This window comes from Candidatus Palauibacter sp., from assembly GCF_965208055.1.
Lineage (GTDB): Bacteria > Gemmatimonadota > Gemmatimonadetes > Palauibacterales > Palauibacteraceae > Palauibacter.
The window spans coordinates 342,913-458,255 of record NZ_CBDBNY010000004.1; the positions used below are offsets into that span (position 1 = coordinate 342,913).

The window sequence follows — 115,343 nt, forward strand, 5'->3', positions numbered from 1 at the left end:
GGATGTGGCCGTAGAGACCTGGTCGGCGGAGTGGGACCAGGCCGACGTGGAGGACGTCCAGGTTGCGGGCGACAACATGAAGAAATACACCAATCTGGTCTTTGCCGGCGTGACGTTCACGTCGGCGCCGGTCGATGCCTCGGGAATGACGCACTTCCACGTGGATGCGTGGACGCCCGACCCGACGGCGGAGCCGGCCGCGCTGCGGCTGAAGCTGGTCGACTTCGGTCCGAACGGGGTCCACGACGGCGGGGGAGACGACAGCGAGCACGAGGTCTCGCTCACGGCGGCCTCGACCCCGGCGCTCGCGACCGGGATGTGGCTGAGCTACGACCTTGCGTTCGAGGAACTGTCAGGGCTCGCGGGCAGGACGAGCTTGGCGCAGTTCATCATCTCCGGCGACCCGAACACGTTGTTCGTCGACAACGTCTACTTCTACGGGGAGAGCGCACCGGCGCCGACCGAGCCGCCAATAGCCGCGCCGACACCGGCTGCGGCCGCGGCCGACGTGATTTCGCTGTTCAGCGACGCGTACGAAGACGTGACGGTGGATACCTGGTCTGCGGACTGGGACCAGGGAGACGTCGCGGATGTCGAGATCGACGGGAACGCGGCGAAAATGTACTCCAACGTCGTTTTCGTCGGCGTGGAGTTCACCTCGGCGACGGTCGACGCCTCGGAAATGACCCACTTTCACATCGACCTCTGGACCGCGGACGAGACCGCCGATCCGGCGGCGTTCAGGGTGAAGCTCGTTGACTTCGGCGCAAACGGCGTGCACGACGGCGGGGGCGATGACAGCGAGCACGAATTGTCGCTGACGGCGGCCTCGGATCCGTCCCTCGCTTCCGGAGTCTGGCTCAGCTACGACGTCTCCCTGTCGGACTTCTCCGGTCTCGCGGAGACGGGCCATCTGGCGCAGCTCATCTTTTCGGGCGATCTCGGCACGTTCTGGATCGATAACGTCTACTTACGACGCGACCAGTGAACGGCGGGCACGCGCCGCCGCGGTTCCGACTGATCGTGAAGGTCTGTTCTCTAATGGGCCCCCTGGCGGCTCTCGTCATCATCGCGGCGGCGTGCGGCGGCGAGGGTGAACCCACGGCCCCGAGTCGGGCGCAGCTGATCTGGGAGGACGAATTCGATGGGCCGGCCGGCCAGCTGCCGGATCCGTCGCGCTGGACGTTCGACATCGGCACCGACTGGGGGAACCGGCAACTGGAGTTCGACACGGACCGTCCCGAGAACGTCTCGCTCGACGGAAACGGGAACCTGGCCATCACGGCGCGCCGCGAGGCGTTCAGCGGCAGCCAGTTCACCTCCGGCCGGATCAAGACCCAGGGGCTGTTCGAGCAGGCATACGGACGCTTCGAGGCCCGAATCGACCTCCCCTCCGGGCGGGGCATCTGGCCCGCCTTCTGGCTGTTGGGCGCCGACATCGACGCGGTCGGCTGGCCGGAGTGCGGCGAGATCGACGTCATGGAATTCCGCGGTCAGGAACCGTCCATCGTGCACGGCAGCCTGCACGGGCCGGGCTACTCGGCCGGCAACGCCGTGACGGCGCGGTACACGCTGAACAACGACCGCTTCGACACGGGTTTTCACACCTTCGCCGTCGAGTGGACTGAAGACCGGATCGAGTGGTTCGTGGACGGAGAGCGCTACCAGTCGATCGGGCGTGACGAAGTGCCCGGGCGGTGGGCGTACGATCATCCTTTTTTCGTCATCCTCAACGTCGCGGTGGGTGGCGGTTTCGTCGGCCCGCCGGGTGAGAGCACGGCCTTCCCGCAGACGATGCTTGTCGATTGGGTGCGAGTGTACGGTATCGACGACTCGTGACCCACCGCACGGCCCCTGAAGACCGGATCTCCTTCCCGCACAAGATCGCCTACGGGGTCGGCGGCTTCGTAAACAACCTGCTCGCACAGGGCATCGGCGGCATGACCGTCGTACTCACGCTGGCCCTCGGCATGGATTTCCGGCTCGTGGGCCTGCTCGGCATGCTGCCGAGGTTCTTCGATGCGATCACCGACCCACTCGTCGGTTTCATCTCCGACCGGTCGCGTTCCCGCTGGGGCCGGCGCCGACCGTTCCTTTTCGTCGGGGCCATCGCCTCGGGGGTCATCTTCGCGCTCCTGTGGCAGATGCCTGCGCCCACGCAGTTCCGGCTGAAGTTGGTGGACTACGGCGCGGACGGGGTGTACAGCGGCGGCGTCACCGGCGAGCCGGTCAGCATATTCGAGGCCATCGGGGAGTCGCTGCGCGACATCGTGACCGTTGAAGTCATGGACGATGTCGAGGACGAGGTCACGATCCTTCCCCCGACGCTCGTCACCGGTGCCTGGGTCGGCATCGACGTGCCGCTCTCCGACTTCGACGAACTCACCACGCGCGAGCACCTGTCCCAGATCCTGATTTCGGGCGACCTCACCGAAGTGTACGTCGACAACGTGTATCTCTACCGGACGGACGACACGACGAGGATCGCGACGTCGGGGGAGGACCGGGAGGGCTTGGCGGCGCCCGACGCGCCAGCGCGGCTGCCCGCGGTCCCGGCAGAGGATGTGATTTCGTTCTTCAGCGACGCGTATGACGACGTTGGGGTGGATTTCTGGTCCGCCGACTGGGACGAGGCCGATGTGGCGGACGCCCGGGCCGCCGGCGACGACGTCAAGCACTACACGAACCTCAGGTTCGCCGGCATCGACTTCGGCGAGCAGCCCGTGGACGCGAGCGCGATGACGCACGTACACATGGACATCTGGACCCCGGAGACCACGGGCGAGGGCCGGAGCCAGGCGTACTATTTCTGGTACTTCCTGGTCGGCTCGCTGATCTTCTTCCTCGCCTACACCATCTTCGCCACGCCCTGGGTCGCGCTGGGGTACGAACTTACGCCCGACTTCCACGAGCGCACACGGCTGATGGGCGTGCAGAACTTCGTCGGCAACGTCGCCTTCGTCATGGCGCCCTGGTTCCTCGTCGTGATGACGAATCCGGCGTGGTTCCGGAACCAGATGGCCGGAGCGAGGTTCCTGGCGCTCGCCATCTGCGTCACGGTAATCCTGCTCGGAGTGCTGCCGGCGATTTTCCTCCGCGAACGAGTGCCCGGGGCGGCTGGAGACCAGGAGCAGAGTAGCGGCCGGGAGGCCGTGGGCGAGTTCTTCGGAGGCCTCTGGCAGACGGTCAGGACCGGCCCCTTCCTTCTGCTTTGCATCGCGACTTTCCTGATCTTCAACAGCTTCATCATGATTTCGGCGTTCCAGTTCTGGGTGTTCGTGTATTACGTGTCCGGCGGCAACGTCGCGGATGGGGCGTCGCTCGCCGGACTCGTCGGCACGCTCGGCATCGCAGGCGGATTCGCGGTGATCGCGATCGTGACCTGGCTGGGCACGAAGATCGGTAAGCGGAACGCCTTCTTCGTCTCCACCGGGATCTCGATGTTCGGCTATGCGCTGAAGTGGTTCTGCTACCACCCCGAGTATCCGATGCTCGCCCTGCTTCCGGCTCCCTTCCTGGCCTTCGGGCTGGGCGGCTTGTTCACGCTGATGGGATCCATGATCGCGGACGTGGTGGACCTCGATGAACTAAGCACGGGCGAGCGGCGCGAGGGGATGTTCGGATCGGTGTACTGGTGGGTCGTAAAGGTGGGGCAGAGCATCGCGCTGGGCGCGGGAGGCTTCCTGCTCGCCTCGACGGGACTCGACATCGACCTCGGCGCCAACCAGGCCGCGCGGACCATCACCTTGCTACGCGTCTACGACGCTGTCGTCCCTCTCGTCGCATCCGCGATCGCGATCCTCGCGATCTACAAGTACCCGATCACTGAGACGACGGCTCTGAAGGTGCGGGCCGAACTGGAGCAGCGGAGAGGTGGCGGCGCGGAAGCCACCGCCTAGCCCGTTTCTTTTCCCAGCCGTGCACTGAACTCGAAGTCCGTCCTTAGTCCGTAGCCCACGGGGAACAGCGGCTCGGCGGGCTCTCCCCGGGCGACATCGTTCGCGGGCCAGGCATGTGCGAGCCGGCCCCGAAAGTCGTGGTCGCCGAACAACACCTGGGCGACGCCGGCCCCCTCGGAGCCCGGCAGCCATGCGGCCACGAACGCGTCCGCCGCCTCCAGTTCCTCCGTGACGACCAGCGGCCGCCCGGAGACCAGCACGGCCACGACCGGGAGATCTCGCGCTCTCAGCGAACGAATGGTGGCGAGATCCTCGGGGTGCAGCCGCGACAGCCGCAGGGTGTCGCCGTAGGGGCGGAGAAGGCCGGGCCCCGGTGCGGGGGCCTGGGCCTCGTCCACGCTCGGAGTCTCCGGAGGGCTTCCAGTCCAGTCTCGGATGTCGCCCATGCCCTCGGCGTAAGGCTTCTCCCCAATCACGACGATGGCCGCTTCAAGATGTCCGTCGTCCTCCGCCCCATCGCTCTCGCCGAACAGGTGCGCGCGCGGTGCGATCTGCCTGATGCCCTCCCACACGGATGCGCCCCCCTCGATCCGGTCGTTCCCCCGTACGCCCTGCCATTCGACTGTGAAGCCCCCACACAGCGCCCCCCGGTCATGCGCGATGCGCCCCGCGACGAGTATCCGCGCGTCACGGTCGAGCGGAAGGACATTCCCTTCATTCTTCAGCAACACCAGCGACTTTCGTACGGCCTCCCTCGCCACGTTGCGGTGGTCCGCTGACCCGAAGCTGGCGTGGTTCGACCACTTGCGGGCGGCTGGACGCGGCTGGTCGAAGAGCCCGCAGGCCTCCTTCACGGCGAGGATCCGCCCCACCGCATCATCGATGCGCGCTTCCTCGACGTTTCCGGCCTTCACCTGTCTCACGACTTCCGAGATGAAGCGCTGCCATTGCGCCGGAACCATGAAGAGGTCGATCCCCGCGTTGACCGACCTCGCGACGGCCTCGCCAAAATCGTCCGAGATGGCGAAGATGCCGTTCCAGTCCGACACGACGAGCCCGGAGAAGCCCAGCTCGCCCTTGAGCACCTCCGTGATGAGATACCGGTGCTCATGACAGAGAGTCCCGTTCCAGCTGCTGAGCGAGACCATGACCGCGAGTGCGCCGACCTCCAGCGCCGGACCATATGGAGACACGTGCGTTCTCCGCAGCTCCGCCTCCTCCGCCAGGGTCTCCCCCTGATCCACGCCGTCCATCGTGCCGCCGTCGCCGACCCAGTGCTTCGGACAAGCGAGGACTCCGCCGGCGCCGAGACCTGCCTGCAGACCCCGTACGATCCGGGGAGCGTATTCGGCGACCAGATCCGGTACTTCGGCGAAGCTCTCGTAGGTTCGGCCCCAGCGGCAGTCACCGGCGACGGCCAGCGTGGGCGCCAGGTTCCAGTCCAGCCCGGTCGCCAGTACCTCGCGGGCGGTCACGCGGGCGACGCGTTCCACGAGTGCCGGGTCGTGGGCCGCGCCGAGCCCGATATTGTGTGGGAAGACGGTGGCGCCGAGCACATTGTTGTGCCCGTGGATGGCGTCTACCGCGTACAGGAGGGGGATCCCGGGCTGCCCGTCCGAGCCTTCCGCGGAGGCCGCCCAGTAGGCGTCGTTCATCGCCACCCAGTCGGCCGGGCGGTTCCGGCCGGGGAACGAGCCGCCTCCGCTGAGCACCGAACCCACGCCGAAGTCCCGCACCTGTTCCGGCGTGATGTGCAGCCTCTCGGCCTGCACCATCTGCGCCGCCTTGCGGTGGAGGCTCAGCCGGGAGAGCAGGCCCGCCATCCTGGGTGATGGCTTCATGTACGTCGCAGAAACCTCGCCGCCGTCACATCGCGATGTGGACGTACGTCCGGAGCTCCCACTCGCTCCCGCTGTCGCCGGAGCGCCCCGGCTCGCACATCGCGAAACCGTTGGCGTCGATGGTCGGGGCGGGGCAGTACCGCGGCGAGTTCATGTCCAGCGAACGCCATGTGGCGCGAACCCCGAACCGCGTGCCCGGCATATCGAACCACCCCGGCCGACCCAGCGAGTACGACAGATCGCCCATCAACTGGAACGGGAAGGTGTGGTTGAAGTCGCGGTGGTAGTCGTACGGTCCCCAGTCGTTCACCCGGGCGAAGGTCTCCAGCTTGAGAGGTCCGCGGATCACGCGCAGATCCACGCCGTGCCGGCGGATCAGGCGCGGGCTGTCGCCATTGGGTTCGCCGGTGCCCGTATAGACGTTCGCGATGAACCCGGAGCCGCCCGAACTCTTCGAGACGAGGCGGGCCTTCAACTCCCACACGTCGCGCGCCGGCGGAGCGCCGGGGAAGGCGAAGATGGACCGTCCGTCGGCCAGGATCCCGATCCCGGCGTCCTGCGTGGTCCCGAAACTCTTGTAGGTGAACCCGATGGTTGTCGCGAACGAAGCGTCCTCGCGAATGTCGCTGTCCCACGAATGCATCCAGGTCGCGGGCGTGGGGTCGTACGTGAGGAGGAACTCCATCGCCTTCGTTTCCCGGCTCCAGCCGCGGACGGCGAACGGGTCGTCGACGACGTTGCGCGGACGCGCGGGCGCGGGCGCGCCGGCCGGAATCGGGCCCACGACCGGCTTCTGCCAGAGGAAATTGGGTGCGATCTGCCAGTTGCCCGCATTCAGCGCCACGCCGGTGAGAACGTTGTACTGGTTCCCCATCCCGCTGTCGCGGAGCCACCAGCCGGTGAAGGTCTGCGTTGCGGTGGGGCCACCTTCGGCAACCAGGCCCATGGCCGCACCCTGCACGTACCAGTTCCACCGGCCCTTGGTGAGGGTGAGCTTCGCCTTGGCGCCGAACGCGTCCTTCGCCTCGATCCGGTCCCCGAGCACCTCGTAGCTGCCGGGCTCGCCGCGCACGATCTGGAACTCTTCACCCTCCTTGGTGGAGCCGGACCAGATACCGCCCACCTCGAACACCGCGTCGCCGCGCGTGGCGGCCAGGTGCACGGTGGCTTTGCGCGTCGGCGGCAGCGGGACCGCGAACGAACTTGCCACGGCCCCCTGTTCCGCGAGGTCTTCCTGGTAGACGAACGTAGTCTGGAACGGCCCCACGCTCTTCGTCAGCTTGCCGAGTACGGTGGGATTCGCGCCCCACCACAGCTCCGGCCCGAAGGCCACGGAGAGGCCGTTGAACAGCCGCTTGCCGTCGATCTCCACCCCAAGCGGCGCCATGCCATTATAGATGTCGATATTCGGGCCATAGTTGGCTTCGCGGTACAGTCCGAAGAAATCGCCCTCGTACCCCCAGTGATAATGTCCGGTACGATAGAAGCCGTTCAGACGGAACCATGAATCGTCCCACGAGATGTTGGCCTGGTAGATCTTCAAACGCTCGAGGTCGCCGAGGACGAACTGCTCGCCGTCGGCCTCCACTCGGCGCGGACGGCCACGGTTCTCGTAGAAGATCTCGTCGACCGGATTGTTGGGGACCGCGCCGAGGACGTTGACGATGACTTCGCCCTCGATGCCCCCCGCCGGCCTCGCCTTGATACCGCCGTAAAATGATTGCATCTGATCGAAGCCGCGGAACGACGGCCGCCCGCGCGAGACGGTCGGCGCGTCCTCCGGCGTACTGATGACCGTCCCGCCCGTGCTGAATGTCTCGAACTCGGCCCGCAGGGTGCTCACCTGGAAGCGATCGAGGATCGAGGAGGTGAACGCCGCGCGGTCACCTCGCGCCTGCAGTTCGGCCGTTTCGGGCATGATCGCGGAGAAATGCCGTGCGATCGTCTCCATCGTCGTCCCCGGACCGTAGGGGTCGAGTTCGTACGCGTCGCGGAGGGCATAGAACGCGGCGCGGGGGAACAGTTCGTAGAGGCCCTGGTTGTCGGTCGGCCCCTTGGCGACGATGCCCCACCATTCCTCGTTCATGTTGTTCCGGCCGGGCACGTAGTCGTCCGGATACGCGCTGTTGGCCCAGGAGGCGTTGATGTCCTGAACGTCGAGGTTGTCCTCCTGCCCGAACTTCCACCAGCCGTCCGTCCACTGGAAGGTCATCCCGCCGATGGAATTGCCCACGCCTCCCTTGCCCGCGGATTCCGCGTAGATCTCCTGCCACTGGTCGAGGAGATAACGGGTCTGCATGAGCTGGTCCTCGCGCATCGTGCGCGCGTTCCAGACGTCGGCCCCGAACTCGGTGAACAGCACGGCCATCCCGAGCTTCTCGTCCACCTCCTCGAAGAAGTCGTTGAAGGACCGGCCGCGGTACACGTTGGAGCCGAGCACGTCGAGGTTACCCGCCTCTTCGGCGATGAGGTCGATGTACTGCAGGTCCCCGTTCGCGTAGGCGACTGGGCGCGTGGGGTCCATCTCCTTGATGAGTTCCGTCGCGTCCCCGACCAGCGAATACAGGTAGCGGGCGCGGCCGGTGTCGCGCTCGCCCTCGGGCATGTCCTCGGTCTCCGCCGAACTCCAGAAGAGACCGTAGTTGTTCTCGTTGCCGAGCAGCCACATGAGCACACCCGGCGTGTCCTTGAATTCTCGCACCATGTCCTCGACCTCGGCGAGGACGACCGCGCGCGACTCGGGGTCCGCGTAGTTGGTGTTCGCGTCGAACACCCCGTTCACGGTGACACCGTAGCGGCCGAGGGCGTGGTTGAGAACCGTGTAGATCCCGTAGTTCTTCCAGATGTACTCGACCCACTGCGGCGTGATCCCGACGTAGGCCCGGATCGCATTCACGCCCATGGCCCGGGCGAGGCCCATCTCCCGGTCGAGCGCCGCCTTGATCAGGTCGTCGGACTCGGTCCAGAAGTTGTAGTTGTAGGTCGTTCCGCGCGGAAAGTAGTCCCAGTTAATGCCGAGGACCATGAAGTCGTCGCCGTCCACCTGCAGCCTGATCCCGCTATCGTCCGCGATCAGTTCGATCTCGGGAAGGGGCGGATCGCCGGATTGCTGCGCGGCGAGGCCGGGGGTGCCCCCAAGGCAAATGAGAACCGCGACCGAGACAACGCTGAGGCGGAACCGGCGCGGCCGGAGTTGCGTGGAAATGACGCTTGGCATGACCGCCTCTGCTTCCCGAGACTCGTGATGGTCCAATTCGACTTTCCAACGTAGGACGTGCAGCCGAGAAACCGCCAGAATCAGCGGGGCGGGCCGATCCCCGCGGAGAGCGTCACCGCGCTGGCCGAATAGCCGTAGTCGAGCAGGACATCGGGAATCTCCCGCGTCCACTCGGTCACCGAGCGCGAGTAGCCGAGGCGCACATCGACCAGCCAACCCCTGTCGAGCAGCAACCCGAGCCCGATCGTCGCCGGCAGGCGGGCGCGCTGCTCTCGCCGCTCTCCCCGTTCTCCGTTCTCCGGGTTGACGCCGCTCGTCGCGAATTCGCTCCACATCCGACGGATCCCGCCGAACACATAGCCCTGCGTCGAGTTGCCCCCGGCACCGAGTCCGAGGAGTACGTTGACCCCGACTCCGAACCGGTCGTGGAGGTCCCACTCGCCGGGCCACACATCGTGCGGTTCGCCGTTCGGCGTGGGTTCGATCGTCCCCTCGATCTTTCCCCGGCCGGCAAGCACTCCCTCGAATTCCAGGCCCGCGAGCAGTCCCCCGAGGACCCGCGTGCGGAGCCCGATGGAGGGGTTGATCGCGAAGGTCGGACCCGAGGCCGCCGTGGCGCTCTCGCTCGACCCGCCGCCCGCCGTCACGCGCTTGGAGTGTTCCGCGGAGAGCCAGCCGGCCTCGGGCGCCAGCCGAAGGAACATCTCGGACTGGGCGCGGACCGACGGCGCGGTCAGCATGGAGACGCAGACAGCGAGCGTGGCGGGTCCGGCGAGCCGGATTACTGAGGCGAAGATTGCCCGGTCACGGCGACGACGCCGCAGTTGGTGAGGAGGCGCTGCGCGTCCGCTCTTCCGGAGTCCGAGGGTCCGAGCTGATTCTCGCCCTGCTCCTCCTCGTCGTCGAGCCCGCTGACGAAGCCGATGTCATGGTCCGCGACCCGCGAGGCGACGACGCGAATGTGGGTGTTCCCCGTGGCGGGATTGTCGAACACGCTCGCCGTGAGGACATCGTGCTCGGCGGCTCCGGTGAAGAGTTCCTGCACGGCGCCGGACGTCTGCCTGCGGCCCCGGACGAAGCCGGCCTCGAGGTTGCCGTCCTCGATCGTGTAATCCATGAGGTTCAGTTGGGCGACCGCGCAACGATAAGCGGTCTCCAGTCCGGGCGGGGCGACGCCCTGGAAGGAGACGGGCGCGGTGGAACAGCCCGCGAGCAGCAGCACAAGGAACGGGACGACACGACGGGTGGCTCGTTTCATGGTGCTCCAATCTTCATGATGGCCGTCCGGCGCGCCAGCGGAATGCACGTTCGCGGGTTGCAGAAGGTCCGGAGCCGGGGCGACCATGGGAGCATGGCGCCTCGAACCCACCCCCCGACGCTCCGCGCCGCCGCCACGATTGCGGTGACGCTCGCGGGCCTGCTCGCCGCGGGCGCCTGCGGGCCGCGGGCCGAAACGGTCCCGGCCGGGAGATCTCCAAAGGTTCTGCTCATCGGTATCGACGGCGTCCGCCCGGATGTGCTCGCGGAGGTGCCGACCCCGGCGATGGACTCCCTCGCCGCGAGCGGATGGTACACCCCGGACGCGCGCACGACGACCCCATCGGTGAGCGGCCCGGCCTGGTCTTCGATCCTCACCGGCGTGTGGCCGGAGAAACACGGTGTGCTGGATAACGGTTTCGAGGGGCGGCGATACCGGGAGTATCCGGGTTTTCTCGCGCGCATCGAGCAGGATCGTCCGACCCTCGGCACGTTCGCGGCCCTCGACTGGATGCCGCTCGCATCACTCGAAGGCGGTGGCCCGGTACTCTCCGGCGCGGTCGACACGCTGTTCGCCGTGGACGGGTACGACCTCGGGTGGGCGGAGGCGGACAGCGTCGTCGCGGCGCGCGCGGCGGAACATCTTGCGGCGGCAGATCCCGATGCAGCCTTCGTATACCTGGGCAATCCGGATGAGACGAGTCACCGGCACGGATCGATCGGCGCCGAGTACCGCGAGGCGATTGCCCTCTCGGATCGCCACGTCGGCTGGCTGATGGAGGCGCTCCGAGCCCGGCCCACGTACGGGGAGGAAGACTGGCTCGTGCTCATCAGCACGGACCACGGCCGGCGCGAAGACGGCGGCCACGGCGGGGACTCGCCGGAAGAGATGACGATCTTCATCCTAGCCAGCGGCGTGGCGACGCAAAGCTGGCCTGCGGCGGGATCCGGCCCCACCTACATCGTCGATGTACCGGTCACGGCGCTCGATCACCTCGGCATGGAGTTCGACCCCGACGCCGGACTCGACGGGAAACCGCTCTCCCGGGGCCCCAGCGGCCCGTAGCCGCGAGCTGCCGGGCCTACGCGTCGTCCTCCGGCTCAGCGGAAAGCAGTTCGTAGAGGACCACGCTCTCGACGCCCAGTTCGTCCCTGAACACGCCGAGTGCGCGGCCTCCCGCAACGTCGAGAATCCGTACCCGCTCCGGCACCTGGACTTCGCCGAGCCAGCGCCCGTCGTCCGCGAGAATCGAATAGTGGGTTACGCCGTTGAGTGCGGCATCGGCGGTCCAGCGCCCGAGCCAGACGCGGCCTTCCCGGTCGCCGAAGAGCTGGCTGACCAGGGGAAGAGGCTCGTCCGGTACCAGTTCGTAGTCGGCGAAGACGCGCGCCACCATCTCTTCGAACTCCGTCTCGGACTGGATCTGCGGGTTCACCCTGCGGAGTTGGGTCCTCAGCGAGGTGGTGAACGCCCGCCAGTCCTCTTCGGCGGGGTAGGCTGGTGCCCGGCGCCACCGCACGATCTGGTGGATCGTCCCGTTGGAGTTGCGCCACACGATCTCGGGCGTGTCGTCCCGCAGGTACACGAACCTTCCCCGCGAGACAGTCACCACCCCGCCCGGCATGAAGGGATTCCTCGGTCCATCTTCCGGCGATGACGGAACCCAGTCGTATGCCGCGACCGTGTCGAGCACACCGGCGTCCATGTCGAAGCGGACCATGTGCCCCTGAAGCCACGGCTCCCGGAAGCCGCGCCGGTAACTCCCGCTCGTCATCAGCGCCTGCCCTTCGGCGTTCAGGCCCTCCACCCTCAGACTCCGGTTCAGGAAGCGCGTATCCACTTCGCGGACCGCTGCGCCGCCGGCGAACAGCGTAAGGCGGGCATGTCCGAGATCCTCGATGAGCAGGGTGTCGCCCCCGGCGGGCAGGAGTCCGACGATCATGTCGATTTCGCCGGGTCCGTCTCCGGGACCCGCGAGAAGTCCCCGGAAGGTCCCGTCCGATTCGAGCAGGACGATTTCCCGGTTGAACGCGTCGGCCACGGCGGCGCTGCCGTCCGAGAGCAGCACACCCCTCCAGATGCTCTGAAAGGCGTAGTCTTCGAGTCCGGCGCCGTACCTGTAGAGCGGCGGCGACGAGAAGGCGAAGGGGCTGGCGGGCTCCGGCGCCGTCTCGTATTCGACGATTCGGATCCCGGCACTGTCGTGGACGGACGGTCCCGATGCGGGCGGTGAATCCGCCTCGCACGCGGTCGCGGCGCCGGCCAGAATGCAGGACAGCAGCCCCGCTGTGGCGCGGCGGTTCATGCGGCCTCCTCAAGCCAATCGAACGGTCGTCTGAGGGGTCGACACGCTGAAGTCCCCGAACGGTTGCGCGCACGCCGGCGCGGCCTTCGCCCGAACGCTGGCGGGAGATGCCGATGTCGCGCCAGTTTGGGGCAGGGAAGATTTTACACCAGGAACGGGGGATGAGATGTCCGAGATGAATCGTCGTGGTTTCATCGGTCGGGGTCTGAGCCTTGGCGCCGCGGCGGCGGTCGCGGGGGCCGTTCCCGCGCGCGCTTCGGTCCGCGAGGGGCGGCCGGCGCTGGCGTCGAGCGGACGCGCGCAGACGCCGGTGATGATTACCAGCCACACGAACGACACGGGCCGACGCGCGGCCACGGCGTCGTGGCAGGTCCTGTCGGCCGGCGGCGCGGCGATGGACGCCGTCGAGCGCGGCGCGAACATCGTGGAACTCGACCCCGACGGGACCGGGGTCGGCTGGGGCGGCCTCCCGAACGCGGACGGGGTCGTGCAGCTCGACGCGTCCGTCATGGACGGGGCCACGTACAACGCCGGTTCCGTGGCCGGCATCGAGGGGATCCGCACTCCCGCCTCGGTGGCCCGGCTCGTCATGGAGCGCACGGATCACGTCATGCTGATCGGCGAGTACGCGCAGCGCTTCGCGGTCGGTTTCGGCTTCAAGGTTCAGGACCTGATGACGCCGAAATCCCGCGAGGTCTGGCTCCGCTGGCGCGAGCGGATGTCCGACACAGACGACTGGGGTCCCCCGGACCACCTGAGGCGCCCGGGCGGGGGATCCGGCGGTGGCGGGCTCGCCCGCGCCGGGTTCGGCGAGGATGCCGCGAGGCGCGAAGCGGAAGAATGGGCGGAACTGCTCAACCTGCCCGGCCGCGACGGCCCGGACCGGGACTACGTGCTGGCCGAGGCCCTCATCCACCGCTACGGGACGACGAACGTGCTCGCCGTCGACGCGCAGGGGAACGTCTCCGGCATCACGACGACGAGCGGCCTGGCGTGGAAAGTTCCGGGCCGCGTGGGCGACTCGCCGATCATCGGCGCCGGCCTTTACGTCGACAACGACATCGGCGCCGCCGCCGTCACCGGGCGGGGCGAAGACGTGATCAAGTCGTGCGCCGGATACTACATCGTCTCGCGGATGGGTGCGGGCCGCACGCCGCAGCAGGCGTGTGAGGACGCCGTGGCGATGATCCGCCACAAGTACCGGAACGTGGCGCCGGACTTCATCCCGTCCGAGAAGTTCGTCGCGATCAACAAGGACGGGGACCATGGCTGCGCGTGGATGCCCTTCCGCGACACGCCGCCCCGCATGACGGTGGCGAACGCGGACGGGATCCAGACGTACGAGGGGGTGAGCGTCGCCGACTGACGAGGCGCCCGACCCGGACCCCGAGTCCGACGCGTCCGAGGTGACCGTGGTCGTCAGGGAAGCGGGACTCGAGGATGTGGACCGCCTCGCGCCGCTGTTCGACGGGTACCGCCAGTTCTACCGCCAGCCGGCGGACCTGGAGGGTGCCCGCCGGTTCCTGGCGGAGCGTCTGGCGGCGGGTGAGTCGCGCGTGTTCGTGGCCGAGACGGCGGACGGCTGGCCGCTGGGGTTCGTGCAACTCTTCCCGTCCTTCTCGTCCGTGTCGATGAAGCGGCTCTGGATCCTCAACGACCTCTTCGTCGCGCCGGACGCGCGCCGGTCCGGGGTCGCGCGCGCCCTCATGGACCGGGCGCGGGCCCTCGCCGTCGAGACCGGGGCCAAGGGCCTCATCCTCGAGACGGAGTCCCACAACGCCCCCGCGAAGAGGCTGTACGAAGAGCTGGGCTGGGCGCTCGACGGCACCGACCACTACGAGTTGCCGGTGTGAGCCCCCGGGTGAACACGTCGGTGCGCGCGGCGGCCTCGGCAGTGCTGCTGCCACTGCTGGCCTCCTTCGCATGCGCTGCCGGATCGGCGGCGGGACCCGCGGATGGGGATGGAGAGTCCGGACATGAGTTGCGACTGTCGCTCTCGACCGGCGACGAGTCGCCGAGGGCCGCCACGCCCATCGTCCTCGAACTGGCCGGTGTCAACGAAGGCCAGGCCGCACTCATCCTCGATTTCCCGGACGGCCAGCGCTACGACTTCGAGGTGATCTCGGAGGATGGGGCCGTCGTCTGGCGCTGGGCGGAGGGCAGGTTCTTCGCCCAGGTACTGGGGCGCGAAACGCTCGAACCCGGCGCCTCGCTGAACTGGACCGCGACAATCGAGGCCGGGCTGCCGGCCGGTGTCTACCGCGTCCTCGCCACACTCACCACGGTGGAGCCTCACACCATCGAGGCCACCCTCACCGTCCTTCCCCGGAGATAGCGACCATTGAACGACAACACGACGTCGGCAGGGCTCGCCACGGGCCCCGACGCCCTCGAGACCGACCTCCTGCGGGCCGTTTCCTTCGACGCGGGGTGGTCCCTGCTCGAGCGCTTCTCGACCCTGGTACGAGAGTCGGGGAGCGAGGAGGAGCACATCGCCGCGGAGTACATCGCCGCCGAACTGAGTCGGCTGGGCGTGCCCTTCGAGATGCACGAGCCCGATCTCTACCTCTCGCTTCCCCGCGAATCCTCGGTGGAGTGGAGCGGCGGGTCGATACGGGCCAAGCCGCCGTCCTTCGCGGTACCGACGCAGGGTGGCGGGCTCGAAGGGGAACTCGTCTTCGTCCCGGCCGCGGCCGCGACGGGGCAGCGAGACCTGTTCGCGAAACGGCTCGGCGACGACCTGCCCGACGTGGCCGGCAAGATCGTGCTCAGCGAGGGATTCGCGATGCCGGGCATGGTCTCCGCTTTCGAGGCGGCGGGAGCGGTGGGACAGGTCTTCATCAACCCCGGGCAGAAGATCCACTGGGGGATCTGCACGTCGATATGGGGCACGCCGACGACCCGGAACCTCGCCACGAAGCCCGGGACGCCCGTGGTCGCGGTCAACAACCCCGATGGAGAGCGGCTGAAGGAGGCCGTGGGCGAAACCGTCCGGCTGGAGGTCCGTCTGGAGGAGGGCTGGTATCCGTGCAAGCTGCCCGTGGCGCACATCGCCGGCGCGTCGGACGAGTTCATGCTCGTGCACGGGCACTACGACTCGTGGGACATCGGGATCGGCGACAACGCGGTGGGGGACGCGACGCTGCTCGAACTGGCGCGCATCTTTCACGCCGAGGCGGGGCGGTTGAAGCGCTCGCTGCGTATCGCGTGGTGGCCGGCGCACTCGACCGGGCGCTACGGCGGCTCGACCTGGTATGCCGACACGCACGCGCTGGAACTGCGTAAGCGCTGCGTGGGCGCGATCAACATCGACTCGCCGGGCTGCTGGCACGCGACGGAGTACGACGACGTGATGTGGATGGCCGAGGCGGGGCCGCTGTGTGCCCGCGCGATCGCCGACGTCACGGGGAAGACGGCGAAGCGGCTGCGGCCGCTGCGGGCCGGTGACTATTCCTTCAATCAGATCGGTCTCACCTCGTTCTACATGCTGCTCTCGAACATCCCGGCGGAGGAGCGCGCGGCGCTCGGCTTCTATCCCACCGGCGGGTGCGGGGGCAATATCGCGTGGCACACCGAAGACGATGTCATGGCCGTCGCCGAGCGGGAGAACCTCGAGCGCGACCTGGGCGTTTACGTCGCCTCGATCGCGCGCGTGCTCAACGCGCGGATCCTCCCGTACGACTTCCGCGAGACCGTCTCGGAGCTGACGGGGTTCGTCGAGGACTACGTGGAGGCGGCCGGGGATCTGCTGGACCTCGGCGCGGTCCGGGCAGAACTCGCAGCGCTGGGCGCCGCGCTGGACGACCTGTACGCCGCCATCGGCGAGGGACGACCGGGTGGGGCGGCGGCCGGGGCCGTGAACGAGTTGTTCCTCGAGTTGTCCCGCATCCTGGTGCCGATCGGCTACGCGGAGGGAGGGCCGTTCGACCACGATCCGGCCCTGCCGCGGATACCGATCCCGCGGCTGGCGAGGGTGGCCGAATTGTCGAGCCTCGCGGCATCCGGCTCCGACGCGCTGCCCTTCCTCGTGAACGAAGTGCGTCGGGAGGCGAACCACGTGGCGAACGGCTTCCACGAGGCGGCCCGGGCGGTGCGGCGCGTGCTCGCCCGGTTGACGGCTTCGGCGCCGGCGGGCTGACGCGGGTGCGAGGCACGAGGGGAGGATCGGCGCGCGCGGCTGCGGCGGCGGCACTGGCGCTGGTGGCGGCACCGGCGCTGGCGGGCCTGTCCGTGGCGGCGTCGGCGGCGGCGCAGACGACGGACACGGTATTCGTCCGGCTGGATGCCGATGGCGCCGCCCACGTTCGGCAGGGCCTCCCGCCGGATAGCGGCGCGGTGCGGGCATTCGCGATTCGGATCGAGCACCAGACCCTGTCGCTGACGGAGGCGGCGCCGGACGGCGGGCCTCCGCCCGACGTCGATGCCGCGCTGACCCCGGTCGACGGCGCGTACCGCATCGACGTGGTCTCCGACGCGCCGGTCGTCGTGTCCTACACCGTGCGGAATCCGGTGCGCGGACGGCTGGACCGGATCCCCCTCTTCGTCGCCGGCCGCGAGGCCGAGGAGACCGTCGTACAGGAGGTCACGGCGCCGTGGCTGATTCGGCTGGAGGGAGATCCGGACGTACTCGATGCGCTGGACCTGTCGACCAGCCTGCCGCGCTTCGTCCGCACCGGCGATGACGTCGTGACGGCCACCCTGTCGAGCGTGCCGGGGCTGTTGCGGCTGTCCCGCGGGGGCGCGCTCTCGTTCGCGCGCATCGCCGACTTCGCGGTCCTCGCCCTGCTGCTGACCGGCGCGATCTGGACGTGGCGCAACGCGCGAGTCCGCCGCCACGGCGCTGGAGCCGCCCGGTGACGATCATCCTGATCGCGGCGGGCTTCTTCGCCCTCGGCCTCACCGTGATCCTTCTCTTCCGGAGGACCATCCGCGCCGACGACGAGTTGGACCGCCGCTGGGCGGAGGTCGTCGCACAGCGCTCCCGACGCGGCGACTCGCCCTCCGCGCCCTCCGCGCTCGGCGAGACCGCGGAACCCGAGGGGCCCGAACCACCCGGCGCGCCGACATGAGCGACGTCTTTTTCGTCGTCCTCGGCGTCTACGTGGCCATCATCATGGGCATCGCGATCTGGAGCTACTTCCAGACCGAGACCGAAGTCGACTTCCTCGCCGCCGGCCGCTCGATCGGCCCCATCGTCGGCGGCGCCGTCCTCGCCGCCACGCAGATCTCCGCCGGCACCTTCGTGGGCACCGCCGGCCGCCACTACCTGGCCGGCGTCTCCTGGGTCTTCCCCTGGCTCGGCCTCTGGACGGGGTGGCTCGTGTGCGCCTTCTTCGTCGCCCCGAAACTGCGGCGGCTCGGCGCGCTCACCGTCCCCGACTACATCTCCGCCCGCTACGGCAGCCCGAAGGCCGGAGCGCTCGCCGGCGTCCTCATCGTCGTGGCCTACACGATCTACCTCGTGGCGCAGTTCCAGGCGGGCGGCGAGATCGCGGAAGTGGTGTTCGGCATCCGCCCGCTCACCGCGATGCTCATCATCGTGGCATCGACCGCGCTCTACACGCTCCTCGGCGGGGTCCGGTCCAGTTCCTACATCGATTTCCTGCAGACGCTGATCATGGTCTCGGCGCTCATCGTGGCCGTCCCCGTCCTCCTCAACCAGGTCGGCGGCGGCAGCCCCGTCGCGGCGGTCGAGCGGTCGCTCGACTTCCTGGACACGCTCGATGACCGTCTCGTGGGCTGGTACTACTCACCGCGGGAACTCCTCGCGTTCGCGATCGCGTTCGGACTCTCGATCGCGGCGGCGCCATACGAACTCACCCGCTTCTACTCGATGCGGGATGAGCGCACGGTGCGGAAGGCCATCTTCGTGGCGATCGGCTTCCAGGTCGTGATCGCGACCAGCATCATGTCGATCGGCATGCTCATGCGGGTACTGTTCCCGAACCTCCCCTCCCAGGACCAGGCGACGGCGACGATGGCGCTCCACGTGCTGCCTCCCGTCGTCGGCGCGCTGCTGCTGGTCGCCATGCTGTCGGCGATCATGTCGACCGTGAACTCGATCCTCCTCGTGACCGGCGCGGGTGTCGCGCACGATCTGTACGGGAAGTTCATCCGGCCCGACGCGAGCCAGAAGCACCTCGTGAACGCGAACCGGGTGGCGATCGTCGTCCTCGCGATCATCCCCCTCTTCTTCGCGCTGCAGAAGCTGGGGGATGTCCAGGGCATCGTTCTGGAACAGGCGAAGTTCATCGCCTCCTTCTTCTTCGTCCCCATCGTCATCGGTCTCAACTGGCGGCGGGGGACGGCGAAGGGCGCGGTCGCCTCGATGATCGGGGGCTTCCTGGCCTGCCTGGTGTGGACGCTCTGGTTCCAGGAACACTACTTCGATCTGTACGGGATCGACTCCGTCGAACTGGGTGTCGGTGCGAGCCTGATCCTGTTCATCATGGTTTCGCTGATGACGAAACCGAATCCCGGCCAGACGCTGGAGCCGTTTTTCGGAAACAAGTGACGTTAGGGGGGCTTCGAATGTCGGACGTACTGATGCGCCTGGTGGAGGAACTGAACGCGGGCACGGTCCGGGTGGTGGATCTCACGATCCCTCTCGGTCCCGATACCGTCGTCATCGATCTGCCTCCGATGTTCGCGCCATCGAAGGGCGTGACGATCGAGCGGATCTCGATGTATGACGACGACGGGCCGGCCTGGTACTGGAACAACCTCACGCTCGGCGAACACACGGGGACGCACTTCGACGCCCCGATCCACTGGGTGACGGGGAAGGATGTGCCCGATGGGACGACGGACACGATCCCGCCGCGGAAGTTCGTCGGCCCGGCGTGCGTCATCGACGTGGAGGCGGCGGTCGACGCGGACCCCGACTTCCTCCTCGCTCCGGCGGGGCTCGAGGCGTGGGAGGCGGAGCATGGACGCGTGCCCGAGGGCGCCTGGGTTTTTCTGCGCACCGGGTGGAGCCGGAGGGAAGGGAAGGAGGCGTTTCTCAACGTGTCGGAAGATGGCCCGCACTCGCCGGGCTTTCACCAGGAGACCTCGGCCCTGCTGGCCCATGACCGCGGGGTGCTCGGCGTCGGAGTGGAGACGGTCGGCACCGACGCGGGCCAGGCGGGAGGGTTCGATCCGCCGTTCCCGAACCACGGGATCATGCACGGGGCGGGGAAGTTCGGCCTCGCGAGCCTGTGCAACCTCGACCGGTTGCCCCCGACGGGCGCCGTGGCGGTCGCCGCCCCGCTCAAGATCGTGGACGGGAGCGGGAGCCCGCTGCGCGTGATCGCGCTGGTCCCGGCGTAGAGGGCGGGGAAGGGGGCGCGGGATGGAGCGCAGGGAGCGGCGGGGATCCGCCTACCGGAAGGTCTTGAGGGCGCTGGACGAGGCCATCTTCTGCCTGGAGCGGGAGCCCTTGGGGGATCCGGATGACCATGGCGCGGAGCAGCAGGGAATCTTCCGCCTCGGAGAAGCGGGCGGAATCGCCTTCGCCAGCCGGTTCGCGGGAACCGGCCCCGGGGCCCTCTTCGACGAGATCTCCGATGCGGCCGAGACGGAGGATCTGGATCGGATCCGCCAGATACGGAGCCTGGTGGAATCGAGGCTGCGGTCGGGCGACGGCGCGACCGCCGGAGCCTCGGGAGGGGATGCGCTCGACTGGGATGCCGGCTACCTGCAGCTCCTCGCGGTCCTGAACGAGTCGCGGCGAGCCCGGGACGACGGAGACGCGCATCGATACTGGATCATGGCGGGTTTCCTCGCCGGCTTCCTTCGGCGGGACGCGAGACCGGGGGAATACGAGCCCGAATCCCTGCGCGACGAGGTCATCGCCGCCTGCAACGAGGGATGGGGCGAGACCCTGTGGACGGAATGGGAGGCGATTCGGGACGAGTGGCTGGCCGGCGATTCGCCGGGAGCCCCGGAGGACCCGGACCTTCTCCTCAGGTGGCTCGGTCTGCGACTGGCCGCCGCGGAATCCGTGAGCGGTTCGCTCGTTCCGAGCCAGGTCGGCGGAACGGACGACCATCGAAGCGGGGGGCAGTCGGACGATGGGGCGCGCTTCCTGTGCTGCGAACGCTCGACTCGCCGCGCGCAGAACTTCGGCGCCAGAATCGCGCGCCGCGACGAATATGGGGGATAATCGCTCCGAGTGGGAGCAGTCCATTCGCCGGAAAGTGCTGAAGGCGCTGGATGACGCCCTCTTCCAGTTCGAGCGGGTTCCCACGGGGGGTCGCGATGAAGACGATGCCGGACGGTCGGCAACGTTCCATCTCGGGATGGCCGGTGGGTTTGCTTTCCTGGGCCGTCTGCCGGGGATTGAGTCGGATGCCCTGTTCGACGACATCTCCGATGCCGCCGAGGAGGGGGATTTCGGTCGTGTCGGCCGGATCCGGCGGCGTGTCCAGGCCAACTTGAGCTCCGATCGGCCCTGCGATAAGAGTGACCCGGGCGAGGGATCTCTCGACTTGGCAACCGGTTTCCTTCAGATGATCCCCGCCCTGGGCGAGGCGCGCCGGGCGTGGAGGGAGGGGGACAGATCCCGCCACTCGCTGATGCTGGGCTTTCTCGTCGGCCTCCTCCACTCGCATCCGATGCCGTACAGGCTCGGCACGCTGTCCGACGCGGTGATCGCCATCCATGCCCGCGACGCCACGTGCGCTCGCAAGTGGGTGGAGGCCGAGTCGATTGAGGCGCGTGAGTACCGGGGACGCCCGGCGAACACCGACCCGCGGGCCCTTCTCATGAGGTGGCTGGGCGACCGCTTGGCCGCCGGCCATCGGTTCAGCGAACCGTTGTGGTGTCACTCCGTCGATGAGACGGAGGACGAGCGTCGGGAGCGGGAAGCCGGGGAGAGGGCGTACTTCAAGAGACAGGAGACCTCCAGCCGGCGCGCGCAGAACTTCGGAAAGAGGCTTGCCGCCAGGGACACGGAGGGCATCTGGATCCCGGTCAGCTACTCGATAAACCGGGCTCTGGTGCTCGGACCTCACGAGGAGGAGCGCCGGGCTGACGGCGAGCACGAGACCTGACGGCCAGACAGGCAGTGGCCGGGCGGGGGTGGCCTCGAGCCGGAGTCGGACCAAGGTTCAGAGGCGGAGTCCGGGTGGGGGTCGATCATGTACTCCAGGCAAGAGGAGCGTCCAGTGAGGGATGACGGAAACGCAGGCAAGACCGTGAAGGTGGCGTCGATTCTGCTCGCGCTGCTCTTCCTCCTCAACGGAGGGATGAAGGTCTTCGGGATGATGGTCGACGAGTTTGCGCTGTGGGGCTATCCGGCGTGGTTCCAGTACCTGATCGGCGTCGTGGAGGTGCTGGCGGGGGTCGGTTTCCTGAGGCGTCCGACGCGGTTTCTCGCGTCGGCCGTGGTCATCGTGATCATGGCGGGCGCCATCTTCACCCTCGTGAGGGCGGGTGCGGCGGCGCAGGCCGCGGTTCCGGCCGTGGCGCTGATCCTGGCCCTGTTCGTGGGCAAGAACTCGCGCTAAAGGCCGGGCTCCGGCGCCGGGCCCGGGCGTTCCCGCGGGAACGCCGGCCGGTCAGCCGCCTTCGGCGGTCTCCAGCATCTGGTCGCCGACGAGCCGCACCACGCGGACGCGCTGAATGTCGAGTTCGTCCCGATCGATGTAGGCCAGCAGGCCGTCCGGCCCGAACGCGGCCGGGATCCGGAGTCCGTCGGCGGCGATGGTGCCGAAGTACTGCCCGTCCGGCGTGAGAATGTCCGTGGGCCCGGGCTCTCCCATCAGAGCCGAGCGCTGAACCCAGATGCGGTCGCTCCAGTCCACGGCCAGTATCGAGATGACCGGCACTTCCTCGGGGAAGGTCATGCTTTCGACCCGGTCTTCCCGCATGCGGCGCATCGCCTCCGGGTCGGGACCGCTGGGGCGTCCGCCGCCCGCTCCCGCCGACACCGTGGCCGAGATGATCATGGCGGTTGCGCCTCCGCCCCCTCCGCCTCCGCTCCCGCCCTCGGCCAGGGCGGCGAGCCGGCGTTCGCGCTCCCCATCCCGGATCTCGTCGGTCACGGCGACCGGCGCGATGGGCCGCTCGAGCGTGCCCGTCACCTGACCCGAGGCATCGAGGATCTTGATCCGATAGCCGACCGAATCGGCCAGAACTACGCGGCCGTCTCCGAGGACACCGAAACTCAGGGGAAGGGGGAAGGCCTCCATCCCGGACATAATGATCCGCATGTCTCCGGTCTGAGTGTCGGTGTCCTCGACGGGTGGCCCCGCCCAGGCCGAATGGAATTCGTCCTGCGTCCCGTCGAGCCGGAACTGCCCGATGGGTCGGCCTTCCGGCTCCTCCTCTTCCTCCCCTCCTCCCATGAACGCGCCGAATGATCGGCTGATCATCCCTGCGGAGAGGAGGCTGTGGTCCGGCATGGGGTACATCCGCGGGCCGGGCATCCCGGTTTGGAAAGTGAAGCTGGCCTCCTGGAGGGATTCACCCTCGCGGCTGAAGACCTTTATCCCCCGATTCATGTCGTTGACGGCGATGCGGCCATCGCCGAGCACCGCCAAGCCTACCGCCTGGTTGAGTTCCCCGGGTCCCTCTCCCTTGTTGGAGATGGTACGCACGAACTGGCCGGCCCGATCGACGACGACGACGTGGCCGGCGTCATTATCGAGGATGAAGAGCGAGCCATCGTCACCGAAGGCAACGCCCCTCACGCTGCCGAACATCTCCCACGCGGCCCCGTCGAGCACGCCAACGGTGTAGACCTCCTCCACGCCGGGCTGGAGGGGGATGTCGGGGCTGTCGAGCCCCGCGGTGGCGGGATTTCCGTCCCCGCCGCAACCAGCGGCCGCAAGCGGGGAGGCAATAAGGACGACGTGACGCGTGTGGATGCGGATGCTGCGCATGCGGCTTCCTTCCATGTGACAGGGGCGGCGCCGGTGACGGCGACGCATCCGGGCGTAGGCCGGATACCGGGTGCGACAGTGGAGGCCACGGCAACCGTTGCCCGCGGCCGGAATCATGGGGCATCCTCCAGCAGTTCATCCGCTGCGAGCCGCACCACGCGGATGCGCTGAATGTCGAGTTCGTCCCGATCGATGTAGGCCAGCAGGCCGTCCGGCCCGAACGCGGCCGGGATCCGCGGGCCCTCGGGCGCGATCGTCCCGAGGTAGCGTCCATCCGCGGTGAGAATGTCGGTGGGGCCTGGTTCGCCGGGAAGCGCCGTGCGCTGGACCCAGATCCGGTCGCTCCGGTCCACCGCGATGCTCGCGATGACCGGAATCACGTCGAGAAAGTTCATTTGGCGGATGCGATCTTCCGCCCGGCGAATGGCCTCTCGCATCGCGTTCCGCCTGACCTCCGGGCTGACGTCGCCGGGGTGCCCGCCGGCCTGTTGCACGGACACCGTCCCGCCACCGGTTCGAAGCGCCTCGATGCGGCGCTGGCGCTCCGTCTCCCGTATCGCACCGGTCACCGGGGCCGGAGTCAGGCGCCGTTCAAGGATGTCCGATACGCGACCCGACGAATCCAGGACCTTCAGGCGATAACCAATCGAATCGGCCAGGACCGTGCGGCCGTCGCGAAGCACGCCAAGGCTCAACGGAAGACCGAAGGCTTGCACGGGACTCGTCACGATCCTGGTATCCTGTGACCCGGCGCCGCTCTCAAGCGCCATCGGAGAAGGGTAATCCCAGGCGGCATGGAAGACCTCACGAGTCCCGTCGAGCCGAAACCGCGTGATCGGCCGACCCTCGTCCGCTCCAATCATGGTGGAAACCGAGCCCCCGATAAGTTCGGGCGAGAGGAGGCTGTGGTCCGGCAGGGCGTAGATCGGCGATCCGGGCATGCCCTCGGCGACGCTGAACGGGACGGCATCCAGGAACTCACCGTCACGGCTGAAGAGCTGCAGCCCCGGCTTCGCGAGATCGTTGACGCCGATCCTGCCGTCGCCGAAGACGACAAGCGCAATCGGCTGGCCAAGCTCGCCGGGCCCGTCGCCGCGGCGCGAGATCGTGCGGACGAACTCGCCGGCGGAATCGATGACTACGATGTGACCGGCGAGGTCATCGAGGATGAACAGCGTGCCGTCGGCGTCGAATGCGACATCCGACACGTAGCCGAACATCTCCCACGCAGCGCCTTCGACCACGCCGACCGTGAAGACTGCTTCGACAGCGGAGGAGATGGGCCTGTCATCATCGGCGACCTGGGCAGCGACGGGGCTACCGCTCCGGGCCGCGACGGCGAGCGACGGGGCTACCGCTCCGGGCCGCGACGGCGAGCGACAGGGCGACCAGAGCCTCCCGACTGATGTGGTCGTGAGCACGCATGGTACCACCTCACCATGAAGGGTCCGCCCCGACGTCCGAAAGGATCTCCCGGCACCGGTCGGACGCTGCTGGGACAGGTGCGCGTACCCGGAGGGTTGTCCGCGACCCGCTATGTCGGGGGTCGCCGCGTGCTTGCGAGGCGGAGTCCCGGGATGAGCGCCGGGGTACTTCGCCGCGGAAATCCGCTCGGCGAGGCGCATCGACCCGAGGCCGGTCCAGTGCGGCCACTGCCCGGAGGCCGCGACCCCCAACAGGTAGAAGACCGCCCACATGGACATCTCGCACAGATAGTTGGGATGGCGGGAATAGCGGAACAGGCCGGAGGTCGTGAACAGGCGTTCGACCTCCTCGCCGGCTCAGGTCGCGGTCAGCCGCCGCACCAGCGCCTGCAGCCATTCGCTCACCTCCCGGACCTCCTCCCGGAGTTCCTCGTGCCGCTCGTAGGCGTCGGCGCCCGGCGCCTGGTCGGCCCGCCCGGTCATGCCGGCGAGATAGTTGAGCTGGCTCAGGAGCATGGGGCGCGGATAGCTGCCCTCCGCGTCGTTTACGCGCGCGTCGAGTTCGGCGAGTTCCTCGGCCACATCGTCGAGCGTCTCGTTGCGGCCGCCGCCGGCGTCCGCGCGCGCCTCCGCGATTTGCTCGCGCAGATCGTCGATGCCGTCCGCGACCTCACGGGCCTCCGCCTGCGTCTCCCGCACGGCGAGGTTGAACCGGTACTGTTCCTCGAGGTCGGCGACGGTGACTCCCTCCGCCGCCACCCGCGGGTCGATCCGCAGTTCGAGCCCCGCCTCGGCCGTCACGCCGCCCGCCGAGAGGCGAACCGTGTAGTCGCCCGGCGGCACGATCGGCCCGCCGCGCCCCTGGCCCTGCGAGCGCAGATCCCAGCGCAGCCGGTGCATGCCCGGCGCTGACGAGACCCCACGCGAGGGCCCGCCGCGCGGCGCCATGCGCTGCATCGCCGGTCCTCCCGCCCGGGCCGCCCCGCCGCCTCCGCCGCCGGCGTAGGAGCGGATCACCTCGCCGTCCGCGTCGAGAATCTCGATCTCCACCGTTTCGTCGGGTCCCAGGTCCGGCGAGATCCAGTAGTTGATGTCCGCGCCCGCTCCGCGATAGTTCGGCCGCGCCGTATTCGAGGCCCATTCGAAGCCCGAGTTCCGTCCGGGGCGCGTGCGGTACTGCGGCCGTCCCTCGAACAGGTGCGCCCCGCCTCCCGCCGCGACCGATCCGTCGGCGCCGATCTCGTGCAACGGCGTGAGATCGTCCAGCACCCAGAATCCCCGGCCCATGGTCGAGAGCGCCAGGTCCTGCCGGTACACCTCGATGTCCGTCACGGGCGTCAACGGGAGGTCGAGCTGGAACGGCTGCCATGTCGCCCCGTCGTCGAAGGAGATGAAGAGCCCGAACTCCGTCCCCGCGTACAGCAGGCCCGCGCGGTCCGGATCCTCGCGCACGACCCGCACGGGCACATCCGCGGGAATCCCGTTCGTCCCATCGGTGAGCGGCGTCCACGTCTCCCCCGCGTCGTCCGTCCGGTAGACGTAGGGGCTGAAGTCGCCGAGCAGGAAGCGGTACCCGGCCACGTACACCTTGTCCGGATCGTGCCGGGAGATGTCGATCGAGTTGATGCGGCCCTCGGGCGGCATGTCCGCCGGCGTCACGTTTTCCCACGACTCCCCGCCATCCGGCGTCACGTACACCGGGCCGTCGTTCGCCCCCGTCCAGATGACGTCGGGGTCGTGCGGCGAGGCCTCGATCACGTAGAGCGTGGAATAGTGCTCCTCTCCGGTCGCGTCGCGCGTGATCGGCCCGCCCGACACCATCTGCCGCTCCGGGCGAAACGCGGTCAGGTCCGGCGAGATCCGCTCCCACGTGCGCCCCCCATCGCGGGTGCGGTGCACGTACTGCGAGCCGTGATAGACGAGGTTCGGGTCGTGCGGCGACACCTCGATGGGCACGACCCGCTGGAAGCGGTAGGGGAGGTTGGCGGGGTTCGTGCCGTACATGTTCACCGCGCCGACGTAGTACTGCTGCTCCTGGCCGGTGCGCTGGTTGTAGACCCCGAAACGCCCCTTGCAGTTCGCGTACACGATGTCCGGGTCGCCCGGCTTCGGCACCGCGGGACCCGTCTCGCACCCGCCCGGCGAGCGCCAGTACGCGTCGGGACCGCCCGGCGCCGAGAGCGAAGGCTGCCGACTCGGCACCGCGACCGTATACGCGTCATCCTGCTGCCCCGCGTAGAGCCAGTAGGGGAAGCGGTCGTCCACATCGACCTGGTACAGTTCCGCGGTGGGCTGGTTGTTGACCGGCGACCACGTCTGCCCCCCATCCAGCGTCACGACCCCGCCGCCGTCGCTGCCGTGGACCATGATCCGCGGGTCGTCCGGGTTGATCCACAGGTCGTGGTCGTCCCCGTGCACGTTCGGGATCGTCCGGAAGGTCTCTCCCCCGTCCGTCGACTTCCATGTGGACAGGTTGAGGACATAGACGACGTTCCCGTCCGTCGGATCCGCGGTGATGTTCGTGAAGTAGAAAGGCCGGTGCATGAGCTGGTTCCGCGGGTCGTCGTTGATCAACTCCCACGTCTCCCCGGCGTCGTCCGAGCGGTACAGGCCTTCGATCGGTTCGGGCGCCTCCACGAGCGCGTAGACGCGGTCGGGCATGTCCGCCGAGACGGAGAAGTCGACCTTGCCGATGAGGCCGTCCGGGAGCCCCGCCGTGATTCGTCGCCAGGTCTCGCCCCCGTCCGTCGTCTTCCAGATGCCGTCCTCGTCGCTCGCCCCGGAGATGATCGACCACGGATGACGCTGCGCCCGCCACATCCCGGCATAGATGACGTCCGGGTCCGCCGGATGAAACTCGAGATCGACCGCGCCGACGGAGTCCGAGGTGAAGAGGATGCGCTCCCAGTCGAGACCGCCGTTCGACGAGCGATAGACGCCCCGCGTCTCATTGTTGATGAACGGGTTTCCCATCGCGGCCGCATAGACGAGATCCGGGTTGTCCGGGTGGGCCTTCACGGATGCGATCTGGCCCGCATCCTCCAGTCCGACGTGTTCCCAGGTCTCGCCGGCGTCCGTCGACTTATGGATGCCCTTGCCGATGATGATATTCGAGCGGATGCCGTCCGAGCCCGTCCCGACATAGAGGATATTCGGGTCCGAGTCGGCCACTTCGATATGGCCGATGGAGGGAGACCGAAAATACCCGTCGGAGATATTCTCCCACGTCATCCCGTAGTTCGTCGTTTTCCACACGCCGCCGCCGGTCGCCCCCTGGTAGAAGGTGTGGGGATGGGAGCGGTGGCCCTCGACCGCCGTGACGCGGCCGCCGCGCGAGGGGCCGACGAAGCGGAAGGAGAGGCCGCCGAAGAGACTCGGGTCGACCGTCTCCGCGGCCGGGGGCGGGTTTCGGAGGCCGGCCGGACGTTGACCCACGATCGCGCCGTCCTGTGCGGCGAGGGGCCACGCGAGGGCGCCGACGGCGACCAGAGGCATGAGGACCGTTCGTGTTCCGGAAATCGGGGCGGGGAATCGCATGTCTACTCCTGGGTTATCGCGTCTTGACGAGCGCTTGGCCGGCGAGCGCGTCCGTGAAGCGGCCCTCGTCGATCGCGAGCGTGCCGTTGACGAGGCAGTACTCGACCCCCTCGGCGAGACCGTGCGGGTCGTCGTACCCGGCGGTGTCGCGGAACCGCGCGAGGTCCACGACGATCACGTCGGCGACCCCGCCCGCCTCGAGCACCCCGCGGCCCTCGATCCCGTACACGCGGGCCGGGAGCGCCGTCATGGCGTGAATCGCCTGTTCGAGCGTGGTGACGCCTTCCTCCATCACGTACTTGCGGATCCGGCGCGGGAAGGCGCCGAAGCCGCGCGGGTGCGGGTGTCCTTCGCCCGGCGCCCAGAGCGAACCGTCGGACGAAGTCATCATCCAGGGCTGCGCCATGAAGCGCTCGATGTCCTCGTCGTTCATGTTGAAGGAGGTAAGGCCGGTGCCGCCGCCTCCCTCACGCGCCTCCACGAGCAGGGAGAGCGCGGTTTCGATCGCGTCCATCCCGCGCTCCTCCGCGACATCGGCCAGCGTCCGGCCCCCGTGCGGACCGCCCTGGAGCATGAGCCGGTCGGCGCCGCCCCGGCGGTCGAGGTTCTCCCACATGTCCGCCACGAGCCGCGCGCGTTCGCCCGCGTTCTCCATGCGCGCGTAGAGGGCGCCATCGTCGCCGGCGAGCGCCCAGCGCGGGACCAGGGCCCCGACGATGCTCGTGCCGGAGGCCTCGTAGGGATACTGGTCCGCGTAGACCGCGAGACCTTCCGCCCGGGCGGCCTCGATGTGGCGGACGACCTCGGCGGACTCGCCCCAGACGCGGGGACCGAGCGCCTTGATGTGCGTGACCACGCCGGTGATGCCGGAGCCCCGCGAGATCTCGATGACCTCGTCCACGGCGCCGAGCAGGCCGATCGAATAGTCCGACTCGTCGCGGATGTGACTCTGGTACACGCCGCCGAACCCGGCGGCCACCTTCGCGAGTTCGACGACCTCGCCGGTGGGGGCGTACGACCCCGGAGAGTAGTAGAGGCCGGAGGAAAGCCCGAAGGCGCCCCCGCTCATGCCGTCGCGAACGATGGTCCGCATGCGGTCGAGTTCCTCGGGCGTGGCTTCGCGCGCCTGCATCCCGAGTACCGCGCGGCGCACGCTGCCGTGCCCGACGAGTTGCCCCACGTTCACTCCGACGCCGGGGTCCCGGATCCGCGCCCGCTGGTCGGCGAGGTCGATCGTGCCGCCGCCATCGGGGTTCGCGAAGATCGTCGTGATCCCCTGTGCGAGGAGCGGGTGCGCCGTCCGCAGTTCACCGCGCAACAGCGCCGGCATGGCGTGGGAATGCGTGTCGATGAAGCCGGGGAAGATGTGCAGGCCGTTCGCGTCGATGACCCGGTCGGCGGTCGCCGCGCCCAGGTCGCCCAGGGCGGCGATCCGCCCGCCGTCGATCGCGAGGTCTCCGGTGCGGGCCGCGCTCCCGGAGCCGTCGACGAGCGTGCCGCCCCGGATGATCAGGTCGTAGCTCTGCGCGTCGGCGGGTCCGGCGGTCCACCAGCCGCCGGTGAGGAGCGCCGCGGCAGCGATGAGGGTCCGGGCGGCCCGTAGCGCCGGCACGGAATTTCGCCGCAAGCTGCCGGGCGTCCGCGGGGCGTGGCGGGGCGCAGTCGGGAAAAGCATGTTGTAGGTCATAGGGTCGAATCTGTCGGCCCGGATGGGAACCGCACAAGCAACGCGCACACAGGCAAGCTCACGCAGACAAGGCTCCCACACGAACGCTCATCGGAGGCACTCATGCGCCGGAATCGTGTTCCGCTGTCGTCCCTCACGCTCGCCGGAATCGCGGCCGGCCTCGCCGTCGCGGCCGGAACCGCCCTCGCCACGCCGACATCGCTCGAGGCCCAGGCCTTCGAGGACGCGCGCGGGAACATGTCCATCGCCCTCGCCGGCGACGCGATCATCTCCCGGAAGATGTCACCGTACCGAGAGCCCGAGTTCCTCGCCCTGCGGGACATCATCCAGAGCGCGACCACCGCGTTCGTGAACCTCGAGATCCTCTTCCACGACTACGAGGACGACGTGATCCCGGCGGCGGCGAGCGGCGGCACGTACATGCGGGCGGAGCCCGAAATCGCGCATGAACTCGCCTGGTTCGGCTTCGACATGGTGAGCCTGGCGAACAACCACACGATGGACTTCGGGGCGGGCGGGGCGCGGCGCACGGTGGCGGCGGCAGAGGCGGCGGGACTCGCGGTCGCCGGATTCGGCGAGAACCTCGCGCGGGCGCGGGCCCCGGCCTACGTGGACACGCCCGGCGGCCGGGTCGCGCTGATCTCGATCGCCTCGACCTTCGCCGATGCGATGCGGGCCGGCCACCAGCGGCCGGATGTACGGGGTCGCCCGGGGCTGAGCCCGATCCGCTACGAACGGCAGGTGACGGTGACCGCCGAGCAACTGGCGGGTCTCCGGAGCGCCCTCGCCGTCGCGGGGCGGGGCGGCGGCTCCGGCCCTCGGGTGAGCTTCGGGGGCAGCACGTTCATGGAGGGATCGAAGCCCGGCGTGAAGACGGTGCCGCACGCCGGAGATCTGGCGGAGATCATCGAAGTCGTGAAGGAGGCGCAACGCCAGGCCGAGTGGGTCATCGTCACGAGCCACTCGCATGAAGGCGCGGATCGCCGCGAGGTGCCGGCGGACTTCCTCGTCGACGTCGCCCGGGCGGTCGTCGACGCGGGCGCGGACATGTTCGTGGGCCACGGCCCCCACATCCTGCGCGCGATCGAGATGTACCAGGGCAAGCCGATCTTCTACTCGCTGGCGAACTTCGCCATGCAGAACGAGACGATCGAGTTCCAGCCGCAGGACAACTACGAGGCCCAGGGACTCGGGTACGACGACCTTCCGGGCAAGTTCCAGGATGTGCGGATCGAGCGGGCCGGGGCTTCCTCCTTCCCGGCCGGGAAGGGCTTCTGGGAGAGCGTCGTCCCCGTCGTCGAGTACGAGGGCGGGATGCTGAGGGAGATCCGGCTCCACCCCATCACCATGGGCTGGCAGCTGCCGCGGCCGGTGCGCGGGCGCCCGATGATGGCGGACGATGCGCACGGGCAGGAGATCCTCGATGGCCTGGCGAAACTCTCCGCCGAGTTCGGAACGACGATGACGATCGAGGACGGCGTCGGCGTCATCCGGCCCTGACCGGCTCCGTCGGCGTCAGACGGGGGCGGGCGAGATCTTCTTGCGGGGCGGGGGATAGGCGCGCGCGGACGGCTTGACGCCGGTGGCGGCGAACGATTCCGCCGCCTTGAGCGCAGCGAGCACCGGGTTGATGACGGGCACGCCGAGGCGCTCGCCGAGCTTCCGCGCCACGTCGAGAAACCCCATCGTCATGCAGCCGAGGACGAGCGTGTCCGCGCCGGCGCGCAGCGCCGCGTGAGCCTCCGTCTCGAGCGTCTCGAGCACCTGCCCCGCGCGCTGTCTGAGTTCGAGCACCGGGACGTCCACCGCCCTGATGTCCGCCACGAGGCCTTCGAGGCCGTAGCCCCGCACCTGGCGGCGGATCGCCGGTATGACCTCCTCGACGACCGTGATGATCGCGAAGCGCTGCCCCATCTGCGCGGCGGCGAGCGCTCCGGCCTGGCCCGGGCCGATGACGGGGAAGTCCACGAGTTCCCGCGCCGGGGCGAGGCCGGGATCGCCGAAGCAACCGATGATCATCGCGTCGAACCCTTCCGCCTCCAGGCGGGGCGCGGCGTCGAGGATGCCGGGAACCGAGAGATACTCCTCGGCGGACGATTCGACCGAGGCGGGACCGTCGTCCGTCTCGCGAACGACGGCCTCCGTCCCATGAAAGGCATGCTCGTTGAGGAAGGCTTGGCGCCGGACGAGTTCCTCCGGCCCGAGGGGGCCGCGGGACATCGGTCCGGGAAGGAAGTAGACGATGCGCATGGTTTCGTGATTCCCTTCGAGCTTTTCATCAGTTCGAGGATTGCGGTTCCCGTATCCCGGATATCGAACCGGCCATACGTTACGGAGTTGGCGGCCGCCACTCCCGCGCGCCCAAGGCCAACATAGCCTGACGGCTGAGAATTCGATGATCAAGTCGCTTCGTCTCGTCAACTTCAAGAATTTCGCGGACGAAACCCTTCGCATGGGGCCGTTCACGGTCGTCGCGGGTGCAAACGCTAGCGGCAAGAGCAACATTCGAGACGCCTTCCGCATCCTTCATGGGATCGGCCGCGGCTACGGCCTCGCCGAAATCCTCGGGGGCAGGTACGGTCCCGGAGGGGAACTTCAGTGGAACCCGATCCGCGGCGCGCCAGGTGAGATCGCCCGCCTCGGCTCAGCTTCCTTCACGTTGCAAGTCGAAATGAACCTTACCGGCCAGGCGCGAGCGTGGCCGCCGCTGATGAAGTACGGCATCAAGATTGCCGTAGAGCAGGGAGCCTCACGGGAGTTCCGCGTCGTTTCCGAGAACCTGACCGTGAGGAACAAACCCATCTATACGAGTCACCCGCCGGCACCTGATCCTGTTGCGAAACAAGATGACGAGACAAACTTCCTGCTGCGTATGGCCAAGACCGGCGATCAGAGGAAATACGGGCACCGCGTGATGGTGAGACCGGATCAGCCCGCGCTCACACAGATTCGAGAACACAAGAAGGTAGTGCGGCCGCACAAGGATTATGCGCAGCAGGTCATCGAGACGTTGGCGAACATGCGGTTCCTCGACCTCCTCCCCGACAGAATGCGTCGGCCGGCATTCCCTGGGCAGAGCACTTTAGGGGACAGAGGGGAGAACCTGCCCACGGTGCTCAAGGAGATCTGTGAGGACCCTTCTCGCCGCAGTGCCCTGGTGTCATGGATCCGAGAACTGACCCCAATGGATGTAGAGGATCTCAAATTCGTCAGCGACCCGACGACGGGATTGATCCAACTCGTATTCCGTGAGACGGATGGAAGCGATATCTCAGCCTATTCCGCTTCTGACGGGACGCTCCGGTTCCTCGCTGTACTGGCGGCTCTTCTGGCGAAGAATCCTGTGGGTCTGCATGTATTCGAAGAGATCGATAACGGCATTCACCCGTCGCGCCTGCGGTTGCTACTCGATCTGATCGAAAGTCAGACCAAGAAGGGGCGGACGCAGGTTGTAACCACAACTCACTCCCCAGGCCTCCTCTCGATGGTTGGCGACGAGACCTTCGACAGCACGGGTGTGGTCGTCCGGCGACCGCATGCGAACGATAGTGTCATTGCCTCGGTGGCAAACCTTCCCGACGCCAAGAACCTGAGAGGATCCACGGGCCTCGGCAGCCTGCTCGAGTCGAACTGGCTGGAGGATGCCGTGATCTTTACGCTCCCGGACGACGGCACTTGAGGATCCTGAATTGAACGTGCTCATCATCCCGGAGGACTTTCGCAACGATCAGTACATCCTGCGGCCGCTCTTCCAACGGCTCTTTCGGCGTCTCGGAAAGCCAACTGCGAGGATCCGAGTCTGTCAGAATCCACGATTGGGAGGAATCGATCAGGCTCTGAGAGTCGAGCGCCTTGCCGCGATCGTCGAGCAGTATCGCGGGATGACCGACCTATTCATTCTCTGCGTTGATCGCGATGGGCAGGTTGGCCGACGGAGTCGACTCGACAGCATCGAACGGCAGTTGGCCGGTCCGCCCGTATTCCTGGCCGAGAATGCTTGGGAGGAGTTGGAGACTTGGCTTCTGGCCGGCGTGCAGCTTCCAGCCGGTTGGCATTGGTCGCACGTCCGAGCCGAAGTACACGTCAAGGAGGCGTACTTCGAAAGGCTCGCACGGCGCCGGGGTCTGGAGGACCATCCGGGAGGAGGACGCAAGCCGCTCGGGGAGGAAGCGGCGCGGAGCGTGGAACGTATTCGGACAAAGTGCCAGGAGGACTTCGACGCGTTGGCCCGACGGATTGAGGACTGGCTGGCTCTACCAATAGGGACGTGACTGACATCCATCTTGGAGACCGCGACCTCGCCCTACTGCAAGGGGGGGCGGGGGAGGGCACGCAGCTGGCCATGTCGATCCTCGCGCGCATGGCCGATGTGGTCGGGGCGCGGGAACTGCTCGACATCACGGCGGCGCACATCGATTCGTCGCTCTACCAGGGGCCGGCGACCCTCGAGTTCGCGGAGCGCCTGGCGGACGGCGGCGCACGGGTGCGGGTGCCGACGACGCTCAACGTCTCCGGGGTCGACGAACACGGCTGGCGCGAGTGGGACGTGTCCGAATCCTGGGCCGAACCGGCGCGCCGCCAGATGGAGGCGTACGAGGCGATGGGCTGCGAGCCCACCTGGACGTGCGCGCCGTACCAGACACAGCCGCGTCCGGGGGTCGGGGAGCAGGTCGCGTGGGGCGAGTCGAGCGCGATCGTGTTCGCGAATTCGGTGCTGGGCGTGCGCACCGAGCGCTACCCGGACCTGCTGGACATCTGTTGCGCGGTCACGGGCCGGGCCCCGGCTGCGGGGCTGCACCTCACGGAGAATCGAGCGGGGCAGGTGCTCGTCGATCTCTCGGGCGTCCCGGGGCGGCTCGCCGAGGAGCCCGCGCTGTATCCGGTGCTGGGACACTGGATCGGGTTGCGCGTGGAGGGGCGGATCCCGGTGCTCGACGGACTTCGGGCCCGGCCGGGAGAGGACGACCTGAAGGCGCTGGGCGCCGCCATGGCGTCTTCGGGCGCCGTGGGCCTGTTCCACTGGGTCGGCCTCACGCCGGAAGCGGCGGACCTGGACGCGGCGTTTCAGGGCGGGGGACCGGCGACTCGGCTGCGTCCGGGGCCCGCGGCGCTGCGAGCGGCGCGGGATGAACTCGGCTCGGGGCTGTCCGACGCGGACGGGCTCGACCTCGTCGTGCTGGGGAGCCCGCACTTTTCCCTCTCGGAGTTCGCGACCCTCGCGCGGCTCGTCGATGGTCGACGACGCCACGCCGGAGTGCGGCTGTTGATCACGACCGGGCGAGCCGTCCGTGAACTGGCGGCGAAAGCGGGCTACCTCGACGCGATCGAAGCGTTCGGCGGGGAGCTGACTGTCGACACGTGCATCCTCACGACGCCGATGCTGCCGGACGGGATCCGGCGGCTCATGACCAACTCGGCCAAGTACGCCTGGTACACGCCGAGCCTGCTCGATCGCGCCGTCGCCTTCGGGAGCCTGGCGGACTGCGTGGATTCCGCCGTCGCCGGGCGCGTCACGCGGGACGACGGCGCATGGACCGCCGAACCGTGAGCGATCGACGGGCCGCATCGGGCTCCGGTCCGCTGACCGGCCGAGCGCTCGTCCCGGGCGCCGCGGAAGGCGCCGTGCTCTACTCCTCCGAGCCGCTCAGCTTCTGGGGGGGCTACGACGCCGAGACCGGGGAGATCATCGACCGGCGCCATCCGCTGGCCGGCCGAACCGGCGCCGGCCGCATCCTGGCCATTCCCGCGACCCGCGGGTCCAGTACCACGACCGCCGTGCTCCTCGAGGCCATCCGGCGCGGCACGGCCCCGGCGGCGTTTCTGACCCGCGGCCCCGACACCTTCCTCGCGCTCGCCGCCATAGTCGCCGCCCAGCTCTACGGCCGCGCCCCACCGGTCATCGCCCTATCCCCCGAGGACTACGAAACCCTGCGTCGGATCCCCCGCGCCCGCGTCGATGCCACGGGCGCGGTCAGACTCCTCCAAACTGCGGATCAGCGGCGGTAGTCGAGCGGCGGCGGGCGGTCGCCCAGCAGCGCCTCGTACGCGAAGTCCGTCCCGCGACGCTCCGTCAGTTCCTCCCACGCGGCCGCGATCACATCCGGCGACTGGAAGAGTTCGATTGTCGTCAGCGCCAGCGTCTTGGCCGCGACCATCATCCCCTTCGTGCCGATGTCCGTGCCGCCGGCCGCGACCGCCTGCCAGCTGTGCGCGGAGGTGCCCGGCACCCAGGTCGCCGTCGACAGGCCAGTCGTCGGCACGACCCAGCTGATGTCGCCCACGTCCGTCGAGCCGCCGCCCACGCCCTCGACCCCGAACTCCTCGATCTCCTCCTCGGAGCCCAGCGGCCGGGAGGAGCCGCCCTCGAACGTGGCTTGGATCTGCCGGGCGAAGGCGCGTTCCGCCTCGGTGTACTCGACGCCGCCGACCTTGCGCAGGTTCGCGTCCATCACCTGCCCCAGGGCGACGTTGGGCACGAGGTCGTACAGCCCGTGGATGACCTCGTACTCCATCTCCGTCCCGGTCCCGAGCGCCGCGCCCTCGGCCGCGCGCGCCACGCGCTCGAACAACTCGAGCACGGTGGGGGCGTTCGGGTGCCGCACGTAGTAGTAGACCTCGGCGAAGTCCGGCACGACGTTGGGCGCGAACCCACCGTGCGTGATCACGTAGTGGATGCGCGTCTCCTGCGGCACGTGCTCGCGCAGGAGGTTCACCATGTGGTTCATCGCCTCCACCCCGTCGAGCGCGCTCCGGCCCCGCTCCGGCGCCCCGGCGGCGTGCGCGGAGTAGCCGCTGAAGCGGAACTTCGCCGACTTGTTGGCCAGCGAGCGTCCCGCCCGGGCGCTGTTCTGCGAACCTGGGTGCCAGTGCAGCGCCACGTCCACATCATCGAACAGGCCGTCGCGCACCATGTACACCTTGCCCGCGCCGCCTTCCTCGGCCGGCGTGCCGTAGAGCCGGATCGTCCCTGCGTGGCCGGACTCGTCGAGCCATTCCTTGACCGCGATGGCCGCCGCCACCGATCCCGCGCCGAACAGGTGGTGGCCGCACGCGTGACCCGCGCCCCCCTCGATGATGGGCGCGCGTTCGGGCACCGCGTCCTGCGAGATCCCCGGCAACGCATCGTACTCCGCCAGAATCCCGATGATCGGTCCTCCCGAGCCGTAGCTCGCGACGAAGGCGGTGGGCATGCCCGCGACCCCGGATTCAACGGAGAACCCGGCCGCGTCGAGTTCGGCCTTCAGCAGCTCCGAACTCTGCTCCTCCTGGTAGCCGACCTCGGCCCACTCCCAGATCTGCCGCGCGACGCCTGCGTAGTGGTCCCGGCGCGCCTCGATCCCCGCGATCTGCGCGTCCTGAGCCGCCGCCACGAGGGGCAGCGGAAATACGGCCACGAAGGCGCCGGCGAGGAGCCGACGACGGCGGACGTTCCTGTTCACGACGGAACACTTGGCTGACATGGACATGCTTCTGGAACTCCTCGAAGGGGGACGGATAGAACGGTCTGGAGAAGCTGGCCCGCAGAAGCGCGTCTGGCTAGCCTTTGTCGCCGTTTCCTGTATCGATCACGGGGGGTTGGGGGTGGAGATAACGAAGTTTCCGGGGATCCTGTGCGTGCTGGCCGCGGCCCTCACGGCCGTTCCGGCGGAGTCCCTGCAGGAAGCACAGGAAGAAACGGACCCGAGTTGGGAGTACAACGCCGAGTTGAGCCTGCTTTTTACCTCGGGTAACTCGACCGTTCGCACCTTCGGGATCGGCGGGGGAGCCCGGCGTGAGTGGGCGGGCGGTGAGCTGTCCCTGCGCGCGGGCGGCCTTCGGACCGAGTCCGGCACGACCCGCCGCATCGCCGTCGGCACGGCGGACAACTTCGCGGTGAGGAGCGAGTCCGATCCCGAGCCGACGGCCGAGAACTACTTCGCGCGGGGCGAATTCGAGCGTTCGTTCTCGGACCGCGTCCACCTCACGACGGGCGCCGGCTGGGAGCGGAACACCTTCGCGGGGTACGAGAGCAAGCTCTCCCTGGTCGGCGGCATCGGAAACGTGTGGATCGACAACGAGAGGACCCGGCTCAAGAGCGACTACGGGTTGACCCTCACCGCCCAGAACGACGTCATCGAGGATCCCGACAAGAGCTCGACCTTCGGCGGAGTCCGCGTCTCCACCAGCTTTCGGCGCCAATTGACGGAGACGGCCAACCTCGAGAGCACGCTGACGCTGGACGAGAACCTCACGGATGCCGCGGACCTCCGCGCCGATCTTGCCAACTCCCTGGCGGTCGACATCAACAGCTCCCTGGCCGTGAAGACGGGCCTCCGCCTCGTGTGGGACAACGCGCCGGCCCTGACGCGGGCGCCGCTGGAAGATGGCGCAGGGGTCTCGACCGGCGAAATGGTCCTCGTTCCGCGCCACAAGCTGGACTCCACGCTGACGATCGCGCTCGTCGCCAACTTCTGACCCGCGAGCCGCCCGTCCCGCGCCCGGGACCGGGGCGCTCTAGTCCGGGACGGGAAGCTCCGCGAGCCCCTCGGTGACTTGCTGGCCGGCGGTCATGCCTCCGACGATGAAGGTTCGGTCGCCCGCCAGTGCGATGCCGCGGTGGTCCATCGTGGACGTGCCCGGCGCCTCGGCCGCGATCCAGCTCTCGGTCGCGACATCGAAGGCGAACGCACCCGCCCAGGGCTCGGCCGGCCGTCCGTCGTACCCGATCCCGTTGTAGTTGTAGGGATTAGCCGACCCGCCGGCGAAGAGGATGCGGGACCCGATGCCGGCGGCTGCGGCGCGGTAGAGTCCCGGTCCGGGATGGTCGGGGAGGCGCTCCCAGGCGATACGGGCGGGCTCGAGCGGGTCGATTCGCCCCAGCCACGATGAAGCTTCGAGGACGAAAGTTCGGGGATCCGCCTGCACACGCGCGCCATCGATGTACACGATCGCGTCTCCCGCGATGCCGCCCGCGTGTCCGAAGACGGGCGGACCCGGGATCGGCGTCGCCTGCTCCCAGGCGTTCCGCTCCGGATCGTAGATCTGGACGGCGGCCACGTTGTCCGAGTCGTGCCAGCCCGAGACGAGGAAGATCAGCGAGTCGCGCCACACGCCCGAGACGGCGTCGTCCACGGGTACGGGCATGGGAGCGGCTCGCCCCCACCGTCCCGTCTCCGGGTCGAGGATGTCGACCTGGGGGACGGACTGTTCCGCGCCGTCTTCCGCGACGGTGTAGCCGCCGAAGAGGAAGATCCTGCCGTCGAACGCCTGGGCGGTCGCGGCGAGGCGGCCGGGTCCGGGCGGAGGCTCGATAGCCTGCCACGCCGGGCTCCCGATGTCCCACCGGAAGGAGGCCGTCGTCACGCCCGACCAGAGCTTCGTCGAGTCGATCCCGAGGAAGGAGAAGACGGACCAGCCCGTGGATGTCTCGAGCGCCGCCACGGCGTTGTTGGCCACGGGCATCGGGAGCGGCGGCGGGGCATCCGGGCCGGAGTCCCCGCTGTTCCCGGGCGTCCCGCACCCGGTTCCCGCGAGCGCCGCCCCCAGGCTTAAGGCGCGAAGCCCGGCACGCACCGGGGTCGGCGCCCCGTGCAGCAGGACCGACCTCACGGCCTGCATGTCATCCGCACGTCAGAAGAACCCGAGCTGGTCCGGGGGCGTGTCGCCGGCAGCGGGGCGCTCTCGCCAGCCCGCTGCCTCCCGGATCGGGGCGCTCCGCGGCTTCGCGCAGGCCGCATCGTCCGCGGCCACGCCGTTGACCCGGCGGCTGACCGCGAACACCTCCAGCGTCTCCGCGTCGAACGGCTGCAGCGGCTCCATGGTGCGCTCCGAGATGTCGAGATCGAGCCACATCTGCGCGCCCTCGCCCTCGAGGATGACCGGCATGCGGCCGTGCAGCGGTTCGAGCAACTCGTTCGCGTCCGTCGTGACGATCGTGCAGGAGGGGACCGGGCCGTTCGGCCCCCGCCACACGTCGCACAGGCCCGCGAGCGCCATCGGCCCCCGATCCCGCCGCCGGATGAAGTAGGGCTGCTTCAGACCGCTCTCCTTTCGCCACTCGTAGAAGCCGTCGGCGAGGATCGCGCAGCGCCGGTCGATGACGAGGTCGCGAAACGCCCGGCGGGTCTCCAACGACTCGGAGCGGGCGTTGATCATGAGCGGGAGCGAAGCGGGGTCCTCCGCCCAGTGCGGGATCAGCCCCCAGCGCAGCGAGACGAGTTCGCGCCCCGCCTCGCCTCGCCGCAGCGCGATGACTTCGTCGGTGGGCGCCACGTTGAACCGCGCCCCCCGGTCGCCGAGTCGCGACGGGTCGGCCTCGAAGAGTTCGGCCAGGTCCGGCACCGGGGTCTGAAGGCTGAATCGTCCGCACATGCCGCCAAGGTAACGTGCGGCACGGCCGGCGGCCCCGTTGCGGGTCCCGGCGCGCGCGCCGACAATCCTCCGGCCCGGTGACCGAGCCGGGCCTTGTTCCCCGAACCGCAAACCAGCCACTCGAAGGGCATAGATCAGATGAAGATCGCACTCGTTCAGCAGTCTGCCGGACCCGATCGCACCCGGAACCTCGAGCGGGCGCTCGACGCGATGGGGCGCGCCGCGTCGGAGGGCGCCGATCTCGTCGCGTTCCCCGAACTCGCGATCGACCGCTTCTTTCCGCAGCGGCCGGACGACCCCGGCGCCGCGGAGATCGCGGAGCCGATCCCCGGTCCCACCTGCGACCGAATCGCCGCCCGCGCCGGCGAACTCGGACTCGTGACCGTGTTCAACCAGTACGAACTCGGGCCCGACGGGCGATGCTACGACAGCACGCCCGTCTTCGACGCGGACGGCTCGCCGCTCGGCGTGACGCGCATGATGCACATCACCGAGTACGCGTGCTTCCACGAACAGCACTACTACGCGAAGGGCGACACGGACGCGCTCGTCTACGACACCGCCGTGGGACGCGTGGGCGTCGCGATCTGCTACGACCGCCACTATCCGGAGTACATGCGGCGGCTGGGAGAACAGGGGGCGCAACTCGTCGTCATCCCGCAGGCCGGGGCGGTCGGAGAGTGGCCCGAAGGGCTATTCGAGGCCGAGTTGCGCGTGGCGGCCTTCCAGAACGGCTACTTCGCCGCGCTGGCCAACCGGGTCGGCGCGGAGCCCCGCCTCACGTTTGCCGGAGAGTCCTTCGTCGTCGATCCCGAGGGCGTCGTCCTTGCACGGGCGCCGGAAGGGGAAGAGACGATTCTCTACGCCGACGTAGACCTCTCGCGGTGCGCGGCCTCCACCGCGCGGCGGCTGTTCTGGCGCGACCGGCGCCCGGACGTGTATGCACGGTGGCCCGAGCGCCTCGCCACGGCGTCGGCCGTGCCCGGCCGCTGACTCCGGCCGTCCGCCGCCGGCTCCCGCTCGTGGAACTCCTCATCGTCGTGGTCGTCCTCGTCGGCCTCCTGGCCGTCGTTCGGCTCTTCATGCCCCGGATCGTCCCCTTCTTCGTCTTCTATCCGGAAACGCTGGAACCGCACGAGACCGACCCGAGATATTGGGGGTTCCCCCAGGCCACGGAAGTGCGGATTCCCACCGAGGACGGGCTCGAACTGCACGCCTGGTGGTTTCCCGCGAACCCGCCGGAGTCCAGGCTCGGGACGGCGATCTACTTCCATGGAAACGCCGGCCACCTGGGAGATCGCGGAGCGGTGGCGGCGGCGCTCTCCAACCTCGGACTCGACATCCTCCTGCCCGACTATCGAGGCTACGGAGCGAGCGAGGGGAAGCCCTCCGAGGAAGGTCTCTACGCGGACGCGAGAGCCGCATACCGCTGGCTGGTGGACGGGCAGGGCGTCGATCCGGAGCGGCTCCTTCCCCTGGGGAACTCTCTCGGAAGCTCCGTGGCGGCGGAAATGGCCGTGAGTCGGCCCGTAGCCGGCGTCGTCCTCCTCGGGCCGTTCACCGATACCGCGGCCATCGCCCGGCACCGCCTGTCGTGGCTCCCCGACTGGTACCTGGACTGGCTGCACAACCGCTTCGACACACTGGAGCGCGCGCCCCGCATCGAGGTGCCGACGTTCGTCGCGGCGGGCGAGGAGGATGAAGTGATTCCGCCCGGTCAGAGCCGGGAGGTGTTCGAGGCGCTACGGGGACCGCGCCGCTGGCTCGAGATCCCGGGGGCGGGGCACAACGACATATTCTCGCACGAACTTCTTTGGCGGGAACTCCACCGCTTCACCCGCGATGTACTGGCTGGAGGCGCCGCAGACCTCGCCCCGGGGGGTCAGCGGGACTGAAGGGCCGCGGGTCTATCGAGGTCGGAGGATCGTGGCCCCGGCCGTCTCGCTCGCCCGGAGAAGCCGACGGTCGAGCGAGGCCAGCGGCAGCGAGCGCCTCAGGGAGGTCTCGAGGTAGGCGGCGTCGTAGGCGGAGAGTCCGTGCCTCGCCGCCAGGTCAAGGATCGCTCCGTCGCCGTGATCATCGTCGACCAGTATCCGCATTCCCTTGAGGTCCGCGAGCGTGGCCGAGGCATCAGCCTCGTTCAGGCGTCCCCTGCGTCGATTGACCGCGAGGCCGTTCAGGATGTCGTACCACCAGATCCGAGGAACGACGGCAAAGTGTTCCAGCGTCAGGCGCATCGCCGACTCCGCCAACGGATCATCCTCATCCGCAAGACACCAGGAAAGCGCGACCGATGCATCGATCACAAGCGACATCAATACCTGTGCCCCTCGTGGATCGTTTCGATGAGTTCGGCGATGGGTACGCGGTGCGGTAAGCGCTTCCGGCGCTCGCGAATGCGGCGGGCCGCCGCGTGGGCGCGAGCGCGATCGTCCTCGTCTACGGGAACCAGCCGGGCGACCGGGCGGCCGTGGCGGGTGATCGTGAGGCTCTCCCCGGCCGCGACGCGGTCCAGCAGCCGCGGAAGGTGGGTCTTCGCTTCATACGCCCCGACGCTGTCCATCACACCTCTTCCGGTTAGACCAGACGATACGACCAGTCTAATCTCGTCAGTTCGGTGACGAAAGGAGCCACGCGGCTGCGGCGGCCAGATCGGGTGCGACATGGACAGGGTCAGCGTTGTGCGGTAGGGACTCGCCCTTTCGGTTGACCCATAGCACGGGGACGCCGAGCGAGGTCGCGGGCACGACATCGTGGAAGAGGCTCTGCGCTACGTGCAGCCAGCGGTCGAAGTGGGCCGCCCACGCCCGGCCCCGCGCAAAGTGCGGTGCGGCCGGCTTGTAGCTGCGCAGCCTCTGGGCCGTGCCGAGGAAGCCGAACTCGACCTCGAAGTGCTTCAGGGTGCCGACGAGCAGGTCGTCGTCGATGTTCGAGAGAATGCCCAGCGTGACCCCCGCCTCCGCGAGGCGTGAGAGCGCCTGATTCGTGTCCGGGAACGGCTGCCAGGAGGGGATGCTGGCGGGGACGCCGGCCGCAGTTTCCTCCGACGTATTCCATCCGTTCGTGCGCGCGACTTCCACCGAGGTCTCGGTGAGCAACTGCCGGTAGGGACGGTACTCGCTCGTCTTCAGACGGTTCTGGGCCGCGTGGAATTCGCCCAGCAGGCCCTCATCCTCGACCGCCGACGCTTCCGGATACGCGCTCCGGAGCGCCGCGAGAATTCCGCCCTCCCAGTCGATCAACGTGCCGTAACAGTCGAACGTGAGAAGGGTGCCCCGGCCCGCCGTCCCCTCGAAACTGTGCATGTTCTCCCTCGAGGCTGCTACGTTCCACCCATGTCGGACGGCGAGATCTTATCGGACGTGGCGCGGGACAGCCACCACAGACCGAGGGTCGCCAACCCGTTCGCGGGCGGCGGCCTCGACCGCGCGACGCACCTTCGCGCCGATCCCCGGTGGATCTCGGAGCGGGTGTCCGATCCCTCCTCACGCATCGTCCCCGTGTGGCGCTCACGCAGCCTCGTTGCCGAAACGACGCGGGGGCTCGCGCAAGCGGACGGCATGGCCTACGAGCCGGTATTCCTTCCGCCCGCAGCCGTGGCCCCCCTATCGGAGCCGCCGGAGGAATGGATCTTCCTCGGACTCGAAGGTGGAGGGAAGGACGGCCGCGCACTGTTCGCCGCGGACATGTCCGGAAGAAGCGGGGAAGAGGAGCCGCCGTCAGATGGCTCGCTCGATGGGGCGGGAGAGTTCCTCGATCTCCGCGGGGTGGGGGCCATGCTGGGGCAGCCCGAGGGATCCCTCCTGGCATATGCCCGCGCGCTCCTCACATGGAGTCGCGGGCACCGCTTCTGCGGCAGGTGCGGATCCCCGACCCGGCCGGGCCAGGGAGGCCACGTGCGGCGGTGTTCGAGTGACCCTTGCGGGACCGAGAATTTCCCCCGCACCGACCCGGCCATCATCGTCCTCGTGACCGATGGCGACCGCTGTCTACTGGGTCGGAAGGACATCTGGCCGGAGGGTGTCTACTCCACGCTGGCCGGTTTCGTGGAACCGGGCGAGAGTCTCTCCGAAGCGGTCGTCCGCGAGGTTCGCGAGGAGTCGGGGATCGAGGTAGGCTCCATCCGCTACCGTTCGTCGCAGCCCTGGCCCTTCCCGGCATCGCTCATGCTCGGATTCCGGGCCGAACGCGTGGGCGGCGAACTGACCGTCGCGCGGCAGGAACTTGTCGATGCGCGCTGGTTCGAGCGCGCCGACTTCGTCCGCCGCCGCGAGATCGGCCTCCGGCTCCCGGGTCGCGTCTCGATCTCGCGCCGCCTGATCGAGGAATGGCTCGCCGGATAGCGTTGTTCAGGGCCCTCCGTCCGAGTTGGTATCTGTGCTGCCCGCGCCCGCGGCCAGCGCGACGACCTCGATGGCAGCTTCACGCATCGTAACCGCGAGCGTCCGTCCGTCGGGGCTCACGCTCGGCTGGAGTGTGCCGCGCACGCCGGTCGTCACCTGTTCCGTCGCGCCGGTGGCGATGTCCACCCGCCACACCTGGAAGGGCCCGAAGCCGTCGTTACGCGAGTAGAAGAGCGACGCGCCGTCGGCGCTCCACTCGGGCGCGCTGTACGGTTCGCCATTGGCAAAGGAGACAACGGCCGTGGGGGTTCCTCCCGCGGCCGCCACGGTGTAGACGGTGACGCGTCCGTCCTCGAGCGAGCGTCCGTAGAAAGCCATCCGCTCGCCGTCCGGCGAAAAACGGGCTCCCATGGCGGAGCCCCGGAACCCGTCGAGCGGGACTCGGACAGGGTCGGCGACCGGAAGCCCTGTAGCGGGATCCACGGCGACCGAGTACACGGAGCCGGGATTTTCCTCGAGAGGCGGGCCGTAACTGCTGAAGGCGAGCGCCCGCCCGTCCGGGCTCCAATCCGGCTCGCCGGTATCCGCGCCCGGTCCGAACCGCGTAAGTCGTGTGGGTCGCTCACTCCCGCCGACCGGGACGAGCCATATGTCGTCGCTCTGCTCCAGGTGTCCGTGGAAGGCGAGCCACCGGCCATCGGGCGACCACGCGGCTCCGTAGTCTTCGTCCGCCTCCGAGAGGAGCGCTCGGGCTGCGCCGGTCGGCCCCCCCTCCGCGTCGAGGTCAAGGACGCCCAGGTCGAAGTCGACGGCCATGCGGACGCGCCGCCAGGAGGTCGTGATGAAGCCCAGCGCCCCGCCGCCGGGGTGCCAGGAAGGCAGAAAAGCGCTCGTGGAACCTGCCGGTATCACATCGGCGGGTTCGCCTCCGGTCACCGGCACGAGACCCACCGTGGTGCGCGTATGGTATACGCTGAGAGCGACGCGACCATCGGCGAGCGGCGTGACCGCGAGCACGTCGCGGCCGGCCCGCTCCAGCCGTTCGGCCGGGCCTCCGTCCAGTGGCACGCGCCAGCCGACCATGAGCGAGTCGTGGATCCCCGCAGCCGCGAGATGGAGCGCTCTTCCCGCGGGGGACCAATCCACACGGCGGTCCCATCCGAGCTGGAGGTCGGCGGCGAGCGTGCGCGTCTCGCCCGTCGCGATCTCCGTCACGGCCAGCGCCGCGCGTCCGTCCGCGACGCGAAGGTATGCGACTGCGCGCCCGTCGGGAGATCGAACAGGCGCGACCCATCCCCCGGCGCGGTCGACGACCACGGATGTCGAACGGCCGGGTCCCGGCGCATACGCGACCCACGCGGTATCGGCACCCGCGTATCGAAGCGCGGTCACGGTCCCGTCGGGCAGCAGTCGCGGATAGTCGATGCGTGCGTCCCCGGGGTCCACGATGCGCGACTCCCGGCCGGTGGTCGGGTCCAGGGTCCAGACTCCGTGACGATCGGCCTGGCGGTCGATGTAAACGACGCGCGAACCGTCGGGCGACCAGGTCACCCGCGACCGTCCCCCTTGCGTCCTCGTCACCACGCGGTCGCCGGTCGCTACGTCGTAGACCGTCAGCGATCTCCTGTCCGCGGCATAGTCGGTGAATGCGACTCGATCGCCGGCAGGCGACGGAATGCCCGGGTAGGCGTCGTAGATGTCTGTGTGAACGTGTCGTGCGAGCACGACCTCCGAGGCCTCCTCGACGTTGCTTCCGCACGCCGCCGCCGTGAGGAGCGGCACAGCTACGAGGCCGCGGCACACAGCCTGCAGCGGCCCACTGAGGGTGAAGCTCATCTGATCTCCTTCCGGTCATGTGATCGCACATGCACCAGATGTGCGCGGCCTGAGCGCGCGCGGTGTGACAGGGGCGGTGGAGTGCAATGCGCACCCGCACCGATGACATACCTGTCGGGGGGAGAGGTCAGATCCGGGGTGGAGCCCGGGGAAGCGCCGGCGACGCGGGTGCGTCGGGCAGATCGACGGCGGATGCCGGAGATGTCGAGGCCGCAAGGGTCGAAGAGTGAGGTGACCACGACGTGGCGCTGGCGAGCATGGCCGGAACAGACCCGAGTCCGAGGAGGGGGCAGTCCGCCCCAGGTCTCTCGTGCTCGCACTCGCCGTCGGCGCGGTGAAGCTCTGCGACCGTGACTGCGTGGTGGTCGTGGAGAACGTCCATCATGGGCAGGATGCCCACCAGGAGGAGGTGCACCAGCAGCAGCCATCCGCCACGCCGTCGGCTCGACGGAGGTCTCATCATCGTCTCATCATCGTCTTCACCAGGCGAGGACGATATTCGTCGTGAAGCGCGACCGTCAACGGAGCCGAGGAATTCGCGGTGGCCAACTTCCACCAACTCACGCCGGTCCTCGGATCCGCGTGTGAAACGCACCCCATCGCCGACGACGTATACTGACTGACCGAGCTGAAGGCATCGATCCACGAGTCTTCGGCTGAAACGGGATTGAGGAGGTCGGATGCAGCAGGCCGCGCGATGTCGCATCCTCTCGGTCCTGGTCCTCGCAGGGTTGGGGTGCCGGGACGCATCTCAAGAGACGGACCGGCTCGACCCCGGGGCCGATTCCGCGACCAGTTCGACGACCGATTCCGCAGGCGTGACGATCGTCCACATCTCGGATTTGCAGGATCTCGACCTTCCGGAACTGAACAGGCGGCTGCTCTACTCCACCTCGATCGACGTCGAGCTCTACCAGGTGGCGGGCGCCGTGTTCCTTCCGGATTCGTCACTCGCAGTCGGAAACAAGGGGTCGTCTCAGATCCTCGTCCTCGATCAGCAGGGGAACCTTCTGGAACGAAGAGGCCGCCGCGGAGAGGGGCCCGGAGAGTATGTCGACATTGCCTGGATCGGGGTCGACACGGACGGCACTCTCACCGTGTTCGACGATCGCGTGCGGCGAATCACCTTCCTGGACGCGCAGGGAAGCGCGGCAGGGATCCAGCGTGTCGTGGTGACGGAGGCTCTTGTCCCGTTGGTTGGCCTCCCTGGCGGAGAGTTTCTCGCCGTGGTCGAGACGCGTCCCTTCCGTCCCCTGGGGTTGCAGCGGGCCCCCCTCTTTCTCGTGGTGGTTGACGCTGCGGGCGCGGTTGTGGACACGCTGGGTCAGTGGGCTGGCAAGCAACGCTATGCGACGCCCGATCGGCTGATCCAGGTCGGGTTCGCCGCCACCGCGCTCTATGCGGGACGCGGCCCCTACTCGGTGATTGCCACGACGGATTCGCTCGACGTGACCCTGTACGAAGCATCGACGCCGCTGACCCGGATCCATGGTAACCATTCTTCACGCCCGGTCACTGCCCGGGAGAAGGAGGCCTGGACCGAACTCTTTCTCGACCTCTACCCGGAAGCGGTGCGTCCGGCTCAGCGCCGAACGCTGGAGCAGTCGACCGTGCGGGACACTTATCCTGCCTTCGGCGCGCTGAAGGTGGCTGCCGATGGGGCGATATGGCTCGGCGGCTACGCGGAACTCGACGATGTGGAGCGGAACTGGACGGTCCTTCGGCGCGACGGCGTCCCGCTCGGTCGCCTCAGCCTTCCCGTTTATCGTCCGGAGTTGCTGAAGGTCAGAGAGAGCGGAATCACGGGCTGGGCTCCAGTCGAGCTGGAGTCAACGATTCCCAGCGCCAGCCACGAGCTGCTCGACGTAACTGCGGACCGCATCGCCGTCCTCCGCACGAGCGAACTGGATGAAGAGTTCATCGAAGTGTACGCGATTGATCTGCCCCGGTAGCGGGGCCGCAATCCGGACCATGAGGTGCCTCAGCCGAACCTTTCATCGTATTCCCGGCATGCGGCAAGAAGGGATGCGGGGGCCGGCTCGCGCAACTCCCGCCGCCGGCACATTTCGGCCAGCTCGTTGACACATGGTTGGCAATCGCTAGCTCTGGCGAGCTTGGGATAGTTCTTCGCCCGTTCGTCCACGCTCTCCCCGCCGAGGTAGGCAATCCAGGTTTCGATGTTCCAGGTCGGTACGAAGATCGCCACCTTGTCTGCGGCAGACCTCGCCTCTACTCCCAGTTGCTTGCATGCCTCGCTCAATTGGCGCAGTCGCTCCTCAACACCGTATCTGTCTCCGTCAACGATAACGAGCAGGGTCCGGTCGACGTGGACGCTGCGGCCCGCAGCCAGCTCCCTCACGTAGGTATCCCGGACGAACGCGTCGGCAGCGCCGATGCCGCGGGATGACGACTCGATCCGAAGTTGGTGATTGTTCGTCACGAAACCCGAGCGCCTCAGGAACCTTCGCGCGAACACCTCATGCTGCTGGTCCTCGCACACCAGCACGTACTGCACTCTGCGCTGCGGCGTCACCGCTCCCAGCCTCGAGCCATCAATTGGGAGAGCTTCAGCGGACCGTCCCCCGTCGGCTTCTCCAAGCCCTCGGCCAGCGGCTCCACTCTGGCCGGACCGACTCCGTCGCGGTATAGCAGAATCCCTCGGTCCGCCCCCAGATAATCGATGGCCTCCGGGTGGTGCGAGCACAGTACGGCCTGCGGGAAAGCGCTTCCACAGGCGTCTGCGAGCGTGATCAACCACGGCTGGATTTCGCGGAGCCCGACATAGTTGAAGGGTTCATCGATCAGGAGAACCCGCCCTTGGCCGACCGTAAGGAACGTGAGGGCGTACAGAACGATCAGCGCCCGTTGGCCATCGGACAACTCCGAGAACCTGTACTCCCACGGTTCATCCGCCTCGCCAAATACCCCGACCAAGGCCCTCGTCTCGGCGCCGACCCTCTCCAGACGAAATCCCCGGAGGCCGTCCAGCACTTCCTTCATCGCTTGGACGTATTCCGCGTTGAGGTGTTGCCGCTCCTGCAGAAGGTGGCGATAAAACCGGACGAAGTTTGTTCCGTCCCGCGCCAGCGTTTGGTCCTCATCGTCCGCCTCGGCTGCGAACGCCGGAGGGTTGAGCCGGCAAACGACCGTGTCCCGCATGAATCTCAGAAACCGGGTGAGGCGTGCGTTCTTATCCATCTCCACCACGCGAGCCAGAGCAGATTCCGTCCAGTCGGCGAGGAACTCGGGACCCTCGGAATGATCGTCGCGGTAAAGCTGTACCTTCCCACGCTCGAAACGGAAAAGCGGGCCTCCATTCCCCGTAAGCGCCTCCAGATTTATCCGTGCGCGGCGTTCCACGGGGTCTTGCTCCACCTCCATGCGGTAGACGAACTCGTCTCCGTTCAGCTCTACGTCGGTCTCGAACACCTGAACGGCGCGATCCTGCCAGCGGGTCCGCGACGAAGGTGGGAAGATGTCTCTGTCGGTCACCCTCGACGTGCCCTCGAGCAACCTGCGCAAGGCGTAGAGCGCATCCAGCACGGACGTCTTACCCGCGCCGTTTCGCCCGACGAGAAGCGTCAGCTCATGAAGACGCAACTCGAAGTTGACGAAGCACTTGTAGTTATCAATGTAGATGCGCTTGATCATTTTCCGGATGCCTCATCTCACTCTGCGTGTCCTGGCTTCGGGAAGCTAACGCCGGTCCCACGGAGCCACCACCGAACGCAGGCACATCGCACGTCGTGTATCTTCGGTCCGTCTTTCAGGAATCCAGCCTCCGCCGCGGGAGCGTCACATCTCATGAGCAACGATACGATCCCACGGGGACCGATCGAACGGACGATCGAACTCGACGCCTCGCCCGCGCGCGCGTGGGTGGCGCTGGCCGACCCCGAGGGGCTGGCCTCGTGGTTCCCGGACCGGGTGGAGGGACTCGCGCCGGAAGAGGGGTCGACGGGCTGGCTCGTGTGGGACAAGCACGGGCGGTACGCGATCGCGATCGAGTGGATGGAGGCCGGGCGCCGGCTCGTGTGGCGCTGGGCCCGGAAGCCGGAGACCCCGCTCGACGGCGGCTACAACACGACGGTGCAGTGGACGCTCACCGAACGGGAGGGCGGCGGGACGATCCTGCGCCTGGTCGAGAGCGGCTTCCGGACCGAGAGCGACCGCCAGGACAACGTCGGCGGCTGGGAGCACGAACTCGGCGAACTCGCCGACCACCTCGCGACCGCCTGACCCGAAGCCGCCTGACGCGGTTCCTCCGGCCGTCTGCGGCTACGACTTCGGGATGTCCTTGCCGGGATCCACGAAGGGGCGGGGGACGACCGTCGCGTCGCGTTCTCCGTCGGGCGTGCCCACGCTCAACCGCGTGCCCAGCTCTCCGGAGGCGGCGGGCACGAGCGCGTAGCCGATGTTCCGCCCGAGACGCGGCGAGTGGACGGCGGAGGTCACGAAGCCGATCTCCGCTCCGTCCCGGCGCACCGGCCAGCGGTCCACGTTCAGGTCGAGCGGGGCGCCCGAGATTTCGATGCCGGCGAGGAGTCGCCGCGGACCCTCCTCGGCGATCCGAGCCAGCGCTTCGCGACCGATGAAGTCGCCCTCCTGATCGAAATCCACCTGCCAGCCGAGCCCGACCTCGTACGGGTTCGTGTCCAGCGTCATGTCGATGCCGTAGTTGAGGATGCCGGCTTCGATGCGGCGGATGTCCGACGGGCCCGTGGGTGAGATGCCCAGGTCGCGTCCCGCCTCCATCACGCGGTCCCAGAGTTCGACCCCCCGGCTTCCGTCCCTGAGGTAGATCTCGTAGCCGACTTCGCCGCTCCAGCCGGTGCGGGTCACGACCACCGGGATGCCGTCCAGGTCGGTCTCGAGGAACCAGTAGTAGCGCAGCCCGAGGACGTCCTCCCCGAACAGCCGGCGCACGACGTCCTTCGACTTCGGGCCCTGCACCTGCATCGGCGACACATCCGGCTCGCAGATGTCGACATCGAGGCCGGAGTTCAGCGCGATGCCCTTCGCGTACAGCAGCACATCGCTGTCCGCCAAGGCGAGCCAGAAGTGGTTCTCGGCCAGGCGCAGCAGCACGGGGTCGTTCACGATCCCGCCGTCCTCGGCGCCGATGAGGACGTATTTGCCCTGCCCGACGGCGCACGTCGACAGATCCCTCGGGGTGAGCAGGTTCGTGAACTCGAAGGCGTCCGGCCCCGTGATCTCGACCTGCCGCTCGACGCTCACGTCCCACACCGTGACGCCGGTCAGGAGCTTCTCGTACTCCGCGTGCAGGTCGTCGTAGCGGGTGGGGAGAAACATGTGGTTGTAGACCGTGTAGCTCCGGCATCCGTCGCGGAGGGTGGCCTCGAAGTAGGGCGAGCGGCGGAGCCGGGCCCCGCGCTGGATCAAGGCCATGTCGAAGGTCTCGGTCATGAGGTTTCCCCTCCGGGTCTACGGGTTGGGTCGGTGTCACGGGACGGAATCGGTTCCGGCGAATGCCGCAGCGTAAGGTGCGCGGATCATATGCGCCGACCCGAACGGACGGCCAGCCCGAGCGGAGTGGTCGTGAACTTCGGCCGCAGCTCCGCCGCTGCGGATTCCCGATGTCGAGGCCTTTCGGTCGACTACGACAACGAAATCGTTGGCAACGATCTTGTTGGAAAACCCTGTCGTCAGTCACCCCATGGGCTCTTGCTCGCGAACGACGCAGCCTGTACCCGGAAGTGATGGGTAGGCCAGCTCTTGCCGTCGGGACACACGATATGAATCGTCGCACGAACAACGTTGCCAGCGTGGACAACACCATCCCCCGTCCGGGGATGCTGGCCACCGTGCGGAACCGACGCGGCACAGTGACGTCGGTCTCCCCCTTCGACGGCGAGACGGGACGGCTACATCTCGTTCATCTCGAATACCGTGACGGCGGCTCGCCGTCCGACGAGCGTCTGCTGTGGGAACTCGAGCCGCGCAAGACCCTCCTTGAGCCGACCGCATTACCGGACGCTTCCCGCTCCGATCCCATGCCTCCGGCCGATTTCGACGCTCTGCTACGGGCCGCGCGATGGACCGCGCTGTCGCCGTACCTGGGTCTCGATGGCAAGGGTCGCGAGGAGGGTGAGGAGGTAGTCGCGAGCCCCTTCCACGGCGGCGTGCGCGTCGAGGACTTCCAGCTTGCCCCTCTCCTGCAGGCACTGCGGATGCCTCGCGTCAGCCTGCTCATTGCCGATGATGTAGGGCTGGGGAAGACGATCGAGGCGAGCCTGATCCTCACGGAACTCCTCCTCCGGCGTCGCATCCGGCGGGTCCTCGTGCTCACGCCCGCCACGCTGCGCGACCAATGGAGGGAGGAGTTGTGGGAGAAGTTCTCGCTGTCCTTTCAGGTGGTCGACCGCCAGACGACGGAAGACCTACGGCGTAATCTCGGCATCGACGCAAACCCATGGCGGTCGTTCAGCCGGATCATCGCCTCGTACCATTACCTGCGGCAGCCGGATGTGTGCGAGCAGTTTCTGTCGGCATGCGTGACGCCGGAAGGGACACCCCACCTGCCGTGGGATCTGTTGATCGTGGACGAGTGTCACAACCTCATGCCGGCGGCATTCGGGGAGGACAGCCAGCTTTGCCGTACGCTCGGTCTCGTGGCGCCCCGCTTCGAGCACCGCGTGTTTCTCTCGGCCACCCCTCACAACGGCCATACGCGTTCGTTTACGGGGCTGCTTGAAATGCTCGATCCCGTTCGCTTCACGCGCACGAGCCGTATGGGGCCCGCCATGCACCAGCGGGTCAATGATGTGTTCATTCGCAGGCTGAAGCGGGACATCAACGCCGGTGCCTCGGGGCCGCGCTTTTGCACTCGAAACCCGCCTCGCGCCCTGTCCCTCGCGACCAACCCGCGCGAAGCCGAACTGGCGGCCGCCTTTGACGCGTTTCGCGCCGCGGTCGGGCGGCTTGTCGCCGCCGGGACAAAGGGCCGCCGCCGTGCCGGCACGTTCGCCGTGGAGGTGCTGAATAAGCGGCTGCTCTCCTGCCCCGCCGCGTTCGCGGATTCCTGGCAGCGCACGATGCGGGGGATGTCCGAGGAAGCCGTCACGGATACCGATGTCGCGGTGGCGGAGCGCGTCGTGAGGCGCAGGACCGGAGACGACAGGGAAGCGCAACAGCGCCAAGCGACGGCGGCCGCCGTCGTCGGCGGCTGGCTGAGGAACTATCGAGACGATCTGGAGCACGAAATCCGGCGCATCCAACGCGCTGTTGAAGCCCTCGGATTCGACGACGACGAGCCACCGCCCACGGAACGGACGCCCACCGAAGACGCGCGCTTCGACAAGCTGGTGGAGTTGGTCGAGGAGTTGTTGAGGCGGGAGAGCGGATTCCGGGAAGACGAACGACTGATCATCTTCACGGAGTACAAGACGACGCTCGACTACTTGGCGAACCGGCTGCGGCGGCAGTATCGGGAGGACCGGGTGTTGACGCTGTTCGGAATGGGCGGTCCGGGCGGCATGGGCACGACCGAGCGCGACAGCGTCAAGGCCGCGTTCAACGATCCGGACGCAGATGTGCGCATCCTCGTCGCGACGGATGCTGCTTCGGAGGGCCTCAACCTCCACCGCACCGCCCGCTATCTTCTGCACTACGACTGCCCGTGGAATCCGTCCCGTCTGGAACAGCGGAACGGACGCCTCGACCGCTACGGGCAGGCCCGCGACGTCACGGTGCATCATTTCGACAGCGCCGCCGACGCCGACGTTCGCTTCCTCGGCCATGTGATCCGCAAGGCGGACGAAATCCGTGAGGATCTGGGTTCCGCAAACGAGGTCTTCGATCGCGCCGTCCGGCGCCGGCTCATCCGGGGGGAGGATTCGAGCCTTGTACAGAACGCTCTCGATTTGGGCATTGGCGCGGTACGAGACGACGGGCTGAGCGGGTTCGACGCATCGCTTGCCGTGCGCGACGGACATGAGCATCTGGTCGACCTGCCGGAAGCGCTGGCTGACGCCATCGAGCTGAGCGGCCCTGCGATGGCGGAGACGCTGGAGGCCGCGATGGCGTCGGGTCCGCCGCCGCAGCTTGAGCCCTGCGGGGAGCCCGAGCTGTACAGGCTTCGGCAGCCCGACCTTCCCGGGTGGCGGAACGTGATCGATCGCTCCGTGCGCAGACCTCCGGCAAGCCCGATGGGCGCGTTGGAACCCGTCCGCAAGCTCGCGTTCGGCCCGAGTCCGTTCATCGAGCGGCTCGGCGACTTCGATGTGTTCCAGACCCGACCGGACGCGCTCCTGCTGCACTTGGCGCACCCGATGATGAAGCGCGCCCTCGGCTCGCTCACCCGGCGGCGCTATCCGGGCGAGAGCGGTGTGTCGCGTTGGACGGTGCGGCGCGGTGGCGTGAAGCCCGGCGATGAAGCCCTCATCCTCCTCAGCTTCGAGGAACTCGGCGTGAACGAACTCCGGGAAACGTTTCACCGCTGGGTGGGGACCGTCGCCTTTCCGGTCCGGGACGGACGGATCGGGAGTCCGTCCCCGGCTGTGTCGCGAGCCTTGCTCGGGAACGGGTGCGCCACGAACGATTCCGGGGACCGGGACCTCGCGCGCGAGCTGCTCGGCGATGCGAGTTCGCTCCTGCGGAAGTGGCTGCTGAAGCACGAGAGCGACCTTACGCGGAGGCTGCGGATCCAGATGGAGGCCGATGAGGCGGCGGCCAGGAGCCGGGAGGACGAGCGTTACCGGAGTCAGGAGGGCGAGGTGTCGGCGCTGATCGAGCGCTCCACCGTCGAGCGGCTCACGCGCGAAATCGGCGACCTAAGGACCAAGCGCCAGCAGGTCCAGTTGTTCGAGGATGCGGCCGACCTCGAGAGGCTGGAGCAGTCGATCGAAGAGAAGCGGGAGGAAATCGAACGGCGTCGCACACATTACGAGGAAATCCGCGAGCAACTTCGCCGGGAACGGGTGCGTATCCTCGATCGTCTGCTCCCGGCGCGCTTCGCCTTGGCGGGCCAGGCGAAAGTGTTCCCCATTACGGTCGAGGTTCGCCTCGCCGAGCCGGTCGTTGACGGGAGCGGGACGAGATGAGCGCCGGGAGCGCCCAGGACCGTGAACCCATCCCCGGATGGAACGAACTCCGCCACGCCGGCTTGCTGCTGGACGGCCCACGCCTGCATTCCCTCGCCCATCTCGCACCGGGACGACTCGACGAACATGTCGAGGGGCGGCTCCGGCGGCGCGCCGCCGCCGTGCTGGCCGGTGTGGACGGTGATGCCGCGACCGTCGGCGTGTCCGAGTTCGTTTCTTTCGTCTTCGAGGAGGTCTGCGGCTTTTCCTCCGACTCCGGCGACTGGCTGCGCGGCAGCCGCATTCCCGCTTCCTGGGGCAGGCGCACGGTAACGGGCGACACCGTTAAGCCACGCCATGTGTGGACGGGCCCTCACGGAGTCTCGCTACCCATCTTCATCGATGATGCCGCTCGCATCGGCGTCGGCCGGGGACGACGCGCCGTGGGCCGTGTGCTGGGGTGGCTGCGGGCGGGCAGCGAGCACCTCGCGCTGGTGACCAACGGTCGGCAGTGGCGGCTGGTTTTCGCCGGCCTCGACTACGACGCCTCGTGCGAGTGGGACGCGGAACTCTGGTTCGAGGAGGGTGGGCTCGCCCCCCAGGTGACGGCGCTGAGGACGCTCCTGCGGCCGGAACTTTGGACGCCGGCGGAGGAAGGCGTCGCGCCGCAACTCCTCCAAGCCATCCGGGAGACCCGCAAGGGACAGGCCGACCTGTCGGAAGTGCTCGGCGAACGGCTGCGGGAGGCGGTGGAGATTCTGGTTCGGAGCCACGGGGAAGCTTTGAAGGAGCTTGCCGACGGCGACGATGGCGTCGCGCCCGCCGACATCTATCGTGCGGCCTGCCGGGTCGCCATGCGCGCCGTTGTCATCCTGTTCGCGGAATCGCGTGATCTACTCCCCCGAAGCAACACGGTCTACCACGAGGGCTACGGCCTGAACGGTCTCTTCGACCAGCTTGAACGGCGTGGGGCGCGCGGGGACGCAATGCGAGATGCCTTCGGCGCATGGCCCCGGGTACTGTCGCTCTTCCGGCTGGTGTCGGAGGGTTCGCACCACCCCGACCTGCCCGTGACCGCGTACGGCGGCGAGCTGTTCGCCCCGGGGCACGGCGACGCCCGGGACGGGGTTTCTCGCGCGCTACATGTGTTCGAAACCGCATGCTTCCGCGGCGATGTGCTCGCGGACCGCGATGTCTACGCCATGCTGCGCCTCCTCACTCGCACGAAGGCGAGGATCCGGCAGGGCCGCGGCGGCATGTGGGTGACCGTGCCGGTCGATTTCTCCGATCTCTCCTCCGAGTACATCGGCATCGTGTACGAGGGCTTGCTGGACTACGAACTGAAGACCGCGCCGGATGGAGATCCGGTCGTATTTCTGGCCGTCGGAGATCGTCCCGCGCTGCCTCTGTCCCGCTTGGAGGAGATGGATGACAGGGCGCTTCGCGACCTGTTCGAGAAACTCAGGAAGGGCGCTGCCGACGACGAGCCCGAGACGGACGAAGGGGAAGCCCTCCAGTCGGACGAGGCTCCGACGGTGGAGGACGTTTCGGACGAGACAGGGCCACCCGGAGACGATGCGGACATGCGCCGGAGCAACCGGACGCGCGCCGAGACGTGGGCACGGCGAGCGGCCGAAGTGGCCGGATTGGTCAGGAAGCCTCGCGGTCGGCTCACGCCGGAACGCCGGTTGGCCCATGAGCGCAAGGTCGGGGAGACAGCTCGCAAGTTGGTCCGCGAAGTCGTGCTGCCCGGCGAGTGGTACTTGGCCCGGTGGGGCGGGACCCGGAAGGGTTCCGGCAGCTTCTATACGCGCCCTGGACTGGCCGTGCCGATCGTCCACCGCGCGCTGCGGCCGCTGGCGTACGATGCACCCTCCGACTTGGCGCCCGAGGAAGCCAGGCATGCCCCTCCGGTCGAGTGGACTCCGAAGCTCCCCGAGGACATTCTCGCGCTCACGGTCTGCGATCCCGCGTGCGGGTCCGGCTCGTTCGTTTTGGCCGCCCTGCGGTTTCTCACCGGGGCCCTCTACGAATCGCTGCAGTTCCATGCGCGTATCGAGCGCGATGGCGAGCGGTCTCTCGTCCGGATATTGGGGATACGAGGCGGGGAAGGCGACGATCCCGAGCGCCTGAGCGACGAGCAGATCCCCTGTGCCCCCGATCACGAAGACTTCGAGCCGCGCCTGAAGGCCTGCCTGCGCCGCCATGTGGTCGAGCGCTGCCTCTATGCCGTGGACTTGGATCCGCTGGCCGTCGAGTTGTGCCGTATCTCGCTGTGGATCGAGACCATGGACCGCGAGCTGCCGTTCGGCTTCCTGGACCACAAGGTGAAGTGCGGCAACGCACTGATCGGTGCCTGGTTCGACCAGTTCCAGCATTACCCGGTGATGGCCTGGAAGAACCGGGAAGGGGGAGACAAGACCCACTCGAACGGTGTCCACTTCGAGAAGAACGCGCGGGGCAAGGCGATCAAAGCCTTCCACAGGGACCGCCTGACGCCCGACATGAACCGGTTCCTCGAAGGTGCGACCCTGTTTCAAGAGGATCAGCTGGAGAAGGCAGCGACCGTCCACGACGACGCGATCGAGGTGCTGGCCTACATGCACGACCTGCCGATTCACGATGCGTCGGAACGGGCGGATGTCTACCGCAAGGAACTGCTGGGCTCAACAGCATGGCGGTCTCTCAAGGAAGCGATGGACCTATGGTGCGCCTGCTGGTTCTGGCCTGCGGACGACATTGAGCACGCGCCGCTTCCAACAAGCTTCGCGGACCTGCCGCGGGAGACGCGGACGGTGGCGAAGGAGGTTGCCGCGCGGCACCGGTTCTTCCACTGGGAACTGGAGTTTCCAGACGTGTTCGACGAGGAGGGGGCCGGGTTCGATGCGATAGTGGGGAATCCTCCGTGGGACATCGCGAAGCCGGTCTCGATGGAGTTCTTCTCCAACATCGACCCACTCTACCGTTCATACGGTAAGCAGGAAGCGCTGCGGAAGCAGACGGAGTACTTCGGAGACGAGGCCGTCGAGCGGGGCTGGCTCGACTACTGCGCCGACTTCCGAGCCCAATCCAATTTTGTGGGCCGGGCTCGCAACCCGTTCGGCGATCCAGAGAAGACCGAAAAGAGCCAGAACAGGCTTTTTCTGGGGAAGGGCAACCTGGAGAAGCACCGACGCTGGCGAAATGCTCGGCGTGGCTCGACTGGTTTCGTCGATCCGAAGCACCCGTTTCGGCATCAAGGATCGGCGGACCTGAACCTCTACAAGCTCTTCCTCGAAGCTGCCCACGCGTTGGCCAGGAAGGGTGGCCGGATCGGATTCCTGGTTCCTTCGGGGCTCTATTCGGACAACGGCACCGGTGCTCTCAGGACCCTGTTTCTGGAGTCCTGCCGCTGGAAATGGCTGTTCGGCATCGAGAACCGGGCCAAGATCTTTCCCATCGATAGCCGCGCGAAGTTCAACCCCGTCATCATCGAGAAAGGCGGCACGACGGAGGCGATACAGACCGCCTTCATGCGCCGCAGCCTTGACGATTAGGAGCGCGCCGAGGATGTCGGCACGGCCTACACGCGCGCGCAGGTGGAGCGGTTCAGCCCCAAGAGCCGCGCCATCCTCGAAATCCAGTCCGCGCGCGATCTGGAGATCCTTGAGAAGATCTACGCGAACTCCGTGCTGCTCGGCGATGACGGGCCCGACGGGTGGGGTATCCGCTACGCCACCGAGTTCCACATGACCAACGACTCCAAGCTCTTCCCGCCGCGCCCCAAGTGGGAGGAGAAGGGCTACCGCCCGGACGAGTACAGCCGCTGGCTGAAAGGCGACTGGCGTCCCATCGAGGAGCTGTGGGCGGAACTGGGCATCGATCCCGACCGGCCCGAGCCCGCGGAGATCGAGCTGGATGACTGGCTCTTCGACACGAGCGCCGATCCCGAGCGGCGGGAGGCCGAAGCTCGGTTCGTGCATGGCCACCTCCTGAGGCCGGGTGATGTGGCGCGGACGGATTGGGCCGTTCGGTGCGCGCAACCGCCGTATGATCGGCTGCCGGTGCCGCGCGTGGCGATTCCGCCCGGCGTCATCCTCTCACGCGACGGGACGGAGTGGATAAGGGAAGAACCGGGCGTCGAGGATGTGGCCTTGCCGTTGTACGAAGGCCGCATGATCGGCCAGTTCGACTTCAGCGAGAAGGGATGGGTAAGCGGGACGGGTAGGAGCGCGGTGTGGCGGGAAATTCCGTGGGAAAAGAAGCAGATCGAGCCGCAGTACTTGATGGGAGCGGCGGATTACGGGGCAGAGGTTCCGCTTCCGTGGCGACCGAAGTTGGCACATATGCGAATCGGGTCCGCCACAAACGCGCGGACGGCAGTCGGATCTTTCCTCTGCGGAATGCCTGCCGGCGACACTGCTGCAACACTATTTGGTGCGGGCGTGGAGCGGTCTCTCGCCTTGGCCGCCGTATTCGGATCATTCTCCTTCGATTTCGTGACGCGGTGCCGGGTTTCGGGACTCCATATCGACTACCACGTAGTCGAGCAAAACCCGCTTTGCTCAAATCATCGAGAGATTGAGAATTTCGCAGGTATCTGGAGAGTGGCGGGAGCACTCTGTTTGACGGCTCGAGGGTTTTCTCCGGCCGCAATTGAACTGCTTGGAACCGGCGTCGCAGCAACGGCCACCGCGACGGCTTTCACAGTTTCGGAACGGCTTCGCCTATGCGCTGTCTTGGATGCCACGGTCGCTGTGCTATTCGGGTTGGACTACTCCGATCTCCAGAGAATCCTGACTTCCTGCGACCTGTCCTCAGAGGACATCGCAGCTGGCGGGCTGGATCCAAAGGGCTTCTGGCGGATTGACAGGAATCGAGATCCCGCACTCCGCCAGACGGTGCTCACGCTGGTCGCTTTCCACGACCTCGAGACAAGGATCGACGCCGCGAACGGCGACCGCGACAAGGGAATCGGAGCCTTCTTTGCCCAGAACAGCGGCGAAGGCTGGTTGCTTCCCGAAACCCTTCGCTTGGCCGATTACGGACTGGGCCATGACGACCGCGCCCAGCACCACCAGCCCGTCGCCAGCCGTCTCGGTCCACGATTCTACGATTGGCAGCTCGCCCAGAGCGCCGAGGAGGATCGACGAGAGTGCCACCTGCATGCGCGCAACCTTCTGGGGCGGGTCGAGTACGTTCAGCTGCTCGACCGGTTGGTCCGACACCGCAGACGGCACGGACAGGGGCACCACGACCTCCTCTTCAACGGTTTTACGCACGACTTGATCGGCGACACCTCGTCGATCGATGGCAAGGAGTTTGTTTACCCGGAGGCGGACCAGATTCTCGAGGAAGAAGGAGCGGCTCGGCGCGTCGCCGAAGGGGGGCCGGTGGACTCAACCGCGCCCTTCCGCAGGCCGGGTCAGACCGAGATGTTCCCAAGGCCTCAGACCGAGCTTCCCCTGTAGGAGACAGCACCGTGTTCGACACGCCCGACCAGATCCTCCGGCAGTTGCGAGCCGGGGAGGACAGCCGCGCCGAGTTCAAGGAAATCCGTTTCGGCGAACGAGGCGTGATCTCCCCGAACACGGAGGATTTCGCGGCGGAGATGGTGTCGTTCGCCAACGCGGAGGGCGGGACGATCTTCCTTGGCGTGGATGACGACGGGGACATCGTCGGCGTGCCTCGGGAGAAGTCGCAGCTCGTGGAGCAATGGGTGCTCAACGTGGCAACCCAGAACTGCGATCCGCCCCTCCGGCCGCAGGTCAGGCGGGAGGCCCTTCCGGTCCCGGGGGAGAACGGCATGTCCATCATCATCGTGACCGTGCCGCGGGGACTTTTTGCCCACTGTACCTCGGGCGGCCGCTATTATGCCCGCCTCGGCTCGACCAAGCGACGTCTCGCTCCCCCGGAGCTGGCCCGCCTTTTTCAGGAGCGTGGCCGAGGGTATGTGTTCGACGAGCAGCAGGTCTTCTCCGGCGCGGTGGAGGACTTGGACTGGAACCGGTTGGAGGCGTTCTTCGGCCGCTCGCCGAGAATTCCATGGCTTGACCTCCTACGGAACACGCGGGTGACCACCCGCGACGAAAGCGGCGTGGACCGGCCTACGGTTGCCGGGTTGCTCGCCTTCTCGTCGGATCCCGCCCGCCTGCTGCCATCCGCGTACATAGAGGCGGCTTGCTACGGCGGAACCCGGCTCTCATCCGATGACCTCGTGCATGCCGAGCGCCTCGCGGGCCCGGTTTCCGACCAGGTCGACGCGGGCATCGCCTTCGTCATGCACTTCATGAATGCCGGGCGCCCCGCCGAGGGCAAGGACGTGTACGACATCGATGTGGTGGACGAGGCCATCGTCAACGCCGTGGCCCACCGGGACTACTCGGTCTCCGGCTCGAAGATCCGCCTGTTCCTTTATGCCGACCGGCTGGAGCTGTACAGCCCCGGAAAGCTTCCCAACGGCCTGACGATCGAGGAGATGCCCTACCGCACCTTCACGCGCAACCAGCTTCTGGTCAGCTTCCTCTCGAAGATGCGCAGCAAGCGCACCGGCCAGGTCTTCCTGGAGTCACGAGGTGAGGGCGTGCGGAAGATCCTCGATGACGGCGAGGCCCACGCGGGCCGCCGCCCGGAATACGAGCTGTTCGGCAACGAGCTCCGCCTGACGATTTGGGCGCTGAGGCGGTAGCCGTGGGCACGACCGCCGTCAAGGCGAGAACGGTCACCGCTTGCGAAGGTCGACGCCGCAGCCGAGGCAGGGTCGAGGAAACGGGGCTTCGCGTGACGCCGAGATGTGGACGGGACGATTCCAGATCACCGGTTAGTATGATATGACAATCGGAGGCACGATGGCGTTACCGCAAATCAGCAAAGCCAGCCGCAACGAGTTTCGAGAGGTTCTCAGCGGCCATTTTGTTCTGCGAGATATCAGCGATATCTTCACGGGTGCCGGTTTCTCGGATGACGTCACTTGGGAGAAGTGGGGCAATCGTCGCAAACTCGCTGAAGATTATTTCGCAACCCTGAACCCGGCGAGGCAACGCGATATCGCCATGCTATTGGCGGCCGTCAATGAAACAGCGGTTCGGTTAACGGCAGACGGTATCCCTGAGGGCATTAGCGATTTCATCCGACTGATGAGGGAAGATGGCTACAGCTATGAGGATGGTACCTTCACGGCAGTGCAGCAGGAGGGGGCGGTAACGGAGGAGCTAATGATGTGGTCATTGTCTACCTACAATTTCATTTGCTACGGTAGTCCCGATGCTCTCGTGTTTCGGGACCATACGGGTTCCAGTACATTCCCGAGGGATCGGTTGTTCGAGTACACGAGTGAGGTGCTGAAGCTCCGGTATGAGACGGACGTGTCTTCGCTCGCCAAGCTGCCTGCTCTTATTGTCGCGGAGGCCATGCCTGACGGGAAACCCGAGACACCTGCTTTCCTTGCACAGATTGGCGATGTCCACATTGACGGTGACGATGTCCGGTTCCGGTTTCGACGGATCGAGACGGAGCAGTTCAGTTCTGAGGAGATATTTGAATCACGACGGTTCGACACAGGACGCTGGGAGCACTCACGGACGCACTGGGCGGTCAAGGAAGGCGATGTGCTTGAGGGGCTCTTTCTTTTTTTCGCTGATCGCGCGAGCGCGCAAGAAGCGCTGTTCCCGAGTATTGCAAAACCACGATTTGTTCGCCTCGACGATTGGCCTGCACCGGTCTTGGGACACGTCGCCGTCATGATGCCGTTCGATCGTGAGTATGACGTCGTCTATGACCGGATTCGGAAAGCTTGCGATATCCACAAACTTGACGCCGTACGAGTTGACGACATCTATGGGCCCAGTAGCATCATCGACGATGTTTTCAAGCTTATTGTGCAAAGCAGATTTGTGATCAGCGATCTGACTAACAAGAACCCAAATGTCTTATACGAGACTGGTATCGCCCACGCACGCAACAGCGAAGTCATAATGATCGTGCAGAATGATGCGGATATACCGTTTGATCTCCGGCACATTAGATATATCAAATATCTCCCCAATGATGAAGGATATAGTCAACTCGAAACGGATCTGGTGAAAGCGATCGCTGCGATTGTTGAATGATTGCAGTGGAGGCATAACCGGAGGTGGCGCGGAGATACTGTGGCGGTCGAGGAGGACCGGGAGACGAGGCGGTCGTTGTGGGTGGAGTTACGATATGGATGGCGAGGGTTGAGTCGTGCCGGCAGGCATGCGCAGCCGCTTGCCCTCGCTTTCAGCCTCGTCGGGATCCAGGAAGGCATGGCACGCTTCCAGCTCCCGTTGCGTCTCTCGAAGCGAGGTCCAGCCGACGGCAAGGGTCCAGCGCTGGGCGTAGTTGAGCATGTCGATCAGAGGCTGGGGCCGCCGGTCCGTCCGGGACAGCGCACGGAGTGCGGCGAGGTAGTTGTTTCGGTACGCGGTCGGGATGATGATCCGCTCTTCGCCGGCCGTCACGAGTTCCGCATTCATCATCACGCGGGCGACGCGTCCGTTTCCGTCCGCGAAGGGATGCACCTCGGCCACGAGGAACATCATGTAGACCGCCCGGGCAAAAGGCGACTCGAGGCTTCGATACAGGGAGAAACCTCGTTCCAGCGTCCCTGATACCAGATCGGGGAGGACGAAGTGGGTGCCGCCGGCCTTGTTCGCAGCGTCCTTGAACTCGCCGGGGCGCATTTCGGGACGCCCGGACATGATATGCCGGTGGCGGCTCCGCAGTAGATTGGTAAGCTCCGCTGGATCTCGCGGTGTGCGCGTCATCTCCTGTGGATCGGAGACGAGACGCCACGTTCCGACCACATCGCGAGCATCCGCGGGTCTGCGCTGTGGAATCTCGCCGTCGAAAACGATTCGCACGGCCTCGTCGACCAGGAACTCGGTGCCCTCGACGAAGTTCGAGAAGTATGCCTCGAAGAACGCCAGCGTGGCGCGGCCCTGCCCATCCCGGTGAGGTGCGGATCGTACGGTCGGAGGATGATCGCGGAGCGCCCGATGCAGCTTGTGAAACAATTCCATGCGGTCGGGATCGTAGGCGTTCCCCCGGCTGCGGGCCCGCGCAAGCGGAGAATCGAGTTCACTGCGGCGCGTGCCGAGGAGAGTGCCGATGAGAGCGTCGAGGCGGGCCGCCTCCTCCTCCAGACCGAGTTCGGCGGCCACGGCGCGGGCCTCGTCCCGCAGCTGCTTGACGGTCGGTTCGCCGGAGCGACGGATGAGGCGATCAAGTTCTTCCTCGATCTGAGCTTGGGGGAGCGTGCGCGGCACGCGGCCGCCCCGGGCCCGCGACGGGCGCAGGTTCTGCAGGTAGGCCCGGGTCCTCGAACTGAGGTATAGTCCTTCAACGAAGGGCATATCGGACGTGGTCGGCCCGGAACCGCGTCTCGGACGGAGTACGATGCCGGGTATCTCGATGGTCCTGCCGCGCTCGCTGATGAGGCATACCGAGCCATCGGACGCGGGGGCCGCCTCGAAGGCCGTGCGGTCGGCGACCAGAGCGCCCGGGAAATACCCGGCGACGATCGTCCACAGGTTGCGTCTCACAACATCCTCGGGCGCATCGTCCAGGTTCTTCGTGTAGAGGCGGGACGCGAGCTTGCGCAGCGTCCCGGCCTTCACGGCCCGCGACACTTCGCCGCTGATCGCCGTATGCGACACGAAGGCTTCGGGCAGTTCGTCCAGCGTGCGGTTCATCGAATTTTTCCGGGGATAACGACACGAGAATCGCGCAAAACGCAAATTATCTTAACATAAGAAGCCCGAAATGCGAAAAAAGTGCACTTATCCTTATCCGGGAGACTGATCCTACGTCACCCCTCGACCGAACACCCCACTTGAGCGAGCCCGGCCGGCGACGGTTTCACACGCCGGGAAGCGTTTCGTAGGTTGCGGATAACCGACAACTCAACCACTTGGCTTCCATGGCCCTGAATCCCGTCGCCTACATCGAGAAGGTCGCGAAGAGCTTCCTCCGCTACCAGCTCACGGCCTACCCCTTCTCCGACCCTCACCTCCTGGGGCAGATGCGGGAACTGCTCTCGCTGGACCACACCCGCGCATCCCCGCTTCTCAGGGGGCCCTATGTGAGTCTTTCGCGCCCCTTCCGGGCCGGGGCATCGGTCGAGCAAATGGTCGACGAGGGCTTGCTTCATACGCATTTGGCGACCCGAATCCCCTCGCGGATCACGCACTTCTACAGCCATCAGGAGCAGGCGATCCGGGCCATCGCGGAAGGTCGGACGACGCTCATCTCCACCGGGACCGGATCGGGGAAGACGGAGTGTTTCCTCTACCCCGTCGTGAGTCAGGCCCTGAGCTTGAGGGACGAGTCCGCAGCCCCAGGCGTCAGCGCCGTGATCGTGTATCCGATGAACGCGCTGGCCGAGGACCAGCTCATGCGGATTCGCGGCCTCCTGGCCGGTACCGGCGTCCCGTTCGGGATTTACGTCGGCAAGACCCCGGAACGCGAGTCCGATGTCGTCGGCGCCAAGCTTCGGCCCGGGTCGTCGCGGGAGGACTACTTGGCGCGCCTCGAGAAAGCCAGGCGAGACGGGACGGGCGAGTCCGTGTACCCGAGCGAGGAGGTCTGCTCGCGCCAAGCCATGAGGACACCGGGGAAACAGCCCAGAATCCTCCTGACCAACGTCAAGCAGCTGGAGCTGCTTCTTACGCGGCAAAAGGACATCGAGCTGTTCGAGGACGCGCGCCTCGACCACCTGGTGTTCGACGAGGCGCACACCTTCACGGGCGCCATGGGCGCCGAGACGGCTTGTCTCATCCGCCGCTTGCGGTCGTTCTGCAACATCGATCCGGGCCACACGACGTGCATCGCCACCTCGGCGACCATCGCCGACTCGCGGGAGCCGGGTGCGGCCCGCGATTTCGCCGCGCGGTTTTTCGGCGTCCCGGCGGGCGAGGTCTTGACGGTGGGGGAAGACTACGAAGCCGAGACCTGGGGGGAGCCGCGTGTGGTGCCGCCGACGCCGGACGGAGATCCCTCGCGGATTCTGGACCGGAGCGTCCGGGCGGTTGAGGACGCGACGGGTGCCGATGTGGCACGAGCCTATCGTTCGCTGTCCGGCGGCGATCTGCCAGCGCAGGATGATGGCGACTGGCCCGGAGCGCTGCACGCGGCGCTCGCCCGCAACGAACTGGTCTACCGTCTCAACGAGCAACTCGCCGGGCCGCGCGCGCTTGATGAACTGCCGAAGGCGTTGGAGAGGCACGTCGGGCGGCCGGTCACCGAAGCCGAAATTCTCACTTGGCTGACCCTCGGGGCGGCCGCGCGCCGCGCGGGACGTCCCCTGCTGCGGCCCGTGATCCACGGATTTGTGCGCGGCATCGGCGGTTCGGTGGTCTCGTTCCCGGAGGACCGGGAACGTGCGCGGCTGTGGCTCACGGCACGGGACGACGCTCCCTCCGACGTGTTCGAGGGCGGGCCTGAGCCCCGCGGCGACGAGTACGCCCATTTGCCCGTCACTACCTGCACGGTGTGCGGGCAACATTACTATATCGCGTTCCTCAAGGATTTCTCGTTCACCGGAAAGCGTCCCGGCGGCGGGGAAGCGGACCGGGACGGCATGCACTGGGCACCGCTGGACGAGACGAACGGGGGCAAGCGCGTTGTGCTCGTGGATCGCCTGATCGGCGAGACGGAGCGCGATGGTGAGGCGTCCGCCCCGAGGCGTACGGCCCCGATACACCTGTGCCGCCGCTGCGGCGCGGCGCACGGGGATCACGCCGACCGGTGTCGCGCCTGCGGCCGGGTTGGCGCGACGGTGGCGCTGCACGCGATCCGGCAGAATGCGGACAACCCCGGCCGGTTAACAAGTTGCCTCTCCTGCGGGTCCAACGGCCGCCGCGTGATGGGGCGCTACCGCGAACCGGCGCGGCCGGTGCGGGCGGTGACCGTGGCCGATGTCCACGTTCTGACGCAGGACATGGTGCATCACGCCGAGCGCCCCCGGCTGCTCGTGTTCTGCGACAACCGCCAGGATGCGGCGTTCCAGGCGGGCTGGATGAAGGACCACGCCCGCCGCTTCCGCCTTCGGGCCCTCATGGCGGAAGGAATCAGGGAGCACCCGGGCGGCTCGGTCGGCGACTTGGCGGCCTTTCTCGATGATCGCCTGGAACGCGAGGAAACGCTTTCGCGGGCGCTCGCTCCCGAGGTCTGGCAGGTGGCTCGGCGGGAAGGATCGGGCGGACGCCACGCCCGGGAGCGGCGGAAGTACCTTCGCATCCAGGTGCTGCGCGAGGTCGCGCTGTCCGCCCGCCAAGCGCTCGGGCTCGAGCCGTGGGGGCGGCTGAAGGTCGAATACGCCGGCCTGTCCGCGTCGCTCCCGTGGATACAGGAACAAGCGAACCGCTTGGGCATCCCCGCGGACCGCCTCCGAGACGGAGTGGCGAGCGTCCTCGACTACTTTCGCCGGCGAGGCGCTCTGTTGGACCCCGAATACAATCTCTTCACGAGGTATTGGGACGAGGGTTCCGCCGAAGTGCAGCAGGGATTCCTGCCGGGATTCATAAAGCCGCTTGGCTTGAAGCTCCGCCGCGGGCCGGAGGAGAAGTCCGAGTGGGTCATGCAGTGGCTGAGTAGTGCCGGGGACACGACCATGCGCCAGATCGCGCGGAAGTGGGGGGAGCCGACCGATTCGGTCGAGCCCTTCCTGGAAGGCCTCTTCGCCTTCCTGGTCCGCCGTAAACTCGTCAAGCCGGTCCGCCTGCTGGGTGCCCGGGGCAGGCCGCTGCCCAACCTCGAGAACGTGCATCAGGTGAATGGCGATGCCCTTAGGCTGGATCCGAACAAAGGCGTGTACCGCTGCGCGAAGTGCCGGCGGACGACCACGCGTGAACTGCCCCACCGCCTCTGCCCTGCGTGGCGCTGCGATGGAGCACTGAAGTGGATCCCCGAGAATCCGGACGACTACAACCTGCAACTGCTCGACCAGGCTTATTCGATGCTCCGTCCCGAAGAGCACACGGCCATGGTTCCGAATGACCACCGCGAGCGGCTGGAGAACTGGTTCAAGGGGGAGTCGAACGCCGTCAACTGCCTGGTCTGCACGCCCACGCTCGAACTCGGGATCGACATCGGTCGCCTCGATTCGGTCCTGATGCGTAACGTTCCGCCGCTGCCCGCCAACTACTGGCAACGCGCCGGCAGGGCAGGGCGCCGGCACCGCATGGCGGTCAACATGACCTATTGCCGCCCGGTCTCCCACGACCGGGCCTACTTCGCCGAGCCCCCGAAGCTGCTGGACGGCCGCATCGACCCGCCGGCCTTCAATCTCCGCAACGAAGTGATGGTGGCCAAGCATGTCCACGCCACCGTCATCGCCGCTCTCCACCGCCATGGCCGCGACCCTCGACGGCCCGAGGCTGAGCGCAGGAGGACGCGGGAAGTATTGGCCGCCTGCCTTCCGCAGCGGGTCAAGCCGTACTTGTTCGACCACGGTGTCGTCCGGCGTGAACCCTTCGACTTCGATCTGCTGCGCGAACTCGTCCGCGACAACAGATCGGACCTGGTGGACCGGGTTTGCGGGGTCTTCAGCGGGGGCTGGCCCGAGGAGGATTCGGACGTCGTGACGCCCGACGCCCTCCGAATGCATGTGGATGAGTTCGCCGATGAATTGGAGACGGTCGTGACGCGCCTGCGCCGCCGTCTGCGGTGGGCGATGGACCAGATTCGGCGGCTGAACGCGCTGCGAGAGAAGCACGGCACCCTTGAGGGAGAAGACGAAGCTCTGTTCAGGCGCTGCGGCCGGCTCGTCGCGCGGCTGAAAGGCGAGGATCGCGGACGTCGCCACGCCGAAGGGCACGACTCCTCGATCACGTTCAGCGTTCTAGCGGCGGAGGGCTTCCTTCCCGGCTACGGTCTGGAGACCGGCTACGTGATGGCATGGGCGGAGATACCGTTCTGGCTGGACGGCGCCATGGACTTCGTCCTGCCCAGGGCGCCGGCGACCGCGCTCCGCGAATACGTCCCCGGCAACCTTATCTACGCCAACGGACACCGCTTCGTTGCCCGGCGCTTCCATCGTGACTTCGCAGACGAACGCGTCGAGATGCCTGTGTACGAGGTGTCCTCCGCGCACCAGGCCGTCAGGGAGACCTCGGTCGGTGCATCGTCGTCGCTCGCCGGTGAGACGCTCCAGGCCATGGCGGTGTGCGATGTCGACCTGAGCCACACATCCCATATCTCCGACGACGAGGAATTGCGCTTCCAGTTGGGTGTCGCCGTGTACGGACTCGAACTCGGGCAGCACAGCGGCGGGAGGGCCTACGGTTGGGGCGAGAGGCCGCTCCTCATGCGGCGGGGCGTACGCATGCGCCTCGTCAACGTCGGGGCTTCGGAGCCGATCAGGGCAAGAGACAGCTTCGGCTATCCCGTCTGCACGATCTGCGGCCAGAGCGTGTCGCCGCTGTCATCGCAACCACAGCGTCGAAGCTTCCGCGAATCGCACGGTCAACGTTGCGGCCGCGAGCCGAGGCGGATCGGGTTCTACGCCGATATTGCGGCAGACGCGTTGTCGCTCCCCGAGTGCGTCAATGCTACCCAAGCCGACAGCGTGCTCGAGGCGTTGCGAATCGGCGCGACCCGTGTCCTCGACATGCACATGGAGGATCTGCAGATCCTCGTCATCGGAGAGATGGGACGGGACGAGGTGCTGGGACTCCTGTGGGATCCGATGGCCGGAGGCTCGGGGCTGCTCGACCGCCTGTGCGAGCGCTTCGCGGAGATCGTAGCTGTCGCCCGCGAGGTCGTAGAGGGTTGCCCGAGCGTCTGCGGGTCGTCGTGTATCGATTGTCTGCAGACCTTCCGCAACGCGTACTACCACTCCAGCCTGGACCGGAGGGCCGCTCTGGACGCGCTCGGGGAGTGGGGAGAGCAACTCGCGTTCCGGCACGATGTCCCGCCGCGGCAACCTGCATCCACGCCCGCCGATGATGCGGTGCCCGTCAATCTGGCCGAGAGGAAGCTGCGCCATCTCCTCCTCCGGGCGGGATTCGGGGAGGGCACGCGCGGAGAACAGATCCGGCTCGACAGCGCCCTTGGCACGACTACGCCCGACGTCATCTACCGCGAGGATGATGACGGTTTCTGCAAGGGCGTGTGCATCTACCTTGACGGAATGAGCGCGCACCTGCACGGCAGCCCCGAGACCGCCGCGAGGGATCGGGAGATTCGCCACTGGCTGCGGGGCAGCGGCTACGAAGTCCTGGAGATTCCGGCTAACGAACTCGACGACGAGGGCGCAATGACGGGCCATTTCCGTCGCCTCGCGAACTATCTGGGCCAACCTAATCGCGGGCGAGATCTTTCCGACGATCGGAGTTGGTTCGCGGATCCCGATCCATCGGGTAAAACAGACGATCCAGCAGACATCCCGCGTTTGCGCCTGGTTACTCCCACTCCCGAGAGTCGCTACCGAACATGCGTCCCGCTGGTGCCGCTGCGAGCGGCGGCGGGAGCCTTTGGCGATCCGAACGAGACGCTTGACGAGTGGGACCGAGACTGGGTAGCCGTCAACACGGTTCGTCGGCTCCGGGACGGAATGTTCGTGGCTCGCGTGACCGGCCGCTCGATGGAGCCGCGTATTCCGGATGGTTCGTATTGCCTCTTCGCAAGTCCTGTAACCGGCTCGCGCCAGGGGCGCACGGTGCTGGTGATCATGCGGGACGATGTGGACCCGGAGACGGGCGCCCGGTTCACCGTGAAGCGATACCGAAGCGAGAAGACGGAGGATGAGAATGGCTGGCGACACGCCAAGATCAGCCTGGAGCCAACCAACCCGGATTTCGACCCGATCATCCTCAGAGTGGATGACGAGGCGGCGGTGGGCGTCGTGGCGGAACTCGTTGAAGTCATCGGGCTCACCCCCCCCCTGAACTGTAGTCGCGTGTGGTCCCGGGGCTGATCCGAGATTCAAAGAAAGCGAGATTAACCGCACGGTAAGGGTTCCGCAGGGCTCGAAAATGATAATTTTCTCAACATAAGAAGCCCTAAACGCGAAAAAAGTAGCTTTACCCTGTGGCGTGACGCCGACTCCGGATTGGAATCAGGGGCTTCTACCGGCCGTCCATGACCTGGGCCCACTGGCCGGGGATGCTGTTCCACTTCTCGGGCGCCGTAGCCCTGACGATCGGGGAGGGGTGGGGGGATTCCATCAGACGCAGGTCCCTTGCCAGGTCCGCCACCTTCGCCTTCGCCTTGGCGGCCTTCTGGCCGACGAACACGACGCAGTCGAGCCGCGGCAAGAGTCGGATAAGCTGTTCGACGCGTTGGATCCCCGCGTTGTGTTCCGCTTTGGTAACCTTCCGGGTGCCGTTCCACCACGGGATCACATTCCAGAGTACGGCCTCGTAACGCGGCACCCCCGCGTCGCGCATGAACCGGAAGGTCGCCTCCGCCGTGCGGTCGTCGTTGTCCCGGCTGATGAAGCCGGATCCGCCTTCGTCGAGGCTCGTCTTGGGTCCGGGCTTCTCGAACAGGAAGAGAACCCGGGCGGCAGTGCCTCCGTCCAACGGGTCGAAGCAGGGGACAAACGTTTCCGGTTTCTCGGCCCGCAACTCCCTCGTGAAGTCGGTCAGCGGCCGAACGTGCGGCAGGTCGAGAAGGCCTTGCCGCCGCCTACACTCCTCGGGGTCGCCGAGCGTGCGCGGCGTCGTTGAGGCAAACCCGCATGCCCGATCGCTCAGGCGGGGATACCGTGCTTCACCGCGTGGGTCATCGCGTCCACGAAGCGGTCGAGTTCCTCCATCGTCGTGTAGGTCGAGGGGGAGATCCTGAGGCCCGTGAACTCGGCGTGGTTGATGCCAACCGTGAAGATCCGGTGCTTGTTCCACAGCCAGTTGCGGAGCGCGCTCGTGTCGATGCCCTCGACCTGGACGTTCGCGATCCCGCACGCGAAGCCCGGCTTGAGGCTCGTGTTGAGCCGCACCCGGTCGTGCTCGAGGAGCTGGTCCGCCCAGTAGTTCCGCAGGTGGACGAGGCGGGCTTCCTTGCGCTCTCCGCCGACCAGCTGGTGGAAGGTGAGCGCCTCGCCGATGGCGAGGAAGTTGGCCTCGGGGTGCGTGCCGATCGCCTCGAACTTCCGGATGTCGTCGTTGCTGCTCTCGGGCGCGGCCTGCAGCGGCCAGATCTCCGGGATCTTCTCCTTCCTCACATACAGGAGGCCGGTGCCGACCGGGGCGTGCAGCCACTTGTGCAGGCTCACCGCGTAGTTGTCGCAGTTGAGATCGGAGAGGGTAAAGTCATGGTGCGCCATGGAATGCGCGCCGTCGACGAGGACCGGGACGTCGTAGCCGCGCGCCATCTCCACGACCTCGCGCACGGGAAGGATCTGCCCGGTGATGTTGATCATGTGACACATGAGGATGAGCCGCGTGCGGTCGGTGATCTGCTCCTCGAACAGCCGCACGATCTCGGCCGGATCCTCGGCGGGGATCGGGATCTTGAACTGCTTGAGGACGATCCCCTCGCGCCGCTCGCGCTGCTTGAAGGTCGTGATCATGCGCCCGTAATCCTGCGTCGTCGTCACCACTTCGTCGCCGCGCTCGAGGTCGTATCCGTTCTGGAGGATCTGGAGACCCTCCGACGCGTTGCGCGTGATCGCGACCTCCTCGGGGTCCACATCCCACTGGCGGGCGAGCCGGGCGCGGACGCCCTCCCGCTGCGGCTCCAGGATCTGCCACCCGTTGTAGACCGGGATCTGGTTCGCGAAGTCGAGATCCCGCTTCATTGCCTCGAGCACGTGGGCGGGCGTCGGGCTCACGCCCCCGTTGTTGAGGTTGACGAGGGAACGGTCGGTGGTGAACGCCTTCTGGATCTCGAGCCAGAATTCCTCGTCGCGCGCGATCTCCTCGGGGGAGCCGGGGGTGCGGGACAAGTCACGGGCCGCCGCCATGGCGGTGTTCCACTTCGTGGGCACGGCGGTCATGACTCCGGCGGCTGCGGCGGAGCCCCCGAGGCGGGCGAGGAATCGTCGTCGGGTGGGCATGCGGCCTCCTGGCTGGTTCGATACCGGTCCGGCTACTGCCAAATAGACCGTTTTCGAAGCCGCGAGCAAGTCTGACGCCCGCTGCCTCCCGGGTGCGACAGGTCAGTCCGTTGCCGTGATCATGGCCAGGATCGGTTCGATCGCGGCCTCCGCCAGTTCCTCGAGTTCGCGGGCCGTGCGGTTCTGGATGGGGTGCGGGACCCAGACGATGGCGGGCTCGAAGCCGAGCGAGCGCGACTGGCTGCGCGCGGCCTGCTCGAACTCGGTCGTGACGACGAAGCAGCCGGGGATCCCGCGTTCATCGAGGTCTCTGAGGTCGTGCAGACCGCACGACGTGCATGACCCTCAATCGGCCAGCGCCTGCACGACGACATCGGCCTCGGTGGCGATCCGCTGCAGCAACTCGGTCGGCGCCCGCCGCGCGTTGGTCGGCTTGTCCGTGCGGATCGTCTCGACGCCGAGCGCGTCCAGGCGCGTCTTCACGTGGTCGAGGAATTCGTCGCTGCGCAGCTTGCCGATTCCCTGAAGCGCCACGACCCGCCCCTCCAGCGACGAGGGCGGTGCACGCCGCGGGCGCATCTCGGGGGCGAGTTCGGAGGTGGGATCGTGAAGAATCGTCGTTGGGGTCGTTGGGGCAGCCGGAGTCGCCGGGGTCGGAGCCGTCATGTCTCGATCTCTCTGGTGATGGGGTGTGAGTGCCGCCAGGCGCGGCCGCCGGGCCAGCCGGCCAGGATCGCGGAGTACAACCCGGCCGCGCCGCCGGCCCGGGCGAGGAGCAGTCCGCCGGGCGGGAATTTTGGCACGTGGCGGCGCGTTTCCGAGTCCGGCACGCCCTCCGCCAAGCCTCCCGCGCCGCGCGCGACCTCGCCCAACGGCCGCGCCGTCGCCTCCAGCAGCGCTTCGGTGATCCGCGCCCGGTCCCAGCCGGCTTCCCGGTAGATGGCGTAGTGCTCGGGCGAGAGGAGCAGCACGGCGTGCGCCCACTCGCAGATCTTCGGGTGGCAGACGGCCAGCAGGCACGCGGCGAGCGACGCGGTCAGTTCATCGGGCGTGCGGGAGCGCTGGTCCATGATCCCCTGCACGCCTTCCCCCTGGAAGAGGGTGACCGCGCTGGCCCCGCGCGGGAGGCCGCGTGAAACCGAAAGGGGCTCCCACTCCTCGTCCGATTCGTCCTCCGCGAAACAGAACGTGTACTTGCTGGGCGCCCCGAAGGTCGAGCGGTCGATCTCGCCCGGGCGCCCGCCGCCCACGTTGCGCACGATGAGGTTGAGCGCCCGTCCGATGGTCGCGTTGGCGCGGTTCCCCTGGCCGAGGACGTTGAGTCCCGAGTTCATCCCGATACGACGCGCGATGGGACCGTTCACGATGACGAGGGGCGCCGTGAAGCATGTGCTGCACAGGATCCCGTGCAGCGTGAAGTCGGGGTCGAGCGCCGCCTCGAGCGTCGCGAGCACGACCGGCATGTACTCCGGCTTGCACCCTGCGAGCACGGCGTTGATCGCGACCTTCTCGACCGTGCACTCGGCGTAATCCGGCGGCACCGCGCCCACGACCTCGTCCGGATCCCGAGTCGTGCCCGCGAGCATGCGCAATATCCGCTCCGGCGTCGGCGGGACGACGGGCAGCCCATCCGTCCACCCGCGCTCGAAGCACGCCTCCGCGGCGTCCGCATGCGGTTCCAGCGCCACCTGTCGCGCTTCGATGCCGGTCTCGCCGAAGCGTGCGCGCAGGCGTTCCGCCGCGCCGGGTTCGACGGACCGGGAACCGCAGCCCGGCTGGAACTCGGGCAATTCCGCGCCCAGATCCGGAGTCGACGTCAGGTCGCGCCACTCCGCCCGGTTCCAGCCCACCGCGCGGCCCGTCTCTTTTCCATCCTCGAAGCGTACGAGCGTGGGGACCGTCTCGATGTCGAGGCGGAAGGAGTGTTCGAGTTCCGTATCGTCAACCACGCCTGAAAGCGACGCGGGAAAGTCCGGGTCGTCCTGGCTGAAGACGGCGAGACCGTCGCGGCCGCCAGCAAGCCGCTCCAGAACCGGCTCGACGAGATGACATGTGGGACAGTCCCGCTTCACGACGGCCGCGAGACTGTCGCTCGGCACCAAAGGGCGTTCCATGCTGCAACGGTAACGCCCCGCGAACGTCCGAACAAAACCGGGATATTCGTTCTGAAGCCAAGATCGATGCGCCTCCCGGCCCGCCGCTCGAGATCCAAGTTGCGGCGGCGGGTGCGGCGGCACCGGGGCTGGAGGTGCCGAGCGCCGGGAGCGGTTGCGTCAGCGCGAAACACTTACATTATTGCAATTAGTAAGGCGGTGCTGCACACTGCAATGCGAACGGAGGTGCGGTCATGCTCGAATCCGCGGTAACGAAAAAAGGACAGACCACGCTCCCCAAGCCCGTCCGGGACACGCTGGGCGTGCAGGCCGGTGACCGCGTGCGCTACATCGTTCTGGACGGCGAGGTGCGCATACTGCCCGTGCGCCCTATCCATCGGCTGTTTGGCGTGTTGAAGCACGATGGCTCCCCCGTCACCGTGGAGGAAATGAAGCGAGCCGTAGCCGACGGGGCGTCTGAGGAATGATTGCCCTCGACACCAACGTCCTCGTCCGCTACCTGGTGCGCGACAACGAGCAGCAGGCGGAGGCCGCTCGCGCTTTGTTGGAATCGCTCACGACCGAACGTCCAGGCTATGCCTGCCGCGAGGTTGTCGTGGAACTCGTCTGGGTTCTGGAGCGGGCCTACGGGGTTTCCCGCGAACGCATCGCGACCATCCTGCAGGAACTCGTCGCGACGCAGAGTCTCGTTATCGAGGCCGCGGACGATGTGGCCCGAGCCGCGTTTCGCTACCAGGCAGGTGGCCCGGGATTCTCGGATCAAATGGTCCTTGCCGCGGCGGAGCGGTCCGGAGCGCGGCCGCTCTACACCTTCGATCGGAAGGCGGCGCGACTGGAGGGTGTCGAATTGTTGCGGTGAGGACCGGCGGCGTCACGCTCCGCCGCCTACACTCCGTACAAATCGAGCCCGAGCCGGAGACATTCCTCCTTCACGCCGCGCCGGACTCGGACGGCCCGGCCGTTGACCGCGCGCGGGACTGAACGGACATTCACCCAGGCGTGTTGTGAAGGGATGTGAAGGGATGTGAAGGGGTTTTGTTTCACCGTGATGGACCCACTCGGAAGGATGTATCTCTCATGAACCGAACCGCACTCGCGCGCCGGCTGGCGGGCGGGGTGGTCCCGGGGCTGCTCCTCGCATCGCTGTCCGGCCTCGCCGCTCCGACGCCCGCCGACGCACAGTACATGCCGAGCCAGACCCCGGTGCCTCCCCCGTTCTTCGCGCTCCGGAACGCGCGCATCGTGACCGGCACGGGCGCCGTGATCGAGAACGGCACCGTCGTCATCGCGAACGGCCTCATCGAGGCGGTCGGAGCCGACGTCGAGGTCCCCGGCGATGCCTGGGCGATCGACGTCTCGGGCCTGACCGTCTACCCCGGCCTGTTCGACGGGCTGTCCCAGGTTGGGATGGCCTCGCAGGCAGGCAGTCCGGGAGGCGGCGGGGGAGGCAACCCCTTCGCCGTCTTTGCCGAGCAGGCGAACCAGCCCCGCACCGTGGGGCCCGAGGATCGTCCGGCGACGAACTCCTGGGTCAACGCGGCGGACATGCTGGATCCGGACTCCGACGCGATCGAGACGTGGCGCAGCGGCGGGTTCACGAACGCGCTCGTGGCGCCCGATGACGGGATCGTGACGGGACAGGGCGTCGTGGTGAACCTCGCCGGCGACGAGCAGGAGATGGTCGTGAAGGCGCCCGCCGCGCTGCGGGTGACGATGAGCGGGGCCGGCGGATTCCGGAGCTTCCCGGGTTCACTCATGGGCGTCATCGCCTACGTCCGGCAACTCTACCTGGACGCGGACCACAGCCGGCAGTACGAGGCGCGCTACATGGCCAACCCGAGCGGCCAGCCCAGGCCCACCTACGACCGGGCGCTCGGTCCGATCCAGGACGCGATCGCCGGAGGGTGGCCGACGGTCATGCCGGCGAACGAGGTGCGGCAGATCCGGCGGGCGATCAAGCTGGGGCGCGACACCGGTGCACGACCGCTCCTCCAGGGCGCGCACGAGGCGTACGAACTGGCCGACGAGATCGCGGCCGCGGGCGTCCAGGTGCTCGTCAACGTGGACTGGCCCGAGCGGAACCGCGATGCGGATCCGGAGGCCGACGAGTCGCTCGCGTCGCTGAAGCGCCGCGCCTATGCGCCTACGACCCCGGCCCGGCTCGAGGAGGCGGGCGTCGAATGGGCCTTCTACAGCGGCTCGGCCGGCAACCCCCGCGCCATGATGGACAACGTGCGGGCCGCGATCGAGAACGGGCTCTCGGAGGAAGCGGCTCTGGAAGCGCTCACCGCCGCCCCGGCGCGGATCTACGGCGTGGACGCGATGCTGGGCTCCGTCGAGGCGGGGAAGATTGCGAACCTCGTCGTCACGGACGGCCCGCTGTTCGACGAGGACACGGACATTCGGATGGTGTTCGTCGACGGCCACAAGTTCGAGGAGGAGGCGCCCGAGCCCAGGCCGACCGAACCGCCGGCCGTCGACATGAACGGCACCTGGCTCCTCTCCCTGAACAACGATTCGCAGGAGGCGACGGCCGAACTCGAGGTGTCGGAGGACGGCACGATCTCCGGCACGATCCAGGGCGAGCGGGGCGAGCAGCAGATCACGGACGGCTGGGTGAGCGGCAACGAGTTCAGCATCACCGCCTCCGCCACGATGGGACCGGGCATGGAAGTGGAGATCGTCTATACCGGCACGGTCGAGGACGATTCGATCGAAGGGAACGCTTCCTTCGGCGGCATGCGCAACATGGACTTCACGGGCGCGAGGCCCGGGGGAGGCGTCCGATGAGACAGGCCATGAGACAGGCCATGAGACACGGTACGGGGCGGGTGGGGGCTGGCTGGCTGGCGCTCGCGGTCGCGCTCGGGATTCCGGGCGGGGTCGCCGCGCAGGACCAGCCGATCCTGATCCGCGGTGCGACGATCCTCACCGCGGCGGAAGCCGGCCGGATCGAAGACGGCGCCGTCCTGTTCCAGAACGGGCGCATCGTCGCGGTCGGCCCGACTTCCGAAGTGGAAGCGCCGTCCGATGCGATGGTCATCGACGGCACGGGCAAGTTCGTGACCCCCGGAATCGTCGACGCCCACTCCCACATCGCGGCGGACGCGATCAACGAGGGGGCGGTCTCCGTCTCCTCCATGGTCTCGATCCACGACGTGATCGACCCGACGGACATCGCGATCTACCGCGAGGCTGCGGGCGGCACGACGACATCGCACGTCATGCACGGAAGCGCGAACCCGATCGGCGGGAACAACGCCGTCATCAAGCACCGCTGGGGCGCCGATGCGCAGGGCCTCCTCTTCCAGGGCGCCCCGCCGACGATCAAGTTCGCGCTCGGCGAGAACCCGAAGCGGGCCGGCAGTCCCACCCTCCCCGGCCAGGAAGCGCGCTATCCCGCCTCCCGCATGGGCGTGATGGACGTGATCCGGCAGGCCTTCATCGAGGCCGCCGAGTACAAGGCCGAGTGGGACGCCTACCGCGCCCGGATGGCCGATGGCGACCGCGACGCGATCCCGCCGCGGCGCAACCTGACCATGGATCCGCTGGTCGAGGTCCTCGAAGGCGCGCGCTATGTGCACGCGCATAGCTACCGCGCGGACGAGATCCTGCAGCTCATGAGGGTGGCCGAGGAGTTCGGCTTCCGCATCCACACCTTCCAGCACGTGCTCGAGGGCTACCGCGTCGCCGACGAGATGGCGGAGCACGGGGCCCACGCCTCCACGTTCTCCGACTGGTGGGCCTACAAAATGGAGGCCTACGAGGCGATCCCGTACAACGCCGCGATCATGACCCAACGCGGAGTCAACGTCTCCATCAATTCCGACAGCGGAGAAGAAGGACGGCACCTCAATCAGGAAGCCGCCAAGACGATGAAGTGGGGCGGTCTGAGCGAGGCGGAGGCCCTCGCCACCGTCACGATCAATCCGGCGATCCAGCTCATGATCGACGACCGGGTGGGCTCGCTGGAGGCAGGGAAGGACGCGGACATCGTCCTGTGGGAGAACTATCCGCTTTCCTCCTACGCCATGGTCCGGACCACGTATATCGACGGCGAGGCGGTGTTCGATGTCGACGCGGACATGGCGATGCGGGCCGGGATCGAGGCCGAGAAGGCGGAGTTGAGAGAGCTGCTCGGAGAGGCCGACGACCCGGAGGACTCCGGCGACGAGCGGGATCCGGGCACGCGGTCGGGAGGCGGACGATGACGCGCAGATCCGGAAACACTCCCGTGAACATCCTTGCCAACACTACGAACCACAGGATCGACACCATGGTGAAGTCGATAGTCGCGACGGCGGCAGTCCTCGGGACCCTCGGAGTCGCCGTGCCGGTTCAGGCGGCGGCGCAGGAGGGCGGGACGTTCGCCGTGCAGGGGGCCACGATCCACACGGTGTCCGACGGCGTCATCGACGAGGGGACGATCGTGATCAGGGACGGCCGCATCATCGCCGTCGGAAGCGATGTCGAGGTCCCGGCGGACGCCGAGATCATCGACGGAGAGGGGAAGCACGTCTTTCCCGGCATGATCGATTCCTTCAGCTCGCTCGGGCTCACGGAGATCGGGGCCGTCGCGGTGACGAACGACGCGAGCGAATTGGGCCGCTGGAACCCGCATCTCAACGCGCATACGGCGATCCACCCCGCCAGCGAGCACATCCCGGTCGCGCGCGCGAACGGGATCACGCACACGATGACGGCGCCCGGCGGCGGTGGAGGCTCCGGCATCCAGGGCCAGGCCACGCTCATCCATCTCGATGGCTGGACGGTGGAGGAGATGGAGATCGAGAAGACCGCGGCCATGGTCCTCGGCTGGCCCACGCTCTCGACGAGTTTCCGCGCCTTCGCCGGTTTCGGCCGTCCGGCAGGCGGCCGTTCCTTCCGCCAGGCGCAGGAGCGCTTCGACGAGCAGGTGGCGGAGATGGACGAGTGGTTTGTCGCCGCGGATCACTACCGGCAGGCGGTGGCCTCCGGGTCGAGCCGCGTGCCCCGCAACATCCAGCTCGAGCACCTGTCGCGCGTCCTCGACCGGGGAATGAAGGTCATCGTGCGTGCGAACGGCTGGCGCGAGATCGAGTCGGCCATCGAGTTCGCGGAGAAGTGGAACCTGGACCTCGTCATCGCGGGCGGGACCGGCGCGCGCGAGATCGCGGGCACGCTGGCCGAAAAGAACGTCCCCGTCATCCTGGGCCCGGTGCAGCGGCTGCCGCAGGGCGAGGACACCGCGTACGACGACCCGAACACGCTGCCCGGCGTGCTGCACGACGCGGGGGTCGAAATCGCGTTCGCCACCTTCAACTCCGCCGACTCGCGGACGCTGCCCTACGAGGCGGCGAACTCCGTGTCGTGGGGGCTCACGAAGGATGCGGCACTGGAGGCCGTGACGCTGGCGCCCGCGCGGGTGCTGGGCGTCGACGACCGGCTCGGGTCGCTGGAGGTCGGAAAGGTGGGGAACCTGATCGTGACCGACGGGGATCCGCTCGAGATCACGACGGAGATCGAGTGGGTGTTCATCAAGGGCGTGCCGTCCGACCTGGACAACAAGCACCGCAGCCTGTGGGAGAAGTATGACAACCGTCCCGCACGGCGAGTGACCACGACGACGACCTGACGGCCGGAGCCGGACCGGGAGTTTGTCGACCTGCGCCGGCTACTCGTCGGATTCGGGACGGCGCCGCTGCCTCTTCGTGAGGGAGCGGCGCCGTTTCTGTTCCAGGCGCTTCTCGCGCGCGGCCCGCGTGGGTTTCGACGGGCGGCGCGGTGCGGGCGTGTACTCGCGCTCCTTGAGGGCCGTTCGCAGGCGACCGAGGGCGCGGGAGCGGTTACGGTACTGGCTGCGGGATTCGCGCGCGGTCACGACGATGCCCGTGGGGCGGTGCGTGAGCCGGACGGCCGACTCGGTCTTGTTCTGGTGCTGGCCGCCCGGACCGCCGGCCCTGAACGTCTCGACGGAACACTCGGCGAGCAGTTCCTCGTCGCTGCGTGACTCCGCGCTACTCACGGTTTCCTCCCATCGGATCGCAGGCCGGTCCCCGCCGTCCCGGGGCACCGACACGAAGACCGGTCCATCACCGTAACTTGTCCACATGAACGAGTCGACGCACAACTTCGAGACACAGCGGGACCTGGAGCGGGAGACGGCGGATCCGGCGGCCGTCGCCATCGCGGACGGAGTCCGTCACGGCCTGGACCCGCGCTCGATCCCGCTGCAGCGGGTCGTCGGCCGCATCGTCACGGCGTGCGTCTCCCTCGCGCTGGCGGCGGGCGTCGCCGTGGCGTGGGCCGCGGGCGGGCCGCCACCGGGCGTCGTGGCGGCGATCGTGAGCGGCTGGGCCGTCATCACCGGCGGGCTCGGCTGGTGGCTGCACCGCTGGGCGGCCCTCCATTACCGCTACGCGTCGTACACCGTCAACGAGGAGGACATCGAGATCCGGAGCGGGGTCGTGTGGCGGAAGGCGATCAGCGTACCGCGCTCCCGCGTCCAGCACACCGACGTGTCGCAGGGGCCGCTCGAGCGTCGCTACGGCCTCGGCACGCTGGGCATCTACACTGCGGGTACCGACTACGCCAAGGTTTCCGTCGACGGACTCGAGCATGAAACGGCGCTCCGAATTCGGGATCATCTCCTGCCGCCCGCGGGGGCCGATGCCGTCTGAGCCGACCGGACTCGATCGGGCCACCGAGCCTTCGGAGGCGTCCGATTCCTCCCGGGCGACCGAGCACCGGCTTCACCCGCTGTCGATCGGTTTCTCGCTAGCGGGCCAGGTCCGGCGCGCGATCCTCCCTTTGATCGTCGGAGGCGCGTCGGCCAACTTCCTGGGCGGCGTGGAGATGCGTTTCGTCCTCCTTATCGGGCTCATCCCGCTCGTCGTGGGGTCCGTCGTCCGCTATCTGACGTTCCGGTACCGGTACGAGGAGGCGGAACTCGTGATCCGGAGCGGACTCCTGTTTCGGCGCGAGCGGCACGTTCCCTACGCCCGGATCCAGAACCTCGACGCGGTGCAGGGCGTCTTCCATCGCGTGCTGGGGGTCGTCGAGGTGAAGCTCCAGACGGGCGGGGGACAGGAACCCGAGGCGACGCTGACCGTTCTGCCGCTGCCGGCCCTCGACGCGTTGCGACAGCGAGTCCGGGAAGGAAAGCGGGAGGCGGCCGGCGAGATGGCGGCGGCAGAGGAGGGGACGGCTGGGGAGGCGGCGACGGCCAGATCCGCCGAGCCGCCGGCGGATCTCACGCTGGCCGGTGCGGGAGAGGGTCGAACGCTGCTGCATCTTCCCGCGCGCGAACTCCTGCTCCACGGCCTGCTTCAGAACCGTGGCATGGTGCTGATCGCGGCCGCCTTCGGCATTGCGTGGGAAACGGGACTTTTCGAACGGGCCTCCGACTGGGTCGCCGGGGAGCAGTCGTGGATCGGCCCGGCGGTCGAGGGCGCGGCCTCGGACGTGGTGGCAGCCGGCGTTCTGGCGACCGTGGCCGCCGTGGGAGCGCTGATCGCCGCCTTCGTGATCCTTGCGCGGGTGCTTTCCATCGCCTGGACGCTCGTACGCCTCCACGATTACCGCGTCGTGCGGTCAGAGGAGGGGCTGCGCGCCACGTTCGGCATGCTGACGCAGGTCGCCGCCACCATCCCGCTGCGCCGCGTGCAGACGGTGACCATCCACGAGGGACCGCTCCAGCGCTGGGCGGGCCGCGTCGCCGTCGGCGTCCAGACCGCCGGAGGAAGCCAGGGCGGGCAGCCCGGGAACGCGGACCCGCACCGGCACCGACTCGCGCCGATCCTGCGGCGGGAACGTCTGCGCGAGTTCCTCCGGGAGGTGATCCCCGAGCTGGACGCCCCCGAGGTCGGTTGGGAGCCCGTGTCTTCCCTCGCCTTCCGGCGCGTGGTGAGGGGGACATGCTTCGTCGCCACGCTCGCGTCGGTTCCGCTCTACTTCACGCTCGGCGCCTGGGGCGTGACCTTCCACGCCGCCTTTCTGGCCTGGGCCGTGTTCTACGCGCGGCGCTACGTCGACTGTCTCGGGTGGGCGCTGAAGGACGACATGATCTGGTTCCGAAGCGGCTGGCTGTGGCGGCGCACGACGATCGCCCGCTACACCCGCATCCAGGTCGTGGCGCTGCGCGCGTCGCCGCTCGACCGCTGGCGCGGCATGGCGCGCCTCCGGGTGGACACCGCGGGCGCGGGCGCCGCCTCCCACAAAGTCGACATCCCCTACCTGCCCGTGGACACCGCCCGGGATCTGCGGAAACACCTCGCCGCCGAAGCCGCCCGCACCGCCTTCCGCTGGTGACATCTTTCCGATACGCCCCCGTTGTCCGGCACATCGAAGCCGTGGGCGTCATGATCTACCAACGCCCTATCCCCTGAGCCGAGTCCGGCCGGCACTCCCACCAGCGCGGCGGCCCGATCAGGGACCGTCCGTGTCGTCGCGAATCGCCTCGACGCGCCATGAGAACTCCTCTTCCAGCTTCGAGGTGTTGCCGGTCTTGACGAATCGCACGTAGCCGTTCCGGTCCACGAACCAGGTCGTCGGCCAGGCCGGTATCCCGGCCCGCCGGACGTAGCCGTCGTCCATCAGCACGTCGAAGTCGAAGGCGTTTCGCCTCAGATAGTCTTCCACCACATCGCGTGACGTGTCGTTGCTGATCGAGACCACACGGACATCGGGGTCGTTCCGGTAACGGAGGTCGAACTTCTGGTACTCGGGCATCTCGACGATGCACGGGCCGCACCAGGTCCCCCAGAAATGCACCACGGCGATCTTGCCCCCAAGGTCGGCAGAGTCGACCAGCGCACCGTCGAGCCTTGGGAGCCGGAAGGGCTCATACGTACCCGCGGCCTCGACCCGCGACTCCAGGATGCGTTGGCGCCGTCGGGTCTGGTCGCGTTCGCTGAGCGTGGCGAGGTATTCCTCGATCCCGCTGCGGTCGCCGTTGCGGCGCTCGTAGAGCACTTCGATCGCGGCCTGACTGGGGTTCTCCCCAATGCGCGTACTTCCGAGACCCGCGATGTAGGAATCTTCGGCCCGGTCCAGCCACTCGACGGCCGCCTCGGCGTCTCCGCTCTTCTCCATCTCGCGGGCGAAATGCTCATACACCTGCCCAAGGTGGTACCGGGTCTCCCGGTTTCGTCCTTCCAGCACCAGCGCACGCTCAAGGAGATGTTGCCCATCCGCCGCGCGCCCCGCCTTGAAGTAACCCCACCCCATGGCGTCATAGACGATGCTGAGGTAGTAGCGTACCTGCTCTTCCCACTCTCCTTCGGTATCGGCGGAGCTTCGTTGCATTTGAACGCGGTCGAGGGCGGCCTGGAGCCCGCGGTCTCGCGCGATCTCGGCCGCCTCGAGCGCATACGGGGTGGATTCGGCCATGGCCAGCAGGGCCGTACCGTACGTGATGTGCGGGTTCAGGCGGTCGTACCTGACAAGCCCGCGGACCGCCTCCGCGAGTTCCTCCTCCGGGACGGGCTTCATGTCTGCGAGCGCATGAACGAGGTCGGTATAGACGCGTTCTCGGTACCGATCCGTGTACAGCGGCCGTTCGAGATAGCGATAGACGGCATCGCGCACGACTTCAAGCTGAGCCACATACCTGGGAGAGTTTCGCCCCTCTTCACGACCGAGCCGGTAGAGTTCACTGCTCGCCGCACTGGGCTCCCGGCCATAGATCAACGTCGCGTGGCGGCTGCGCGGGGCACGCTCGACGATCCGCGCTTCCAATTCCATCGCTCGCGCTTCGTCGCCCATATCCCGATAGATGTCAGCCAGTCCGTACAGTCCCCGAACGGACTCCGGAGCGGTCTCCCGGAACGTGGCGATACCCGCCTCGACGGCTGCGCGTCGCTCGTCGACCGGAAGAACATCCGACAGGAAGAGAATCCACCAGTGCCACTGCCGCACGTCCACCGAGCCCGGGGCGAGCGCCAGTGCCTGCTCGATGAGGGGCACAGCCTCCCGCGCCCGGTTGGCCCGGAACAGGTCCTCGGCTGGCCTGAGATAGCCGTCCACCTGACCGGGCCAACGCTCTCGCACCTCCGCGTATGTAGCCAGACTGGAGTCAGCCCAGGTCGGATCGTTCAGTTCGTACTGAGCCTGGGCCTCGATCTGCGCCTCCATGACCAGGATCTCCGGCGACTGGCGCGTCGCGGGGTCCAGAGAGGAGAGCACCTCGAAGAGGTGTTCCGCTCCACGGGACCGCAGCGATTCGAGGTACGCGGCTGCGACTCCGGGGTGCGGCAGGGCCTCCCATGCCCGTCGGGCAGGATCGATGGCCGGTTCATATTCCATCTCGGCGATGTAGGCGAGAGCCCGGACGTAATGTCCCCAGGGATCGTCTCCATCGCGGGAGAGAATCGCGTCCGCCTGCTCGTGGATTTCCCTCGACAGCCGCCAGCCCGCGAGTTGCCGGGCGTAGAGCGCTCGCAGTTCGGCGTCGTGCGGCGCGCGGGCGACCCATTCCTCGCCGAACAGCCGACCGGCTTCGAACGTGCGGAGGCGCACATGGTCCAGTAGCTCGGCCTTCGCCGCTTCCAATTCTTCGGGCGTGTAGTCCGGGGGCGGGCCGCAACCCGCGAGGGCGGCGCAGATGAGGAGGATCCCGACCCGAAAGCCGGGTCCAACGGTGCGGAGCGTCACGATGTGCCTCCGGGGTTCGTGGATCCTCGTCGCATGAGGCGACCGGTCAGGGGCTGCCGGCCTCCTCGCGGAGGGCCTCGACGCGCCAGGAGAACTCCTCGTCCAGCTTCAGAGCGGTGCCGATCTTCACGAACTGGATGTAGCCCTCCCGGTCGACGAACCACGTGGTCGGCCAGGCGGACACGCCGGCGCGTTCGACGTAGTTGTCGTCGACCAGCACCGTGAAGTCGAAGTCGTTCTTCGCGAGGTATTCCTCGATGACGTCGTTCGTGCGATCGTTGCTGATCGAGAGGATCGCGACGTCGGCGTCATCGCGGTAGCGCTCGTCGAACTTCTGGTACTCGGGCATCTCGACGACGCACGGGCCGCACCACGTCCCCCAGAAGTGCAGCACCGCGATCTTCCCCTCGAGATCTGCCGAGTCGATCATCTCGCCGTCGAGCCGCGCAAGCGTGAACGGTTCATACGTCCCCGCCGCCTCGACCCGGGATTCGAGGATGCGGTCGCGCCGCCGGATCCGGTCCCGTTCGTCGAGTGTGGCGAGGTACTCCTCGATCCCCTCGCGGCTCCCGTTTCGGCTCTCGTAGAGCGCTTCGAGCGCCGCCTCGTTGGGGTTCGTACCCCGGCTGGCGCCGAATCCGGCGATATAGGAATCCTCGGCCTGATCCAGCCAGCGCGACGCTTCTTCCTCGTCCTGCCGCTCGGCTGCTTCGGCGGCCCGCTGCTCATACAGTTGTCCCATGTGGTAGAGGGCCGAGGGGTTCTCCCCCCACAGGACGAGTGCACGTTCGAGCGTGTGGCGCGCGTCTTCGCTTCGTCCCCCCTTGGCGAGGGCCCACCCCATCGCGTCATAACCCTGGCTGAGTGCGGCGCGGATGGCTTGGTCGAACTCCCCTTCGGTATCGAAGAAACTCCGCGTTCCCCGGTAGTAATCGAGCGAAGCCTGAAATCCTTCGCGCGCAATCTCGGCGGCCTCGAGCGCGTAGGGCGTGTGCTCGGCCATGGCGAGTGGCGCCTGCAGATAGGTGATCCAGGGAGGCGTACCCCTCGCGTTACCGACGAGGCCGCGGATCGCCTCGGCCAACTCCTCCGCCGGTACGGGGTCCATCTGCCGCAGGGCGTTGAAGAGATCGATGTATGCTCCGCCGGTGTACCTGTCGTTGTAGTGGGGACGATCGAGGAATTGGTGGACCGCATCGCGGACGACTTCGAGTTGAGCCCGGTATTCGGGCGAATCGCGGCCGTGAACCTCCAGAATCCGGCGTCGTTCCTCCTCCGCCGCGCGCTGCCTCCCGATGTAGACCAGGAGGGCGTGGCGGCTCTCCGGCTCCCGCTCGACGACCATGGCCTCCAGTTCTTCCGCACGATCATCGTCTTCCAGGTCACGGTACATGCTCGCCATCGCGGAGAGACTGCGAAGGGATTCGGGCGCCGCGTCCAGAAATTCCTCGATGCTGGCTTCCACGACGGGTCGGCGCTCGTCGGTGGGCAGCACATCCGACTCGAACAGAATCCACCAGTGCCACTGCCGGACGTCCACGGAGCTGGGCGCGAGCTCGATCGCCTGCTCGATCAGCGGCAGAGCTTCCTCCGGCCGATTGGCCCGGAAGAGAGCCTCGGCCGCGTGGAGATAGCCGTCGACATGGTCCGGCCACCGGTCCCTCAGCTCCGAGTAGGTGGCGAGGCTCGAGTCTGCCCACGTCGGATCTTCGCGCTCGTACCGCGCCAGGTTCTCCAGTTCGGCCCGTGCGGCGAGCACCGCCGGCGAGCCCCCGATCTCCGTGTCCAAAGTCCCGAGGAACTCGAGTGCCGCATCGAAGTCATCGGCCCGCATGGCCCTGGCGTACGCGGCGGCAACCTCGGGGCGCGGAAGGGCCTCCCAGGCCCGGCGGGCGGGCTCGAGCGCGAGATCGGACTCGTACGCCGCAAGATGTCCCAGCGCCCGGATGTAAGAGCCCCAGGGGTTGTCGGGATCATCGTCGAGGAGGGCGTCCGCTTGCTCCAGTAGCTCCTTCGACAGCCGCCAGCCCGCGAGTTGCTCCGCGTAGAGGCCTCGGAGTTCCGCGTCGTCCGGAACGCGCTCGACCCACGCCTCCCCGAACAGCTTGCCGGCCTCGAAGGTGCGCAGCCTGGCGTGGTCCCGCAGCTGGGTCTTCGCCGCCTCGAGTTCTTCTGCCGTGTAGTCCGCCGGCGCGCTGCCACCTCCGCACGAGCCACAGACGAGAAGGATCCCGGTGAGAAGGCACCCGGCGCTCAAGCCGGAACGGTCGGAACGCGTCGACATCGCACACCTCCGGGGCAGGGAATCCCGGGCCTCGCACGCCCGGGCCACTCAACCTCTACTGACGTCGGGATGAGAGAAAGGGTTTTCTCGCCAGTTGAGGTTACGTTGAGCCCGGGGCGGACATCCGTCGTATGTTGCCTGCGATGATCGAGCCCCGCGCCCCTCACCCGGCATCCGTCCTCCGCGACGTCTTCGGCTACGACGAATTCCGGCCGGGACAGGCGCACATCATCGATTCGGTCCTGGCGGGACGCGACTGCATCGCCGTCATGCCCACCGGAGCGGGGAAGTCGCTCACCTTCCAGATCCCCGCGCGTCTCATGCCGGGAACCGTGCTCGTCCTCTCCCCGCTCATCAGCCTGATGAAGGATCAGGTCGACGCGCTCCGCGACGTCGGGTTCCGGGCCACGGCGATCAACTCCTCGCTCGCGCCCGGCGAGCGCCGGCGCCGGCTGCGGGGATTCGAGCGCGGGGACTACGAACTCGTCTACCTGGCTCCGGAAGCCCTGGGGCCGCACATGCGGGAACGCCTTCGTTACGCGCCGCTTTCCCTGATCGTCGTCGATGAGGCGCACTGCATTTCGCAATGGGGACACGACTTTCGTCCTTCCTACCGGGCGCTTCAGGGACTGCGCGCCGAGATTCGCGACGAGGGCGCGGGAGCGAACGGACTGCCGATCCTCGCGCTCACCGCCACCGCCACCCGCCGGGTCGCCGCCGACATCGTTCGACAGTTGGGCATGACGAAACCCGAGGGATACAAGGGTTCCTTCTTTCGCTCGAACCTCCGCGTGATCTGCCGAAAGAAAGGGGAGGGAAACACGCGGGCCGAGATCCTCGGGCTCATCCGCCGGCACAGGGGCGAGAGCGGGATCGTCTACTGTCTGTCTCGAAAGTCCGTGGAACAGATGGCCGAGTTTCTGCGGCGCGAGGGCGTCGATGCCGTCCCGTACCACGCGGGACTCGACGACGACGCGCGGGCCGAGCACCAGGATGCGTTCGCTCGCGACGAGGTCGACGTGGTCGTGGCGACGATCGCTTTCGGGATGGGGATCGACAAGTCGAACGTGCGCTTCGTCATCCACCGGGACATGCCGTCGGACATCGAGTCCTGGTACCAGGAGATCGGACGGGCGGGGCGGGACGGGCTCCCCAGCGACTGCGTGCTCTTCTACTCGTGGGCGGATGTGAAGGTGCGCGAGCGGTTCCTCGCCGAGATCGACGATCCGACCGTGCGCGAGGCGAAACGCCGGGCGGCCGTCGACCTGTTCCGGCTCGCGGACCGCGAAGCGTGCCGCCACCGCGGCCTGCTCGCCTACTTCGGGGAGGACTTCGACGGGTGCGGCGAATCGTGCGACGTGTGCACGGGACTCGGCGTGACGGATATCGTGGACGTGCTTCCCGTCCTCAAGCGGAAGGCGCGCGCGGCGGACTCCCGGCGGCGGACCGCGGCGGCCGGGATCGGCCGGTCGCCGTCGGACCCCACCTTCGAGCGTCTCCGCATCCTGCGGAAGCAACTGGCGGACGCGCGTGGGGTCCCCGCCTACATCGTGTTCAGCGACCAGGTGCTGTGGGATCTCATCGACCTGCGTCCCGGCTCGCCCGAGGAGATGCTACGGGTGCCGGGCATCGGCCCCGCCAAGCTCGAGCAGTACGGCGAAGTGTTCCTGGCAGCGCTGCGCGAGATCTGACCTCACGATTTCGTCCAGATCACGACGACCCCGCACCGCGACTCCAGCCCCGCGAACTCGGCCGGGAGTTCGGAGGGGCCCCGATACACTTCGACGCCCGCGATCTCGACCGGAATGACGAAATCGTTGATATTATCGGCGGGGCCGCGGGCGATCCGACCCCTGCGGACGACGAGGCTGCCGTCGAGATAGACGTTCATCAGGCAGCCTTCACTCGAGGAAATGTCCGGTATCCGAGTATTGTACAGTTTGCAGCTGTTCAGTTGCGCTCCGCAGTTACGGAGGCGTATCCCCGGGATATCGGCGACCATGTGCGTGATCCGGCCGGGATTGCGGCGCTCGATGTCCTCCGCCGTGAAGAAGACGCCGCCGCTGACGAGTTCACCCCAGTATTTCCGCTCGTAGAAGCCCTTGGTCTCCAGTCGGCGAGCCCGCACAATCGTCGCCACCAGCGGCTCCATCGCCACAGGTTCGCGGACGAGACCGATCTCGATTTCCGTCGTGTGGCCGCGGGCCACGGCGATCGGATGTCGAAGCGGCGCATACCCGATGTGGCGCACGATAATCTCGCGCCGGCCGACGGGGACGCCGCTGAGGACGAAGCGGCCCCTCCGGTTGCTCGAGACCTCGCCGGGATCTCCGGCGATGGACACGGCCGCCGTGGCGACGGGCTCATCCGTACCGGCGTCGCGGACATGCCCCACAAGCCTTCCCGTGCCCGTCTCGGACAGGAGAAGCCGAAGCTCCACGTCATGCGGCATCCCGGCCTCGAGGGCTACCACCAACTCCTCGCTGGACGCGTCTCCGAACTCGGCCCAGAGCGTGGCTTCCCCCGCGTCTCGTGGAGCGCAGATGAGCAGTCGGCCGTTGGGACCGGCGGCTTCGCGCACGGGTCGCCGCACCGCGTCCGTCCACCGCAACACGACGGTGGCCCCGGGTATCGAAATGAAACCGGACTCGTCCACGACCGAGATCCGGAGGGCGGCCCGGTCGTCGCAGTCCTCCGCTGACTGGCCCGCGACCGTGTCGGTGCCGCCGATGACCTGCAGGGCGGCGAGCACTCCCGCCGCGACTCCTCGTCGGCAACTCATGGCACACTCTCCCGCAAGGTCGATAACAAGGTCCCGGTGTCGACGCAGCCCACGTAGATTCGGACGGTCCAACCACAAGACGCGGAATACCTCTTCCGCGTCACGAGGAGAACAACCTGATGAAGCCGTCACAAGCCGCCGTCTTGAGGACCGCGCTCGCCGCGGTCGTTCTGCACGGGGTCTTCACGGTCGGCATTCCGGCCCTGATCCTTCGGCGCACAGGCGGAATCCCGCTGCTCGCCGTCGACATCGGGCAGGGCCGCTGGCTTGGGGCTGCAGCGGGGGGCTTCGGCGTCTACCTCTATCTCTGGTCGGTCGCGCGCCTGCTACGCAAGCGAACATCGGCGGTTCCCGGTACGGCGCCGAGCGTGCTTGTGACGGACGGCTGGTACGCGCATACCCGCCATCCGCTCCTGCTCGGGGTCGTGCTGATCCTCCTCGGGGAAGCCGTGTTCTTCTCGTCCCCCTGGTTGCTCGCATACGCTCTTGCCTACTGGCTGTGGCTGACCGTCTTCGTCGTCGTCAGGGAGGAGCCGGATCTGAGGCGGACGTTCGGCGCGGCCTTCGCCGACTACTGCCGGGACGTGCCCCGCTGGATTCCACGACCGCGGCGCCCGGGGCAACGCCGATGAGTCCGAGGGTCTTCTTCCACGTGGGGGCGGGAAGGGCCGCCTCGCGCTGGCTGCAGGAGCGTGTGTTCCCGCGCTTCCGCGACGTCCGCTACGTGCCGCGGACGGGGTTCGGGCAGAGCGCGAGGATCATCGCCCAGGGCGGAGATCTCCCCGTTCTCGTGTCGCGGCAGCTGGGGTACGGGGAGTTCACGCCATCGGTGGCGGCGTTCGCGCGCGAGGCGCCGCACGCCCGGCCCATCCTCGTCCTCCGGCGCCACGACGAATGGCTGCGGTCCGTCTATCTCCGCGAGATCAAGGAACTCCGGTACGTCCCGTTCGAGCGCTTCATCGACTTCGAGCGGGACGAGGGCGTCCGGCCACAGTCCTCGGCCCTGTTCCGGGAGCGGATACGCGTCCTCGAGGATCACTTCCGGCACCGGCCCCTGGTGCTCTTCTTCGACCAACTCGTCGCGGACCCGCAGCGCTTCGTCCGTACGATCGCCGACTATGTGGGCGCGTCCTATGAGGAGGGGGATATTTGCTTCCGCCCGACCAACCGCTCGTATCGCGACAGGCAGTATCGATTCCTCCGCGCGGTGGGGCGGCGCCGAAGGGTGAGGGCAGGATCGCGATCCGGTCATCCCGCGGTTCGCTGGCTGCGGGTGCGATCCCTCCGGTTCGCGTGGCACGTCGGCGTTGCGCTCGGCCGGGCGGTGCCGGCGCGGTTGCTGAGTTCGGAGCCCCTCATCACCGAAGCGCAACTCGCTCGCGCCCGGGCGTTCTACCAGGCGGACTGGCAGGCCTGCCTCGATTACGCCGCGACGCACAACCCCGGGTGGACGATGATGCGCTGACCCTGCTACTCGTGAACGGTCCCGGACTCGCCGCATCCGGTCGCGCTCCCCAAGTTCCCGCTTCTGTGATCCGTTGCCGACGACTTTCCGGAGGACGCATGCCCCGACTACGGTTCGTTATGCCCCGTGTTGCCCCAGCCCTGCTGGCCCTCGGGTGGCTGGCGATCGGCCCGATACCCGCCGCCGCGCAGGAGCGCTTTCCCGACCCTCCTCCGGAACACGGTCTGTATTCGGATGCGGTGCGGGTGGGGGATCTCGTCTTTCTCGCGGGCGTGGTGAACCGCGATCCCGATCCCGCCACCCAGTTCCGCAACACATTCCGCCGGATCGGCCAGATTCTCGAGGATGCCGGGTCGAGCCTCGAGCGAGTGATCGACATCACGACCTATCACCTCGACATGCACGTCCACATCGATGCCTTCATCGAGGTCAAGGACGAGTTTCTGCCCGAGCTCCCGTCATGGACGGCCGTGGGGGTGACGGAACTGTACAGCCCCGGCGTGCTGATAGAGGTCAAGGTGATTGCCGCGGTGGATGACGATGGCTGACCGCCGGCCCGTGGTTGCGCCTCGCGTCCGCTGGCTTGTGCTCTGCCTGGGATTTGGCCTCGGGTCCACGCTCCCGGGCTGCGGCAGAGACGAAGCCGACAGCCGTGCCGCCGAGGGGGCGGAGCCGACAGCCGTGTACGCGGGCGACGACTGGCCGGTGTACGGCGGCGACCCGGGCGGTCTCAAGTATTCCTCCCTCACGGAGATCGACCGCTCGAACGTGGCCGAACTCGAGGCGGCCTGGGTCTGGGAGACGGGAGAAGAGCCGATTCCCGACGCGGCGAGCCCCATCCAGGGCGAACGCGTGGCGCCGGGGGCCTTCGAGGCGACGCCGATCGTCATCAACGACACCATGTGGCTCTCGACCCCCTACAGCCGCGTCGTCGCGCTTGACGCCGAGACGGGCGAGGAGTTCTGGAGCTACGACCCCAAGGCGTGGGAGTGGGGGAACCTCCACCGCGGCTGCCGCTTCTGTCACCGCGGCATCGCGCAGTGGAGCGATGGAAGCGAGCGGCGGATCTTTCTCAACTCGCGCTGGCGGCTGATCGCGCTCGACGCCTCGACCGGCGAGCCGATTCCCGGTTTCGGGGACGGGGGTGAGGTGGATCTCACCGAGGGGCTCGCGTGGGACGCGAACCGGCTCCACATCTCCAATACGTCTCCCGCCGTCGTGTTCGACGACATCGTCATCGTGGGCAGCGGCGTTCCGGACACCCGGATCTACCGCAACAACCCGCCCGGCGACGTGCAGGCGTTCGACGCGCGCACGGGTGAAGCGCTTTGGACCTTCCACACCATCCCCAAGGAGGGCGAGTTCGGGGTCGAGACGTGGGAGGACGAGTCGTGGTCCTACACCGGCTCGGCGAACGTGTGGGCGCCGTTCTCGCTCGACCCCGAGCGGGGACTCCTTTACCTGCCCGTCTCCACGCCGAACAACGATTTCTACGGCGGGCACCGGCGGGGCCAGAACCTGTTCGCGGAGTCGCTCGTGTGCCTCGATGCGCGGACGGGCGAGCGCGTGTGGCACTTCCAGACCGTACACCACGGGCTGTGGGACTATGACCTGCCCGCGCCGCCCGGTCTTGTGACGATCGAGGTCGGCGGGCGCGAGATCGACGCGGTCGTGGCGGTGGGGAAGACGGCCTTCACGTACGTGCTGGACCGCGAGACCGGCGAGCCGGTGTGGCCCGTCGAGGAGCGCGCGGTGCCGGAGAGCACGGTTCCCGGCGAGGTGCCGTGGCCGACCCAGCCGTTCCCGACGCGGCCCGCCCCGTTCTCCCGGCAGGGGATCACGGAAGACGACCTCATCGACTTCACGCCCGAACTGAGGGCGGAGGCGCTGGAAGTTTTCCGTCGTCACCGGACCGGGCCGATCTTCACCCCACCCTCCGTCGACGGGACGATCATGATGCCGGGCCTCATCGGCGGGGCGGGGTGGGGCGGCGCGGCCATCGACCCCGAAAGCGGCCATATGTTCGTGAAGGCGTATGACGATCCCTTCCTCGCGCGCGTCGCCGAGGTGGAGCCGGGATCCGGGGACGCCGATTATCTGCCGAACTTCGCGAGCAGCCTCTCGGTGGCCGGCAGTCTTCCGATCCTCAAGCCGCCCTACGGAACGATCACGGCGATCGATCTCAACACGGGAGACCACCTGTGGCAGCGTCCGTTCGGGGATGACTCCGCGATCCGGGCCCATCCGGCGTTGGCGGGACTCGACCTCCCGCCCATGGGGGGCACGCCGCAGAGCCACGGCACGACATCGGGGCCGCTGGCGACGGCGGGCGGTGTCGTGTTCCTCGCGGGTGGAACGCCGTGGCTCGAGGCGATGGACGTGAGCGACGGCGAGACGTTGTGGCGAGGCGACCTCGCCGGCGGGTTGGGGCGCGGCAACCCGATGACCTATCGCACCCGGTCCGGGCGCCAGTTCGTGGTCGTAGCGACCTCCGCCGCCGGCCAGGTCGACTCCAAACTGCAGGCGTTCGCCCTGCCGACCCGATGAGCGCGCACCCGTGGGGCGGAGCCGCCCGCGCCGCGGTGCTGGCCATCGCCGTTGCTCCTCTGGTCGCGACCTTGGCGCCCGCCCGCGGTTTGAGCGGGGCGCAGGAGCGAACATTCCGGCCGCTCCGACCCCTCGGCGCCGCAACGCACCTCACGGCGTCCGTCCACCTGGGCGATGTGGACGGCGACGGCGCGCTCGACGTCGTGGTGGCCAACGGCCGGCACTGGCCCGAGCAGAACCGGATCTTCCTCAACGACGGGCGTGGCGGCTTCACGCTGGCCCGGCGACTGGGGGACGAGGAGGACGGCACGTACGCGGCTCCGCTGGCGGATTTCGACGGGGACGGCGACCTCGACATCGCCACGGGGAACGACCGGACTCGGAACCTCATCTTCTTCAACGATGGCGCCGGCCACTTCGAGCGGGGCCCGACCTTCGGCGCTCCGAGTTCGACGCGCAGCCTCACGCTCGCGGACCTGGACGGGGACGGGCACACGGACATCCTCGTCGTCAATCGAGGTCGCCGGAACTTCATCTTCCGGGGAGATGGGACGGGCGCTTTCGATGAGGGCACGCCGTTCGGGGCAGGGGACGATTCCACCATCGATGTCGCCGCGGCGGACCTGGACGGGGACGGCGACCTCGATCTCGTGCTCGCGAACCGCGACGGAGGGGCGAACGCGATCCACTGGAACGACGAGGGAGCGTTCGACCGGCAAACGCCCTACGGCACAGGCGCCGACGAGACGCGAGGCGTAGCCGTGGGCGATGTGAACGGCGATGGCCTGCCCGACATCGTCGTGGCCAACATCGGCGAGGAGAACGCCGTGTACCTGGGCACCGGCGGCGGCTCCTTCGCCCGCCGGCGTCCGTTCGGGCGCGAGGGCGACCAGAGCTTCGCGGTGCGCCTCGCCGACCTGGACCTCGATGGAGATCTCGACATCGTCGTCGCCAACGCCGGCGCGCCGAACGCCGTCTACTTCAACCTGGGCGGTGAACTCGAGGAGTTCCGCTTCGGCTGCGACGATTGCGCCACCTACGGGGTCGCGGTCGGCGACCTGAATGGAGACGGTTTCCCGGAGATCGTCACGGCGAACTCCGGAGCACCGAACGGCATCTTCGCCAACGTCCCGTCCGGCACAGGCGGTCCCCGCTAACTGCGGTCGCGATCCAGCTTGCGATCCCCCCCTCGTGCCGGCATCTTCAACTGACCTTCCTAGTTGAGAATGATTCTCATTATCATTATTGTCGAGGTTGAGCCGATGTCGAACGGATTGCGGGCGCCCGTCGCGGCCCTGGGATTGTTCTGGATGGTGAGCGCGTGCGCCTCCGCGGGAGGGCCGCAGCCCGCCATCGAACTCACCGCCGGTCCGGAAGGGCGGGGGGGTGTTCCCGCGCCGGGGTCTCATGCCGGGATCCTCGTCATGGCGCACGGGGGCGGGGCGGAGTGGAACGGACGCGTGGAGGACGCCCTGCGGCCGCTGCGCGACCGGATCCCCGTGTCCCTGGCGCTGGGGATGGCCAACCCCGAGACCATGCAGGCCGCGCTCGACGCCCTGGCGGACCGGGGCGTGAGCACGGTGGCGGTCGTGAGGCTGTTCGTATCCGGGGCGTCGTTCCTGCATCCGACGGAGTTCCTGCTCGGCCTTCGCTCCGACCCGCCGGAGCGCTCGATGGTGGGGCACCGGATGGTGAGCGGGGCGGAACTCGAGCCACTCGCGAGTAGCGGCCGGATCCTGCTGGAGCGGGATGGACTGGGGGGATCCGGTCAGGCGGCTCGCATCCTGGTCGACAGGGCCGCGACCGCCGGGACAGCCCCCGCCGAGAGCGGCGTGCTGCTCCTCGCGCATGGCATGGGGGATGAAGGCGAGGATCGACAGGTGCTCCGCTCCATGGAGGATGCGGCCCGGGCATTGCGGACCGGCGGGTACGCGGAAGTCCACGTCGGCACCCTCCGGGAAGACTGGGCCGGCGCGAGGGAAGAGGCGGAGGAGCGGATCAGGGCGCTGGTCGCCGGAATGGCGGAGCGTCACCGGAACGTCCTCGTGATCCCGTACCGTGTGTCCGGCTTCGGCCCCTACGCCGACGTGCTCGAAGGGCTCGAATACGTCGCCACCGAGGGCTTCCTGCCGCATCCGCTGATCACCGACTGGATCGCGGAACGGGCGACGGCGCGTTTCTGTGCCGCCGGTCTCGTCACACCGCTGGGACCCTGTGTTACTGCCGCGGGAGGGCGAGCGCCGTCCCCCATCCGCGCGCAGCCCTGAAACCCCGAACGGCGCGAGTTCTCGATACGGACTCGATACGGAGATGAATCCCATGCACGGAAGCCCTCTGGTCTCGCCGCGGATTCCCTTCCGCGCACTGACGATTCCACTCATGCTCGCGGTCGCTACGGCATGCGAGTCGGAAGTCGCCGCTCCCGAGGAAACGTTCGAGGAAGGCGTGATCACGATCGACGCCTCCTCACCCGTCTCCTTCGCCTATGTGAGTCTGACCGGCGGCGGGGCGCTCCGGAACCCGGCGGACCCCGGGACTTCCACGTCGTGGGACATCGCCTTCCGCAGGTTTTCCGTGCGGTTGAACGGCGGCGTTGCGGGCCCTGGCTCCGTGTCGGCCGTCGGTCTGGGCAATAACGCGGGCCTGACCGCGGATCAGGTCGCCGCGCTGACCCCGGAAGATGGGGAAGCGGCGTTCGCGGCGGTCACCGCCGCCGATATCCCCGCCGGGGGATTCGCGGAGGATGCCCTGGCGCCGGAGACGGGTCCGTCGTGGTTCCGCTTTGACCGCCAGTCGGGCTCGATCGTGGCGAACCCCGGCGCGGCCTGGAAGCTGCGCGAGGGTTCGGGGCGCGGGTACGGGGTGATTCGCGTGGTGGACATCGCGATGCAGGGAGAGAGGCCCGTGGGCGCGACCATCCAGTTCCGCCGTCACGATCCGGGCGGCAGCCTCGGGGCCCCGGAAACCCTCGCGCTGGATCTCACCCGCGGTCCCGCGCACGTGAGCCTGTCGAACGGAATCGTGCCCGACCCCGCCGGTTGCGGCTGGGACGTCGCGACGTCGCCCGAATTCACGATACAGGTGAACGAAGCCTGCGGGGCGGGGACCTTCCCGCTCGACCCGACGGACGACTTCACCGCGCTGGCCCGGGCCGACGACGCGCCGGACTACGCCGGCTTCCTGTCGACGATCGCCGGCGCGTTTCCGGCCACGACGGGCGATGCGCGGGGTACATTCTGGTACAGCATCCGGCAGAACAATCGAATGTGGCCGACCTACAACGTCTTCCTGGTGCGGGTGGCCGAGGAGGTCTACAAGGTGCAGCTCTTCGACTACTACAACGCCACCGGGGATTCGGGCTTTCCCTCCGTGAGATTCCAGCGGCTCCGGTGAGGATGCGCCGGGTCCGGCTGGCGCTCTGCGTCACCATCGGGTTTGTCGGCGTCCTCCGGCCGGACGCCGCGCGAGCCCAGTCGCAGGGACGCGTCTACGATCTGGAGTCGGGAGCGGGGATTCCGGATGCCGACGTGGTGTGGATCCCCGCTCCCGATGCGGGAATCCCCGCGGATCCCGTCGCCGGTCAGGCTGCTGCCGACTCCGGCCGGGCCGCGGTGCGCACGAACGCCGCCGGTTTTTTCGTGCCGGACCCCGATTGGGGTCCGGGAGGCGCCGTCACGGTCGCGGCGCTTGGATACCGCTCTCGCTCCATCGCTCGAGAGGACGCGACCGCCGCCGGATGGCGGATCGGGCTCGAGCGCGACCCGCTGGCTGTCGACGAGATCGTGGTCACGGCGAGTTCGCTCCCTCGGCTCCGCTCGCAGATCGCCGTGCCGGTCGAGACGGTGGAAGCTGCGGAGATCGACGCGGCCGGCGTCGCTTCCGCGGACCGGCTGCTCGCGGAGCTTCCCGGCGTCCAGGTGACGGCCGCCACGCCGGTCGGTTCGAATCTCATGATCCGGGGCGTGGGCGGCGCGCGCGTCCTCGTGCTGCTCGATGGTCAGCCGACCGCGGGCGCGCTGCTCGAGAACCGCGACCTGAGCCGCATGTCGCTGGCCGGCGTGGAGCGCGTGGAGATCGTTAAAGGACCCCTTTCGTCCCTGTACGGCTCCGATGCGCTGGGCGGCGTCGTGAACGTCATCACGCAGCTTCCCGCGTCGGGGTTCCGGGTCGATGCGCGCGCGCTGGCGGGCGGGGCCGGACGTCGCGAGGCGGAGGCGACGGCAAGCGGCGGAGGCCGTCTCCGGTATCGAGTCACGGGCGGCTGGCGCCAGGAAGACCGGATCCCGGGGCTCGCCGATGGGGGCCCGAGCGCCTTCGCCCGCGTCTGGGACTTCCGGTCCCGCTTACGGTTCAAGGCATCGGACGCCTGGGACATACGCGCCGCCGCCACCTACCTGCGCGAGCGGCAGCGCTGGCCCGTGGGCGGCGCGTTCTCGGGATTCAACGACAACGCGGGATTCTCGGGGTGGGTCGAGGCGCGACGGCCGTTGGGTCCTGGCACGTGGAGCGGAAGTCTCTTTCTTCAGGAATACGAGCACCTGTTCCGCAGCGCCCGCGGAGAAGCGCCCATCGCCGATGCTGGCGCAGCCACTCAGTGGGAACGCCTCGCGAAGGGCGCCGCGGGTTATTCGGTCGCCCTGGGCGGACATTCCGCCGACATCGGCCTCGAGGTCGCAAGTCGCGCCATCCAGTCGCCGGACAAGTTGATCGAGGATCGGGCGGCCGATCGGCAGCTCGCCCTCTTCGCGCAGGACGCCTGGCGTCTCGGGGGGACCGTGGTGAGCGGTGGCGCCCGCCTCACCTGGAACGATCGTTGGGGCTCCAACCTCTCGCCGACCGTGGGGGTGACCCGTCGCGCCGGAGCGCACGTGCATCTCCGGGCGGCGGTGGCGCGCGGGTTTCGGGCGCCCTCCTTCAAGGAACTCGCCTGGAACTTCGTCAACGTGGGCGGTGGCTATGTCCTTCAGGGGTTCCCGGATCTTGATCCGGAGCGCTCATGGAACGTATCCGGCGGAGTGGAATGGCAACCGGCGTCGTCCGCCCGGATTGAAGTCGAGGTCTTTTCCAATCGGATTCGGAACCTCATCGAGCCGGGGTTCGTCGGTAATGCCGAGAGCGGTCTTCTCATCTTCTCCCCCCGGAATGTCGCGGACGCGATCACGCGCGGGTTCGAGTTCAGCCTCCGCGCCGTCCTGGACCGCGCGGAGTTCACTGCGGGCTACGTCTACCTGGACGCTCACGCCGTCGATTCCGGGCTCCCCCTGGATCGACGCGCCGCACATTCCGCGCGCGCCCGGGCGACGTGGACCGCCGAGGCGCTTTCCGGGTTTCGGCTGGATGCCACGGCACATCTCACGGGGGCCGCGGCGATCATTGGCGCCGGTCCCGACGGGAGCGACGCGAGGATAGGCACACAGGAACGGTTCGTGGCCATCGACCTGCAGACCTCTATCGATCTCGGGCGAAGACTCAAGCTCATGGCGGGCGTCGACAACCTGTTCGATGCTCGTCCGGCGGGCTGGCAGGGGGCGATAGAACGGAAGCTGCGGATGGGGCTGGCCTTCGAGGACCTGTTCGCGCGCTGAGTCGACGCGGGCGGCCCTCGCTCAGCCGCAGTAGTCGGCCGCCGCCTCGGCGAGGATTTCGGCCAGCCTCGCGCACGACTCGATGTCCACCCACTCCACGTCGGCGTGCGCGCCCGCGCCATGCGGGCCGATGACGACGCTGTCGACGCCGGCGGCCTGTGTCAGTGCGGAGTCCATCCAGGGGGAGTCACCGATGACCTCCGGGGCGCGGCCCCGCACGCGGCGGGCGGCGCGCGATACGCAGGCCGCGATCGGCGCCTCCGACGTGGTCTCGAAGGGCTCGCGGTGGAAGAAGGTCGACCAGGCGACCTCGAGCGACGGGTCCTCCGCCCGGAGATCCTCGAGCATGGCTGCGATCTCCTCTTCGACGGACTCGCGGGTCTCGGGCGGCACGGTGCGCCGCTCGACTTGAAGCGTACAGCGCGCGGAGTAGGTGCTGATCCCGCTTCCGCCCTCCAGCAGCGCCGCGTGCATCGAGGGGGGACCGAGGAGGGGGTGCCCCGGCCGGGACTGGAGTTCCTCGCCCAGCGCCTCCAGCCGGTGCAGCACGCGTCCCATGCGCAGGTTCGCGTCGACCCCCTCCCGGTACCGGCTCCCGTGGGCCGCCTGCCCGCGAGTTGTGATCTCGATCCACGTGAAGCCGCGGTGGGCCACGCACAGGTCCAGTGAGGTGGGCTCGGTGACGATCGCGGCGTTGAAGGCGAGTTCCCCGCGCGCGCGCCGGTCGAGCAGATCCGCGGTGCCCAGGCTTGCGTATTCCTCGTCGGCCACCGCGGCCACGAGGACATCCCCGGCCAGACGCGTGCCCGATCGGCCGACGAGCCGGGCGGCCTCGATGCAGGCGGCGAGCGCCCCCTTCATGTCGTAGGCCCCCCGTCCGTAGAGCCGCCCGTCCCGGATGCTCGGCGAAAACGGCGCTTCCATGCCCTCCACGCCCACCGTGTCGTAGTGGGCGTTCAGCATCAGCGCCGGCCCGTCCCCGGCGCCCGCGAGGCGCCCGACGACGCTCGGCCGGCCCGCCTCGGGCTCATACCGGGCCACTTCGAGACCCGCCTCGCGCATGTGCCGCGATGTCAGGCGGGCAATCTCCGTTTCACCCGGCGCCCCTTCCACGAGGGTCGGGTTCACGGAGTCGATGGCGACGAGGTCCGCGAGGGTGGTCGTGAGGCGCAGAGGATCGGCGGAGAAGCTCATCCCGGAAAATGTCCTGCCGAGAACTCAGGACAAGTGCCGGGACACGTGCATCGCGCCTCGCCTCAGGGGCTCGGGAGGCGCTTGATCTCCCTTCGGCCCGCCGCCACGCCGGTACCGACCCCGATCCCGAACAGAACGGCCGTCAGGGGAGTGACGAATGGCAGGATCGCGGCCAGCAATCCAACGCCCAAGCCCGCGACTCCGGCCACGAGCGGGACACCGCGCCGGTGAACACCGTCCACGAAGCGCAGCCGTCCGCGCACGAACCTCTTCATCGTTATGTAGCCGCCGACCGAGCCGGCGCCGGCGATGGCGAGCCAGAGAAAATTCCCGATGAACTCGAACATGTAAGCACCTCCCGCACAGCCTGTACGCCCTCTATCCCGGGGCGGTTTCAGCAGCCTGACCGCCTTGTACTATGTTGCCGACGTTCGAACCCAGCCACGGAGATGGAGATGAACGCGAGATGAACACGGACGGAATCCAGGTCCGGTGGGACGGCGGGCTCAAGTTCAGCGCCGACCGAGCCGACCACGAGACGCGAATCGACGGAGACGAGGGCATCGCCCCCAGCCCGGTCGCCCTGATGGTGGAGTCCGTCGCCGCCTGTGCCGCGATCGACGTGGTCGTCATCCTGCAGAAGGGGCGCCAGGAACTCACCGGGCTCTCGGTGCGGGCGAGGGCGCGGAGGGCGGAGGCCGCGCCGCGCTACGTGAAGGGTCTCCGGTTCGATTTTCATATTTCCGGCAACGTGGACGAAGCCAAGGCTCGGCGGGCCGTCATGCTCTCGTTCGAACGCTACTGCTCCGTGTACCATTCGCTCCGGCAGGACATGGAACTCGAATGGACGCTGACCCTCGACGACGAGTCCGCGGGCGGGCAGGACTGACTATTGGAAGGGGTCGGGAAGTTCCCCGGCCCAGTCCAGGAAGCCCGGGCCGTCCGGCGTCCAGACCACGATCGCGCCGCAGGTCGAGCCCGTGCGCATGAACTCCATCGGCGTCTCGACGTCCCGCCTGTAGACTTCGACCGCGCCGAGAACGTCCCTCTCGAGATCGTCGAACTGCATCCCCGCCTGGTACATCCCGTCCAGGTAGAGCGCCGGCGGACACTGGAGCCGAGCGCCTTCGCCGAGGAAGACCTCCGCTCTCCCGTACTCGATGCGGCCCACGGACACGTTCGGCAGGCCGCGCAGGAGGTCGCTGGGAAGACGCGGGTTCCGGTTGATGATGTCCCGCGGAGTGAAGAAGGTCCCGAACCCCTTATCCATGCGCTGCACGAAGCCGGCCAGGTTCCGCGCGCGCCGGGTCTGCCGCACCTCGACCGTGAGATCCGCAATGCGAATGACCGTGCGCGACAGGGTGAGCGTGACGCGCGTCGTCTGGTCCGGCGCGAGGTCGATGAGCGTGTGGCCGGCCTCATAGCCGATGAACCGCACCTCGATCGAGTCCCTGCCGGCCCACGTCCGAGGGATGCGGAAATTGCCCTCGGCGTCCGTGGTCGCCCCGTAGCCGGATCCCATGAGGATGACGACGGCGCCTTCGATCGGGAGTCCGGTCGAAGCGCTGGCGACATGGCCTACCAGTTCCGCCGTGCGGCGGTCCTCCGTCTCCTGCTCCTCCTGCGCCAGAGTCGAACCCGGCGAACCCGCCAGCACGGCTCCCGCGACGAGGGTCAGCGCCGCCAAGCGGGCGCATCGACTTCCCGACTCCAATGCACTCATGTGGCCCCCTGGTCGAATCCGGCTCTCCCCTTGGTTAACGCTTTCCATCGTTCGAAAGATACGGCTTCATCGCCTCGTCATCGACAGGACGGTCGGGTCCCCGCCTCCGCTGCCATGAATGGTGACGAGCAATTCGTCGCCTGCGGGGCTTTCATACGTGAACCACCAGGGCGCGTTCGGCGGCGGCGCCTCCGCTGTGCTTCGGAAGGTGGCCTGCCGGCCTTCCAGGGCCGTGAGACGGTATTCGAGTCGCGTCTCCTCCCAGGGCACCCACCCTCGCGAGACGTGCTTGAACCGGTAGTAGATCTCGCCATCGTCGTCCTGCTCGAGGAGCAGAAGTTCGTACATGACCGCGAGGTCATCGCGGACGAGGCGGAAGGAGCCGGACATCGAACGCCCCGCGGGGCTGAACCACGCCTCTTCGATCTGTCCACCGAAGGCGTCCCCGCCCCAGTGACCGGCGATCCATGCCAGGTCCTCGAGGTCGATGGCCCGCGTGGGCGCGGCCGGCGCCGCCCGGCCCGCCGGATCCGCGTCCTGACCCATCGCCCCCCCGGCGCCCGCCAGGTGGGCGATGACGGAAAGCGCGATGGCGACCGCGGCCGCGTGGCGGCGCATGGCCGGCGCCCGGGAGGTTTGAGAAACCGCGGATCGCGCCGCATCTTCGCAGGCCATGAAACACGCCATGAAAGCGGTTCTGAAGGTCCTCGTCTCGATCATCGTTTGCCTCCTCGCCGGCCTTGCGGGGCTGGCGCTCGTGTTCAGAGACCTGCCTGTCGGGCCCGGTCCCGGGCTCATCGCCCTCGGCGGTCTCCTGTACTTCTCCGCGGGCTTCGGCCTCACGCGGTGGCACCGCGGCGCGCGTCCCCTCCTCTGGGGCCTGGCGCCGGGCTGGAGTCTCGCCCTGCTGGGCGTCATCGGCATCTGGGTGACGGTGACGGATCCTCCGTCCGGCCACTGGGGCCTGGCGCTTCTCTTCCTGCTCGGCCCGGCCGCCGCGGGCTCGGCGGGCGCCGTGCTCGCCGCGAGGATTCCCAGGGGCTGAACACCGCTTACGGCCCTAACCGCCGCCGTCACGATCGTCAGTCGGGTCGGGATCCGATCCTGCCCGGTCTCATGGCCGTCAGCACCCGAAACGGCTCGAGTGCGTCCCTGTCGCATCGTTACATCAAGCCGTCGGAGTATAGGTGGAGCCGCCAGAGGCTGCCGCCGCGGACGGCGCGTGCGATGTCGATGCGAAACAGCCCGTCCATGAGCGACACGCCGACCCCCACGCTCGACCGCCAGCCCTCGGTACCGAAGGCGTCCACCGGTCCCGCCCAGCCCGCGTCCCAGAACCCCGTGATTCGGATCGGGCTGCCCCCGACGTCGTACGCCGGATCGCCGATCCGGAATCCGCGCCCCAGTTCGAGCCGGCCGAACCAGAAGCTCGCGCCTCCGGTCGACACCGGATCGAAGGCACGCAACGTGTACGATCCGCCGAGGTGGAAGTGGCGCTGCGGAGGCGGTTCCCCGAACACCCTCCCGACCCCGCCCTCCAACGCCAGGGACCACCGGCTCACGGGGACTTGCAGCGCCGCCGAGACCGCGGCGCGCCCGTAGAGATCGAAGTCGCCCGCGGCGGCCTCCCCCCAAACGGACCCGCTCAGGACCGGCGTGCCCGGATCCACCGACGAAAAGGCGCGCAGGCGACCCGAGATGCCGGCGATGTCACCGCGCGCGGCCGCGATGTTGTCGGAGAAAACCGCGTCGCCGAAGAGGTTCGGGAGCGAGGCATCGCTCTGCTTCGGTGCGTTCTGGTGGCGCTCCGCGAAGAGCGCGCCTTCCACCCGGGTCCGCCTCCCCTGGCGGCTCGCCGCGATCTCGAAGCCGGTCTCACGGAAGTAGAGGCCTTCGTCATACCCCGCGATCAGGCTGTTGAAGGAGTTGCCGAAGGAGAGCGGGCGGCCCCAGTCCCCGAGGTCCGCGAGGCGCCGGTAGGCCGTGACCCCGAAACCGCCTCTGGCCGTCTGGCGCCGCCACCCGACCTCGATGCCCGGCTCCCACTCCGGGATGCCGACCCGCGGCGTGACCGAGAACTCCGATGTGACCCCCGTGGGCACGGCGAACCGGGCGCTGACCGAGACCCCTTCGACCCGATTGTAACGGAGCCGGCGCAGGCCCGGAGCGATGTCCAGTCGGGGACCCAGGCCCGCTGCGGCGGGGATGCGCAACGAGGACAGCCGATCCTTCAGGTCGTCGAGTTCCGCGGCCGCGAAGGCGTCGACCGTGGCGGAGAAGAGCGGTTCGGGCAGCTCCGGAGATGAGGGGAGCTCCTCGACGGGCGGCACGATCACCATGATGCGGCGAGCTTCGGCGGGGAGCGAGTCCGCCTCCGCCGTCAGCGGGTCGTCGCGGATGCCCTCGGTCCCACCCTCCTCTGCCTCGCTCGCCTCGGTCCCACCCTCCTCGGTGTCGACCGTCTCGTCGACCCACCGCGTCCAGCCGTCCGGCACGTCCTCTCCGGGATCGAGCGTTGGTTCCCGATCCACCAGGTAGTCCTCGAATGTCCATTCATAGCGCACGGGCATGCTCGCGAGGTCCGCCATCGAGGCGACCGCATCGAAGGCCATGCGATTGGGGAGCCACCAGCGCAGTTCCTGGAGTCCGTAGTCGATCGTGATGAAGTCGACCCTCGCGCGGATCGGCTTCACGAACCCGGGCACTTCGTCCGCATCCTCCGGTTCTTCGCGTTCGAAGTCGTATTCGATCGCGGGACGGTAGGCGGCGCGCGTGAGGACGCCTTCGTCGGCGTCGAACCAGAACGAGCCCGCGATGCGGTCGAAACGGGCCTCCCGCGGCTCGACGATCGCCTCGATCAGCGTCACTTCCCGGTTGTCCCCCGGGAAGCGAATGCGCAGCGTATCGCCGGAGCGGTAGCGGTAGTGATACGCTGCGGTATCCGCCAGAGGGTGCAGGGCCCAGTCCTCGCCGATCGCCACATGCTCGCTGGCCGGATCGATGATGTCGAAGTCGAAGTCGAACGCATCGTCGTCGCGCAGGTCGTCTTCGAACTCGACTCCCAGGCCGACGATGGGCACCCCGCGGCGGACTCCCAGCCAGCGGACGATGTGTTCGCCCTCCGCGGTCCAGCGCAGGCGCGCGGCGCGTTCCTGGTGGAACATCGCCCGCTCGCGTCGCAGGACGGCGCCGCCCAGTCCGGCGTAGATGCGTTCGCGGAAGGTGGCCTCGAAGCTCGTCAGCCCCTCGGCCCGAGCCCTGCGCTGCTCCAGGGCGCGCTCGATCAGCCCCGCGATCCCGTCATCCGCGTAGGCGTCGGCCGGAATCGGCCGCGAGACGGCGTCGGGCGGATCCTGGAGGGCGCGCGCGTCGAATGCGGCGCCCGCGACGGCGCCCATGCACACCGCCAGCATGAGGGCGCGCGCGGCAGCAAGCGTTCGGTCCAAAAGTACTCTCCGGTCTGGAGCTGGCTCCCCGCCGTCGACGCGCGGGGCCTGCAGCGGATGGCGAGACGCGGCCGCCCGGGCGGGCGATACATCCCGACGGGAGCCGCTACGTCTATCTTTGGGTAGACGTTTCAACCTTTGCCCGCGTCACCCGGGAGGAAAGCGAGTGGGGCTGTACTCCGAACACATCTTCCCGCGCCTCATGGAGAGCGGGCTCGGGAGCGACGTGCATCGCAGGTACCGGCGCCGGGTGCTCTCCCGCGCACGGGGGAACGTACTCGAGGTCGGCTTCGGCACCGGCCTCAATCTCGAATGCTACCCGACATCGGTTCACCGCGTCACCGGAATCGACCCCGCAGCCGTGCTCGAACGCCGCGTGCGCGCTCGCGTCGCTCGGGCCCCCTTCCGCGTCGAGCGCATGATCCACGATGCCGCCGACCGACTCCCTTTTCCGGACGCGCATTTCGACACGGCGACGAGCACCTGGACGCTGTGTTCGATCGCACGGGTCCGGGAGGCCCTCCTGGAACTGAGGCGTGTGCTGAAGCCTTCAGGCGAACTCCTCTTCCTCGAGCACGGACGGAACGAGAAAGGCTGGGTTTCGCGCCTGCAGGACACCTGGAACCCGGTCCAGAACTTCGTGGCCTGCGGCTGCAACGTTAACCGGAAGATCGACGCCGAGATCGAGCGCGGCGGATTCCGGATCATCGAACTCGACCGCTTCACGATGCCCGGGGTGCCCCGGGTGCTGGGCTCCGTCTACCTTGGCGTGGCCAGGCCGCACGGCGGTAGACGACTCGCGTGAGGCTCGCGGCGCCGGCCGGGCCTGCCCGCCGGCCGCCGGACGTTTGCGCGGCGGCTGACTTGGCCACAGAGTAGCGTCCGCCGCAACCGACGATGACGCCCGGCGCCCGGCGCGCCGGCGATCCCCATAACAGGCGTCCCGATACATGGCACGAGGTCGCAAGGCAAAGGACAGCAAGGAAGAGGCGGACGAAGCCGCGGAAGGCAAGCGGGAACGTTCCCCATCTCCACCGGCGTTCAGCGCCGCGTGGTTCCGCGACTGGATGCGTACTCTTGCGGTCGCGGCCCTCATCTTCGTTTTCTTCCGGACGTTTCTACTCGCGACGTTCGTAATCACTTCGGGGTCGATGGAGGGGACCCTCCTCGTCGGCGATTTCCTGCTCGTGAACAAGACGTCGCTCGGCGCGCCGATCCCGTTTACGAACGCCCGCTTGCCGGGATACGCCGAGCCGGAGTACCGGGACATCATCGTGTTCAGGGCGGACCATTCTCCGGGGCTGGATATCGTCAAGCGTACGGTGGGACTGCCCGGCGACACGCTCCGAATGGAGAGAGGCGTTCTCTACCGGAACGGCGTCGCGGTCGACGAACCCTACATCCGCCGGAATCCGCGACAGCTGGATGAGGGGGATCCCCGGATGCGGTGGCAACTGGATCACCTGATCCCGGACCCGGAGCGAGGCGAGTACAAACCCACGCGGGACAACTGGGGGCCGCTCGTGGTTCCGCCGGAACGCTACTTCATGTTGGGGGACAACCGGGACCAGAGTCTCGATTCGCGGTTCTGGGGCTTCGTCGAGCGCGGGAAGATGCGGGGCAGACCCTTCTTCATCTACTTCTCGTATGACCGGAAGGCGCTGCGGCCGCTGCCGGCCCTCACGGCGATGAGGCCGGGAAGGATCGGACCCTCGCCGGACTAGCGTGGTGTCGCGGAGATCCGCGAGTCACCGAGGGTGACGTCCGCCGTCAGAGCTTCTTGAGCAGCTTCCGAATGACGATCACGGCGACGGCGATGGCGATCTTTTTCATGAGGTTTCCTCTTCCGCGCATGGCATACGCTGCAAGGTGGCGCGTCCACGCTCTGCCGAACAGTACGGGCCGCTCCCGGGTCGAGGTTTCGGGCGCTCTGGCCTGCGGCCGAGCGCCGGGCAACGTTCAACGGGTGGAACAGGTTTGCGGTCCAGGAGGTGTCATGCGCGTGACCCGGGCGGTCTCCCTTGTGACGATGCTCTTTTGTGTGGGGTGTGATGCGCCGTCTACCGGCGAGGCGGTGGCGGCCGATCATTCCCATGCCGGCGGCGGCGTCGTGACGCACTGGACCGAGTCGCTCGAACTCTTCGTCGAGTACCCTCCGCACGTGCGGGGGGTCGCGAGCGAGCCGTGGGCGATCCACCTCACCTGGCTGGCGGACTGGAAACCGGTGCGGGAGGGGCGCCTCGTGCTCCTGCTCCGGGGACCGGGCGGCGCCCGCGAAGAGATTGTACTGCCGGCCCCGGCGAGCCCGGGCATCTACAGTGCGAGCCCGACCCTCTCGGAGACCGGGACCTGGCGCGCGGACATGACGCTCACGGCCGGCGGCGCGGACCATGCGATTCCGGTGGGGCAGTTGCGCGTGTTCGAGAGCGAAGACGCGCTCCCGCACGACGTGGAGCAGCCGCTACCGGGGCTGATCGCGCTCCCGAAGGAAGAGCAGTGGGCGATGCCGTTCCAGGTGGCGGTCGCGGAGAGGCGCCGGATTCCGAACTCGATCCCGGTGACCGGGGAGGTCGCGGCCCCCGCCCGCGGCCTCGCGCACGTCTCGACCCCCGTGGAAGGTCTCGTGCTCGTCCAGGGACCGTCGCCCGCACCCGGCGAGGTCGTGCAGAAGGGAGAGACGCTGGCGTTGATCGCCCCGACGAGCCTCGACGATTCGTACGCTCGCATGCGGGCCGACGTGGAGGAGGCCGGGCGCGAGGCGAACCGGATGGAGCGTCTCTTCGCGGCCGGGGCGATTGCCGAGAGCCGCCTCGAGGGGGCGCGGCACGACCTCGCGGTGGCGCGGGCGGCCTTCGAGGTAGTGGCCGGCGGCGGCTCCGGCGAGGAGGACGGCGGTCCCGAACCCTACGTCTACCGGCTTCGGAGTCCGATCGGGGGCGTGATCGCCGAGCGCCATGTGGCCCCCGGGGAGCACGTCGCCACGGGGACGCACGCCTTCACGGTCGTGCGCCCCGACACCCTGTGGTTCGTCGCGCGGGTTCCGGCCCGCTACGCCGAAGCGGCCAGCGACGCCCGCGGCGCGTGGTTCACCGTCGAAGGCACGACCCACACGCACGCTGCCGATCGCGTGGTATCGGTGGGGAGCATCATCGATGCCGGGAGCCGTACGCTGCCGGTCCGGTTCGCGGTCGCGAACGCAGGCGGGGAGCTCAAGGTGGGGATGCTGGCCGAGGGACACCTGCTCCTCGGTACCCCTGTGGAAGGCGTGGCCGTCCCGACCGGCGCGATCCTGGACGAGGACGGCCTCCCCGTCGTCTACGCCAAGGTCGGCGGAGAAGCGTTTCAGAGGCGGGTCGTGGAGACCGGCCCCTCGGACGGAACGTGGACCATCGTCCACTCCGGGGTCTCCGACGGGGAAGAAGTGGTCGTCGTCGGCGCCTACCAGGTGAGACTTGCCTCCCTCGGCGACGTGGAGGTCTCGGACCACGGGCACCCGCACTGAGGACCCCGGGATGAGCATTCCCGGACCCGCGGGAGACCGGCCGGGCCTCCTGCACGGACTGCTGGACGGGCTCGTCCAGGCCTCGCTGGAGAACCGCTTCCTCGTCGTGGCCGCCGGGGTCCTTCTCCTGGCGGGCGGGGGATGGGTGGGGGCCACGCTGCCCGTCGATGTCTTTCCCGACCTCACCGCTCCCACCGTGACGGTGCTCAGCGACGCCCACGGGTTGGCCCCGGAAGAGGTCGAGAGTCTCGTCACCTTCCCGATCGAAACGGCGGTGAACGGCGCGGCCGGCGTGCGCCGGGTCCGGTCGAGTTCGGCTCAGGGGATCAGCATCGTCTGGGTGGATTTCGACTGGGGGACGGACATCCTCCGCGCCCGGCAGGTCGTGAACGAGCGGCTTCAACTCGCCGCGGCCCAACTGCCCGACGACGTGAGCGCGCCTGTCCTCGCGCCCGTGAGTTCGATCATGGGCGAGATCCTGCTCGTCGGCATGAGCGCCCCCGCCCCGCGACTCATGGAGGCGCGGACGGTCGCCGACTGGACCGTGCGGCGAAGGCTGCTGGCCGTGCCCGGGGTGTCGCAGGTGGTCTCCATCGGCGGACAGGTTCGCCAGTACCAGATCCTGATCCACCCCGAGCGCCTGCTCGCGTACGGGGTCGGGCTCGATCAGGTACTGGAGGCGGCGGCGGGCTCGAACCGGAACGCGTCGGGAGGCGTCTATCGCTCGGGCGGGCGCGAGGTCCTGATCCGCGGCATCGGCCGCGCGCGCGGCCTGGAGGAGATCGGGCTGACCGTCGTCGCCGTGAGGGAGGGTGTGCCCGTCCTCATCGAGGATCTGGCCGAGGTTCGAATCGGTCCGCGCGTCCGGCTCGGCACCGCTTCCGTGAACGCGGAGCCCGCCGTCGTTCTCTCGATTCAGAAACAGCCCGGCGCCAACACGCTGGAGCTGACGGAGCGGATCGATGCCGAACTGAACGAGATCGAGGCGGAACTCCCGACGGGCGTGGCCTTCGAGAGGGCCGTGTTCCGGCAGGCCGACTTCATATCGCTCGCCGTGGAAAACGTGATCGAAGCCCTGCGCGACGGTGCGTTGCTCGTCATCGCCGTGCTCCTGCTCTTCCTGTGGAACCTCCGGACGACGGCGATTTCCGTGCTCGCGATTCCGCTCTCGCTGGCCCTGGCCGTCATCGTGCTGCGGCTCCTCGGAGGCACGATCAACACGATGACGCTGGGCGGCATGGCCATCGCGATCGGCGCCCTCGTCGATGACGCGATCATCGTCGTCGAAAACGTACACCGCCGCCTGCGCGAAGACCGCCGTCGCCCGCCGGATCGCCGGCGCCGGCCGCTGTCGCTCGTCCGGGATGCGGCCCGGGAGATCCGGACCCCGATCCTGAGCGCGACCCTCATCATCTCCATCGTCTTCGTCCCGCTCTTCTTCCTGTCCGGCGTGGAAGGGCGCATGCTCCGGCCGCTAGGACTGGCCTACATCGTGAGCATCCTCTCATCACTGCTCGTCGCCGTCACGGTCACGCCGGCCCTCTGCCACATGCTCATGCCGCGAGATCGCGCGATCTCCCGCCCGCGCGAGCCGTGGCTGATGCGTGGGCTCGAACGGGCGTACGGGCGCGTCCTCGACGGGGCGCTTCGACGTTCCGGGGCCGTGCTTGGCGGAGCGGCGCTCCTGCTTCTCGGCACTCTGGCTCTCGTGCCCGCGCTGGGACGCGGATTCCTGCCCGAATTCCAGGAGGGGACGCTGACCATCTCCGTCGTGAGTCTGCCCGGGACGTCGTTGGTGGAGTCCGACGCGATCGGGGCCCGCGTGGAGCGCCAACTCCTGGCCCACCCCGCCGTCGTCTCCACCTCGCGGCGGACCGGCCGGGCCGAACTGGACGAGCACGCCCAGGGCGCGAACGCCTCCGAGGTCGACGCGCGGCTGGACCTTTCGGAGCACGGCATCGAGGAGGTCATGGCCGCGCTCCGCGACGACCTGGCGGGGCTCCCCGGGACGAACGTCACGATCGGGCAGCCGATCGGCCACCGGATCGATCACATGCTCTCGGGTACGCGGGCGGCCATCGCGGCGAGTCTGTTCGGTCCCGATCTCCGGCAACTGCGGGAGATCGCCGGTGAGATCGAGACCGTCGCGGGAACGGTGGAGGGTCTGGTGGACCTCTCCGTCGAGAGGCAGGCGGACATCCCCCAGCTTCAGATCCGCGCCGACCGCCGCGCGATGGCCCGTCACGGTGTCACGCCGGCGGCGATGGCGGCGGCCGTGGATGTCGCGTTTCAGGGGGAGGAGGTGTCGCTCATCCGGGAAGGGGAGCGCGCCTTCGACCTCGTGGTTCGCTACGCGGACGAACACCGCACGGACCCCGAGGCGATCGGCGGCACGCTGATGACGACGCCGGCGGGCGCTACCGTGCCGCTGTCGCAACTCGCTTCGATCGTGCCGTCGCTGGGCCCCAACGCGATCAGCCGCGAGAACGTGCAACGCAAGATCGTCGTGAGCGCGAACGTCGCGGGGCGCGACGTGGGCGGAGCCGCGGAGGAGCTTCAGGCGCGGGTCGCGGCCGAGGTCGAACTTCCGCCGGGATACTACGTGCAGTACGGGGGCCAGTTCGAGAGCGGGCGGCAGGCGACGCGGCGGATCACGCTGCTCTCGCTGTTCTCGATCGCCGCCATCTTCCTCATCATGTTCAGAGCCTTCGGGAGCGCCCGGATCGCGGCCCTGCTCATGGTGAACCTGCCTCTGGCGCTGGCCGGAGGCGTGCTCGCGGTCCTGCTCATCGGCGGCACCGTGAACATCGCGACGCTGGTCGGGTTCATCACGCTGTTCGGCATCGCGGTGCGAAACGGGATCCTTCTCGTGAGCCGCTATCAGGATCTGCGTGGCGCGGGCGCCGGCCTCGGCGCGAGCATCCGGCGCGGCTCCATGGAGCGTCTCAGCCCCATCCTCATGACGGCGCTCACGGCGGGCCTCGCGCTCGTTCCGCTCGCCCTGGGCATCGGCGAACCGGGCAAGGAGATTCAGGCCCCGCTCGCCGTCGTCGTACTCGGGGGGCTCGTGACCTCCACCACGCTCAACATGGTCGTCGTACCGGCCCTCTTCCTGCGTTTTGCCGGGCCCCTCAGCGGAAGCGGTCGAGGGAGAACGGGGACAGGTCCCGGGACGGCGGCTCGTCCGTGAGAAGGTCCGCCATGAGCCCGCCGAGGACCGGCAGAAACTTGAACGCGTGACCCGAGCCCCCCGCGAAGATGGCGACGCGGGAGAGCCTCGGATGGCGGTCCAGAATGAAGTTCTCGTCGGGCGTGTTCGTGTAGAGACAGACGGACGCGTGAGTCGGCGCGCCCGCCGCGCCCGGCGCATACCGGTCGAACAGGTTTCGCAGTGCCTCCGTCTCGGCGCTGCCGACCTCGCGGTCGACCTGCTCGACATCGGTCCGGCGTCCGGCTTGGAAGTGCATCCCCGCCTTGAGGCCTCGTGCCGTCGGGGGGAAGCCGTACCAGGTCCCCTCCCGTTCGAGTTCCCACACCCAGGCGGGACCCTCCGCGAGCGCGTTCGCATGCTCCCCGGCAGGTTCCAGCCAGTACTGCACCGTGCGTTCCACTTCGAGCGGGAGAGACAGCCGGGGAAGCAGTTGCGGAGTCCAGGCTCCCGCCGCGATGGCGAGCCTCCGCGCCGCGTATTCCCCTCGTGCGGTCCGGATCCGGACGCCGGAGGCCGACGTGGACCACGCGGTCGCGGGCTCGTCGAAGCGCAGATCCGCGCCCTCCGCCGCCTCCAGCGTCACCTCGAGGCAGGCCTCCAGCGAGAGAATCGCGGCGCGCGGTTCGTAGATGGTGACGGTCCCGGGATCCGGCCGGAGCCAGGGGAAGCGGTCGACGACCTCGTCAGCGGAGAGAAAGATGTAGTCGGTGTCCGGCTGCGCGACGCCGCGCAGCGGGCTCCCCGCGAACACGCGGCCATCTGACGGCCCCATCATGAGGGCGCCCGCCGTCCGCAGCAGCCTCCTGCCGGACGCGCGCTCGAGGTTCGCCCAGCCGCGGTAGGCATCGCGAACCAGCGGCATGTAGGGAGACCCCCGGTACCAGGCCTCGCGGATCATCCGCGTGTCGCTGTGCGCCGATCCCATCGTGTGTGGAGGCGTGTAACGGTCGAATCCCACCACCGAGTGTCCGCGCCGGATGAGTTCGGCCGCGGTCGCGCCTCCGATGGCTCCGAGCCCGATGACCGCGAAGTCGTGCATGCCGATGCGGACCCGCTCAGTTCCCGATTCTGGGGAAGACGAGCCGCCGTTCCGCCTCCACCACCGACACGCCGCCCGCGACGCCGTCCGCGACTTCGAACACGAACTGCACGGCCGAACCGTGCATCAGGAAGGTGGTCGGGGACTGGGGGAGCAGCGGGAACGCGTCCTCGCCCGTGCGCGCGGCCATGAGCACGCCCTCCTCGAGCGTGACG

90 protein-coding genes and 1 pseudogene (2 of these 91 only partly in view) are annotated in these 115,343 nt (G+C 68.0%); 54 read left to right on the plus strand and 37 right to left on the minus strand.

Annotated features, from left to right (window positions below; all coding sequences use genetic code 11):
• The 3 genes in view from ACOGXI_RS01775 to ACOGXI_RS01785 are tightly spaced (at most 53 nt apart) and all read left to right on the plus strand, a layout consistent with a single transcriptional unit that may run on beyond the window.
• A protein-coding gene (locus ACOGXI_RS01775) for a hypothetical protein (protein WP_419937191.1) crosses the window boundary here: on the plus strand, window positions 1–988 show its 3' portion. The gene continues 1,367 nt to the left of window position 1, outside the view; the window shows 988 of its 2,355 coding nt (coding positions 1,368–2,355); the start codon falls outside the window, past its left edge; it ends in the stop codon at window positions 986–988.
• Between the two features lie 53 nt (window positions 989–1,041).
• Complete coding sequence (locus ACOGXI_RS01780; protein WP_419937192.1) at window positions 1,042–1,839, plus strand: glycoside hydrolase family 16 protein; 798 nt, start codon at window positions 1,042–1,044, stop codon at window positions 1,837–1,839.
• Complete coding sequence (locus ACOGXI_RS01785; RefSeq protein WP_419937193.1) at window positions 1,836–3,899, plus strand: MFS transporter; 2,064 nt, start codon at window positions 1,836–1,838, stop codon at window positions 3,897–3,899. Before ACOGXI_RS01780 ends, ACOGXI_RS01785 begins: the two co-directional genes overlap by 4 nt.
• Here ACOGXI_RS01785 and ACOGXI_RS01790 read toward each other — a convergent pair.
• The 4 genes from ACOGXI_RS01790 to ACOGXI_RS01805 form a co-directional block, all read right to left on the minus strand.
• The gene (locus ACOGXI_RS01790; RefSeq protein ID WP_419937194.1) at window positions 3,896–5,740 is read right to left on the minus strand and encodes a glycoside hydrolase family 3 protein; all 1,845 of its coding nucleotides are present in this window, start codon (window positions 5,738–5,740) and stop codon (window positions 3,896–3,898) included. The genes ACOGXI_RS01785 and ACOGXI_RS01790 overlap by 4 nt on opposite strands.
• 25 nt (window positions 5,741–5,765) lie before the next feature.
• On the minus strand, window positions 5,766–8,957 hold the full coding sequence (locus tag ACOGXI_RS01795; RefSeq protein WP_419937195.1) for a glycoside hydrolase family 2 TIM barrel-domain containing protein: 3,192 nt from the start codon (window positions 8,955–8,957) through the stop codon (window positions 5,766–5,768).
• Between the two features lie 80 nt (window positions 8,958–9,037).
• Window positions 9,038–9,697: a hypothetical protein gene (locus tag ACOGXI_RS01800; RefSeq protein WP_419937196.1), complete on the minus strand. Its 660-nt coding sequence runs from the start codon at window positions 9,695–9,697 to the stop codon at window positions 9,038–9,040.
• Between the two features lie 41 nt (window positions 9,698–9,738).
• The gene (locus ACOGXI_RS01805) at window positions 9,739–10,215 is read right to left on the minus strand and encodes a hypothetical protein (protein ID WP_419937197.1); all 477 of its coding nucleotides are present in this window, start codon (window positions 10,213–10,215) and stop codon (window positions 9,739–9,741) included.
• Between the two features lie 93 nt (window positions 10,216–10,308).
• Between ACOGXI_RS01805 and ACOGXI_RS01810 the strand changes: the two genes are divergently transcribed.
• Window positions 10,309–11,280 carry an alkaline phosphatase family protein gene (locus tag ACOGXI_RS01810; RefSeq protein WP_419937198.1) on the plus strand — a complete coding sequence of 324 codons (972 nt, stop codon included), beginning with the start codon at window positions 10,309–10,311 and terminating at the stop codon, window positions 11,278–11,280.
• Between the two features lie 16 nt (window positions 11,281–11,296).
• Here the strand turns inward: ACOGXI_RS01810 and ACOGXI_RS01815 are convergent, their stop codons facing one another.
• Window positions 11,297–12,520, minus strand: coding sequence for a hypothetical protein (locus ACOGXI_RS01815; protein ID WP_419937199.1), 1,224 nt, complete (start codon window positions 12,518–12,520; stop codon window positions 11,297–11,299).
• A 175-nt stretch (window positions 12,521–12,695) separates the two neighbouring features.
• On the opposite strand from ACOGXI_RS01815, the gene ACOGXI_RS01820 reads away from it, so the two are divergent.
• The 11 genes from ACOGXI_RS01820 (at window position 12,696) to ACOGXI_RS01870 (ending at window position 22,011) form a co-directional block, all read left to right on the plus strand.
• The gene (locus ACOGXI_RS01820; RefSeq protein ID WP_419937200.1) at window positions 12,696–13,886 is read left to right on the plus strand and encodes a N(4)-(beta-N-acetylglucosaminyl)-L-asparaginase; all 1,191 of its coding nucleotides are present in this window, start codon (window positions 12,696–12,698) and stop codon (window positions 13,884–13,886) included.
• A gap of 46 nt (window positions 13,887–13,932) precedes the next feature.
• Window positions 13,933–14,373, plus strand: coding sequence for an N-acetyltransferase family protein (locus tag ACOGXI_RS01825; RefSeq protein ID WP_419937201.1), 441 nt, complete (start codon window positions 13,933–13,935; stop codon window positions 14,371–14,373).
• On the plus strand, window positions 14,370–14,855 hold the full coding sequence (locus tag ACOGXI_RS01830) for a BsuPI-related putative proteinase inhibitor (protein WP_419937202.1): 486 nt from the start codon (window positions 14,370–14,372) through the stop codon (window positions 14,853–14,855). The genes ACOGXI_RS01825 and ACOGXI_RS01830 overlap by 4 nt, the downstream gene beginning before the upstream one ends.
• A 6-nt stretch (window positions 14,856–14,861) precedes the next feature.
• Window positions 14,862–16,658: a M28 family peptidase gene (locus ACOGXI_RS01835; protein ID WP_419937203.1), complete on the plus strand. Its 1,797-nt coding sequence runs from the start codon at window positions 14,862–14,864 to the stop codon at window positions 16,656–16,658.
• 5 nt (window positions 16,659–16,663) lie between these two features.
• The gene (locus ACOGXI_RS01840) at window positions 16,664–17,377 is read left to right on the plus strand and encodes a hypothetical protein (RefSeq protein WP_419937204.1); all 714 of its coding nucleotides are present in this window, start codon (window positions 16,664–16,666) and stop codon (window positions 17,375–17,377) included.
• Complete coding sequence (locus ACOGXI_RS01845) at window positions 17,374–17,589, plus strand: hypothetical protein (RefSeq protein ID WP_419937205.1); 216 nt, start codon at window positions 17,374–17,376, stop codon at window positions 17,587–17,589. The genes ACOGXI_RS01840 and ACOGXI_RS01845 overlap by 4 nt, the downstream gene beginning before the upstream one ends.
• Window positions 17,586–19,034 (plus strand): sodium:solute symporter family protein, encoded by a 1,449-nt coding sequence (locus ACOGXI_RS01850; protein ID WP_419937206.1) that lies wholly within the window; start codon window positions 17,586–17,588, stop codon window positions 19,032–19,034. Before ACOGXI_RS01845 ends, ACOGXI_RS01850 begins: the two co-directional genes overlap by 4 nt.
• Window positions 19,035–19,051: 17 nt before the next feature.
• A complete protein-coding gene (locus ACOGXI_RS01855) occupies window positions 19,052–19,831 on the plus strand; it encodes a cyclase family protein (protein ID WP_419937207.1) in 780 nt (259 codons plus the stop codon).
• A gap of 22 nt (window positions 19,832–19,853) precedes the next feature.
• Complete coding sequence (locus ACOGXI_RS01860; RefSeq protein WP_419937208.1) at window positions 19,854–20,666, plus strand: hypothetical protein; 813 nt, start codon at window positions 19,854–19,856, stop codon at window positions 20,664–20,666.
• A complete protein-coding gene (locus ACOGXI_RS01865; RefSeq protein WP_419937209.1) occupies window positions 20,656–21,555 on the plus strand; it encodes a hypothetical protein in 900 nt (299 codons plus the stop codon). Before ACOGXI_RS01860 ends, ACOGXI_RS01865 begins: the two co-directional genes overlap by 11 nt.
• 114 nt (window positions 21,556–21,669) lie before the next feature.
• The gene (locus ACOGXI_RS01870) at window positions 21,670–22,011 is read left to right on the plus strand and encodes a DoxX family protein (RefSeq protein ID WP_419937210.1); all 342 of its coding nucleotides are present in this window, start codon (window positions 21,670–21,672) and stop codon (window positions 22,009–22,011) included.
• Window positions 22,012–22,062: 51 nt separating this feature from the next.
• Here ACOGXI_RS01870 and ACOGXI_RS01875 read toward each other — a convergent pair whose 3' ends face one another.
• The 5 genes and pseudogenes from ACOGXI_RS01875 to ACOGXI_RS01895 form a co-directional block, all read right to left on the minus strand.
• Window positions 22,063–23,388: a 6-bladed beta-propeller gene (locus ACOGXI_RS01875; RefSeq protein WP_419937211.1), complete on the minus strand. Its 1,326-nt coding sequence runs from the start codon at window positions 23,386–23,388 to the stop codon at window positions 22,063–22,065.
• A 113-nt stretch (window positions 23,389–23,501) separates the two neighbouring features.
• Entirely contained in the window at window positions 23,502–24,632 is a 1,131-nt protein-coding gene (locus tag ACOGXI_RS01880) for a 6-bladed beta-propeller (protein WP_419937212.1), read from the minus strand.
• 402 nt (window positions 24,633–25,034) lie between these two features.
• Window positions 25,035–25,148, minus strand: a pseudogene (locus tag ACOGXI_RS01885) (DUF1295 domain-containing protein); the annotation flags it as partial.
• 21 nt (window positions 25,149–25,169) lie between these two features.
• Complete coding sequence (locus ACOGXI_RS01890; RefSeq protein ID WP_419937213.1) at window positions 25,170–28,349, minus strand: VPS10 domain-containing protein; 3,180 nt, start codon at window positions 28,347–28,349, stop codon at window positions 25,170–25,172.
• Between the two features lie 13 nt (window positions 28,350–28,362).
• Window positions 28,363–29,961: an N-acyl-D-amino-acid deacylase family protein gene (locus ACOGXI_RS01895; RefSeq protein WP_419937214.1), complete on the minus strand. Its 1,599-nt coding sequence runs from the start codon at window positions 29,959–29,961 to the stop codon at window positions 28,363–28,365.
• Between the two features lie 177 nt (window positions 29,962–30,138).
• Here ACOGXI_RS01895 and ACOGXI_RS01900 point away from each other — a divergent pair, with 177 nt between their 5' ends.
• Window positions 30,139–31,536, plus strand: a complete 1,398-nt coding sequence (locus ACOGXI_RS01900) for a CapA family protein (RefSeq protein WP_419937215.1) — start codon at window positions 30,139–30,141, stop codon at window positions 31,534–31,536.
• A gap of 15 nt (window positions 31,537–31,551) precedes the next feature.
• Here the strand turns inward: ACOGXI_RS01900 and ACOGXI_RS01905 are convergent, their stop codons facing one another.
• Window positions 31,552–32,286 (minus strand): aspartate/glutamate racemase family protein, encoded by a 735-nt coding sequence (locus ACOGXI_RS01905; RefSeq protein WP_419937216.1) that lies wholly within the window; start codon window positions 32,284–32,286, stop codon window positions 31,552–31,554.
• Window positions 32,287–32,431: 145 nt separating this feature from the next.
• Between ACOGXI_RS01905 and ACOGXI_RS01910 the strand changes: the two genes are divergently transcribed.
• The 4 genes from ACOGXI_RS01910 to ACOGXI_RS01925 all read left to right on the plus strand — a co-directional run bounded on the left by ACOGXI_RS01910 (window position 32,432) and on the right by ACOGXI_RS01925 (window position 36,042).
• Window positions 32,432–33,715, plus strand: coding sequence for an AAA family ATPase (locus ACOGXI_RS01910; protein ID WP_419937217.1), 1,284 nt, complete (start codon window positions 32,432–32,434; stop codon window positions 33,713–33,715).
• A gap of 202 nt (window positions 33,716–33,917) precedes the next feature.
• Window positions 33,918–34,307 carry a hypothetical protein gene (locus ACOGXI_RS01915; RefSeq protein ID WP_419937218.1) on the plus strand — a complete coding sequence of 130 codons (390 nt, stop codon included), beginning with the start codon at window positions 33,918–33,920 and terminating at the stop codon, window positions 34,305–34,307.
• Window positions 34,304–35,584: an aconitase X gene (locus ACOGXI_RS01920; protein ID WP_419937219.1), complete on the plus strand. Its 1,281-nt coding sequence runs from the start codon at window positions 34,304–34,306 to the stop codon at window positions 35,582–35,584. Before ACOGXI_RS01915 ends, ACOGXI_RS01920 begins: the two co-directional genes overlap by 4 nt.
• Window positions 35,581–36,042, plus strand: a complete 462-nt coding sequence (locus tag ACOGXI_RS01925) for an aconitase X swivel domain-containing protein (protein WP_419937220.1) — start codon at window positions 35,581–35,583, stop codon at window positions 36,040–36,042. Before ACOGXI_RS01920 ends, ACOGXI_RS01925 begins: the two co-directional genes overlap by 4 nt.
• Here the strand turns inward: ACOGXI_RS01925 and ACOGXI_RS01930 are convergent.
• A complete protein-coding gene (locus ACOGXI_RS01930; protein ID WP_419940135.1) occupies window positions 36,030–37,496 on the minus strand; it encodes an amidohydrolase in 1,467 nt (488 codons plus the stop codon). The genes ACOGXI_RS01925 and ACOGXI_RS01930 overlap by 13 nt on opposite strands.
• A 121-nt stretch (window positions 37,497–37,617) precedes the next feature.
• Here ACOGXI_RS01930 and ACOGXI_RS01935 point away from each other — a divergent pair, with 121 nt between their 5' ends.
• Window positions 37,618–38,490, plus strand: a complete 873-nt coding sequence (locus ACOGXI_RS01935; protein WP_419937221.1) for a DUF481 domain-containing protein — start codon at window positions 37,618–37,620, stop codon at window positions 38,488–38,490.
• A gap of 39 nt (window positions 38,491–38,529) precedes the next feature.
• Here the strand turns inward: ACOGXI_RS01935 and ACOGXI_RS01940 are convergent, their stop codons facing one another.
• Both ACOGXI_RS01940 and ACOGXI_RS01945 read right to left on the minus strand, forming a co-directional pair.
• The gene (locus ACOGXI_RS01940) at window positions 38,530–39,633 is read right to left on the minus strand and encodes a Kelch repeat-containing protein (RefSeq protein ID WP_419937222.1); all 1,104 of its coding nucleotides are present in this window, start codon (window positions 39,631–39,633) and stop codon (window positions 38,530–38,532) included.
• Between the two features lie 12 nt (window positions 39,634–39,645).
• Window positions 39,646–40,386 carry an SOS response-associated peptidase gene (locus tag ACOGXI_RS01945; protein WP_419937223.1) on the minus strand — a complete coding sequence of 247 codons (741 nt, stop codon included), beginning with the start codon at window positions 40,384–40,386 and terminating at the stop codon, window positions 39,646–39,648.
• Between the two features lie 138 nt (window positions 40,387–40,524).
• Here ACOGXI_RS01945 and ACOGXI_RS01950 point away from each other — a divergent pair, with 138 nt between their 5' ends.
• Both ACOGXI_RS01950 and ACOGXI_RS01955 read left to right on the plus strand, forming a co-directional pair.
• Complete coding sequence (locus ACOGXI_RS01950; protein WP_419937224.1) at window positions 40,525–41,379, plus strand: carbon-nitrogen hydrolase family protein; 855 nt, start codon at window positions 40,525–40,527, stop codon at window positions 41,377–41,379.
• Window positions 41,334–42,281: an alpha/beta hydrolase gene (locus tag ACOGXI_RS01955; protein ID WP_419937225.1), complete on the plus strand. Its 948-nt coding sequence runs from the start codon at window positions 41,334–41,336 to the stop codon at window positions 42,279–42,281. Before ACOGXI_RS01950 ends, ACOGXI_RS01955 begins: the two co-directional genes overlap by 46 nt.
• Window positions 42,282–42,293: 12 nt before the next feature.
• On the opposite strand, the gene ACOGXI_RS01960 is transcribed toward ACOGXI_RS01955, so the two are convergent.
• The 3 genes from ACOGXI_RS01960 to ACOGXI_RS01970 are packed head-to-tail and all read right to left on the minus strand — an operon-like array spanning window position 42,294 to window position 43,691.
• Window positions 42,294–42,701, minus strand: a complete 408-nt coding sequence (locus tag ACOGXI_RS01960; protein WP_419937226.1) for a type II toxin-antitoxin system VapC family toxin — start codon at window positions 42,699–42,701, stop codon at window positions 42,294–42,296.
• Window positions 42,701–42,949, minus strand: a complete 249-nt coding sequence (locus ACOGXI_RS01965) for a type II toxin-antitoxin system Phd/YefM family antitoxin (RefSeq protein ID WP_419940136.1) — start codon at window positions 42,947–42,949, stop codon at window positions 42,701–42,703. Before ACOGXI_RS01965 ends, ACOGXI_RS01960 begins: the two co-directional genes overlap by 1 nt.
• Window positions 42,950–42,995: 46 nt before the next feature.
• A complete protein-coding gene (locus ACOGXI_RS01970; RefSeq protein WP_419937227.1) occupies window positions 42,996–43,691 on the minus strand; it encodes an HAD family hydrolase in 696 nt (231 codons plus the stop codon).
• Window positions 43,692–43,748: 57 nt separating this feature from the next.
• Between ACOGXI_RS01970 and nudC the strand changes: the two genes are divergently transcribed.
• A complete protein-coding gene (gene nudC, locus ACOGXI_RS01975) occupies window positions 43,749–44,729 on the plus strand; it encodes an NAD(+) diphosphatase (protein WP_419937228.1) in 981 nt (326 codons plus the stop codon).
• A 6-nt stretch (window positions 44,730–44,735) separates the two neighbouring features.
• Here nudC and ACOGXI_RS01980 read toward each other — a convergent pair whose 3' ends face one another.
• Window positions 44,736–46,565 carry a TolB family protein gene (locus ACOGXI_RS01980; RefSeq protein WP_419937229.1) on the minus strand — a complete coding sequence of 610 codons (1,830 nt, stop codon included), beginning with the start codon at window positions 46,563–46,565 and terminating at the stop codon, window positions 44,736–44,738.
• A 680-nt stretch (window positions 46,566–47,245) separates the two neighbouring features.
• Here ACOGXI_RS01980 and ACOGXI_RS01985 point away from each other — a divergent pair.
• Window positions 47,246–48,517, plus strand: coding sequence for a 6-bladed beta-propeller (locus ACOGXI_RS01985; protein WP_419937230.1), 1,272 nt, complete (start codon window positions 47,246–47,248; stop codon window positions 48,515–48,517).
• A gap of 29 nt (window positions 48,518–48,546) precedes the next feature.
• On the opposite strand, the gene ACOGXI_RS01990 is transcribed toward ACOGXI_RS01985, so the two are convergent.
• A complete protein-coding gene (locus ACOGXI_RS01990; protein WP_419937231.1) occupies window positions 48,547–49,098 on the minus strand; it encodes a hypothetical protein in 552 nt (183 codons plus the stop codon).
• A complete protein-coding gene (locus ACOGXI_RS01995; RefSeq protein ID WP_419937232.1) occupies window positions 49,095–50,216 on the minus strand; it encodes an AAA family ATPase in 1,122 nt (373 codons plus the stop codon). Before ACOGXI_RS01995 ends, ACOGXI_RS01990 begins: the two co-directional genes overlap by 4 nt.
• 153 nt (window positions 50,217–50,369) lie before the next feature.
• Between ACOGXI_RS01995 and ACOGXI_RS02000 the strand changes: the two genes are divergently transcribed.
• Window positions 50,370–50,804, plus strand: coding sequence for an SRPBCC domain-containing protein (locus ACOGXI_RS02000; RefSeq protein WP_419937233.1), 435 nt, complete (start codon window positions 50,370–50,372; stop codon window positions 50,802–50,804).
• A gap of 39 nt (window positions 50,805–50,843) precedes the next feature.
• Here ACOGXI_RS02000 and ACOGXI_RS02005 read toward each other — a convergent pair whose 3' ends face one another.
• Complete coding sequence (locus ACOGXI_RS02005) at window positions 50,844–51,992, minus strand: glycine cleavage T C-terminal barrel domain-containing protein (protein WP_419937234.1); 1,149 nt, start codon at window positions 51,990–51,992, stop codon at window positions 50,844–50,846.
• Between the two features lie 329 nt (window positions 51,993–52,321).
• Between ACOGXI_RS02005 and drmD the strand changes: the two genes are divergently transcribed.
• From drmD to ACOGXI_RS02030, 5 genes are all read left to right on the plus strand, one after another.
• Window positions 52,322–55,627 carry a DISARM system SNF2-like helicase DrmD gene (gene drmD / locus ACOGXI_RS02010; protein WP_419937235.1) on the plus strand — a complete coding sequence of 1,102 codons (3,306 nt, stop codon included), beginning with the start codon at window positions 52,322–52,324 and terminating at the stop codon, window positions 55,625–55,627.
• Window positions 55,624–59,142 (plus strand): Eco57I restriction-modification methylase domain-containing protein, encoded by a 3,519-nt coding sequence (locus ACOGXI_RS02015; RefSeq protein ID WP_419937236.1) that lies wholly within the window; start codon window positions 55,624–55,626, stop codon window positions 59,140–59,142. Before drmD ends, ACOGXI_RS02015 begins: the two co-directional genes overlap by 4 nt.
• A gap of 42 nt (window positions 59,143–59,184) precedes the next feature.
• Window positions 59,185–61,056: a hypothetical protein gene (locus ACOGXI_RS02020; protein ID WP_419937237.1), complete on the plus strand. Its 1,872-nt coding sequence runs from the start codon at window positions 59,185–59,187 to the stop codon at window positions 61,054–61,056.
• Between the two features lie 11 nt (window positions 61,057–61,067).
• Complete coding sequence (locus ACOGXI_RS02025; protein WP_419937238.1) at window positions 61,068–62,273, plus strand: ATP-binding protein; 1,206 nt, start codon at window positions 61,068–61,070, stop codon at window positions 62,271–62,273.
• Between the two features lie 160 nt (window positions 62,274–62,433).
• Window positions 62,434–63,693 (plus strand): hypothetical protein, encoded by a 1,260-nt coding sequence (locus tag ACOGXI_RS02030; protein WP_419937239.1) that lies wholly within the window; start codon window positions 62,434–62,436, stop codon window positions 63,691–63,693.
• A gap of 87 nt (window positions 63,694–63,780) precedes the next feature.
• Here ACOGXI_RS02030 and ACOGXI_RS02035 read toward each other — a convergent pair whose 3' ends face one another.
• The gene (locus ACOGXI_RS02035) at window positions 63,781–65,298 is read right to left on the minus strand and encodes a Fic family protein (protein WP_419937240.1); all 1,518 of its coding nucleotides are present in this window, start codon (window positions 65,296–65,298) and stop codon (window positions 63,781–63,783) included.
• A gap of 227 nt (window positions 65,299–65,525) precedes the next feature.
• On the opposite strand from ACOGXI_RS02035, the gene ACOGXI_RS02040 reads away from it, so the two are divergent.
• Entirely contained in the window at window positions 65,526–71,522 is a 5,997-nt protein-coding gene (locus ACOGXI_RS02040) for a DEAD/DEAH box helicase (RefSeq protein WP_419937241.1), read from the plus strand.
• Window positions 71,523–71,673: 151 nt separating this feature from the next.
• On the opposite strand, the gene ACOGXI_RS02045 is transcribed toward ACOGXI_RS02040, so the two are convergent.
• The 4 genes from ACOGXI_RS02045 to ACOGXI_RS02060 all read right to left on the minus strand — a co-directional run bounded on the left by ACOGXI_RS02045 (window position 71,674) and on the right by ACOGXI_RS02060 (window position 75,703).
• Window positions 71,674–72,174 (minus strand): uracil-DNA glycosylase, encoded by a 501-nt coding sequence (locus ACOGXI_RS02045; protein WP_419937242.1) that lies wholly within the window; start codon window positions 72,172–72,174, stop codon window positions 71,674–71,676.
• 125 nt (window positions 72,175–72,299) lie between these two features.
• Window positions 72,300–73,604: an aminotransferase class V-fold PLP-dependent enzyme gene (locus ACOGXI_RS02050; RefSeq protein WP_419937243.1), complete on the minus strand. Its 1,305-nt coding sequence runs from the start codon at window positions 73,602–73,604 to the stop codon at window positions 72,300–72,302.
• 102 nt (window positions 73,605–73,706) lie between these two features.
• Window positions 73,707–74,270, minus strand: coding sequence for a UGSC family (seleno)protein (locus ACOGXI_RS02055; protein WP_419937244.1), 564 nt, complete (start codon window positions 74,268–74,270; stop codon window positions 73,707–73,709).
• Window positions 74,267–75,703, minus strand: a complete 1,437-nt coding sequence (locus ACOGXI_RS02060) for a thioredoxin family protein (RefSeq protein WP_419937245.1) — start codon at window positions 75,701–75,703, stop codon at window positions 74,267–74,269. Before ACOGXI_RS02060 ends, ACOGXI_RS02055 begins: the two co-directional genes overlap by 4 nt.
• A gap of 248 nt (window positions 75,704–75,951) precedes the next feature.
• On the opposite strand from ACOGXI_RS02060, the gene ACOGXI_RS02065 reads away from it, so the two are divergent.
• From ACOGXI_RS02065 to ACOGXI_RS02085, 5 genes are all read left to right on the plus strand, one after another.
• Complete coding sequence (locus tag ACOGXI_RS02065) at window positions 75,952–76,185, plus strand: AbrB/MazE/SpoVT family DNA-binding domain-containing protein (RefSeq protein ID WP_419937246.1); 234 nt, start codon at window positions 75,952–75,954, stop codon at window positions 76,183–76,185.
• Window positions 76,182–76,577 (plus strand): PIN domain-containing protein, encoded by a 396-nt coding sequence (locus ACOGXI_RS02070; RefSeq protein ID WP_419937247.1) that lies wholly within the window; start codon window positions 76,182–76,184, stop codon window positions 76,575–76,577. Before ACOGXI_RS02065 ends, ACOGXI_RS02070 begins: the two co-directional genes overlap by 4 nt.
• A gap of 218 nt (window positions 76,578–76,795) precedes the next feature.
• Window positions 76,796–78,508 (plus strand): amidohydrolase family protein, encoded by a 1,713-nt coding sequence (locus ACOGXI_RS02075; RefSeq protein ID WP_419937248.1) that lies wholly within the window; start codon window positions 76,796–76,798, stop codon window positions 78,506–78,508.
• Between the two features lie 20 nt (window positions 78,509–78,528).
• A complete protein-coding gene (locus ACOGXI_RS02080) occupies window positions 78,529–79,929 on the plus strand; it encodes an amidohydrolase family protein (protein ID WP_419937249.1) in 1,401 nt (466 codons plus the stop codon).
• On the plus strand, window positions 79,926–81,332 hold the full coding sequence (locus ACOGXI_RS02085) for an amidohydrolase family protein (RefSeq protein WP_419937250.1): 1,407 nt from the start codon (window positions 79,926–79,928) through the stop codon (window positions 81,330–81,332). The genes ACOGXI_RS02080 and ACOGXI_RS02085 overlap by 4 nt, the downstream gene beginning before the upstream one ends.
• A 39-nt stretch (window positions 81,333–81,371) precedes the next feature.
• Here ACOGXI_RS02085 and ACOGXI_RS02090 read toward each other — a convergent pair whose 3' ends face one another.
• Complete coding sequence (locus tag ACOGXI_RS02090) at window positions 81,372–81,722, minus strand: peptide chain release factor-like protein (protein WP_419937251.1); 351 nt, start codon at window positions 81,720–81,722, stop codon at window positions 81,372–81,374.
• An 85-nt stretch (window positions 81,723–81,807) separates the two neighbouring features.
• Between ACOGXI_RS02090 and ACOGXI_RS02095 the strand changes: the two genes are divergently transcribed.
• The gene (locus ACOGXI_RS02095) at window positions 81,808–82,377 is read left to right on the plus strand and encodes a PH domain-containing protein (RefSeq protein WP_419937252.1); all 570 of its coding nucleotides are present in this window, start codon (window positions 81,808–81,810) and stop codon (window positions 82,375–82,377) included.
• Window positions 82,367–84,007, plus strand: a complete 1,641-nt coding sequence (locus ACOGXI_RS02100; protein WP_419937253.1) for a PH domain-containing protein — start codon at window positions 82,367–82,369, stop codon at window positions 84,005–84,007. The genes ACOGXI_RS02095 and ACOGXI_RS02100 overlap by 11 nt, the downstream gene beginning before the upstream one ends.
• Window positions 84,008–84,124: 117 nt before the next feature.
• Here the strand turns inward: ACOGXI_RS02100 and ACOGXI_RS02105 are convergent, their stop codons facing one another.
• The gene (locus ACOGXI_RS02105) at window positions 84,125–86,350 is read right to left on the minus strand and encodes a redoxin domain-containing protein (RefSeq protein ID WP_419937254.1); all 2,226 of its coding nucleotides are present in this window, start codon (window positions 86,348–86,350) and stop codon (window positions 84,125–84,127) included.
• A gap of 46 nt (window positions 86,351–86,396) precedes the next feature.
• Window positions 86,397–88,634, minus strand: a complete 2,238-nt coding sequence (locus ACOGXI_RS02110) for a redoxin domain-containing protein (protein WP_419937255.1) — start codon at window positions 88,632–88,634, stop codon at window positions 86,397–86,399.
• A gap of 143 nt (window positions 88,635–88,777) precedes the next feature.
• Here ACOGXI_RS02110 and ACOGXI_RS02115 point away from each other — a divergent pair, with 143 nt between their 5' ends.
• Window positions 88,778–90,325 carry a RecQ family ATP-dependent DNA helicase gene (locus ACOGXI_RS02115; protein ID WP_419937256.1) on the plus strand — a complete coding sequence of 516 codons (1,548 nt, stop codon included), beginning with the start codon at window positions 88,778–88,780 and terminating at the stop codon, window positions 90,323–90,325.
• A gap of 2 nt (window positions 90,326–90,327) precedes the next feature.
• Here the strand turns inward: ACOGXI_RS02115 and ACOGXI_RS02120 are convergent, their stop codons facing one another.
• On the minus strand, window positions 90,328–91,416 hold the full coding sequence (locus ACOGXI_RS02120) for a carboxypeptidase regulatory-like domain-containing protein (protein WP_419937257.1): 1,089 nt from the start codon (window positions 91,414–91,416) through the stop codon (window positions 90,328–90,330).
• A 119-nt stretch (window positions 91,417–91,535) separates the two neighbouring features.
• Here ACOGXI_RS02120 and ACOGXI_RS02125 point away from each other — a divergent pair, with 119 nt between their 5' ends.
• From ACOGXI_RS02125 to ACOGXI_RS02160, 8 genes are all read left to right on the plus strand, one after another.
• Window positions 91,536–92,048 carry a methyltransferase family protein gene (locus ACOGXI_RS02125; protein ID WP_419937258.1) on the plus strand — a complete coding sequence of 171 codons (513 nt, stop codon included), beginning with the start codon at window positions 91,536–91,538 and terminating at the stop codon, window positions 92,046–92,048.
• Window positions 92,045–92,881 carry a hypothetical protein gene (locus ACOGXI_RS02130; protein ID WP_419937259.1) on the plus strand — a complete coding sequence of 279 codons (837 nt, stop codon included), beginning with the start codon at window positions 92,045–92,047 and terminating at the stop codon, window positions 92,879–92,881. The genes ACOGXI_RS02125 and ACOGXI_RS02130 overlap by 4 nt, the downstream gene beginning before the upstream one ends.
• Window positions 92,882–92,979: 98 nt before the next feature.
• Complete coding sequence (locus tag ACOGXI_RS02135) at window positions 92,980–93,429, plus strand: RidA family protein (protein ID WP_419937260.1); 450 nt, start codon at window positions 92,980–92,982, stop codon at window positions 93,427–93,429.
• Entirely contained in the window at window positions 93,422–95,428 is a 2,007-nt protein-coding gene (locus tag ACOGXI_RS02140; RefSeq protein WP_419937261.1) for a pyrroloquinoline quinone-dependent dehydrogenase, read from the plus strand. The genes ACOGXI_RS02135 and ACOGXI_RS02140 overlap by 8 nt, the downstream gene beginning before the upstream one ends.
• Window positions 95,425–96,585: an FG-GAP repeat domain-containing protein gene (locus tag ACOGXI_RS02145; RefSeq protein WP_419937262.1), complete on the plus strand. Its 1,161-nt coding sequence runs from the start codon at window positions 95,425–95,427 to the stop codon at window positions 96,583–96,585. Before ACOGXI_RS02140 ends, ACOGXI_RS02145 begins: the two co-directional genes overlap by 4 nt.
• A 105-nt stretch (window positions 96,586–96,690) precedes the next feature.
• The gene (locus ACOGXI_RS02150) at window positions 96,691–97,695 is read left to right on the plus strand and encodes a sirohydrochlorin chelatase (RefSeq protein ID WP_419937263.1); all 1,005 of its coding nucleotides are present in this window, start codon (window positions 96,691–96,693) and stop codon (window positions 97,693–97,695) included.
• Window positions 97,696–97,747: 52 nt separating this feature from the next.
• Window positions 97,748–98,821, plus strand: a complete 1,074-nt coding sequence (locus ACOGXI_RS02155; RefSeq protein ID WP_419937264.1) for an HmuY family protein — start codon at window positions 97,748–97,750, stop codon at window positions 98,819–98,821.
• A gap of 2 nt (window positions 98,822–98,823) precedes the next feature.
• Window positions 98,824–101,013 carry a TonB-dependent receptor plug domain-containing protein gene (locus ACOGXI_RS02160; RefSeq protein ID WP_419940137.1) on the plus strand — a complete coding sequence of 730 codons (2,190 nt, stop codon included), beginning with the start codon at window positions 98,824–98,826 and terminating at the stop codon, window positions 101,011–101,013.
• A 21-nt stretch (window positions 101,014–101,034) separates the two neighbouring features.
• Here the strand turns inward: ACOGXI_RS02160 and ACOGXI_RS02165 are convergent, their stop codons facing one another.
• Together ACOGXI_RS02165 and ACOGXI_RS02170 are read right to left on the minus strand one after the other, a co-directional pair.
• On the minus strand, window positions 101,035–102,207 hold the full coding sequence (locus ACOGXI_RS02165) for a M20/M25/M40 family metallo-hydrolase (RefSeq protein WP_419937265.1): 1,173 nt from the start codon (window positions 102,205–102,207) through the stop codon (window positions 101,035–101,037).
• A 62-nt stretch (window positions 102,208–102,269) separates the two neighbouring features.
• Window positions 102,270–102,554: a hypothetical protein gene (locus ACOGXI_RS02170; protein ID WP_419937266.1), complete on the minus strand. Its 285-nt coding sequence runs from the start codon at window positions 102,552–102,554 to the stop codon at window positions 102,270–102,272.
• Window positions 102,555–102,673: 119 nt separating this feature from the next.
• Between ACOGXI_RS02170 and ACOGXI_RS02175 the strand changes: the two genes are divergently transcribed.
• Entirely contained in the window at window positions 102,674–103,096 is a 423-nt protein-coding gene (locus ACOGXI_RS02175; protein WP_419937267.1) for an OsmC family protein, read from the plus strand.
• Here ACOGXI_RS02175 and ACOGXI_RS02180 read toward each other — a convergent pair whose 3' ends face one another.
• Together ACOGXI_RS02180 and ACOGXI_RS02185 are read right to left on the minus strand one after the other, a co-directional pair.
• Window positions 103,097–103,894, minus strand: coding sequence for a carboxypeptidase-like regulatory domain-containing protein (locus tag ACOGXI_RS02180; protein WP_419937268.1), 798 nt, complete (start codon window positions 103,892–103,894; stop codon window positions 103,097–103,099). It abuts the gene before it with no gap.
• 102 nt (window positions 103,895–103,996) lie between these two features.
• Window positions 103,997–104,548, minus strand: coding sequence for a DUF6265 family protein (locus ACOGXI_RS02185; protein WP_419937269.1), 552 nt, complete (start codon window positions 104,546–104,548; stop codon window positions 103,997–103,999).
• Window positions 104,549–104,615: 67 nt separating this feature from the next.
• Here ACOGXI_RS02185 and ACOGXI_RS02190 point away from each other — a divergent pair, with 67 nt between their 5' ends.
• Window positions 104,616–104,975, plus strand: coding sequence for a hypothetical protein (locus tag ACOGXI_RS02190; protein WP_419937270.1), 360 nt, complete (start codon window positions 104,616–104,618; stop codon window positions 104,973–104,975).
• A gap of 118 nt (window positions 104,976–105,093) precedes the next feature.
• Here ACOGXI_RS02190 and ACOGXI_RS02195 read toward each other — a convergent pair whose 3' ends face one another.
• Window positions 105,094–107,376 (minus strand): hypothetical protein, encoded by a 2,283-nt coding sequence (locus tag ACOGXI_RS02195; RefSeq protein ID WP_419937271.1) that lies wholly within the window; start codon window positions 107,374–107,376, stop codon window positions 105,094–105,096.
• A 166-nt stretch (window positions 107,377–107,542) separates the two neighbouring features.
• Here ACOGXI_RS02195 and ACOGXI_RS02200 point away from each other — a divergent pair, with 166 nt between their 5' ends.
• The 4 genes from ACOGXI_RS02200 (at window position 107,543) to ACOGXI_RS02215 (ending at window position 114,068) form a co-directional block, all read left to right on the plus strand.
• A complete protein-coding gene (locus tag ACOGXI_RS02200) occupies window positions 107,543–108,181 on the plus strand; it encodes a class I SAM-dependent methyltransferase (protein ID WP_419937272.1) in 639 nt (212 codons plus the stop codon).
• 145 nt (window positions 108,182–108,326) lie between these two features.
• Window positions 108,327–109,100, plus strand: a complete 774-nt coding sequence (gene lepB / locus ACOGXI_RS02205) for a signal peptidase I (protein WP_419937273.1) — start codon at window positions 108,327–108,329, stop codon at window positions 109,098–109,100.
• 350 nt (window positions 109,101–109,450) lie between these two features.
• On the plus strand, window positions 109,451–110,878 hold the full coding sequence (locus tag ACOGXI_RS02210) for an efflux RND transporter periplasmic adaptor subunit (protein ID WP_419937274.1): 1,428 nt from the start codon (window positions 109,451–109,453) through the stop codon (window positions 110,876–110,878).
• Between the two features lie 10 nt (window positions 110,879–110,888).
• Entirely contained in the window at window positions 110,889–114,068 is a 3,180-nt protein-coding gene (locus tag ACOGXI_RS02215) for an efflux RND transporter permease subunit (protein WP_419937275.1), read from the plus strand.
• Here the strand turns inward: ACOGXI_RS02215 and solA are convergent.
• Together solA and ACOGXI_RS02225 are read right to left on the minus strand one after the other, a co-directional pair.
• Window positions 114,010–115,128: an N-methyl-L-tryptophan oxidase gene (gene solA, locus ACOGXI_RS02220; RefSeq protein ID WP_419937276.1), complete on the minus strand. Its 1,119-nt coding sequence runs from the start codon at window positions 115,126–115,128 to the stop codon at window positions 114,010–114,012. The genes ACOGXI_RS02215 and solA overlap by 59 nt on opposite strands.
• Window positions 115,129–115,144: 16 nt before the next feature.
• On the minus strand, window positions 115,145–115,343 hold the 3' portion of the coding sequence (locus ACOGXI_RS02225) for a serine hydrolase (protein ID WP_419937277.1). It continues 1,559 nt past the right edge of the window; the window shows 199 of its 1,758 coding nt (coding positions 1,560–1,758); its start codon lies off the right edge, out of view; the stop codon is at window positions 115,145–115,147.

Bases quoted from the DNA above. Each gene is read 5' to 3' on its own strand.
- ACOGXI_RS01780 (WP_419937192.1), top strand. From the start codon at position 1,042: ATGGGCCCCCTGGCGGCTCTCGTCATCATCGCGGCGGCGTGCGGCGGC.
- ACOGXI_RS01790 (WP_419937194.1), bottom strand. From the start codon at position 5,740: ATGAAGCCATCACCCAGGATGGCGGGCCTGCTCTCCCGGCTGAGCCTC.
- ACOGXI_RS01795 (WP_419937195.1), bottom strand. From the start codon at position 8,957: ATGCCAAGCGTCATTTCCACGCAACTCCGGCCGCGCCGGTTCCGCCTC.
- ACOGXI_RS01800 (WP_419937196.1), bottom strand. From the start codon at position 9,697: ATGCTGACCGCGCCGTCGGTCCGCGCCCAGTCCGAGATGTTCCTTCGG.
- ACOGXI_RS01805 (WP_419937197.1), bottom strand. From the start codon at position 10,215: ATGAAACGAGCCACCCGTCGTGTCGTCCCGTTCCTTGTGCTGCTGCTC.
- ACOGXI_RS01810 (WP_419937198.1), top strand. From the start codon at position 10,309: ATGGCGCCTCGAACCCACCCCCCGACGCTCCGCGCCGCCGCCACGATT.
- ACOGXI_RS01815 (WP_419937199.1), bottom strand. From the start codon at position 12,520: ATGAACCGCCGCGCCACAGCGGGGCTGCTGTCCTGCATTCTGGCCGGC.
- ACOGXI_RS01820 (WP_419937200.1), top strand. From the start codon at position 12,696: ATGAATCGTCGTGGTTTCATCGGTCGGGGTCTGAGCCTTGGCGCCGCG.
- ACOGXI_RS01850 (WP_419937206.1), top strand. From the start codon at position 17,586: ATGAGCGACGTCTTTTTCGTCGTCCTCGGCGTCTACGTGGCCATCATC.
- ACOGXI_RS01855 (WP_419937207.1), top strand. From the start codon at position 19,052: ATGTCGGACGTACTGATGCGCCTGGTGGAGGAACTGAACGCGGGCACG.
- ACOGXI_RS01860 (WP_419937208.1), top strand. From the start codon at position 19,854: ATGGAGCGCAGGGAGCGGCGGGGATCCGCCTACCGGAAGGTCTTGAGG.
- ACOGXI_RS01865 (WP_419937209.1), top strand. From the start codon at position 20,656: ATGGGGGATAATCGCTCCGAGTGGGAGCAGTCCATTCGCCGGAAAGTG.
- ACOGXI_RS01875 (WP_419937211.1), bottom strand. From the start codon at position 23,388: ATGCGCAGCATCCGCATCCACACGCGTCACGTCGTCCTTATTGCCTCC.
- ACOGXI_RS01890 (WP_419937213.1), bottom strand. From the start codon at position 28,349: ATGCGATTCCCCGCCCCGATTTCCGGAACACGAACGGTCCTCATGCCT.
- ACOGXI_RS01900 (WP_419937215.1), top strand. From the start codon at position 30,139: ATGCGCCGGAATCGTGTTCCGCTGTCGTCCCTCACGCTCGCCGGAATC.
- ACOGXI_RS01905 (WP_419937216.1), bottom strand. From the start codon at position 32,286: ATGCGCATCGTCTACTTCCTTCCCGGACCGATGTCCCGCGGCCCCCTC.
- ACOGXI_RS01910 (WP_419937217.1), top strand. From the start codon at position 32,432: ATGATCAAGTCGCTTCGTCTCGTCAACTTCAAGAATTTCGCGGACGAA.
- ACOGXI_RS01915 (WP_419937218.1), top strand. From the start codon at position 33,918: ATGACCGACCTATTCATTCTCTGCGTTGATCGCGATGGGCAGGTTGGC.
- ACOGXI_RS01930 (WP_419940135.1), bottom strand. From the start codon at position 37,496: ATGTCAGCCAAGTGTTCCGTCGTGAACAGGAACGTCCGCCGTCGTCGG.
- ACOGXI_RS01940 (WP_419937222.1), bottom strand. From the start codon at position 39,633: ATGCAGGCCGTGAGGTCGGTCCTGCTGCACGGGGCGCCGACCCCGGTG.
- ACOGXI_RS01945 (WP_419937223.1), bottom strand. From the start codon at position 40,386: ATGTGCGGACGATTCAGCCTTCAGACCCCGGTGCCGGACCTGGCCGAA.
- ACOGXI_RS01950 (WP_419937224.1), top strand. From the start codon at position 40,525: ATGAAGATCGCACTCGTTCAGCAGTCTGCCGGACCCGATCGCACCCGG.
- ACOGXI_RS01960 (WP_419937226.1), bottom strand. From the start codon at position 42,701: ATGTCGCTTGTGATCGATGCATCGGTCGCGCTTTCCTGGTGTCTTGCG.
- ACOGXI_RS01965 (WP_419940136.1), bottom strand. From the start codon at position 42,949: ATGGACAGCGTCGGGGCGTATGAAGCGAAGACCCACCTTCCGCGGCTG.
- ACOGXI_RS01970 (WP_419937227.1), bottom strand. From the start codon at position 43,691: ATGCACAGTTTCGAGGGGACGGCGGGCCGGGGCACCCTTCTCACGTTC.
- ACOGXI_RS01980 (WP_419937229.1), bottom strand. From the start codon at position 46,565: ATGAGCTTCACCCTCAGTGGGCCGCTGCAGGCTGTGTGCCGCGGCCTC.
- ACOGXI_RS01985 (WP_419937230.1), top strand. From the start codon at position 47,246: ATGCAGCAGGCCGCGCGATGTCGCATCCTCTCGGTCCTGGTCCTCGCA.
- ACOGXI_RS01995 (WP_419937232.1), bottom strand. From the start codon at position 50,216: ATGATCAAGCGCATCTACATTGATAACTACAAGTGCTTCGTCAACTTC.
- ACOGXI_RS02000 (WP_419937233.1), top strand. From the start codon at position 50,370: ATGAGCAACGATACGATCCCACGGGGACCGATCGAACGGACGATCGAA.
- ACOGXI_RS02005 (WP_419937234.1), bottom strand. From the start codon at position 51,992: ATGACCGAGACCTTCGACATGGCCTTGATCCAGCGCGGGGCCCGGCTC.
- drmD (WP_419937235.1), top strand. From the start codon at position 52,322: ATGAATCGTCGCACGAACAACGTTGCCAGCGTGGACAACACCATCCCC.
- ACOGXI_RS02015 (WP_419937236.1), top strand. From the start codon at position 55,624: ATGAGCGCCGGGAGCGCCCAGGACCGTGAACCCATCCCCGGATGGAAC.
- ACOGXI_RS02030 (WP_419937239.1), top strand. From the start codon at position 62,434: ATGGCGTTACCGCAAATCAGCAAAGCCAGCCGCAACGAGTTTCGAGAG.
- ACOGXI_RS02035 (WP_419937240.1), bottom strand. From the start codon at position 65,298: ATGAACCGCACGCTGGACGAACTGCCCGAAGCCTTCGTGTCGCATACG.
- ACOGXI_RS02040 (WP_419937241.1), top strand. From the start codon at position 65,526: ATGGCCCTGAATCCCGTCGCCTACATCGAGAAGGTCGCGAAGAGCTTC.
- ACOGXI_RS02050 (WP_419937243.1), bottom strand. From the start codon at position 73,604: ATGCCCACCCGACGACGATTCCTCGCCCGCCTCGGGGGCTCCGCCGCA.
- ACOGXI_RS02065 (WP_419937246.1), top strand. From the start codon at position 75,952: ATGCTCGAATCCGCGGTAACGAAAAAAGGACAGACCACGCTCCCCAAG.
- ACOGXI_RS02070 (WP_419937247.1), top strand. From the start codon at position 76,182: ATGATTGCCCTCGACACCAACGTCCTCGTCCGCTACCTGGTGCGCGAC.
- ACOGXI_RS02075 (WP_419937248.1), top strand. From the start codon at position 76,796: ATGAACCGAACCGCACTCGCGCGCCGGCTGGCGGGCGGGGTGGTCCCG.
- ACOGXI_RS02080 (WP_419937249.1), top strand. From the start codon at position 78,529: ATGAGACACGGTACGGGGCGGGTGGGGGCTGGCTGGCTGGCGCTCGCG.
- ACOGXI_RS02085 (WP_419937250.1), top strand. From the start codon at position 79,926: ATGACGCGCAGATCCGGAAACACTCCCGTGAACATCCTTGCCAACACT.
- ACOGXI_RS02095 (WP_419937252.1), top strand. From the start codon at position 81,808: ATGAACGAGTCGACGCACAACTTCGAGACACAGCGGGACCTGGAGCGG.
- ACOGXI_RS02100 (WP_419937253.1), top strand. From the start codon at position 82,367: ATGCCGTCTGAGCCGACCGGACTCGATCGGGCCACCGAGCCTTCGGAG.
- ACOGXI_RS02110 (WP_419937255.1), bottom strand. From the start codon at position 88,634: ATGTCGACGCGTTCCGACCGTTCCGGCTTGAGCGCCGGGTGCCTTCTC.
- ACOGXI_RS02115 (WP_419937256.1), top strand. From the start codon at position 88,778: ATGATCGAGCCCCGCGCCCCTCACCCGGCATCCGTCCTCCGCGACGTC.
- ACOGXI_RS02120 (WP_419937257.1), bottom strand. From the start codon at position 91,416: ATGAGTTGCCGACGAGGAGTCGCGGCGGGAGTGCTCGCCGCCCTGCAG.
- ACOGXI_RS02125 (WP_419937258.1), top strand. From the start codon at position 91,536: ATGAAGCCGTCACAAGCCGCCGTCTTGAGGACCGCGCTCGCCGCGGTC.
- ACOGXI_RS02130 (WP_419937259.1), top strand. From the start codon at position 92,045: ATGAGTCCGAGGGTCTTCTTCCACGTGGGGGCGGGAAGGGCCGCCTCG.
- ACOGXI_RS02135 (WP_419937260.1), top strand. From the start codon at position 92,980: ATGCCCCGACTACGGTTCGTTATGCCCCGTGTTGCCCCAGCCCTGCTG.
- ACOGXI_RS02140 (WP_419937261.1), top strand. From the start codon at position 93,422: ATGGCTGACCGCCGGCCCGTGGTTGCGCCTCGCGTCCGCTGGCTTGTG.
- ACOGXI_RS02145 (WP_419937262.1), top strand. From the start codon at position 95,425: ATGAGCGCGCACCCGTGGGGCGGAGCCGCCCGCGCCGCGGTGCTGGCC.
- ACOGXI_RS02150 (WP_419937263.1), top strand. From the start codon at position 96,691: ATGTCGAACGGATTGCGGGCGCCCGTCGCGGCCCTGGGATTGTTCTGG.
- ACOGXI_RS02155 (WP_419937264.1), top strand. From the start codon at position 97,748: ATGCACGGAAGCCCTCTGGTCTCGCCGCGGATTCCCTTCCGCGCACTG.
- ACOGXI_RS02160 (WP_419940137.1), top strand. From the start codon at position 98,824: ATGCGCCGGGTCCGGCTGGCGCTCTGCGTCACCATCGGGTTTGTCGGC.
- ACOGXI_RS02165 (WP_419937265.1), bottom strand. From the start codon at position 102,207: ATGAGCTTCTCCGCCGATCCTCTGCGCCTCACGACCACCCTCGCGGAC.
- ACOGXI_RS02170 (WP_419937266.1), bottom strand. From the start codon at position 102,554: ATGTTCGAGTTCATCGGGAATTTTCTCTGGCTCGCCATCGCCGGCGCC.
- ACOGXI_RS02175 (WP_419937267.1), top strand. From the start codon at position 102,674: ATGAACACGGACGGAATCCAGGTCCGGTGGGACGGCGGGCTCAAGTTC.
- ACOGXI_RS02185 (WP_419937269.1), bottom strand. From the start codon at position 104,548: ATGCGCCGCCACGCGGCCGCGGTCGCCATCGCGCTTTCCGTCATCGCC.
- ACOGXI_RS02190 (WP_419937270.1), top strand. From the start codon at position 104,616: ATGAAAGCGGTTCTGAAGGTCCTCGTCTCGATCATCGTTTGCCTCCTC.
- lepB (WP_419937273.1), top strand. From the start codon at position 108,327: ATGGCACGAGGTCGCAAGGCAAAGGACAGCAAGGAAGAGGCGGACGAA.
- ACOGXI_RS02215 (WP_419937275.1), top strand. From the start codon at position 110,889: ATGAGCATTCCCGGACCCGCGGGAGACCGGCCGGGCCTCCTGCACGGA.
- solA (WP_419937276.1), bottom strand. From the start codon at position 115,128: ATGCACGACTTCGCGGTCATCGGGCTCGGAGCCATCGGAGGCGCGACC.